The sequence below is a fragment of the Paractinoplanes globisporus DSM 43857 genome, assembly GCF_000379645.1.
GTDB classification, from domain to species: domain Bacteria; phylum Actinomycetota; class Actinomycetes; order Mycobacteriales; family Micromonosporaceae; genus Actinoplanes; species Actinoplanes globisporus.
On the sequence record NZ_KB903319.1, the window covers coordinates 1 to 115,343 of the forward strand.

Below are 115,343 nucleotides of genomic sequence, written 5' to 3' on the forward strand. Positions count from 1 at the left end.
CGGCCGAGGCGAGCTGCTGACCACCCTGCGCACGATGCTCCCGGCCGAACTCGCCAACCGCGCCCGCCTGACCGCCGTCGAACTCGCGCCGCGCCCCGAGGGCCTCAACGGGCCAGGCGGTCTCAACGGCCCTGCGGTGCGCGGCGGTCTCGGCGGGCCGGGCGGGACCGGCGGGCCGGGCGGGACCGGCGGGCCGGGCGGGACCGGCGGGCCGGGCGGGACCGGCGGGCCGGGCGGGACCGGCGGGCCGGGCGGGCCCGACGCGGGGATTGCGTGGCGGCGGGACGTGCCTGAGGGGATCGTCGGGCTGCTGATTGCCACCGAGTGGCTCGACAACGTGCCGCTCGACATCGCCGACGTCGACGACCACGGCCGGTTGCGCCGGGTGCTGGTCGACCCCGCGACCGGCGAGGAGACGCTCGGTGCCCCGCCCGACGCGGCCGATCTGTTCTGGCTGAGCCGGTGGTGGCCACGGCCGGGGCGCGCGGAGATCGGCTGGACGCGGGACGCCGCGTGGGCCGGCGCGGTGGACCGGGTGCGGCGCGGCTGTGCGCTGGCCGTCGACTACGGCCACCTGCGCGATCAGCGCCCGGCGTTCGGGACGCTCACCGGCTTCCGCGGCGGCCGGCAGGTGCCGCCGGTGCCCGATGGGAGCTGCGACGTCACCGCCCATGTGGCGATGGACTCGGTGGCGGCAGCGGCCGGCACGACGTACGAAATCATCACGCAGCGTGAGGCACTGAGAGCGCTCGGGATCGACGGAGCGCGACCACCCTTGGATCTTGCCCGCAGCGACCCGGCGGGTTATCTCCGAGCTCTCTCGGCAGCGGGCGAGGCCGCCGAGCTGACCGAGCCGGCCGGACTCGGCGGACACTGGTGGCTGCTGCACACGATCGGTATCGAGAGACGTGGGAGCATCTTGCTGTGACCGACGCCCTGCGGGAAATGACGGTCGGGACCGGTGCCGGGATCGACACCGCCGACATGGTGCTCAACATCGGGCCCCAGCACCCGTCCACGCACGGCGTGCTGCGGCTCAAGCTCACCCTGGACGGGGAGCGGGTGATCGCCTGCGAGCCGATCGTCGGGTACATGCACCGCGGCGCCGAGAAGCTGTTCGAGGTGCGCGACTACCGGCAGATCATCGTGCTGGCCAACCGGCACGACTGGCTCTCCGCGTTCGCCAACGAGCTGGGCGTCGCGCTCGCGGTCGAGCGGCTCATGGGCATCGAGGTGCCCGAGCGGGCGATCTGGCTGCGCACCGCGCTGGCCGAGCTCAACCGGGTGCTCAACCACCTGATGTTCCTCGGCTCCTACCCGCTGGAGATCGGCGCGATCACGCCCATGTTCTATGCGTTCCGTGAGCGCGAGACGTTGCAGGCGGTGATGGAGGAGGCCACCGGCGGCCGGATGCACTACATGTTCAACCGGGTCGGCGGCCTCAAGGAGGAGGTACCGGCCGGCTGGACGAAGCGGGCCCGCCAGGCGATCGCGACGGTCCGCCGACGGCTGCCCGACCTGGACAACCTCATCCGGCGCAACGACATCTTCCTGGCCCGCACGGTAGGCGTCGGCGTGCTGACCGCCGAGCAGGCCGCAGCCTACGGCGCGTCCGGCCCGGTGGCGCGGGCCAGCGGGCTCGACTTCGACCTGCGCCGCGACGAGCCGTACCTGGCCTACGACCAGCTCGACTTCCCGGTGATCACCAAGAAGGCCGGCGACTGCCACTCCCGCTTCGAGGTGCTGCTCGACCAGGCGTACGTGTCGCTGGACCTGGCCGAGGAGTGCCTGGACCGGGTCGACCGCATCTCGGGCCCGGTCAACGTCCGCCTGCCCAAGGTCGTGAAGGCGCCCGAGGGCCACACGTACGCGTGGACCGAGAACCCGCTGGGCGTGAACGGCTACTACCTGGTCTCCCACGGCGAGAAGACGCCCTGGCGGCTCAAGCTGCGAACGGCCTCCTACGCGAACGTGCAGGCCCTGGCCACGCTGATCCCCGGCTGCCTGGTCCCCGACCTGATCGCCATCCTCGGCTCGATGTTCTTCGTCGTCGGCGACATCGACAAGTAGGGCGCGCGAGCGGTCAGCGGCGGCGGGGGCCGTATCCCTGGACGTAGCGCTCGTCGGGCTGTGGCTCGTCCGACCAGCCGCCGTACGAGGCGAAGTCGGCCATCGTGCCGACGTTCGTGTCGTTGGCCGAGGGCCGGTGCCGACGGGCCTTGTAGTTCGGATCGCCGCCCGGCTCGGACCCGTCGTACCCGCCATCGAGCCCGTAGCCCGACGCATCGGGATCGGCGTGCGGCGAAGAGTAGCCGCCGTAGCCGTCGTCGACTGGTCCGTAGCCGCCCGGGGAGACGCGGCCGCTGCCGTTTCCGGGCCGGTAGTCGTCGTAGCCGTTCGAAGGGCCGTAGCCGTCGCCGGGCCGCGCGTAGCCGTAATCGCCCGATCCGTATTCGCCCGAGCCATAACCGGCGGGCTGGCCGTAAGGAGGCTCGTCATAGGCCGGCTGGTCATAGGCAGCCTGGTCATAGGCCGGCTGGTCGTAGGCGGGGCCGGCGGCCGAGGCCGAGCCGTACTCGCCGGCGGCCGAGCCGTAGGTGCCACCCCGCGCGGGGTAGCCGTTCGGCGCCGACTCGGAGTAGCCGTTGCTCGCGCCGAAGTCGCCGTCCAGCATTTCCGCCCGGCCATACTGCGTCCCGCCGGGCCGAACGGCGGCCGCGCCACGTGGCTGCGGAATCGGTCCCGCGCCCGCGGCGGCAGCGGGCCGGGCACCGGAGGTAACTCCCGGCTCACGCCGACCGCCACCGGGCTCACGCCGATCGCCAGAGACCGTGCCCGGCTCACGACCGCCACCCGACACCGCTCCCGGCTCACGCCGACCGCCAGAGATCGCTCCAGGCTCGCGACGCCCGCCGGAGACGGCTGCGCGACCACCGTTCCCGAAGCCCGAGTCGGGCGACGGCACAGCGGCTCGGCCGCCGCTTCCGAAGCCCGGGTCAGCGCCTCGGCCGCCACTCCCGAAGCCCGGGTCGGCGGCTTGCACGGCGGCTCGACCGCCGGCTCCGTCGGGGGCTGGCACCGCGGCTCGACCACCGCTGCCGAAGCCGGGGCCACCGGCCGCGGCGGCGACTCGGCCGGGGATTGCGAAGCCCGAGTCGGGGGTCGGCACCGCGGCTCGGCCGTCGCCCGCGAAAGCCGGCGCCGGAGCACGGCGGGGTGCGGCCGGGAAGGGGTCGTCGTCGGGCGCCATCATCGGGGCATCCCCGAAAAATCCAGAATTGTCGGATTGGGTGACCGGTGCTGGGCCGCCACGGCGGAACTCGGCGCGCAGGTCGGCTCGTAGGGATTCGACCTCTTCGGCCACGCGGTCCTCGATGTGCGCGCGCTGGAGCACCGGGTCGCTGCGGATGAGCACAGATGCGCCGATCAGCACGACACTCACCGCGACCAGCAGCACGGCGAAGCGCACCGAGGCCGAGCTTTGGCCGAGCAGCACGACGGCCGCGGCCACCGGGGCGAGCAGCACGCCCGCCCAGATCAGGCCGCGGAGCAGTCGCGAGCTGTGTCCAGTCTCGGGATCCCTCTCCGGCATGGGCGCCGATGCTACCGAGAGCACGCCAAGAACGAAACGGTCAAGCGCCGGGATTCATGCACCGAAACCCGGCGCCTGACCATAATCCGTCAAACGTGGGTGAAAAAGGTCACCCACTCGATCATCCGGCCGCCAGTGCGCCGTCCGAGCTGAAGACCAGGCCCACGCTGATCGTGCCCGTCTTCAGGGCCGTCTTGGTGAGCGGGCCGCCGGCGTCCAGGCTGGAGAACTTGCCGGCCTGGAAGTTGTAGACCTCGACGAGGCCCTGCTGGCACTTCGGCCGCTGCGGGCACTCGGCCGGGCCACCCAGCACGGTCGCCGCGCCGGAGCACTTGCTCGCCAGGTCGGAGAGCGTCTTCACGCCGTACTTGTCGGCGAACGCGGTCGTGACCGCGAACGCGTTCTGGTCCTGCGCCTCGGACGCCTTGCCGAAGACCAGGCCGACCTTCTCGCCGAGGGCGGTCAGGTTGGTCATCGTGGTGTTCAGGTCGGACGAGGAAGGGTCCTTGCCGCTCTTGTCGACCTTGCCCTGGAGGAACGTCGCCAGGGTGGCGGCGTACTCGGGGACGACGGAGATGTCGCCCTTCTCCAGCGCGGGCTCGTAGAGCTCACGGTTGCCGATCTGCTGCACCTTGACCTTGTAACCGGCCGCGGTCAGGACCTGACCGTAGATCTCACCGAGGGTTGCGGACTCGCTGAAGTTGGCCGCACCGACGGTGATGTTGCCGGAGCCCTTTTCCAGGCCCGCCGTCAGGCTGTTGGCGGAGATGAACTCGCTCGCCGCGTCTTTCGACGACTTGCGGTCGATGTCGACCGCCTTGTTGAGCGCGATGAGCTTGGTCGTGTCGAGTGCCGCGGAAACCTTGTCGAGGGCGGCGATCAGCTGCGGCGAGGACGCCTTCTTGTTGATCGCGGGGACGACGTTGTCCGTGTTCTGCAGGTGCTTGTCGTCGGTCAGGACGACCAGGGAGTCGCCCGCGACCGGGGCGCAGCCCTGGCCGGTGGCGGCAGAGGGAGGAGCCTCCGTACCGGAGGAGCCGGCGCTGCCACAGCCGGCGAGAGTGACGATGGCCGCTGTGGCGCTGGTGGCCATCAGAAGCAAGTGTCGACGCATACTGCCGCCTTCTGTGTCCCGGCACGACCGTCGTGGCCGCGCCGCGTGTCCGACGGGCAGCCGCAGTGCGTTGCCCGTATGTATGCAGTGCCTAGGTCTACCCGCTGGGTATGACAACTTTCGAGAAAGTTGCTGGTCCGTTACCCGGTCGTGGCGGGTCGAGCGGCCCGGCGGCGCCGCACGGAACGCAGCGGACGGGGCGTGACCAGGCGTTCTACGCCCGCGAAGAGAGCCTCGGCCAGAAGTGCGAGGAGCACCACAACGATGCCGCCGGCCACGATCTGGGCGCCGCCGCGGCTGATCCCGAGTCCGAATCCGGCCGTGATGATCTGTCCGAGCCCGCCGCCGTTCACAAACGTCGCGAGCGTGGCGGTGGCCACCACCTGCACGACGGCGGTCCGCAGGCCGGACGCGATGTAGGGGACAGCGAGCGGAAGCTCGACCCGGCGCAACAGTTGCCCGCCGGACAGTCCCATCCCGGTCGCCGCCTCCTTGGTCTCGGGGTCGACCGAGCGCAGGCCCGTGTACGCGTTGGCCAGCAGCGGCGGCACCGCGAACACGGCGAGCGCGAGGATCACCGGCAGCTTGCCGAAGCCGATCGGGGTCAGCGGCAGGATCGTGAGCAGGGCCAGCGTCGGGATCGCCCGGGTGAGATTGGCCACGGTGATCACCGTGCCGCCGCCCCGGCCGCGGTGGCCGAGCCAGATGCCCAGCGGGAGGCCGACCACGCAGCCGATCAGCACCGCCCAGAAGGTGATCACCAGGTGCTCCTGGAGCCGGTCGAACAGGCCGCCCGGGTTGGTCCAGTTCAGCGGGTCGTTGAGCCAGATCAGCCCGTCATGGAAATAGCTCACGAGAGACGCCTCCGGCTCCACGGGGTCAGCAGCCGGCCGAGGCCGACCAGGGCCAGGTCGAGCACGAGGGCCAGGCCGACACAGAGCACCGTGCCGGTGAGGATCTCGGCGCGGTAGAAGTTGTTCCAGAAGCCGCCCATGATCAGATCGCCGAGGCCGCCCTGCCCGATGATGGCGCCGATCGTGACCAGCGCCACGGTCGAGACGGTCGCCAGTCGCAGGCCGGTCACGATGCCGGGCAGCGCGAGCGGCAGCTCGACGTGCCAAAGCCGCCCGAATCGCCCGTAACCCATGCCGGATGCGGCGTCCTTGACGTCGGCCGGCACCTGCGTAAGACCGGTCAAGGCGTTACGAATCAGGAGCAGCAGGGCGTACAACACGAGAGCGATCAATACCGTCGCCCGGTTGGTCGCGCCGAGCAGTGGGGCCAGCAACGCGAGCAGCGCGAGCGACGGAATCGTGTAGAGCACGCCGGAGAGTGCGAGAATCGGGCCGGTCAACGGTCTGATCCAGTACGCCAGGACGGCAAGCGGCACGGCGACCAGCAACGCGATCACCACGGTCTCCAGGGTGATCCCGATGTGGAAGCCGAGCTTGGACACGATGGTCTCCGCGTTGTCCTGCACGTACTGCCAGGAGAACCACGGATTTCCGGGCCCGTCGCCGGCGGGTGCGGCCAGCGGCAGGGGCGCCGGCGCCCGCGACAGGAAGGACATACGTGGACGCTACCGCGATCAACGGATCCGGGCCCGCCCGGAGCGCGGCATCGATCACGCTGGAAGATGTCGGCAAGACCTACCCGGACGGCACCGTCGCCGTCGGCGACTTCAGCCTCGAGGTGCACGCCGGTGAGCTGACCGTGCTGATCGGCCCGTCCGGCTGCGGGAAGTCCACGATCCTGCGCATGATCAACAGACTGATCGAGCCGACACACGGCCGGATCGTCATCGACGGGCAGGACATTCTCAAGCGCAATCCGGTCGAGCTGCGCCGGCACATCGGGTACGTGATCCAGAACGTCGGCCTCTTCCCGCACCAGAACATCCGGACCAACGTCGGCACCGTCCCGCGACTGCTCGGCTGGGACAAGAAGCGGATCAACGAGCGCGCCGACGAGCTGCTGGAGCTGGTCGGTCTCGACCCGGCCCGGTTCGCCAAGCGGTACCCGCACGAGCTCTCCGGCGGCCAGCGGCAGCGGATCGGGGTGGCCCGGGCGCTGGCCGCGGACCCGCTGGTGCTGCTCATGGACGAGCCGTTCTCGGCGGTCGACCCGATCGCCCGCGGCCGCCTGCAGGAGGAATTCCTGCGGCTTCAGGCCACGGTACGCAAGACGATCGTGCTGGTCACCCACGACATCGACGAGGCCGTACGGCTCGGCGACCGGATCGCGGTGCTGGCCGAGGGCGGCCGCCTGCTGCAGTACGCGCCGCCGGCCGAGCTGCTCAGCAAGCCGGACTCGACGGCGGTGGGCGACTTCGTCGGCGCCGACCGCGGCATCCGGCGGCTGGCGGTGACTCCGCTGCGCCAGGCGATGACCCCGCCGACCGCGATCATGGCGGGCCGGCCGACCGTGGACGCCGAGGGAACCCTCTACGACGCGCTGGCGGCGATGCTCGCGAGCGACGCGGCCGAGGTCGTGGTCGTCGAGGACGGCAAGACCGTGGGCGTGGTCACGCGTACGTCCGTGTTTGAAGTGCCCGAAGCGGAAGCGACGGTCTGAGCGCGAGGCCGGGAGGTTTCCGCCCCCGGCCTCGCCCCGCGTTCGATAGCTACGACCTTGTGCCGCGGTAGCCGCCGAGCGTCGCCAGGCCGACGATCCAGCCGACGAACAGGCCGTAGGTGACGCCGGAGCCGGCCGACTGGAAAGCGCCGAGCAGCGACGGATTCTTGAAGAACAGCGTGGTGAACAGCGCCGCGAAGCCACCGGCGAAGATGTACGCCGCCCAGCCCGCGAAGAACTGGCTGATGGTGCCGCGGGCCCGGGCCAGCTGGGAGCCGGGCAGCAGGTACAGGAACAGCGCGGTCAGCACGACCACCAGGATCGCGCGCAGGTCGGCGACGATGACCTCACGCAGCGAGTCGTTGGAGTTGAACGACCAGCGCGGCCAGGTGAGCAGGCGCAGCCAGAAGCCGCCGGCCGTGTTCGGGTTGGTGTTGTCGAATGCCCAGTCCGCGTACCACTTGCTACCGAAGACGAGGACCAGTATGAGTGCGGCGAGAGTGCCCGCACCGATCGCAGACTTGAAGCGGTTGCCGAGAGCCATGCGCCGATATTTCCCAGCACGATGGCTCTTTCAAACGACGGCCGTATATGCCCTGCTACGAGCGTTTCAGTGGGTGGTCAGGTAGTCGATGAAGGCGGCCCGCAGCAGCGGCTCCTGCTCGCCGTACCCATGCTCCCGGTACCCGCCCTTGCCGCGGAACTCCCGCCACAGCGCGACGTACTCGTCGATGATCGGGCCGATCGAGTTGGGCGCGCCGTCGAGCTCGCCGACGTCGTCCGAGTCGGGCAGGTGCTTGGTGACGGTCCAGAAGAACTTGATGTCGTGGTGCTTGCGCGCCGCGTGGAAGGCGCGCTCGCGCAGCTCCTCGGTGGGCAGAGCGTCCAGCTCGGCGAAGCTCGGGGTGGTCATGACGGCAAGCATAGGACCGACCGGATCGGTCACCGGCCGGATCCCCAGGGTCCTTCGTCCCAGCGGTCGGTGCGGGGGGCCGTGGTGGCCGGAGTCCAGCTCTCCAGATCGGGCGTCCAGTTCGTGGTGCCGGTGGTGGGCGCCGCGTTCCAGTCGTCGCCGTTGGCCGGGGGCAGCGGCCGGCCGTACGTCTCGACCAGCCGGGTGACGATCAGGCCGCCGCCGAAGACGCAGGCCGCGGTGGCGAACAGCGCGATCTCCAGGCCCTTGCGGCTCGACCAGTCCAGGTACAGGGTGAGCGCCGCGACCGCGAAGAGCGTGCCGAAGATCCCGCCACGACGCCCGTACGCGCTGGTGCCGGCGAGCATGGCCAGTCCGAGCGCGATGCCGCTCCACTCGAGGCCGGTGCCGGGGACGATCGGGGTGGCCGACTGGGCCGCCATCAGGATGCCGGCGCCGACCGCGAAGAGCGAGGAGAGCAGCAGCGACAGGATCACCGGGGCGGCGACCACCGGACCGCGGCGACGGGCCGGGTCGCCGGCCGGGCGCATGCCGCCGAGCCAGCGGCGAACCGGCGTGATCGTGCCGAGCGCGCCGCCCAGCACGGCCAGCAGCGCGAACCCGCCGAAGAGGAAGAACGCCTGGTCGGTGGGGTCGTACTGGCCCTGCACGACGACCGGGGCGATGCGCAGCTGGTCGTACACGACGACGCCGAGCGCGGCCGCGAGCGTCGCCGCCCAGCCGGGCACGTGCAGCACCACGATGATCAGGCCGACCACGATCGCGCCGGCCGCGGCGAAGACGAGCGCCGGGACGGCCGCCTTGAGCAGGCCCTGATCGCCCTGCTCGGCGTACTGCAGGGCGGCGGCCAGGGCGATCGGGCCGATCGCGAGGTTGGGCACGCCGGCCCGCAGGGTGAGCCCCCCGCCGAGGGTGAGCAGGCCGATCGCGGCCCCGGTGACCAGCAGGTTGTCGAGCGCGGGCCGCTTGAGCGCGGTCGGGTCGAGGCGCCAGAGCAGGAAGCCGAACGCGGCGGCGGCCAGCAGGAGCACGACCTCCCAGCCGAGGTGGATGCCGAGCCGGTCGCGGCCGTCGTCGTCGCGGCGCAGGACGTCGGGCGACGTGTCACCACCGGACTCGGCGAGCTCCTCGGCCCGGCGGCGCTGCTCGGCCGCGGCCAGGGTGTTCGCACGGTAGGCGGCCGGATCGGTCGTCTGCTCGTCCGTCCGACGGAACGTGGTGTCGTCGTACGTCATCGTCCGCGCCTCCTCAGGTGCGTCTTCCGTGCGGCCCCGACGCACGCCAAAAGCAACGGGCGTAAAGCCCGTCGCCCAGAGCATACGGATAGTGCTCGGTCTCAGTTCAAGGCCGAAATCGTGCCGGGTCGACGACGGACAGTAGCTCCACCGCGATCGATACTTGCCCTTGGCAACGATCTAGCGCCGGCCGGACGCCTGACCCGAGTCGTCCTCGTCCTTGGCGTCCGGTTTTTCGGGGATGCGGCACGCGCGCTCGAGCCACAAAGCGGCCCCGACCAGGGCGAGCGCGGCGATCAGGCCGCCCGCGGCGGTGGGCAGGTCGTCGTGCGCCGCCTGGGTCGCCTCCATCGCGAGATAGGTGACCAGGCCCACCGAGAACCCGGCCGAGATCGCGCCGACCAGCGAGGACGCCTTGGCCAGAGCGACGTACCGGGCGACGGCGAGGGGATCGACCGGCATCGTGCCCGGTTTGCGCTGGATGCGGGCCGACGTGTTCTGCGCGAGCAGACCCTCGGCGATCGCCAGCACGACCAGCACGATCACCGGCGACCACGGCAGGTCGGGCAGCGAGCCGTAGGAGAAGCTGATCAGCAGCCAGCCGAGGGCCGCCGCGGCCAGGCCGGCGACGATCAGCACCGAGATGCTCGTCGGCCGCATCGACGGGTCCGACTTGGGCGCCTGCGGGTTGCTGCTCACGTCCTCGACTCTAACGGCAGATCGGGGCGCGGAGTCATCCCGGCGAGGTCGTCGGCGAGCGCAGGATCGTTGAGCAGGTCGGTGAGCCAGCCATGGCCCGGCAGCTGCCCGTACGGCTGGATGTCGATCCACGGGCGCAGCACGAACGCCCGCTGGTGCGCGCGGGGGTGCGGCAGGGTCAGCTCCGGATCGTCGCTGATCACCGGCTGGTCGTCGGCGTCCCAGACCGCGATCACGTCGACGTCGAGCGTCCGCGGGCCGAACCGGCGCTCGGGGTCGCGCACCCGGCCCTCTGCGGTCTCGGCGGCGCGCGCCCGTTCGAGCCAGTCATGCGCCGTGGCCGTCGGATCCACACCCAGGACCACGGCATTCAGGTACGGGGGTTGGTCGGTGTCGCCCCACGGCGGAGTCTCGTAGACGCCGGACACCACCGCCACGCTCTCGCCCAGAAGGCGTACCGCCTTGCGGAGATGGCGGTACCGGTCGCCGAGGTTGCTGCCGATCGACAGCACCGCCCGGGTCACAGCCGGCTCCGGCGCAGCGTGACCGCAACGTCCGCGAAGTCGTGCGGGATCGGCGCCTGCGGCTTGTGGACGGTGACCTCGGCCGTCGCCACCCGCTCGTCGGCCAGGCAGACCGTGAGCAGCCGGTCGGCGAGCGTCTCGATCAGGTTGACCGGCTCCCCCGTGATCACGGCGACCAGCCGCTCGGCGAGCTCGCCGTAGTGCACGGTGTCGGCCACGTCGTCGGTGGCGGCGGCCTTGCTCAGGTCGAGCTCGAGCAGCACGTCGACCACGAAGTCCTGGCCCTGCTCCCGCTCGAAGTCGAAGACCCCGTGATGTCCGCGGGCGGTCAGCCCGCGCAGTGCGATACGGCCGTTCACCATCTCTTCACCTCTATACCTATTTCTCTGGGGCGAGCCGGGGCGCGCCGGAGGCACGCCAGACGGCGAGGGCGTCAGCGGTTCCCCGGACGTCATGGACACGTACGCCCCAGGCGCCGGCCGCGACGGCGAGGACCGACGTGGCCAGGGTGGCCGCCTCGCGCTCGTCGACCGGGCGAGGGTTGCCGCCGGCGTCGGCCAGCAGGCGGCCCAGGTACGTCTTGCGGCTCGCCGCGAACAGCACCGGGAAGCCGAGGTCGATGAAGACGTCGAGGTGGCGGGTCAGTTCCCAGTTGTGCTCGGCGTTCTTGGCGAAGCCCAGGCCCGGGTCGATGATGATCTGTCGCGGCGCGACGCCGCCCGCGATCGCGTCGTCCACCCGCTGGAGCAGCTCGGCGCGTACCTCGGCGACCACGTCCTGGTAGACGGCGAGCTGGTTCATGTCGCGGGAGTGGCCTCGCCAATGCATGAGGATCCACGGGCAGCCGGCGTCCCGGGCCACCGCGGCCATCGCCGGGTCGGCCAGGCCGCCGGAGACGTCGTTGATCGTCGTGGCGCCGGCGGCGATCGCGGCCTCGGCGACCGCGGCCCGGGTGGTGTCGATGCTCATCGGCACGCCCGCCGCGGCCAGCCCGGTGATCACCGGGACGACGCGGGCCGCCTCGGTCGCGGCGTCCACCCGCTCGGCGCCGGGCCTCGTGGACTCCCCGCCGATGTCCACGATGTCCGCGCCGGCCCGGTGCAGGGCCATGCCATGTTCGACCGCGGCGTCCACGTCGGTGTACCGGCCGCCGTCCGAGAAGGAGTCCGGGGTGACGTTCAGGATCCCCATCACTACCGGGTGATCTCGGCGGATTGAATTCCCGCCCGTGAGCTGCGCATCCGTTGGAGTACTCGTCACGGAACGAGGGTAGGACGGGCGGGTTGTGGCACGTATGTACGATGTCCGGTGACTCATTTTCACGCACGCATTTACCTTGCGTAACGAATGAGCCGCTTGTAGCCAAGAAGTACGCGCCGTACTCTTCGGATCTGGGCATCATGAACGAACCGAAGAGAGCAGACGAGCATGGCAGTGCCCGAACGGCTCACTCGACGCGGTGAGCTGGAAGTAGCACGATATGGGCGTCGCCGTGCGGCTTCACTACTGCGACGTGTCCGGACCCCCCTAACCGGACGCGGGGAGGTTTACCAATGATCGCCACCGAGCTGGCCACGCACGTCATGGCGGTGTTGCATCAGAGCCCGCTGGCCGCCCCCGATCAGCCCAAGGGCATCGACACCCAAGGCATCGTCAAATTCTTCGCCAGCAACATCGCGCCGATCCTTCTGGCGGTGCTCGGCGTGATCTTCATCGGACGGGCCAGTCGCGGTGAGATCTCCAAGGTGCTCACCAGCTCCGCCATCGCCATCGTGGGCCTGGCGTTCATCGCGGGAGCGGCAACGCTCTTCTTCGTCGGCGACTACCTCATCAACCTGATCTTCAACTGAGATGCGGCTTCGTACCGACGACGACATCTACCGGGCGCGTTTGGTCTATCTGGGACCGCCCGGTTACACGCTGCCCATGCACCTGCCGTACGCGCAGTACGGCATGTTCGTCGCGCTCGTTCCCCTCTTCATGGTCCTGCACTACCTGATCACGTTCAGCTTCGACCCGTTCCCGGCGTGGGAGATCGCCCTCGCCATGGTCAGCACGTCCTACGTGTTCCGGCATGTCGACCCCGACCGGCCGGCCCGGGTCGTCATCCGCACCGCGCTCACCGACTGGCGCCGCACGCGGGAGCCGGCCGTCGAACAGCGCGATCCGAGACTTGTCGCCACTCGCATCCGGGTTCGGGAGGAGTTGGTATGACCAGTTTTGCCGTACGCTCCCTCGGGGTTGGCGCATGACCGGATCCCTACCGCACGGGCATCCCCCGGCGGACGCCACCAAGCCGGGCAGGCAGAGTAACGGTATGCGTTCGGACGACTACTCTTCGCCTGATTCGGCGGACATCAATGGCGAAGAGCTCGTCGCCGCGCCGGGGCACGGCGCGGTCGGTGTCTTCCAGGCGCCGCAGCCGGTCCGGCCGCGCGGCACGAGCGTCGACACCAGCCTCGACATCGACTCGCCCTTCCTCGATCTCTTCGGAGTGACGCCGGCGCCGGTGTCCGCCGCCCCGGCGACGTCTCCGGCCCCGCCGGATTCCGATTCGGAGTTCGACTTCGGGTTCGATTTCGACTCGCCGGGGGCGGTCACGCCGCCTTCGCCGGCCGCCGCGCCTCCGCCGGCCGCTCCACCCTCGGTCGCTCAGCACTCAGCGCCGCCGGTGGCCGCTCCGCCCGTCGCGCTTCCGCCCGCCGCTTCCCCGGCCGCTCCTCCCGCCGCGCCTCCGGTCGCTCCGCCCGCTGCTCCGCCCGCTGCTCCTCCCGCCGCTCCGCCCGCTGCTCCTCCGGCCGGGATCGACGACGGGCCGTCCGGCGCGTGGGGTGTGCCCGAGCCGGTCTCGCCGTTCAGCCGGGCGCCGCTCGGGCCGCAGGCCGACTTCTACCAGGAGAACGGCGCGGCCGAGGAGCAGTGGCCCAACTTCGACGACTGGCCGGCGACCCCGTCGGTGGCCGTCGCGCCGCCGGCGATCGCACCCGAGCCCGTGTCCGGCTCGCCGGGGCCGACGCCGCTGTGGCAGACCGTGGGCGCGGGCGCTCCCCCGTCCGCGGCCGTCCAGCCGTACGCGCCGCCCGCACAAGCCGAACCGGAGACCGCTCTCCCCGTACCGTCGCCGGCGAAGCCGCCCGCCAAGCGCAAGGAAAAGTCCCCGGCCCGGAAGAAGAAAGAGAAGGAGAACCTCCCGGCCCGTCCTTCGAGGAAGGACGTCAAGGCCGCGCAGCTGCGACCGCACAAGCTGAAGTTCAACGACCGCGACCCGGCCATGGAACTCGCGATCAGCGAGATCGCCGGGCACCTGACCTTCACGCAGAGCACGGTCACCGCGTGGTACTCCCTGCCCGAGGTGCGCTGGGCCTTCCGGCCCGACGCCGAGCGCGAGGCGCTGCTGTCCGCGATCTCCGAGCAGTATGCGGGCCTCGCCGGCTTCCGCCTGCATCTGCGGCGCACCAACCGGCCCTTCCCGGCCGACGAGTGGGCGCGCACGGTCGACTCCTTCACCGCCAAGCCCCTGCCCGACGTGCGCGGCGCGACCTCGTGGTCCGACCACCTCGTCGCGGCGCAGCGCCACCTGCTCTCGGTCAACCACGCCGAGGGGCAGACCTACCTCGGCGTGACCTTCGCCCGGCGCTCGCTCGGGGACACGTTCGCCGAGCGGATCCTGCGCGTCTTCGGCAAGGGCACCTCGGACGGCGAGCGGCGCAAGCTCGGCCGCACCGTCGAGCAGTTCGACGAGGTGCTCAACGCGTTCGGCATGCGCGGCCGCCGGGTCGTACCGGCCGAGATGGAGTGGTTGCTCTACCGCTCGGTGGCGCTCTGCATGGCGCCGCCCGCGCTGCTCTCGCCGATCACCAACGGACACTGGGAGACCGGTGACCTGCTGGCCCTCACCGAGCAGGTCGAGCGCTACCGCACCCCGTACGGCTCGACGGTGAAGTTGGTCAACCGGATGACCGGGGAGGAGCGGCACGTCGCCGTGCTCTCCGTCGGCCGGATGGAGCCGCTGGAGATCCCCGAGAAGCACGAGCCGTGGCTGCACTTCCACGAGCGGCTGCCGTGGCCGATGGAGCTCTCCTCCCGGATCGACATCCTCGGCTCCGGCAGCTCGTTCAAGAACCTCGAGCACCGGCTCCGCATGATCCGCTCGCAGCAGCTCGACTACGCCGAGCACGGCATCGACGCCCCGCCCGAGCTGGAGCGGCTCGCCAAGCGTGCGCTGGTCATCGGCGACGAGATGACCACCGGGCTGCCGGTCGAGTCGGCCCGCGCGCACGGCTGGCACCGGATCGCGGTCGGCGGCGCCACCCGCGAGGAGTGCCTCGAGCGCGCCCGCCGGCTCATCCAGCTCTACTCCCGGGAACTGCGGATCTCCCTGCAGCACCCGAAGAACCAGGACCAGCTGGCCCGCGAGTTCATCCCGGGCGAGCCGATCGCCAACACCGGCTACGTCCGGCGCATGCCGGTGAAGCTGCTGGCCGCGGCGTTGCCCCAGGCGGCATCGACCGTCGGCGACCGCCGGGGAGACCTCATCGGGCGTACGTCCGGAACGTGTCGGCGGCCGGTCTTCCTCGACCTGCACTTCCCGATGGAGGTGCGGGAGCGCTCCGGCCTCGGCGTGTTCGTGGCCGAGCCCGGCGGTGGCAAGTCGACGCTGATCGGCGCGCTGGGGTACCTGAACGCCCGGCGCGGTGTGCAGGTCACCCTGCTCGACCCGTCCGGCCCGCTCGCCCGGCTCTGCCAGATGCCCGAGCTGCGCCCGTACTCCCGCGTCTTGAATTTGACCGGATCCGAACAGGGAACCCTGGCGCCCTACGCGCTGATCCCGACGCCGGTCCGCTCCGAGTTCCCGACCGGCCCCGGCGGCGACCGGGAGTTCGAGATCGCCGTCTCCAACGCCCGTGCCGAGCGTCGCATGCTGGTGCAGGACATCTGCTCGATGCTGGTGCCCCCGCAGGTCGCGAAGGAGGCGTCGACGGCGACGCTGCTGCGGCACGCCGTCCGGCAGGTGCCCGCCGAGGAGTCGTCCACCCTCGACGACGTGGTCCGCACCCTGCAGGGCCTCGACGACGAGGGCAAGGAGCTGGCCAACCTGCTCCTGGACACCGCCGAGATGCCGCTGGCGCTGCTGTTCTTCGGCTCCCCGCCGCAGCACCTGCTCGGCGCCGACGCGGCCCTCACCGTGATCACGATGGCCGGCCTCCGCCTGCCCGACCTGAAGATCGAGCGGGAGTACTGGTCGGCCGAGGAGTCGCTGGCCCTGCCGATGCTGCACACGGCTCACCGGCTGGCGGTTCGGCGCTGCTACGGCGGCTCGATGTCCTCCCGCAAGATGGTCGGCTTGGACGAGGCGCATTTCATGGAGGGCTGGCGCTCCGGCCGGTCGTTCCTGGTACGACTCGCCCGCGACTCCCGTAAGTGGAACCTGGCGGCGCTGGTGGCCTCGCAGAACCCGCGGGACATCCTCGGGCTGGACGTGCAGAACCTGGTGTCCACGGTCTTCGTGGGCCGCATCGCGGAGGATCAGGAGATCGCCTCCGAGGCCCTGCGCCTCCTGCGGGTCCCGGTCCACGACGGCTACGAGGCGACGCTGGCCTCGCTGTCCCAGGTCGACACGTCCTCCCACAACCGGCTCGGCTTCCGCGAGTTCGTGATGCGGGACGTGGACGGGCGCGTCCAGAAGGTCCGTGTCGACGTGTCGTACGTTGAGGGCTTGCTGGAGCACCTGGACACCACGCCCACGGCGGCCAAGGCGCCCCCCACGGCGATCCCGATGTCCGCGTCGGACATGGAGGCTTGAGATGCTGCGGCGAGCGGTAGCGCTGGCCATGACGATGTTCGTCACGGTGGTGGCGTCGATCGTGTGGGCGGTGGCAACCCCTCAGCCGGCCGGCGCAGCCGTGGGCGGCGGCGTCCTCAAGGCCCCTGGCGGCGCCTGCAGCACCGAAGAGTGGCAACAAGATTTCAAAGCCTGCGTAAGCCGCCTCGCGGACGTGAGCGCAGCACGCGCCCAGTGCCTGTTGCCGCCGACTCCCAGCGCACCCGATTCTGGTTTGGCTGGGTGGTTTGCCGAGAGGCCCGAGTCCTCAACTAAACCAGGACCACAGGGACTCTACAGCGAATACGGATACGCAGGCTATAGCTATACAACCTACGACCTGGATAGCGGTTGTGCGTCAACGCTGATAGACCCTGATTACAAATTCGAGACGACGGTCGCCAACGGCGAATTTATGATCGCAACTGCGGTGATCGGCGCCTCCAACGCGCTTCGAGAGCGCGCCTGGGATCCGCAATCATTGTGGGGCTGGGCGGACCCGCTCGTCGACCAGGCGACCAAAGCCGTCTACGAAAAGGTCTTCACCGTTTTCGGCACAATTACGCTCGCCATCGTGGGCCTCTACTTGCTGTGGCGATCGAGGCAAGCCGACATGGGCGCAGCGACTACAACGGCCGGTTGGGCGATTCTCGTCATGGTCGCAGTTACAGCGATCGCCGCATGGCCAGTTCGGTCGGCCAACCTTGCCGACCAGAGCCTGGTCACATCGCTCGGAGTCGTTCACGATGCCGTCGGTCCGCGACCCGAGAATGGGGCAGGAGCCAATTGTCGACTTGGCAAGGCGGACGCTTGTGAGGACCAGCGTCCCCCTGCTGTCCGTGCGAGCGATACCGCAACCGAAACCATGCTTTACCGGAACTGGCTCCGTGGAATCCTCGGCTCGGCCGACAGCGAGACGGCGAAGAAGTACGGGCGAGCGCTATACGATGCCCGATCGCTGAGCTGGGATGAGGCCCAGCGGATCAGAGACAACCCAGAAACACGCGAAGGTGTTCTCAACGGAAAGAAGACCCAATGGGAGAAGGTCGCAGAGCAAGTCAAGCAGGAAGATCCTGAAGCATACGAGTACCTCCAAGGTGTCAACGGCATGGACCGTATCGGCGCCGGTTTCATCGCGGTGCTCGCGTCGATCATGTTCGCTATGTTTGATCTGACTGCATCGATTCTGGTGCTCCTGGGATTCTTGATCTTCCGTTGGGCAGTCATCGCTGCTCCGATTCTGGGCACCGTGGGCCTACTTCGTCCCGCGAGCGCTGGTATCCGGAGACTCGGCAATGCGGTGGTCGCAGCGATCTTCAACATCGCGATCTTCGGCACGGGTGCGGCGATCTACCTCTTCGCGGTCGACCTCATCATGAATACGCCCAGTTTGCCCGGTTGGTTGCAGGTCGTGCTGGTTTGGCTCTGTGGCGTCGTGGGCTGGCTTCTGCTGCGGCCGTATCGGCGAATCACGCAGCTTGGCGGCAAGGACGGCACGCGGGCTATTGCGTCGGCGGGGTCGTGGCATCGGCGGTTCTTCCGAGACATGCGGGAGGCGGCCAAGCTGGAGGTCGCCGAGGGTGGCGGGACGGCCGAGCCGACCATGGGCAAGAACAACCGGACCATCTACGCCGACCAGAGCAGGCTTCGTCCCGAGGCCCGTCTCGAGGACCCGTCGCACGCGGCCGGAGGTCGCCACGAGCTCGAGCCGGCCAGGCACGGCGGCCGCGAGATCGTTCCGGTGCAGACCCGGCCCGACGGCAGCGAGTCGTCGCACGGCGACGCATCGCCCCCGCCCGCCGGCGACGCGCCGCACCGCGAGCCGGCCAAGACGACCCGGACGCGCCGGGCGACGACCTGGACCGAACCGGACGTGGCCGAGCAGCCCGCGTCGTATGCGATCTATCGACCGGAGACCGGGAGCACCACCCGGGAGCCGGCCACCCCTCGGGTGCGCTCCGAGGCCAAGTGATCTGAATGCCCCGCTTTCTCGAACTCGGCCTCAACTCCATCTTCCGGTCGCGGGTCGGCATCGCCATCGTGATCGTCGCGCTCGTGGCGGCGGTGGTCGGGATCGGCCGGATCTTCTCGGACGGTGGAGGCAGCACGCCCGCGCTCGGCAGCGCGTCGCCGGCCCCGGCGATCAGCATCGACCCGAAAGACGACGACAGCGTCATCGACTCGGCGCCGCCGCCGAGCCCGTCCACCATCCCGGGCCGCGCACAGCCCGAGGAAGTGGCGTACGCGTTCGCCTCGGCCTGGTGCAACCACCAGAAGGTCACGCCGAAGACGTGGCGCGACCGGTTGCTGCCCAACGCCACCAAGAACCTCGCCGATGAGCTGAACGGCGTCGACCCGGCCGGCGTCCCGGCCGACCGGGTGATCGGGCGGCCCTCGCTCGTGCCGATCAGCGAAACCGTCGTGAACGCCGTGGTCACGATGGATTCCGGGAAGCTCAACCTGCGCCTGGTCGCGCCCGACGGACACTGGCTCGTCGACGGCATCGACTGGGACGGGTCATGAGCGTCCCGCGACCTCGCAGGATCGTCCTCCTGGTCGCGCTGGTGGCGACCCTCGCCCTGCTGTGCTGTGGCGGGAGCGTGACCGCGATCCTGCTCGGCGGGTTCTACGACGACAACAACGCCAAGCTCAACGCGGCGATCGGCTGCGGCAAGGGCGGTCCGGTCGACCCCGACTCCAAACTGCCCCGGATCCGGCAGTACGGCGCCGCGCAGATCCGCAACGCCGCCATCATCATCAATGTCGGCTCGGACCTGAAGTTGCCGCCTCGGGCGTGGGTCATCGCGGTGGCGACCGCCATGCAGGAGTCCCGGCTCACGAACCTCGGCAACCTCGGCTCGCGAAACGACCACGACTCGCTCGGTTTGTTCCAGCAACGCCCCAGCTCGGGATGGGGCACACCGGCGCAGATCACGGACCCGGTCTATGCGAGCACGAAGTTCTACGAGAAGCTCAAGACGATCGACGGCTGGCAGACCATGCCGCTCACCGAGGCGGCGCAGAAGGTGCAGATCAGCGCCTACCCCGACGCGTACGCTAAACACGAGCCGGTAGCCACGCAGATCGTCAACGAGCTCGCGGACGGCGCGGCAGGGGCCGTGGGCAGCTCGGTGACCATGGTCTGCGCCTCCGCCGGTCAGATCGCGGCCTCCGGCTGGACCATCCCGGTCAAGGGCGCCGTCGTCGGCTCCGGGTTCCGGACCGCCGACCGGCCGACCCACCAGGGCGTTGACCTGATCGTCGGCCGGTACACGCCGATCTCGGCGGCGGCCAGCGGCATCGTCTCGAAGGTGAAGTGCGACGAGGACCACAAGGGTCAGCACACCTGCAACGTCGACGGCTATCCGGGCAAGGGCGGCTGCGGCTGGATGGTGGAGATCCAGCATGCCGGCAACATCATGACCCGGTACTGCCACATGGTGCAGCGGCCGTTCGTCAAGGAGGGCCAGCAGGTCACGGCCGGCGAGATCATCGGCCGGGTCGGCACGAGCGGCAATTCCTCCGGTCCTCACCTACATTTCGAAGTACACCTGAACAACGATCGGTCGAGCGCCGGGGCGATCGACCCGGTGCCGTTCATGCGGCAACAGGGCGCCGCGCTGGGAGGTGAGGGATGACCGGAGGAGCCGTGCCCGATCCGTTCGCGGGACATCCCGACTGGGCATTGGACCCGCCGCGATCGATCGTGCCCACCCCGGCGAACATGAGCGGGCAGCTGCGCGGCCGGCGGGTGCTGATCGGGCTGCCCGGCCATGGCTGGCGGGCGGACCTGCGTGCGGACCAGAAGGTGGTGCAGGGCAGCCGTACTTACGTGCCGGTGATGGTCGAGTCCGAGTGGTACCGGGCCGAGGCCGAGCAGACCGAGGTTTTCGCCCCGCTGGTGCCGATCGAGCGCGTCTGGGTCGAGGAATTTGGGATAGCCGGATCCTTCCCGGGGGACCAAGGCGTCAAGGCACGGCTCGTCTCGCTGGACGAGCCCCCGCGCAAGGAACCAGTCGCAGCACTCGACGCCGGTACGATCACCGGCCGACGCGTGGTCGAGCTCATGGACGACGGAAGCGAGCGGCGAGACCTTCGAGCGGTGACGGAACTTCACACCAACGACGTCGGCGATATCTGCGCACGCGTAGCCGCCGAACTCGACTGGTACCGATGGGCGTGGAGCGGGAAGGCCCCAAAGACACTAGAGATCCCGGTTCATCTCTTGTGGGTTGAGTAGCTTCTAGGGCAGCTGTGTTGCCCCACAGACCCGCCAGCCGCCCTGGTCGACCATCGCGAAGCGCCAGGTATCAGACGTTCTCTCGCTCCCGTCAGAGATTGCGCGACGAATGTCCGTCGTGACCGTTGTTTTCCCACCCTCGGTCGCGATTGTGAGGCTGGTCCAAGACACCCTGATGCCGATCGAATATTGACTCTCTCGGCTAACGATGTCGGAGCGAAAGGCCGCGATCTCTGCAAAATCGCCGCCGGATTTGCACTGATACAGCGCCGCCTCTTTGTCGTCCCGATCCACGAGGTAGGCCCGCAGAAAGTTGTCGACTACCGCGTCTGGGGCGGTTCTTTTGATCTCGGTGGCTTCGTTGTATAGCGAGAACGCGACGCCCACCCCGCCGAGGCAGAGCAGCGCCGCGATGCCGCCCACGATGGCCAGGATCAGCCGGCCCCGGCGGATGCGTGGCTTCGGGCCGGTGGCGGCGGGTGCCGGCAGCGGTGCCGGTGGGACTCCTCCGGTGACGGGCTCTCGCGGCTGCACACATACGACAGTAATGCCTCCCCTCACCCAGACCGTGCCACAGCGCCCACGCCCGTGAATGCCGCGGCACGGAACCCGCTCGCGCCCGGGAGCGCGATCCCGGCGCCGGTCTGGGATAAGTTTTATCCGCACACAGGAGGTGAGGGCGGTGGCGGATTCAGCTTTGCGGGTCCAGCAGGCTGCTGCCCTGCACCGGCAGGCGGCCGCCGTGGCCGAGGCCGCCGCCGTCGCGCTCGAGTCCGAGGTGCTGCCGGCGGCCGACCCGCTCGAGCAGCATTCGCTCATCGAGCAACTGCGGGCCGCCGCGGCCATGCTCGCGCCGGGCTGGCTGGGCTCCCCGCTGGAGGCTCTGTCGGCGAATACGCCGCTGGGTGGCGTCTTCCCGCCCCAGTTCGTCCGGCTCGGCGCCGCGCAGCCGCTCGACGACGCCCTGTTCCCGGCGATCGTCCCTCTGCTCGGCACCGGTCATCTCACGATCGATGCCAGCGCCACCGACGCCCGGGTTTTCGGCCTGCTGCGTTGTGTCCTTCTTCGTTTGCTGGCCGCCGCGCCGGTTGGCTCGCTGCTCGTGCGGGCCGTCGACGGCGTCGGGGGTGGCGCCGTCTTCGCACCGTTCGCCGATCTGGCCGACGCCGGCCTGATGTCGCCGCCGGCCACCGATCGGCAGGGCCTGCGCGACGTGCTCGCCGAGGCCGACAAGTGGCTGCGCCCGGGCCGGGGTGGGCCGCCCCGCCGCAGCCGCCGCGACCGGATGATGCTGGTGGTCATCGCCAGCCTGCCCGAGCTCACCGAGGGCGAGGAACTGCGGCGCATCGCCGCGCTGGCCCAGCAAGGGCCCGATTCCGGCCTCCATTTGATCGTGGCCGGCTGGCCGCCCCCGCCTCTCACCGCAGAGACCACCCAGGCGCCGCTGCCCCGCACCACCGCCGTCTCCGTACGGGATCCGTATGTGGTGATCGGCGACCCGCCCGGCGCGACCTACGGCTCCTCCCCGGAAGCGCTGTGGCTTAACGCCCCGGTCTATCTCGACGACGACCCGCCCGCGCACCTGCTCGACGGGGTCTGCCGCGAGCTGGCCGCCCACTCGGCCGCCGCCTCCCAGGTGGGCCTGGCCGACCTCCTGCCCGAGCCCGGCGAGGAGCTCTGGGCCGGCGACGCCGCCGACGGCCTCGGCACGATCGTCGGGCACGACGGCGACACCCCGCTCGTGCTGCGCTTCAACGACCTCACGCCGCACTGGCTGGTGGGCGGCCGGTCCGGCGCCGGCAAGACCGCGTTCCTGATCAATGTGCTGTACGGCCTCGGCGCCCGGTACAACCCGGCCGAGATGGCGCTCTACCTGCTCGACTTCAAGGAGGGCGTGTCATTCGCCGAGTTCGTGCCGACCCGCCGCGACCGCACCTGGCTGCCGCACGCCCGCGCCGTGGGCGTCGAGTCCGACCGGGAGTACGGGCTGGCGGTCCTCCGCGAGCTGGACGCCGAGATGACCCGCCGCTCGGTGGCGTACAAGAGGGCCGGCGTGACCCGCTTCGCCGACCTGCGCCAGGTCGCCGCGGAGGAGGGGCAGAAACGCCCGCTGCCCCGCATCCTCTGTGTCATCGACGAGTTCCAGGTGCTGCTGGCCGGCAACGATCCGATCGCCACCGAGGCCGTGGCCCTGCTCGAGTCGCTGGCTCGCAAGGGCCGCTCGTACGGGATCCACCTGATCCTGGCCAGCCAGACCGTGCTCGGCGTCGAGGCGCTGTACGCGAAACGTGACTCGATCTTCGGCCAGTTCCCGGTGCGGATAGCGCTGCCGGGCGGCGGCGACGTGCTCGAGCCCACCAACGACTCGGCCGCCGGGCTCCCCCTGGGCACCGCCGTGGTGAACACCGCCGGTGGCCTGGGCGGCCCGCGCGGTGCGACCCGTGGCCACGAACGGGTGGTTCGCTTCCCCGACCCGCACGCCGACCGCGAGGTGCTCAGCGCCCTGCGCCATCGCCTGTGGGGCGCCCGCGACCCCGAGGCCATCCCCCCGCGCATCTTCGCCGGCTACGCCCACCAGCATCTGGCCGACGACCCGACGTACCGGTCCGCGCTGGCCGGTCGCGCCGTCCGCCCGGCCGCTCTCGTGGGCCGCGTGATCGACGTGAGCCTGTCGTCTGCCGCGTTCCCGCTCGACTCCTCGCCGGGCCGCCACCTGGCGATCTTCGGGTCGTCGGCGGCCGGCTCCGAGGTGCTGGACGCGGCGGCCCGCAGCGTGGCCGCGTGCCACCAGCCGCGTACGACCCGATTTGTGATCTCGTCGCTGGTGGCCGAGGGTGACCGGCTCGCCGAGGCCCTGGCCGAGGAGATCGCGCATCGGCAGGAGGTGTCGCTGGTCGACGCGGCCGGCCTGGCCGGGGCGATGGAGCTGGACCGCCCGGGCTACCTGGTGGTCTTCGGGATGGACGCGGCGAGCCCGGGCAGCCTGCCGGGCCTGCGCCGCCTGCTGCGCGAGGGCCCGGGCCGCGGCGTGCACCTGCTGTCCTGGTGGCGGGGCATGCGCCGGTTCACCGACGAGACCGGCGGCAGCGCGGGCCGGGAGGACGTCGCCGGCCTGCTGTTCCTCAACTGTCCACAGTCCGATGTGGCGCTGATGCTGGGCCGCCCGGTCGACTGGCACCCCCGGCCCAACCGGGCTCTGCTGCACGACCGCCACGCCGACCGCACGGTCACGGTCGTCCCGTTCGTCGAGCCCGAGGGCGACGAGCTATGACCGACCAGCAGGAACACCAGCAGGAACAGGAAACCGCCATCCCCGCGCAGGCGACCCCACCCGCCCCCGGCCCATGGGCCGACTATCTGACCGCGGCTCAGCGGCTGGACGCGATCCGCCGGGCCGCGAGCGCGGCGGCGGGCGAGCAGCAGGCGGCGGCGACGGCCGCACGTCAAGAGCTTTCCGCCGTACGCGCGCGACTAGCTCCTCAGCAGGCGCGTCTGGTCCGCGATTTCGGCGTACCGGAAATGGAACTGGCCCCGCGCCCGGCGGAAGTGGAATCGGCCGCCTTGGCCATGTCCGGCGGCCCGGCCGCCGTGCTCGCGGCGCTGCAGCAGGCGCGACGCACCGCCGACGCCGCGGACAACACGATCATCGGCCCGGGCCCGGCCCGCCCGCTGCGTCCCTGGGCCCGCAACCTGCTCGTCTATGGCCCGTTCGCGGCCGCGGTGCTGCTCGTGCAGATCGTGCTCTACCTGGTTGCACCGCAGGGCTCGGTGCCGACGTACGCGCTGCTCTGCGGCCTGAGCATGCCGGTGCTGGCGTTCGGCCTGGGCTGGGCGACGATCGGCTTCGTCTTCGGCGGTCCGGGCGTGAAAGTCGACCGCACACCGATCCTGGGCGCGATCGTCTGCCTCACCCCGGTTTTGCTGACCTGCATGGGCGTCGGTCTGCTGGCATTTTTCCGGTGAAAATGGGGTAAACGTGGCGAGTGTCGAAGAGGTCAAGGCGAACGTAGCCGCGTCCGTGGACGGCGCCGGCCGCGCCGTGACCGGCATTCAGCAGGTGACCGACCAGCTGGAAGACACGCTGGCGCTGCTCCGGATGACCGCGGTCGGCTCGTTCCACCCGTCGGTGGCCTCGGCGATCGCGCATCTCGAGCAGGCCCGCACGAGGCTCGACGAGGCCGCCCAGCTGACCCGGGCGGCCATGGACGCCGCCGACACGTTCCGCACCGTCATTTAAGGCAGCGCGGCGGTGAGGTCGATCTCCACCAACTGCCCGCGATAGCCCAGCGAGGCCACACCGAGCAGCGTGCTGGCGGTATTGAAGGCCGGCCCGAGCGGCGAGGCGTTGAGCCGATCCCACACCCCGGCGAGAACAGAGCTGTCCGGCGAGACCACATAGATGATCGACCGTACGACGTCGTCGGGCGAAGCACCGGCCGCGGCGAGCACCGTGAGGCAGTTGGCGATGACCTGGTCGGTCTGCGCGTCGTAGTCGCCGGGCGCGCCGACGACCGTGCCGGCGAGGTCGAGCGGGCACTGCCCGGCCAGATGGGCGAGCCGCCCGGCCGGCGAGATGGTGACGTGGTGGTAGCCCGCGGTCTCGTGGACGCCGGGCGGGTTGAGTTTCTCGAGCACGCGGTCAGTATGGCCACGACGGCCACCGGCGGACACCGGATTAACGCGCGTTGATCAGGGCCATCGCCTCGGCCCGCACCTTGCCGTCGTGCTGGAAGGCGCCCCGCACCGCGCTGGTGATCGTGCGGGCGCCCACCTTCCGGATGCCGCGCATCTCCATGCACAGGTGCTCGCACTCGAGCACCACGATCACCCCGCGCGCCTCCAGCCGTTCCAGCAGCAGGTCGGCGATCTGCGAGGTGAGTCGTTCCTGTACCTGAGGGCGGCGGGCGTAGACCTCGACGAGGCGGGCCAGCTTGGACAGTCCGGTGATCCGGCCGTGCGTGCCCGGGATGTACCCGACGTGCGCGACGCCCTTGAACGGCAGCAGGTGATGCTCGCACATGCTCATCACCTCGATGTCGCGGACCAGGACGAACTCCTCGTGATCGGCCTCGAACGTGGTGGTGAGCACCTTTGCCGGGTCGACCCGCAGGCCGGCGAAGAGCTCGGCGTACGCGCGTGCGACCCGGGCGGGAGTCCGCTCCAGGCCGTTGCGGTCCGGATCCTCACCGATGGCGATGAGGATCTCGCGGACCGCCTTCTCTATCCGGGCCAGGTCGACGGCAGACTCGACCGGAGCACCGGTGAGCTTGCCGTCGACCAGGCGCGCGGCGAGATAGTCAAGATCGCCGTCGTCGCTGATCAGATGCTGCCTTCCACGCTTCCGTTCGGGTTCGACCCCATGGCGAACTGCCCGTCCGCCTCGGCCTGGGCCTTGAGCTTCTCCCGCTCGGCCGGGGTGAGCACCGGCGGCGCCTCGGAGGGCAGACGCTTGCCGAAGCCGTTGAACGGCGACATCGGCGGCCGCTTGACGACGCGCTGGCAGATCCGGTCCATGTCCTCGCGGGTGATGGTCTCCTTCTCCATCAGCTCGAGGACCATGCTGTCGAGGACGTCGCGGTACTCGACCAGGATCTCCCACGCCTCGTCGTGCGCGAGCTCGATGAGCGCCCGCACCTCGGAGTCGATGTCGGCGGCGACCGAGTCGGAGTAGTCCCGCTCGTGGCCCATGCTGCGGCCCAGGAACGGCTCGTCGCCGCTGGTGCCGTACTTCACGGCGCCCAGCTTCGAGCTCATGCCGTACTGGGTGACCATGGCCCGGGCCAGGCCGGACGCCTTCTCGATGTCGTTGCCGGCGCCGGTGGTGGGCTCGTGGAAGACGAGCTCCTCGGCGGCCCGGCCACCCAGCGCGTACGCCAGGGTGTCGATCATCTCGGCCCGGGTCTGGGTGTACTTGTCCTCGGTCGGCAGGACCAGCGTGTGACCGAGCGAGCGGCCACGCGGCAGGATCGTCACCTTGTGCACCGGAGCGGAGTGCGGCAGCGCGTACGCCACCAGCGCGTGCCCGCCCTCGTGGTACGCGGTGATCTTCTTCTCGTTGTCGCTCATCGCCCGGGTGCGCCGCTCGGGGCCGGCCACGACCCGGTCGATCGACTCCTCGAGGAAGTAGTTCGAGATCGCCCGCTTCTCGTTACGCGCGGTGAGCAGCGCGGCCTCGTTGATCACGTTGGCCAGGTCGGCGCCGGAGAAACCGGGCGTTCGGCGGGCCACCGCGTCGAGGTCGACGTCGGGGGTGAACGGCTTGCCCTTGGCGTGCACCCGCAGGATCGCCTTGCGGCCCTCCATGTCGGGGTTGTCCACCGGGATCTGCCGGTCGAAGCGGCCCGGGCGGAGCAGCGCCGGGTCGAGGATGTCGGGCCGGTTGGTGGCCGCGATCAGGATGACGCCACCCTTGGTGTCGAAGCCGTCCATCTCGACGAGCAGCTGGTTGAGCGTCTGCTCGCGCTCGTCGTGACCGCCGCCCATACCGGCGCCGCGGTGCCGGCCGACCGCGTCGATCTCGTCGACGAAGACGATCGCCGGCGCGTTCGACTTGGCCTGCTCGAACAGGTCGCGGACGCGGCTCGCGCCGACACCGACGAACATCTCGACGAAGTCGGAACCGGAGATCGAGTAGAACGGGACGCCGGCCTCGCCGGCGACCGCGCGGGCCAGCAGCGTCTTACCGGTTCCGGGCGGGCCGAACAGCAGAACGCCCTTCGGGATCTTGGCGCCGAGAGCCTGGTACTTCGCCGGGTTCTGCAGGAAGTCCTTGATCTCGTAGAGCTCCTGGACCGCCTCGTCGGCGCCGGCCACGTCCGCGAACGTGGTCTTCGGCGTGTCCTTGGTGATCATCTTGGCCTTGGACTTGCCGAAGTTGAGCACCCGGGAGCCGCCGCCCTGCATCTGCGACATGAACAGCAGCAGGAGGACCACCAGGATGGCGATCGGCAGCAGGTTGATCAGCAGGCTGAAGAGGATGTTGTCGCCGGACACCTTGGTGTCGATCGTGCCGGTGATCCGGCCGGCGGTCTTCGCCTCTTGCACGTCCTGCCAGATGGCGGTCGTCGACTCGTACGGATACTGAGTCTCGATCTTGTCGGTGGTCTTGCCGTCGAACCGTTCCGTCTGGGCGAGGTCGATCTGGAGCGTCTGCTCCTTGTCCTTGAGGACGACCTTCTTGATACCCGGCTGGTTCAGGCGCTCCAGCGCGACCGATGTCTCGACGCGCTGGTAGCTCGGACCACTGGTGAAGAACGAGCTCAGCGCGATAACGCCGATGATCACCAGAATGATCCAGACCACCGGGCGGCGGAAGAAACGCGTACGCTCCATGCTGTTGTCGGGCGGCGAGCGCCCGGACCCTCCTGATCGGCGTCCTGGTCACTTCAACGTCGCCGCCACGGGCGGCCCCGACGGCGCTAGTGACACTGCGCCATCGGTCACTCGACGGTACACCGTACGTGCCGTTCGCGAACCCGTGAGCCCGCTGGCCGGACACCTGCACGCCCTCGCCCGCCCAGCCTACTTTCGTGGCAAATCCACCCATAAAGACGAATTCTGAGACCGGGCTGAGAAGGCGGTTCAGCTACGGGCGTACACCTCGGGCTTGAGCACGCCGACGTACGGCAGCTCGCGATAGCGCTCCGCGAAGTCCAGACCGTAACCGACCACGAACTCGTTCGGGATGTCGAAGCCCACGTACTTCACCGGCACCTGCACCTTGACCGCGTCCGGCTTGCGGAAGAGCGCGACGACCTCGACGCTCGCCGCCGAGCGCGACTGCAGGTATTTCATCAGCCAGGAGAGGGTCAGGCCGGAGTCGACGATGTCCTCGACGACCACGACGTGCCGGCCGGTGATGTCGCGGTCCAGGTCCTTGAGGATGCGCACCACGCCCGAGGAGGTGGTGCCCTGCCCGTAGGACGAGACCGCCATGAACTCCATCTCGGTGGAGGGGCCGTGCCTGCCCAGCGCCCGGGCGAAGTCGGCCATGAACATGACCGCGCCCTTGAGCACGCAGACCAGCAGGATGCCGCCGTCGGCGTCGGCATGGTCGGCGGAGACCTGCTTCGCCAGCTCGGCGACCTTTTCCCGGATCTGCTCCTCCGAGATGATCACGTGGTCGATGTCGGCGTCGTACCAGGAGCCCTCAGCCATGACGTAAGACTGCCGTATGGAGGTTGCCGCTCGTCGCACGGGGCCGTGGTGCGATGCGGGAGAACCGCTGGAAAACTGCCCGTTCCGCCCGGGCTGTCCGCCGAATCAGGCACCGCGAGTGACAGTTCTCACAGGGGGTCAGGGCACTCGAACGAGTTGTCCCCGCACCCGGGCCACCCGAATCGCGCCCGGAAGGTGCACCGGCCCCTGACCATGCCAATCGCTGACCAGCGCGTCGAGCGCCTCGACGTGCCGGTGCGAGAGCGCCGCCCCTGACGCGCCCAGCTCCTTGGCCCAGGCGTGCAGCACGCGCGTCCGGATCGCATCCGGCAGACCCGATAAAACCGAAACTTCAAGACCTTGTTCGCCGTACGCCGATTGCCGCGCATCGGCGGCAATGGCGTCCAGCGCCGCGTTGTCGGCCGCGATCTGCCCCGCCGATCGCGCGAGGTTGGCGACCACCGCCGGCCCGAGCGCCTCCACCAGCGCCGGAAGCGCCGCCCCCCGCACCCGCGAGCGGGCAAAGGCCGGATCCACGTTGTGCGGGTCGTCCCACGGAACGATCCCCTGCGCCGCGCACGCCTTGCGGGTGTCGGCCCGCGCCACGCCCAGCAGCGGCCGCAGAAAGATCCCCTTGCGGAACGGCATTCCGGCCAGCCCCCGCGGCCCGGCGCCTCGGGCCAGCGCCAGCAGCACGGTCTCGGCCTGATCGTCCCTGGTGTGCCCGAGCAGCACGGCGACCGCCGCCACCCGCGAAGCGACGGCGGAGAGCGCCTCGTACCGAGCGGTCCGCGCCGCGGCCTCGGGCCCGCCGGGCAACCCGGCAACCGACACCGTAGCCACCTCGACCGGGGCAAATCCGGCGGCAACCGCCCACGAAGCTACGTCCGAAGCCCGCCCGGCCGACCCCTCCTGCAGCCCGTGATCCACTGTCACAAGCCCGACCTGAGAGCCGACAAATCGAGCGGCGGAGGCCAGGGCCAGCGAATCCGCACCGCCCGAGCAGGCCACCAGGACGAGCCCATCCCGCGGGATCGAGCGGCGGACGGCCTGCCGCACCGCCGCGACCGCCGCCGGGATGCGCGCCACTTACCCCCCGATCGCGGGCTGCGGCCCGTGCACCCGGGTCACCCACGCGTCCGGGTCGCCGAGCTCCTCGAGCCGGGGCAGCGTCAGCGGCGAGTCGAAGACCTTGTTGAATCCGGTCATCCCGACCCGCTCGACCACGCCGTGCACGAACTTGCGGCCCTCCGCGTACTGCCGCATCTTGACCTCGATGCCGAGCAGCCGGCGTACCGCCTTCTCCAGCGGGTTGCCGCTTTCCCGGCGCCGGTTGAACTTGGACCGGATCGACTCGACGCTCGGGATCACTTCGGGGCCGACGCCGTCCATCACGAACTCGGCGTGCCCCTCGAGCAGCGTCATCAGCGCGGTGAGCCGGTCGAGCACGGCCTTTTGCGCCGGCGTCTGCACGATGTCGATCACCGAGGCGCGGCTCTCCGGGTCGCGCAGCGCGTCGGAGAGCGTGGCCACGCCCCGCCGCATGCGCTCGAGGATGTGCTCCCCGCTCTGCGACGCGTCGGTGAACGCCTGCACCTCGCCCAGGAAGTAGCCGCGCATCCAGGGGACGGCGGTGAACTGGGTGCGGTGGGTGACCTCGTGCAGGCAGACCCAGAGCCGGAAGTCGCGCGGGTCGGCGCCGAGCTTGCGCTCGACCTCGACGATGTTCGGCGCGTTCAGCAGCAGCTGGCCGGGATTGCCGGAGAACACCTCGTACTGCCCCAGCACGCGGCCGGAGAGATAGGCCAGGATCGTGCCGGCCTGCACGCCGGTGACCCGGGAGCCGATCGCGTCGGCGAACCCGCCCGGCGGCCGGTCGCCGGAGAGCCGTGTGACCAGCGGAATGATCACCTGCTTGAGACCTTGGATGTTCACGGCGGCCCAGTCCTTGCGGTCCACCACGCGCACCGGCGGAACCTCGATCTGCGAGGTCAGGCCCGTGTACTCGGCGACGTGCCCGGCCGCCTCGTCGGTGAGCGCCCGGAGCTCGGACACCACCGTCATCGCGTCCTCGTAGGAGACCGCGGGCCCGGATTTGGAGAGGGCCCCCGCGGTCGCAGCGGCCAGATCCCAGTCAACGAACTGCGCCATGCACCCACCGTACCCGCGGAATTCCAGCCCGAACTCCGGAGAAACCCTGACCTCTGGAGCGCCCAACAGCCCCTCAGCAACCGCAGGCGACCAGCCGCGCGGGCACCCGGTCGAGCGCCGCCTTGGCCGCGATCGCGTTCGACGACCCGCTCGCCATGATCGCGAAGACCAGCATCCGGCCGTCCTTGGTGACCAGCTCGCCGGCCATCGTGTTGACCCCGCTCAGCGTCCCGGTCTTGGCCCGCACGACGCCCCGGCCGGCCTGGTTGACCTGGGGTTTCTCGAACCGCTTCTCGAGCGTCCCCGACCAGCCCGCGACCGGCAGCCCGCCGAAGATCCCGGTGATCGCCGGCTGCTTCCCGTTCGCCGCAAGCGCCAGCACCTGCGTGAGCAGCACCGGGCTGATCCCGTTGTGCCGGGAGAGCCCGCTCCCGTCGTACAGGTCGGCCTCGTCACCCGGCAGCCCCAGCTCGCGCAGCTTCGCGATGATCGCCTCGGAGGCGCCGTCGAAGGTCGCCGGCTTGTGGGCGGCCACCGCGACCTGCCGCGCAAGCACCTCGGCGATCGTGTTGTCGCTCTGCTCGAGCATCCAGTCGGTGATCTGCACCAGCGGCGGCGACTGCACCACGCCGAGCCTGGTTCCGGGCGCGATCCCCGTAGAAGTCGAGGTCGCGGCCGGCGCCTTCCCCCGCTTGACCGTCGCGGCCGACACCCCGAGCAGCTTCGCGAACGCCTTGCCCGCCGCGAGGGCCGGGTCGGGCGAGCGCGGATCCCCGCCACCCTCGTTGTGCACCGGCTTGACCCGCCCGCCGTTGGTCATCAGCGACTGCACCCGGGCCACCTGGCCGAGCGGCGAGACGTCGTCCGACGACCAGCCCAGCCCGGTCTCCGGCCCGCTGAACAATGACGTGTCGACCAGCACCTTCGTCGGCTTGGTCCCGCCGAGCGCCTTCTTCACCTGCGCCGCGAGCTGATCGAGCCGGGCCGCCCCCGGGAACAGCGCCTTCGCGTCGACCGACAGAGTCGGATCCCCGCCGCCGACCAGCACGACCTCGCCCGGCGCGGTTCCCGCCACCGCCGTGGTGCTCAGCCGGTAGGCCGGTCCGCGAGCCGCCAGCACCGTGGCCGCGGTCAGCAGCTTCGTGGTCGAGGCCGGCGTCGTCGGCACGTCCGCGTTCCGGTCGTAGAGTGTCTGCCCCGACGCCGCGTCGATCACCGACACGTTCACCGTGTCACCCAAGGCCGCCGAGCTCACCAGCGGATCGAGCGCCACCTTCACCCGGTCCGGGTTCGGCGCCACCCCGCCCCCGTCGGCCGCCGCCAGCACCGGAGTCGGAGTCGGGTCCGGCCCGAGTGTCGCCTTCGTGGGCGCGCTGACCGCGTCGGCCCCGAGCCACCCCCGCACCGGTCCCGTCCGCACCAGCCCGATCAGCACGCCGCCGGCGATCAAAACCACGACTACCGAGATCAGGGCGACAATCTTCCGCTTTCCCCCGCCCGTACGAGGTTCAGCACCGGTCCCTGCCTTCGTGGGGCCGGCACCGTCGTTGGTCCCGGCCGTAGCGCCACCGCCGGGCTGACCTGCCGGCGCACGCTCCCCACCCGCCCCGGCCACCGCCGAGCGCTGCTCAGCCGCCGTCAGCCCCGGCGCTGCGGAACTCGTCCCAGTGCCCTGCCCAGAGGGCGCCGCCGGTCCTGGCACGGATGCCCGCCCATAGGTGCCGCCACCGGCCGGAGGTGGGTTGCCGGGCGCGGTCGCCCAAGCCCCCCACGCCTGCTCGGCCGAGTCGGGCCGCTGCGGCGGGGCCCATCCGTCGGGGGCCGGCCACGAGTCACCAGGGTTCCGGGGCTGCATTTGTTGATCTTCCAACCCATAGGCGGCAAATGGGAGCTTCTGTCCCGATTCCACCCTATCGGTCACCGGGAACCCCGCCTGCCCGGGCGGCGTGGCCCACGGTCCGCCCGGAGGCGCCGAAGATCCGGAAGGAACACTCGCGCGGCCCGCGGAACCGCTAGCCTTCTCGGGGGCACGAGGCACGTCGGGGCCGTCGTAGGCGGGTCCGTTGTGTGAATCTTGCCTCCCCACGTGCCCCTCCTCGCCCGCAGCGCCAGACTTAGGGGAGACTAGCGACATCCGGCACACCGTTGCGCGCGGATCCCGTGGGCACTGATCTTCCGCCTCGGTTCCCGCCGTCGTGACCGGTCTTCTTCGGTGGGCGAGTCAAGGGAGCTAACGATGGATTTCGACGTTCTGGTTGAGATCCCCAAGGGCCAGCGGAACAAGTACGAGGTCGATCACAAGACGGGCCGCATCCGTCTCGACCGCACGCTCTTCACCGCGACGCAGTACCCGGCGGACTACGGCTTCATCGAGGGCACCCTCGGTCAGGACGGCGACCCGCTGGACGCGCTGGTCCTGGTGCAGGAGCCGACCTTCCCGGGCTGCCTGATCCGCTCCCGCGCGATCGGCATGTTCCGGATGAGCGACGAGAAGGGCCGCGACGACAAGGTCCTCTGCGTCCCCTACGAGGACCCGCGCCAGGAGCACCTGCGCGACATCCACCACCTGGGCGAGTTCGACCGGATGGAGATCCAGCACTTCTTCACCGTCTACAAGGACCTCGAGCCCGGCAAGTCGGTCGAGGGCGCCACCTGGGTCGGCCGCGTCGACGCCGAGGAGGAGATCCGCGCCTCGTTCAAGCGCGCCGAGGTCGCCGAGGCCGACGAAGACCACTGACCCGCCACACGCTCACCGGCAGTCCAGCCGTGGCACGTAGCCGCCGCGGCTGGACCAGCAAGTCGCCTGGAGACACCTAGATCCGGATGTTGCCCACGGCGTCGTAGAGGCCGACCACCGCGCAGGCCACCGGAATCACCGAGACCACCACGATGGTGTCGAAGAGGTCAGCGGCCCGGCCCATGTAGGGCGACGGCGGCCGCTCCGAATAGGTGGCCCCGGCGACCACGGTCACGATCGCCAGCAGCAGCACGACCACGACCAGCGCCAGCAGCATGGTCGCGTCGGCCGAGCGCATCAGGTCGACACCCAGGCAGAACACCCCGATCAGCCCGCCGGCCACCAGCGGCACCCGCTGCCGCAGCGTCACGAACAGACGCGACCGCAGCAGCAGCGCCGCGGCCGAGACCGCGATCAGGATCCGCGACGACAGCGACCCCGACGCCGCCAGCACCAGGAACGCCCCCGCGGCCAGCACCGTGTGCCCGAGCAGCATCCCGGCCAGCAGTTCCTCGGTGCGGGTGACCGCGGCGAACACCGTCTCCCGATCGGGCCGCTCCCGGGCCGCGTCCAGCGCATTGCTCGGCCCCAGGCCGGTGAATCCGGCCGCCGCGTCGGTCCCGGTCGGCAGCGTCACCGGCGGCGTCGGCATCTTGCCGAACCTGATCGCCAGCAGCGGTAGCGCCCCGATCCCGCAGACCAGCGCCGAGATCAGCACGGCCGCCGCCCCGGCCGCGGTGGTGAACATGCTGACCAGCGCGGACACGGCTCCCAGCAGCCCGACCACCACGCCGGCCGTGAACAGTCGCAGCGACGCCGCCACGCCCACCCCGCCCAGCGCCGCCACCAGCAGCAGCGCCACCGACCCCGCCAGCAGTTCGGAGTCGCCGAGCCAGGGCAGCGGCGTGAGCACACCGACCCGGTCGTTCGAGGCGACGACCAGCGCGCCACCGGCAAAGGCATAGGGCATCGCGTACGCCCCGAGGGCCGCACCCGCCCGCCCGTCGTTGTAGGCGCGCGAGGCCGTCACGCCCCCGACGGCCAGCACGACCGCGACGCCGAGCCCCACGTAGGCCGAGGCGGTCCAGGCCGGCCCGACCAACATGATCGCGATCAGCCCGACACCGAGCAGCACTCCGGCCGCGGCCAGTGTCGCCGTCCGGGTGGAGGCCGCGGTCCACGCGCTACCGCGACGACGCGCCCCCTCAGCGATCGCCTCGACGACATCGTCGTACTCGAGCTCGGGCCAGTCGTTGTGCGCCGGCACCAAATGCAGGACTTCCCCGTCGCGTACGCCCTGCGGGAAAAGACCTTGGGACGTGACCAGCGCGACGCCGTCGGTCCGCCGAAGCACCCACCCACCGTGTTTCTCGCCGTCGTCGGCGAGTCCCTCGCCGGCATGGCGCAGCACCTCGGGAAGCAGCTCGGCGAGGGGCACGTGCTCGGGCAGTGCGACGTCGACCCGGCGGTGCGGTGCGCTGATCGTGACCCGGGCCAAACCAACACTCACTGCTCTTTTTCCCATCGATAAATTTGGAAGCTTTAGTCGATATTAGGGTGGTGGGCGGGGCGGTTGGATGGGGATGCGAGACCTTCCGCACATTACCTACCATGGGCGCGACGCGATGTCCGGATTACGGAGCGCGCATGGGGGGTGACCACACACCCTTGTGGACGAAGGGGACATACCTGGCATGAGCACGGTGGTGATCAAACGGTCGGCCCGCCGCCCGGCGCCGGAGATTCCGACTGGAGAGATCGCCGTCGAGCCGCCGCCGGAGATCCCGCAGGCGACAGGCGGGCGCTGGCAGCAGGCGATGATGGCGCTGCCGATGCTGGGCGGCTCCGTCGCCATGGCCATGATGATGGGCCAGGGCCGGAGCGGCCCCTATGGATACGTCATCGGCGGCCTGTTCGGCGTCTCCTCGATCGCGATGCTCACCACCAGCTTCGGCGCCAGCGGCTCGCCGAAGAAGGCGGAGATGATGGCCGCCCGCCGGGAGTACCTCCGCCACCTGGCCGGCCTGCGCCGCCGGGTCCGCGAGACCGCGACCAAGCAGCGCGTCGGCATGCTCTACCGCCACCCCGACCCGCATCAGCTGTGGTCCACAGCGGGCAGTTACCGGGTCTGGGAGCGCCGCTCCAGCGACCCCGACTTCGGCGTGGTCCGGCTCGCGGTCGGCCCGCAGACGCTGGCCACGCCGCTGATCCCGCCCGAGACCCGCCCGCTCGACGAGCTCGAGCCGATGACCGCCGGCGCCCTGCGGCGCTTCCTGGACGCGTACTCGGTCGTACCCGACCTGCCGGTCGCGGCGTCGCTGCGCGGCTTCGCGCGGGTCTTCGTGCGTGGCGCCGGATCCACCGGCGAGCAGGACGCCCGCGCCCTGACCCGGGCCGTGATCTGCCAACTCGCCACGTTCCACGCCCCCGACGACATGATTGTCGCGGTCTGCGCGGGTCCCGACCGCCGCGCCGAGTGGGAGTGGGTCAAGTGGCTGCCGCACAACCTGCACCCGTCGCGCACCGACGCGCTCGGTCACGTGCGGCTGGTCGCCAGCACCGGTCCCGACCTGGAACGCCTGCTCGAGGACGTGATCGGCAACCGCGCGCGGTTCAGCTCGGCCGGAGCCGGCGGCCACTCGCCGCACGTGGTGATCGTGCTGGACGGAATCAACCTCAAGGGCGCGACCCAGCTCGACGACGGCATCGACGGGGTTACCGTTCTCGATCTCGACGAGCAGCCCCCGCGCCTGCTGGACCGGTCGTTGCTGGTGCTCGAGGCCGCGCACGCCGGCGGCCGTCGCGTGCTGAACACGTACTCGATGGATCACCAGGCCGAGGTGGGCACGCCCGACCACCTGAGCGTCGAGCAGGCCGAGGCGGTCGCGCGCCGATTGTCGCCGCTGCGGCTGGCCGCGATGTCGAAATCGTCGGACACGCCGCTGGCCACCGAGATGGGCCTGGCCGACCTGCTCGGGCTCGGCGACCCCGAGACGTTCAGCGTCACGCAGAGCTGGATGCCCCGCCCCAACCGCGACAAGCTGCGCGTGCCGCTGGGCGTCGGCGCCGACGGCAGCCCGATCGAGCTCGATCTCAAGGAGTCGGCGCAGGACGGCATGGGCCCGCACGGCCTGCTCATCGGCGCGACCGGCTCGGGCAAGTCGGAACTGCTGCGCACCCTGGTGATGGCGCTGGCCGCGACCCATTCGTCGGAAACGCTGAACTTCGTCCTGATCGACTTCAAGGGCGGCGCGACCTTCTCCTCGCTCGACCGCCTGCCGCACACGGCCGCCGTGATCACCAACCTCGCCGACGAGCTGGTGCTGGTCGACCGCATGGTCGACGCGATCGACGGCGAGATGATCCGGCGCCAGGAACTGCTGCGCAAGGCGGGCAACTACGCGAGCCTGCGCGACTACGAGAAGGCCCGTGCCGGCGGTGCGGCCCTGCCACCGCTGCCGTCTCTGCTGGTCATCTGCGACGAGTTCTCCGAGCTGCTCAGCGCCAAGCCCGACTTCATCGACCTGTTCGTCCAGATCGGACGGTTGGGCCGGTCGCTCGGCGTACACCTGCTGCTGGCCAGCCAGCGACTCGAGGAGGGCCGGCTGCGCGGCCTGGACACGCACCTGTCGTACCGGATCGGTCTGCGGACCTTCTCGGCGCTCGAGTCCCGGGCGGTGCTCGGCGTGCCCGACGCCTACGAGCTGCCCCGCTCGCCCGGTCACGGCTACCTCAAGTTCGGCACCGAGCCCCTGCTGCGCTTCAAGGCCGCGTACGTGTCGGGACCGTTGCGCAAGGCCGGCGCCCGTGCCGCCGCCGGGGGCGCGCAGGCCGTACCGCAGGTGCTGGAGTACTCGACCCGGTACATCCCCGCGCCCAAGCCGGCGAAACCGGTGCAGCCCAAGCCGGAAGAGATCCCGGCCGGCGAGAGCGTGCTCGACGTGATGGTCGACCGGCTCAACGGTCAGGGCCCGCCCGCGCATCAGGTGTGGCTGCCGCCGCTCAACCAGTCGCCGGCGCTCGACGAGCTGCTCGGCCCGGTGGTGGCCGACCCGGTCCGCGGCCTCGCGTTCGCCAACCCCGAGCTGCACGGCGCGCTCCAGGTGCCGATCGCGATGATCGACAAACCACGCGAGCAGGTACGCGACGTGATGTGGCTGCAGCTGGCCGGCGCGGCCGGGCACGTCTCGATCGTCGGCTCGACGCTCTCCGGCAAGTCGACCGCGCTGCGCTCGATGATCTGCGGGCTCGCCCTGACCCATACCCCGGCCGAGGTGCAGGTCTACTGCCTCGACTTCGGCGGCGGCTCGCTCACGACCATCCGGGACCTGCCGCACGTCGGTGGAGTCTCCGGCCGGCTCGACACGGTCGGCGTGCGGCGCACGGTCGGCGAGATCTCGACGCTGCTCACCGAGCGCGAGACGCGGTTCGCGGCGATGGGCATCGACTCGATGGCCTCCTACCGGCGGCGCCGGGCCAACCCGGCCGGCACGAACGCCGACGCCGACCCGTTCGGCGACGTGTTCCTCGTGATCGACGGCTGGTCCACGCTCCGCAAGGAGTACGAGGAGCTCGAGCCCGTGATCACCGACATCGCCACCCGCGGCCTGTCGTACGGCATCCATGTGGTCGCGGCGAGCTCGCGCTGGATGGATTTCCGCCCCGCGATCCGCGACCTGTTCGGCTCCCGGCTGGAGCTGCGGCTCGGCGATCCGAGTGACTCCACAGTGAACCGACGCGCGGCGATGACCGTGCCGGAGAAGCCGGGCCGCGGCATCGTCGAGCACCCCACCGACAAGAACAAATTCCTACACCTTTTGACCGTACGCCCCGAACTGAGCACGATGGCCGACACGAACGCGCTGGTCAAGGCCGTCGCCACCAACTGGCACGGCCCGCAGGCGCCGCGCGTGCGCATGCTGCCGGCCTCCGTACCGTACGCGGAAATGGATCTTGATCGTGGCACCGGCCTGCGGCTGCCGATCGGCATCTCCGAGGCCGACCTGCGGCAGGTCGAGATCGATTTCGCGTCCGACCCGCACTTCCTGCTGTTCGGGGACGCCGAGTGCGGCAAGAGCTCGTTCCTGCGGGCGCTCGCCACCTCGGTGATCCGGCGGTTCTCCCCGGAGGAGGCCCGGATCATCCTGGTCGACTACCGGCGCAGCCTGATGGACCTGCCCGAGTCCGAACACCGCATCGGGTACGGCATCCAGGCACAGAAGACACTCGAGCTGATGCAGTCGGTGGCCGGGTACATGGAACGCCGCCTGCCCGGCCCCGACGTGACCGCGCAGCAGCTGCGCGACCGCTCGTGGTGGACCGGCCCCGAGCTGTTCGTCCTGGTCGACGACTACGATCTGGTGGTGTCCGGCCCGACCAACCCGCTCACCCCGCTGCTGGAGTACCTCCCCCAGGCTCGCGACGTCGGCCTGCACCTGGTGCTCACCCGGCGGGCCGGCGGTGCGAGCCGCGCGCTCTACGAACCGGTGATCCAGCGGCTGCGCGAGCTGTCCGCGCCGGGCATGGTGATGTCCGGTCCGTCCGATGAGGGCGCTTTGATCGGCGCCATCAAACCGACGCTGATGCCACCAGGCCGTGGCCGCCTGCTCACCCGCCGTGAGGGCATTCGTTTGGTGCAGTTGGCGCACCTGCCGCCCTATGCGTGAAACGGCCGATTTGGCAGACTCCGAGTGCGATATGCATCGACCGACCCCACCAAGTTCGCGCGGTTTCGGAGTAATCTGCATCGACCATCCAGGATCGGATAGGCGATGCGACTGGTGACCGCTGCGAGCGCAAGCGCCCGGCCCGCCGGGGCGCGATGCCGCATACCCACCGTCTCGCGTCGTGTGCCTGCCACCGCGGTTCGCGCGCCGACCGTCCGGGGTGGGCATTGCTGAGCATCCGGCGCCTTGCCTCGGCCGCGCTCGCCGGCGTCTTCGCGCTCGCCGCTCCCGCCGCGCCGGCCGTCGCCGGTCCCGCGCCGCGTGCCGAGCCGCCGAGCCCACTGGTCGGCGACTCGGTCCGCGACGACCAGTGGTACCTGAAAACGCTGGACGTGGCCGGCGCGTGGACCTACGCGACCGGCGCCGGCGTCACCGTCGCCGTCATCGACTCGGGCGTCGACTCCACCCACCCCGACCTGCAGGGCCAGGTGCTGCCCGGCCTCGACCTGGTCGACTCCAAGGGCGACGGCGACACCGACCTGGTCGGCCACGGCACCACGGTCTCGGCGATCATCGCGGGCCGCGGCGACGACACGGCCGGCATCATCGGCATCGCCCCCAAGGCCAAGATTCTTCCCGTACGCGTGCTCGACGAGGAGAACCGCTACAACGACGCGATCATCGTGGCCAAGGGCGTCCGCTGGGCCGTCGACCACGGCGCCCGCGTGATCAACCTGTCGCTCGGCGGCAACGGCAGCAGCGCCACATTGGCGGCCGCCCTCGACTACGCGTTCGCCAAGGACGTGGTCGTGGTCGCCTGCACCGGCAACACCAGCGCCTCCCCCGACTCCGAGGTGTGGTACCCGGCCCGCGAGCCCGGCGTGCTCGCCGTGGCCGGCATGCAGAAGGACACCGACCTGCTCTGGGACGGCTCGATCACCGGCCAGCAGACCGTGGTGACGGCCCCCGCCACCCAACTGGTCGGCGCGCAGTCCGGCGGCGGCTATTGGAAGGTGCAGGGCACCAGCTTCGCGGCCCCGATGGTGAGCGGCACGGCCGCCCTGATCCGCTCCCGCTGGCCCACGATGCCCGCCGGCGAGGTGATAAACCGGATCATCCGCACCGCCACCGACCGAGGCCCCACCGGCCGCGACGCCACCTACGGCTTCGGCGAGATCAACCCGACCGGCGCCCTGACCGCGTCCGTCCCCGCCGTCTTCGAAAACCCGCTCGACACCGCGCCCTCGCCCGGCATCGCCCGCTTCGGCTCCGCCCCGGCCCCCGGCCAGGCCCAGTCGGCTCCCAACGACACCACGACCCAGCCCCCGCGCATAGCCGCCGGCCAGGCCGCCTCCCCGGCCGCGGTGTCCGCGAATCCCCCACACCGCGCTTGGTGGCTGGCCGCGGGTCTGCTCGTGGTCTCCGCGATGGCGGCCCTACTGACCGTCCGCCGCTTCGCCTACACGACGTAGCCGCCAGCACGGCCACTCGCGCCCCCGCCGCCGCGCACACGGCAACCCACACCGCGCCGCACGGTCACTCGCGCCCCCGCCGCCGCGCACACGCCACCCCACACCGCGCCGCACGGCCACTCGCGCCCCGCCGCCGCACACACGCGCCACCCCACACCAGGCCGCACCCATGGCCACCCGCGCCCCACCGCACACACGGCAACCCACGCCACGCCGCACCCCCACGGCAACCCACGCCACGCCGCACCCCCACGGCCACCCGCGGCCGCCGCGCACGCGTCAACCCGCGGCCCGCGCCGCACGCCGGCCGCCAGTTGCACGCCGTCCTCACGGCACCTGCCGGCGTTTCCCGCTCCAGCGCGTCCCGGCGCGCCGCGTTGTGCGCGCCTCAACGTTCCGCTGCGCCGCAAACGAGCCGCGCGCGTGTCGAAGTTCCGCACGGCGCAACACGTTCTGTGCACGTCGACGTTCCGCGCGGCTCGGGATGATGCCCGCCCCGGGAGGCCGCACGGCGCCCCTTCGCGCGCGTCGTCAGGCGCAGTCGTCGGTGGAGACGCCGCGGGTGCGGTTCAGGCCCGCCTGGGCGACCGGCGCCGCCTCGCTCGCGGTGAGGGCGAAGCCCGTGTTCTTGTCGTCGGCCGCGGCCGCGAAGATGACGCCGAGCACCTGGCCGGTCGGGGTGATCAGCGGGCCGCCCGAGTTGCCGCTGCGCACCAGCGACCGGATCGTGTAGATCTCGCGGGTCACGTCGCCGGAGTCGTAGATGTCCGGCCCGGTGATCCGGCTGACGTCGCTGACCCGGGCCGACTGGGCGTCGTACGGTCCGTCCTGCGGGTAGCCGAGCACGATCGCGCTGGCCCCGCTCGCCGCCTGCTTGCTCACGAACGGCATGACCGGCGCCCGCAGCCCGGGCACATAGACCACGGCGAGGTCGCGTTCCGGGTCGTACACCACGACCTTGCCCTGCAGCCGCTCGCCGTCGACCTCGACCGCGGTCTCGCGGGTGCCGGCCACCACGTGCGCGTTGGTCATCACCCGCTCGTTGGCGTAGACGAAGCCGGAGCCCTCGATGCGCCGCGAGCAGCTCGGCGCCGTGCCGAGCACCTTGATCACCGAGCGTTTCGACTTCTGCACGATCTGGGAGCCCTTGAGCGCCGGGTCGGGCGCCGCGACCTCCTTGGTGCGGGTCGGCGCGAGGCCGCCGAAGACGTCCGGGAAGCCGTTCGTGTCGAGCGTCTCGCGCAGTGCCGAGGAGAGCGCCTGGGCCTGCTCCGGCATGAGGCTGTCGATGCCGCCGAGGATCGCGCTGCTGCGCACCTCGCGGTTGAGCCCCTCGAACGGCGTGGAGCCCAGCGGCACCGCGATCAGCCAGGCCACCAGCAGCACCGCGACCAGCGAGATCAGCGCTCCGCCGGCGTCGTCGACGCGCTGCAGCGGCTTGCTGGAGATCTGCCGCCGCAGGTGCGTGCCGAGCCAGCCGGCCAGCGTCTGCCCGAGCACGGCCAGCGCGAAGATCGAGGCGAGCGACACCACGAGCCGGGCGGTCGGGTCGGAGAACTTGTCCGCGATCAGGGGGCCGACCTGCAGGCCGATCAACACGCCGCTGAAGAACCCGCCGAAGCTCAACGCTCCGATGACGAACCCCTGGCGGTAACCGCTGATCGCGAAGACCAGCATGAGCAGGATCAGGATGCCATCGACCACGGACACTCACTCAGCGTAGAGGCGGTGGGCCAGGGCAAGATCATGGCAGAACCTCGTCCGGCGCACCGCCGCGCGCCGCCGGGACCGGAGCGGACGCTTCCGGCAACTCCACTATGCGACCCGGCTGCCACGGCCGCGACCAGCCACCCATGTCGAGCAATGCGGAGATCACCCCTGCCGTGAAACCCCAGACGAGCAGTCCGCGAACCTGGAAGGCGGGCCCGACCCAACCGCTGCGATGACGCACCCGGATACGGTTCTCCGGGTCGACGAGTTCACCGATCGGCAATCGGGCCACGTGGGCCACCTCGGCGGGCTCGCGCGGGCTGACCGGATGCGGCCGGCGCCACCAGGCCAGCACCGGGGTCACCACGAACGAGCTGACCGGAATGTAGAGGTCGGGCAGCAGCGCCAGCACCTCGGTGCTGGCCGGGTCGAGGCCGACCTCCTCCTCCGCCTCGCGCAGCGCGGTGTCGACCGCGTCGGCGTCCTCGGGGTCGGTGCCGCCGCCGGGGAAGGCCGGCTGGCCGGCGTGGTTTCGCATGGTCGCGGCCCGCTGCAGGATCAGCAGGTCGGGCTCGCCGGGGGTGTCCTCGCCGAGGAGCACGAGCACCGCGCTGGGCCGGCCACCGCCGGCCGGCGGGCGTAGCGGGGTGAAGTCTTCCGTGCGGCAGGAGGCGACCCGGGTCAGCAGCGGTTCGAACCAGGACGGCAGCCCGTCGGGGTGCGACAGCACCCGCCCCTGGCTCACAGGGTCACCGTCACGCCGGTGTGCTCACGGACCATCGCGGTGAGTTTCGCCGCGTCGAGCGGCAGGATGTTCACGTACGACTTGCCGGCCGCGTCCACGAAGATGGTGATCGGCAGGTTGACCCCGGCCACCGCGTTGAGCAGCTTGCGGTCGGGGTCGAACAGCATGGGCAGCTTGACGCCCTTGGCCGCGGCGAACGACGCGCCCGCCTCGCGCCCGTCGCCGGTGTCCACGCCGACCACGGTGATCTTGTCGCCCGCCGTGTCGGCCAGCCGCTGCATGACCGGCAGCTCGCGGCGGCACGGGTCGCACCAGGAGGCCCACAGGTTGATCACCGCAGGACCGCGCAGCGAGCGCAGCGCCACCTTTTCGCCGCCGGTGAAGCACGGCAACGTCACGTCGGGCACCGTGGAGGAAGGCGGCGCATCACCCGCCAGGGCGGCGCAGGCGGCGAACGGCGACGGAGTATCGGAGGATTTCGCCTCGGCCGTGCACCCGGCCGCCACGGCCGCGACAAGCGCGAGCACCGCGACGGCGAACAGGCGTAACGGCCTCACGGGGCCTCCGGCGCCGTTATGGCCGCGGCCGGCACGAGATCGGGATCGACCCCGGCCGCGATCGCCAGCTCGCGGGCGCGCGGGCCCTTGAGCAGCTTGGCCGCGGCGGCGGCCTCGGTCGGACCGGTGCCGTACGACGGGCACATCGTGGCCAGCGTGCAGGCGCCGCAGGCCGGCTTGCGCGCGTGGCACACCCGGCGGCCGTGGAAGATCACCCGGTGCGACAGCATGGTCCAGTCGCGTTTCTCGATCAGCTCGGCGACCTGGAACTCGATCTTGACCGGGTCTTCCTCGTGCACCCAGCCGAAGCGGTTGGACAGGCGGCGGAAGTGGGTGTCGACCGTGATGCCGGGGACGCCGAACGCGTTGCCGAGAATTACGTTCGCCGTCTTGCGGCCTATACCGGGCAGCTTGACCAGCTGGTCGAGCTTGTTCGGCAGAACGCCGTCATACTGCTCCACCAGCGCCTGGCCGAGCTTGATCAGGGAGTCGGTCTTGGCCCGGAAGAAACCGGTCGGGCGCAGCAGCTCCTCGAGCGCGGCGCGGTCGGCCGCCGCGTAGTCGGCCGCCGTCACGTACCGCTTGAAGAGGGTGGGTGTCACCTGGTTGACCCGGACGTCGGTGGTCTGGGCGGACAGGATCGTGGCGACCGCCAGCTCGAGCGGGGTGGTGAAGTCGAGCTCGATATGGGCGTCGGGATGGGTCTCGGCGAGGACCTTCGCCATCTTGCGGGCGCGTCGCTTGCGCCCGATCGGTGTTTCCCCCGCGAATCGCTTGGCCGACCGCACCACCAAAGTCACCGGTAAAGAGTACGTCGTGGGTACGACAGGAATCGTTCACGCCCGGGGCGAGATCGATCCGTCTTTCCCGATCCGGGCCGCGGTGTCGCCGAAGTCCTCCCCGCTGAGCCGGGAGACCAGCTGGCGGCCCATCTCGTTGGCCTTGTCCCGGGTCGGAAGGCCGACAGAATTCATGTACGTCGACCGGAACTCGCCGGCCGCGTACGAGCCGTCCTTGCCGAGCGTCACCCGCAGGATCCCGCCGTACTTGAGCACGCCCTGGTTGCTGAGCGTCTTGCCGCCGCCGGCGAAATTCCCGAGGCTGTACGCGATCAGCTTGCCCTTGTAGAACTCCATGCCCCGCAGCACGTGCGGGCTGTGCCCGACGACCAGGTCGGCGCCCGCGTCGATGACCGCGTGGCTGAACGCGATCGGGTCGCCGCGGTTCTCCCCGTGGAAGATCTCGCTGCCCGGCTTGACGTGCTGCATGGCCGCGCCCTCGGCACCCATGTGCACCTGGACGATCACGAGGTCGGCCTGCTGCTCGGCGGCCTGGATCACCTCGCGCGAGTGGTCGAGGTCGTTGAGGTTGTTGGCGCCCGAGTACCCCGAGAAGCCGACCACCGCGACCTTGATCCCCTTGACCTCCACGACCGTGATCTCGTCCTTGTTGCCGGTGTACTTGATGCCGGCGTCGTCGAGCGCGGCCCGGGTGTTCACCGCGCCCTTCGCCCCGAAGTCCTTGGTGTGGTTGTTCGCCAGGTTCATCAGCTGGAACCCGGCCGCCTTGAGGTGCCGCGAGTACGACGGCGGCGACCGGAAGGCGTAGCAGTTCGGCTCCGGCGGCGTGCCGCACTTGGAGGCGCCGGTGTCGTCGGTGAGCGGCTGCTCGAGGTTGCCCATGACGAGGTCCGACTTGAGGTCGGCCGCCACCGAGTCGAAGAACCCCTCGCCGTCGCCGGGCGGCATCCTGCTCGGCGCGTTGCTCATCATGATGTCCCCGGTGGCCGACACGGTGATCGCCTGCTCCGCGGCGCCCGGCTTGGCCGCAGCCGTCGTGCCGGGGACGGACTTCCCGGAGGTGGCGGCCGCCGCCGGCTCCTGCCACAGCGCGGCGGGGTCCGATCCGCGATTGGCCACGGCGACGCCCCCCACCCCGATACCGGCCAAAACGGCCAGGATGATCGTGACGGTGAGGACAGGTCGCCCGAAAAGGCCCGGGCTGCGGGAAGGGGGCTGGGAATTCATCGACGGCGACGATACCTTCGGGTAGCACTGCGGACGACCCGACAAAAGGCTTGTTGTCGCCCTACGCCGAGCGACGAAAAACACCGCCCGTCACGGTCGGAATGGTTACCCTGCAGTATTCGGATCAAGGGGTGCCTGCCCGATTCCCGCCCGCGTGCGCCTAGACTGATCGAGCGCAGGCGTTGCGCGTGTTCGGAGGTGCGGCAATGGATGAGGTGCTGGCGCGGAGCGGAATCTTCCAGGGGGTCGACCCGGAGGCCGCCGAGGCGCTCGCCAAGGAGATGGACACGGTCGAGGTCCGCAAGGGCGACGTCCTGTTCAACGAGGGCGAGGCCGGTGACAGCCTGTACATCGTGCTGTCCGGCAAGATAAAGCTAGGCCGTCGCGCCGCGGATGGCCGGCAGAACCTGGTTTCGATCATGGGCCCGTCCGACATGGTCGGCGAGCTCTCCCTGTTCGACCCGGGTCCGCGCACCGCGACCGCGACCGCGGTGACCGACGCCCGCCTGGCCCGGCTCAAGAAGACGTCGCTGCGCCCCTGGCTCAACAACCGGCCCGAGATCGCCGAGCAGCTGCTGCGCGTGCTGGCCCGCCGGCTGCGCCGCACCAACGACGCGCTGGCCGACCTGATCTTCACCGACGTGCCCGGTCGCGTGGCGAAAAACCTGCTGCAGATGGCGGGCCGTTTCGGCACCCGCGACGGCGGTGTGTTGCGGGTCACCCACGACCTCACCCAGGAAGAGCTGGCCCAGCTCGTCGGCGCGTCCCGCGAGACGGTGAACAAGGCGCTGGCCGACTTCGCCTCCCGCGCCTGGCTGCGGCTCGACGGCAAGAGCGTCATCATCCTCGACCCGGAGCGCCTCGCCCGCCGCGCGCGCGTCTGACCCCGGAAGGGGAGCCACCACGGCCGTTTGCGGGTTCGCCCCCCAAACGGCCTGATTACGCCTGAAAAGGCGACAAAGCCGCCGCATTCAGATCCGTGTCGCACCCGCTTGGCCGCTCGTTACGGAGGTGGTCGAGAGGCACCGGCGAACACGAGAGGGCGCGGCTTTGAACATGGTGGGGGGCGTACACCGCATCGGGGTCCCGACGTGACCGTGCTCGACACGGCGATCGACCCGCGCACCCCCGCCTTCCTGGAGAGCCGCGGGGTCGCCCTGGAGCGGCTCGCCCGGCTCGAGGCGGCGCTGGACCAGGCGCGGGCCGGCGGCGGCGAGAAGGCCGTGACCCGGCACCACGCCCGCGGCAAGCTGCTGCCCCGGGAACGCGTCGAGATGCTCCTCGACCAGGACAGCCCCTTTCTCGAGCTGTCGCCGGCGGCGGCCTGGGGCACCGAGTTCCCGGCCGGGGCGGGCGTGGTCACCGGCGTGGGCGTCGTCGAGGGCGTCGAGTGCGTGATCATCGCCACCGACCCCACCGTGGACCGCAACGCGCTCGACCCGTACCCGCTCGAGAAGATCCGCCGGGCCGCGCGCATCGCCTCGGCCAACCGCCTGCCGCTGGTCAACCTGGTGGAGTCGGCGGGCGACGCCGCCGCCGGCGGTCCGCGCCGGGCCGGCGGCCTGGCCCGCGACCTGAGCCGGCTCTCGGCCGAGCGGGTGCCGACCGTCTGCGTCGTGTTCGGCCCGGTCAGCGGCGACGACGCCTACCTGCCGCAGCTCTCCGACTACACGATCATGGTGCGCGGGCACGCGAAGATGATCACCATCCATCCGCAGCCGGTCAACGGCAGCGCGAACGGCCCGAAGGTGCGCAGCGCGCCCACCGTTCCGGCCGGCGTCACCGGCCCGGCCGACCAGTTCGCCGAGGACGAGCGGGACGGGCTGCGCCTGGCCCGGCAGTGTTTCCGCCGGCTCAACTGGCGCAAGCGCGGCCCGCTGCCCCGCGTCTTCCCGCCGGTGCCGCCCAAGTACGACGCCGAGGAACTGCTCTCGCTGACGCCCCTGGACGACCCGCGCGAGATCCTCGCCCGGATCCTCGACGGCAGCGACTTCGACGAGTTCAAACCGGCGCACGGGCCCGCGCTCGTGGCCGGCTGGGGCGAGTTGCACGGATACCCGGTCGGCGTGCTGGCCGGCACGGGCGCCCCGCACGGCAAGGCCGAGGGGCAGAAGGCCGTGCACCTGATCCAGCTCGCCAACGCCACCGACACCCCACTGCTGTTCCTGGCGGTGCGGTTCGGCCCGGCCGAGATCGAGGCGCTGACCCGGTCCACGGTGCCGCACCTGGCACTGGACTCGGGCCGCGCCGGCGACCCCCGCTTCGTGTTCAGCTGGCCGGCCGACGAGCCGTCCGGCGGTGACGACGACGGTGTCATCGACCCCCGCGACACCCGTACCGTCCTCGGCCTCTGCCTCTCCGCCACGCACAGCGCGGTCGTCGAGGGTGCCGGGCACGTCGGCGTGTTCCGACCCGGAAAGGTAGACCAGTGATCCGACGTCTTCTGGTGGCAGACCGTGGAGAGATCGCCCGCCGGGTGTTCGCCACCTGCCGCCTGGTCGGCATCGAGACGGTCGCCGTCTATTCGGACGCCGATTCCGACGCGCCGCACGTGGCCGAGGCCGATTACGCCGTACGCTTGGATGGCGGCACTTCCGCGATGGCCTACCTGCGCGGTGACCTGATCATCAAGGCCGCGCAGCGGACCGGCGCGAACGCCATCCACCCGGGCAACGGCCTGCTCGCCGAGGAGCCGGAGTTTGCGGCCGCGGTCGCCGACGCCGGGATGATCTGGGTAGGCGCGCCGGCCAAGGTGCTCGGCACGCTGCGCAGCAAGATCGAGACGAAGGCCTTGGCCGCCGAGGCGCGGGTGCCCGTGCTACCGACGTTCACGGAGGCCACGAAGGTCACCGGCTTCCCGGTGCTGATCAAGCCGGACGCGGGCTCGGGCGGGGCCGGCATGCGGGTGGTCCGGGACGCGACGACGCTCGCCGAGGCGATCGCGTCGACCCGTCGCGAGGTCGGCTGCGACGTCTACTGCGAGCCGTACGTCGAGGAAGTCCGGCACATCGAGATCCCGATCCTGGCCGACGAGCACGGCTCGGTGGTGCCGTTCGGCGAGCGCGAGTGCTCGGTGCAGCGCCGCTACCAGCAGATCATCGAGGAGACGCCGTCGCCCGCGGTCGACCCGGCCCTGCGCGAGGAGCTGTGCCGGGCGGCGATCGTCGCGGTCCGGGCGATCGGGTACGTGGGCGCGGGCGCCGTCGAGTTCCTGCTCGACTCCGAGGGCGACTTCTGGTTCCTCGAGCTCACCCCGACGCTGCAGGCCGACCACGCGGTCACCGAGTGCGTCTCCGGCTACGACCTCGTGCGGCTTCAGCTGCTGGTGGCCGAGGGCGGCATGCTGCCGATGCCGGGGCCGCCGCCGATCCGCGGGCACGCCATCGAGGTGCGCATCTGCGCCGAGGATCCCGCGTACGCGTGGCTGCCCGCCTCGGGAACCCTGCACCGCTTCGCCGTCCCCGACGTGGCCGGCGCCTTCCGGCCGCTCCCCCAGCCGGGCCTGCGCCTGGACGCCGGGGTCAAGGACGGCTCGGTGATCGGCGCGCACCCCGACCCGACGCTGGCCAAGCTGATCGCCTGGGCCCCGACCCGGCAGGAGGCGGCCCGGATGCTCGCCTCGGCGTTGACCCGTACGCAGTTGCACGGCGTGGCCACCAACCGCGACCTGCTGGTCCGGGTCCTGCGGCATCATTCGTTCCGGACCGGCGACCTGGACACGGGTTTTCTCGACCGCCGGCCGGAGGTGTTCGCGCCGCTTCTGTCGGCGGTCGACGCCGTACGCATATCGTGTCTTGCCGCCGCTCTGGCCGGAGCCGCCGGACGGCGCGCGACCGCCACGGTGCTCGGCTCCCTTCCCTCCGGCTGGCGAAATGTTCCCTCCGGATCGCAGACCGCCGTGTACGACGGCCCGACCGGCCCGGTCGAGGTGGGCTACCGGATGAACCGGCACGGCGAGCTGGCGGGCTGGTGGGTGCGCACGGTCGACCCGGAGGAGCTCGACCTGGCCGGGCTGGGCCAGGGGCCGGTGATCGACGACCACCCGGAGACCGTGGTGGTGGCGGCCGGCGACGAACGGGTCGTGCTCGACGTCAACGGCATCCGGCTGACCTTCAACGTGCACCGGGTCGGCGAGGTCTCCTACGTGGACAGTCCGGAGGGCTCGGTGGCGCTGCGCGAGCTGTCCCGTTTCCCGCTGCCGGCCCCGGAGGCGGCCGAGGGCTCGCTGATCGCCCCGCTGCCCGGCGCGGTCCGGCGCGTGCTGGTCGTGCCCGGCCAACGGGTACGCGCCGGCGAACTGCTGCTCACGCTGGAGGCGATGAAGCTGGAGCACCCGGTGCACGCGCCGAGCGCGGGCGTGGTGGCCTCGCTGCCGGTTCACCCGGGCGCCGAGGTGGCCACCGGCGAGCTGCTAGCGGTGCTCGATCCCGAGTAGCCCGAACAGCCACTTCTTCCTGGCCGGCTTGAGCTGGGCGCGCACGGTCGGCGTGTCGTCACCCGGCGACCAGCGCGGCGGCGGCACCGACGGGCCGCCCGGCTCGGACACGTCGATCTTGGTGAGCAGGTCTCGCAGCTGCTCGGCGGTCGGCCGCGACGCCGGGTCGTTGGCCATGCCGTACCGCAGCAGCTGGGTGAGCTCGCGGGGCACGCCGTGCAGGTCGGGGATGGGCTGGTTGAACAGGTCCATCAGGGTGATCAGGCTCGGGTTGCGGTCGCCCTCCCAGCGGGGCGGGCGGCCGCGCATCACCGCGTACAGGGTGGCGCAGAGCGCGTAGACGTCGACGGCGCCGGACGGGTTGTCGTGCCGGAACATCTCGGGCGGCGCGTAGGCCGGGGTGAGCACCTCGAGCGTGACCGAGGAGTCGCGCATCTCGCCCAGCACGGCCAGCCCGAAATCGGCGAGCACGGCCGAGTTGAAGTGCGAGTAGAGGATGTTCGCCGGCTTCACGTCGCGGTGCAGGACGCCGTTGGCGTGCGAGTGCACCAGCGCATCGGCGATCTTGATGCCCATGTCGCGGGACTCGGCCGCGCTGAGCGGGCGGATCCGCATCCGGTCCAGATAGGAGCCGTCGCAAAGTTCCATGATCAGGTACGGGTGCTGGTCGACGGTGACGCCGACGTCGAAGAGGTCGACCACGTGCGGGTGCGACGACATACGCCCGGCCGCGCGTGCCTCGCGCAGAAAACGGGCCTGGTCACGGTTGCTCTCGAGGCGGCGATTTTCCACCTTGATGGCGACCTCGCGGCCGACCGAGTCCTGCATCGCGCGATAGACGGTGGCGTATCCCCCGCGGGCCATGACCGACAAGCCAGACATGCCCGGCACGTAAGGCACGGGCAGTGGTCCGGGCGGGGTCTCCGTCATGCAAGAGAACTTACGCCAGGACCGGGCGAGGTCATCCCGGCACGTCGGACGCGTAGACGACAGTTTCGAACGGCTCCGTGTTGAGCGTGGCCCTCAGTTCCTCGGCCGCGGCGCGCTCGCTGACCTGTTCGGTCGCGTGGGCCAGGGTCACCGCCTCCTCGGCCGCGGCGCGAGCCTCGTCGCAGCGGTCGGCGGCGGCCAGCACCCGGGCGTACGTCATCGCCGCCTGCACCCCGCTGCGCACATCCTCCGACGGCGCCTCGCGGGCCCGCTCGATCCAGGTCAGCGCGGCCTCGATCCGGCCGTCGGCGAGCAGGGCCGACGCGTACGAGGCGAGCGCGTGCCGCCGGGAGAACAGCAGCGACGGCGAGCCGGTGTCGCTCGCGATCGGGGCGAGCAGGCCGATGGCGGTCGTTGCGTCGCCCGCCCGGTTGCGTGCCTCGGCCAACAGCACCCGCGGCCCGACCTGCGCCGGCGCCAGCGGGTTGTGCGGCTCGACCGCGGCCATCACGCGGCGGGCGTCCGCCTCGGCCAGGGACAGGTCGCCGCGCTGCAGGCTGACGAAACCGCGCAGGGTGCCGGCCATCCCCAGCAGCAGCGGGTGTCCCGTCCGGTCGGCGTAGCTGAGGGCGTCGCTGAGCAGGTCGAAGGCGTGGTCGAACTCGCCGAGGCCACGGGCGATCGCACCCCGCACGACCAGCGCCAGACCCCGGCCCCAGTCGTCGCCGACCGCGTTGAAGTCCCTGAACGCCCGGCGGGCCTCGCCGTCGGCCTCGCCCAGTTCGCCGAGCTCACTCGCCGCGTACGCCTCGACGGCGCGCAGCGTGCCCACCGCCCAGGCCTCGCCCACCCGGTCGCCGAAGGGCAGGAAGATCCGCGCCAGCCGGCGCGACTCCTGCAGACGGCCGGCCAGCAGCCGGGCGAACGCCGTCGTGCCGCGCAGCCACGACCGGCCGACCGGGTCGCCCAGCTCGGCGAAGAGCCGCGCCGCCCGGCCGAGGACCGCGTCGGTCCCGGCGAAGTCGCCGCGGGTGGTGGTCACCCAGGCCAGATTTTGCAGGGCCCAGGCCTGCCCGTGCCGGTCGCCGGCCGCGAGGGTCACCTGGTACGCCGCCGCGAACCGGCTGCTCGCCTGGCTCAGGCGCCCGGCCAGGAAGTCGGCCATGCCCAGGCGGCGCATCGCGTTGGCCCGCTCGGGCAGCAGCTCGGCCTCGGTGGCCACGTCGAGCGCCTCCTGCCAGGCCGCGACCGCCCGGCCGACGTCGCCCAGCGCCTCGTGCGCCCGGCCCACCACCAGCAGCGCCTCGGCCCGGCACACCGGCTCGTCCGCGGAGTTCTTCGCGATCTTCTCGCCGTGGGCCAGCGCCTCCTCGGCCCGGCCCAGGCGCAGCAGCGCACGGGCGTGCACGAGCTGGTCGGGCAGCGGCAATGCGTCCTTGACCAGCAGGGAGGCGCGCTCCGCGTACTCGATGGAGGCGGCCGGCTCGATGTTCGCCAGCGCGCGCCGGGCGAGCCGGCCGAGGGCGGCCACGCCGAGCGGGGCCACGTCGCGCACCGAGGCCTCGGGCCGCAGCCGCACCTGATCGGCGAGCTCGACCGCGCACTCGGCATGGGTGGCCACGAACGCGTCGCGCTCGTTCTCAGTGAGGCTCAGTCGCGAGGCGCCGTCGTAGCCGAGCCGGTCGATCGCCTCGAGCGCCGCCCAGTTCGCGAGGTACGCGTGCCGGTCGGCGAGGTCGGCCTTGCCAATTCCGGAGTACGCGGCCTCGCGCATCAGCGGCGTGGTGAAGGCGTAGCCGCCGCGCACCCTATGCAGCATGCGGCGCTGCAGCAGCTCGTCGATCGAACGCTCCAGCTCGACCGCGGCGACCGCGCCGGGCCGGGCGTCGGTGGCGGCGCGCCGCTCGCGCAGCGCCTCGATCACGCCGGTCGGCACGGTGTCGCCGACGACGGCCGCGTCGCGCAGCACCGCGCGCGGCTCGGCCGGCAGCGCGTCGATACGCGCGGCGAGCACCGCGGCCAGGTCGCGGGAGAGAAGCTGGCTGCCGAGCGAGCTGCTCAACGAGCCGACGGCCAGCTGCCATTTGCCGGCCGCGTGCGCCCCGATCGCCGGGGTCAGCGCGCCCCGCTCCATCAGCAGTGTCACCATCTCGGCCAGGTAGAACGGGTTGCCCTGGGCGGTGGCGAGCAGCCGATCGGTATCGGCCTGCGGCAACTTCCCACCATTCAGGTACGACGTGAGCAGCCGGGACGCGTCGGCGCCGCGCAGCGGAGGCAGGGTGTACACCTCGGCGTCGGCGAGCCGGGTCAGCGCGCCGGCCGTGCGCACCAGCTCGGGGCGGCCCAGCAGCAGCACGACGACCGGCCCCTCGAGCAGCGACAGGGTGCGGCCCAGCGCGTCCACGGTCGAGGCGGTGGCGTCGTGCAGGTCGTCGACGATCACCACGAGCGGCGCCTCGGCGGCCAGCGCCGAGAGCAGATCGCCCACGGCGGTGGAGACGGCGTCGGCGTCCTGCCGGGTGGTGGCGGGCTGCCAGTCGGCGCCGGTGGCCGGGCCGACCGGGTTGGCCGGCGCCTCGCCGTACCCGAGCAGCGCCAGCAGCCGGTCAAGGTCGATCTTTGAAGGCTCCGCATCGCGGCTCAGCCGGTTGGCCAGCTTTCTCAGACGCTCCTCGACCACCGAGCGGCCGACGGTGGAGACGACATCCTTCGGCAGGCCGACCGACTTGCGGACGAGGTCGGCCAGCGGGGCGAAGCGGCGGCGCTCGCCGAACGCGCGGCAGCGCACCCGCAGCACCCGGGCGCCGGTGTGTGCCGCGTACCGGCCGCCACCGCTGACGTCGTAGCCGGCGGCGAAGCGCTTGACCTCGCCGGCGAAGCGCGACTTGCCGATGCCGGCCTCGGCGGTCATCACCATGACCCGCGGGGTGCCCGAGTCGATCGCCTCGGCGAGCCGGCCGGACACCCGGCCGAGCTCGGTCTCGCGACCCACGAACGGCGCCTCGTCGCCGAGGCCCGAGCGGGTGCCGGGCGCGTCGTGCAGGCCGAGCAGCTCGAACGCGGGAACCGGCTCGCGCTTGCCCTTGAGCCGCAGCGGGCGCAGCTGCCGCCAGGAGGCGACGTGCCGGGTGCCGGCGCTGGTGCGCGAGCCCGCGTAGACCGCACCGACCGCGGCCGCGTCGGCGAACCGGGCGGCGGTGTTCACCGTGTCGCCGATGACCGTGTACTCGATACCCGCCTGGATGCCGGCCACGACCTCGCCGGTGTTGACGCCGATGCGCAAGCCGAGCGGGGCGCCTCCGCCCCGCTCGTCGTCCAGCACGCGACGGACCGCGCGCTGCATGCTCAACGCGGCGCGCACCGCCCGCTCGGCGTCGTCCTCATGGGCGACCGGGGCGCCGAAGACCGCCATGATCCCGTCGCCGGTCAGCTTGTCGACGTGCCCGCCGAAGGTCTTGACCGCACCGGCCAGCGCCGCGAGCACCCGGTCGGTCACCGCGCCGACCCGCTCGGGGTCGAGGTCTTCCGACCAGGAGGTGAAATCGGAGAGGTCTCCGAAGAGCACAGTCACGATCCGCCGCTCGGCCGCGGGCAGTGTGGCCGCGGCCGGGAGGGCGGCGCCGCAGTTGTGGCAGAAGCGGGCGCCGGGGACGGCCACGGTTCCACACACAGGACAGGTCACAGCCGATCCAACCCGTCGGCCCTTGTTCCTGATTCCCGATTTTTGTGACTCAGATAATCCAGTTGCGCTTTGGCACTGAAGATCGCCGCAAAACGTACGGCCGGATCGATGTCCGGATATACGAGATCAACGACCTCTTCCGGGGTGCCCGCGCCCTGCCGCATGGCCGCCTCGACCTGCGCTAGGCGTTCCCGCCGGTGATCCAGGTAGAAGCGCGCCATCGCGGCCACATCCGGCTGCGCCGGGCCGTGGCCGGGCAACATCGGCACGTCCGGGTGGGCGTTGAGGAGCTCCAGACTTTCCAGGTACGCCCCGAGATCGCCGTCGGGAGCAGCGACGACCGTGCTGCCGCGGCCGAGGATCGTGTCGCCGGTGAACATCGCGGCGCTCGCACCCTGCCGGACCAGAAAGCACACCGAATCGGCGGTGTGCCCCGGAGTATCGAGAACGCGGACGTCGAGACCGTCGCTCTTGATCTCGGACTCGAGCGGCGCACCGTGCTCGGCGTCGGCCGCCAGCACCGGGGCGCCGCCGATCAGCGCGGAGAGCCGATCAGCGCCCTCGACGTGGTCATGGTGACCGTGAGTAATCAGAATCGCACGGAACGGAGCCAGCTCGGCGATCGCCCGGAGATGACCCTCGTCGAGCGGGCCCGGATCGATCACGAAGCCGAGAGCCTCGCCGGGCGCGCGCAGCACCCACGTATTCGTGCCGTCCAGCGTCATCGGGCCGGGGTTGGGCGCACGAATCAGCGTCACCCAGCCCGGCAGGCCGTCGACCCCCCCTGCACCCCCCATGCGCGAAATCCTACGTCGCGCAGGGGGGTCGAGCCGAGGACCGGATGTGCGATCTCAGCTGCCGCTCAGGTCACGCTCCGCGACCCTTTCCGGTTTCAGGCGACTTCGATGATTGCTTCCACCTCGACCGGGGCTCCCAGCGGCAGCTCGGCCACCCCGACGGCACTGCGGGCGTGCCGGCCCTGCTCGCCGAAGACCTCGCCGAACAGGTTCGAGGCGCCGTTGACCACGGCCGGCTGGCCGGTGAACCCGGGCGCCGACGCCACGAAACCGCTCACCTTGACGATCTTGACGACCCGGCCGAGGCCGACCAGCGCCTCGACCGCCGCCAGGACGTTCACCGCGCAGGTGCGGGCCAGCTCGGCGCCCTGCTCGGCGGTGACCTCGGCGCCGACCTTGCCGGTCAGCGGCAGCTTGCCCTCGATCATCGGGAGCTGCCCCGAGACGTACACGTGATTGCCGGTTTGCACCGCCGGAAGATAGGCGGCCAGAGGGGGCACCACCTGCGGCAACGTGATTCCCAGCTCCGCGAGTTTCGCGTACGCGTCGACGCCGCCCTCGCCGGCCACGGGCGTCGTCACGATTTCGGCCGCTTCATATATGCGATCAGCTGCTCCGAGTTCGGCCCGGGAACGACCTGGACCAGCTCCCAGCCGTCCTCGCCCCAGTTGTCGAGGATCTGCTTGGTCGCGTGGACCAGCAGGGGCACGGTCACGTACTCCCACTTCTGCATCGCCTGCATACTCCCTAATCGTCGGTTACCGGGTCAGCTTAGGGCCCGCGCCGAGGTCTCCTTGGCTAGGCTGAGCCTCATCGACGAGACCACGGAGGGCGAGATGACGCACCCGCAGGGCGGCCACCCGGGTCATCCGGAGCCCGCGCCGGTGCCGTCGCCCGACCCGGAGCCGCCGCAGCCGATTCCGCCGGACGAGCCCATCCCGGCGCCGGAGCCGCCGCACGCTTTCGGGGCGCAGACCGACTTCGGGGCGCACACCGACTTCGGGGCGCATACCGACGACGCGCCCACGGCGACCATGCCGGTCGTCGCGCCCGAGCGCACCCAGGTGATCCCGCCCTGGCACGCCCAGCACGAGGCGCCCGGCCAGTGGGAGACCCGGCCGCCCGAGCACCTCGCCTGGCAGCACCCGTCGCCGGTCCCGCCGACCGACATCCCCACCGACATCCAGGCCGAGCCCATCTGGGCCGGCCCGCAGCAGCCCTGGCAGGTGCCGCCCACGGCGGCGCCCAAGGGCAAGCGCGGCGCGGTCTGGGTCTCGCTCGCGCTGGCCGCCACGCTGATGCTCTGCGCCGGCGGCGCCACCTCGGCGTACTTCCTGCTCCGCGACGCCGACAACCCGGGCTCGCCCGACCCGGCCACCGCGGTCAACCGCTTCCTCACCGCCGTCTACACCCAGCAGGACGCATCCGCCGCCGACGACCTGGTCTGCCGCGAGGCCCGCGACAAGACGAAACTGGCCGACCGGGTCAGCGAGATCAAGGCCTACTCGGACGGCTACCAGGACCCGGTCTACCACTGGGACGAGCCCGCGGTGTCCAACTCCGGCGAGGACCGCGCCCTGGTCTCGGTGGAGGTCACGATGTCCACCGGCGACGAGAAGACGGCCCGGCAAGATCTCGAGTTCACCGTGATCCGCAAGACGGGCTGGCTGGTCTGCGAGGTCGCCGGCTGACGGCCCGCCGTACCGTGGAGGGCATGGGCGAGCACGTCAACAGCAGATGGCCGGCACGGCTGCACGTCGTGACCGGCAAGGGCGGCACCGGTAAGACCACGGTGGCCGCCGCTCTGGCTCTCGGGCTGGCCTCCGGCGGACGGCGCACGCTGCTGGTCGAGGTGGAGGGCCGGCAGGGCATCGCCCAGCTCTTCGAGGTGAAACCGCTGCCGTACAAGGAGCTCCGGATAGCCCAGGTGGCCGGCGGCGGCGAGGTGCGCGCGCTCGCGGTCGACCCCGAGGAGGCGCTCCTGGAATACCTCGACATGTTCTACCATCTGGGCGCGGCCGGCCGGGCCCTGCGCAAGGTGGGCGCCATCGACTTCGCCACCACGATCGCGCCCGGCATGCGTGACGTGCTTCTCACCGGCAAGGTGAAAGAGGCCACAACCCGCTCGCACGACGGGCGCCGCGTCTACGACGCCGTGGTCCTCGACGCGCCGCCCACCGGACGCATCGGCCGCTTCCTCAACGTCACGGCCGAGACGGCCCGGCTCACCAAGATGGGCCCGATCAAGACGCAGAGCGAGGGGGTCGCGTCGCTGCTGCGCTCGCCGATCACCTCGGTGCACGTGGTCACCCTGCTCGAGGAGATGCCAGTGCAGGAGACCCTCGACGCGATCGCCGAGCTCAAGTCGCTGAACATCTCGCTCGGCCGGATCATCGTGAACGGCGCCCGCCCGGCGCTGCTCACCGCGGGCAAGGTGACCAAGGCCGAGCTCAAGCGCGGCCTGGCCGACGCGGGCCTGCCGACCGACGCGGCCGCGGTCAACGGCCTGGCCGCCGAGGCGAAGGCGTACCTGACCCGCCGCGAGCTGGAGGAGTCGCTGCGCACCGAGCTGGCCGAGGCCGGCCGGCCGACGGTCGAGCTTCCGCTGCTGCCGGGCGGCGCCGACCGGGCCGGGCTGGACGAGCTCGCACGCGAACTCATGCGTGCCTGACCCTGATTACTCTGGAGTACGTGGTGGCTGAACCTCTCGACGTCGACCGTCTTCTCGCCGATCCGGCCATCCGGATCGTCGTGTGCTGCGGCGCCGGTGGGGTGGGCAAGACCACCACCGCCGCCGCTCTCGGCCTGCGGGCCGCCGAGGTGCACGGCCGGCGCACCGTGGTGCTGACCATCGACCCCGCGCGCCGGCTGGCCCAGTCGATGGGCCTCAGCGAGCTCGACAACACCCCGCGCCAGGTCAAGGGCATCGACGGCGAGAACGGCGGCGAGCTGCACGCCATGATGCTCGACATGAAGCGCACGTTCGACGAGGTGGTGCAGCAGCACACCACCCCGCAGCGCGCCACCGAGATCTTCGCGAACCCGTTCTACCAGGCCATGAGCTCGACATTCGCCGGTACGCAGGAGTACATGGCGATGGAGAAACTGGGTCAGCTGCGCTCGACGGACGAGTGGGACCTCATCGTCGTGGACACGCCGCCGTCCCGCTCCGCGCTCGACTTCCTGGACGCGCCGGCCCGCCTGTCCCGCTTCCTCGACGGCCGCATGCTCCGGCTCCTGCTGGCGCCCGCGCGCTCCGGCAAGAGCATGTTCAGCCTGGTCACGGCGTCGTTCGGGCTGTTCTCCCGGGCGGTGCAAAAGATCCTCGGCGCCCAGCTGTTGACCGACCTGTCCGGGTTCGTGGCCGCGCTCGACTCCATGTTCGGCGGCTTCCGGCAGCGCGCCGATGAGACGTACCGCATCCTGCAAGATCCTCAAACCGCGTTCCTGCTGGTCGCGGCGCCGGAAAAGGACGCGGTCCGAGAGGCGGCGTACTTCGCGGAGCGGCTGGTCGCGGAGCGGATGCCGCTCGCCGGTCTCGTGCTCAACCGCATGCACCGGTCGGAGATCCCCGGCCTGAGCGCGGAACGCAGCGAGGCGGCCGCCGAGGCCCTGACGGGCGATCAGCAGATGACGGCAGACGCTCTCCGGATCCACGCGGCTCTGATGCGCCAGGTCGAGCGAGAGGTACGCGTGGCGGCCACGCTCACCGAGGCGTTCCCCACCGTCCCCGCCACCTCGGTCACGGCGCAGCCCGCCGACGTACACGACGTCGACGGGCTGCGAACGATTGGCACTCTGCTCGTGTGATGAGCTCAGCGCGTCGGGACCAGCACCTTGTCGCCGCTGGACTCACGCAGAGCGGCCTCGAACATCTTCCGCCAGCTCGCCACGTGCGGGTGACGGCGCAGCAGGGCCCGCCTCTCCCGTTCCGTCATGCCTCCCCAGACGCCGAACTCGATCCTGTTGTCCAGGGCGTCGGCGAGGCATTCGTAGCGGACCGGGCAGCTGCGGCAGATCCTCTTCGCCACGTTCTGCTCGGCGCCCTGCACGAACAGCGCGTCAGGGTCGCCACTCTGACACGCCGCCATGCTGGGCCAGTCGCTGATCATCCCCATCTGTACACGTCCCCCCTTGCGGTTACCCCCTGACGTCCGCGCGCTTATGTCCCCCAAGCGGATGCAGACGTCGTGCGACAGCTCGCCGGACCATCATGCTCTGTAGTCGGGCGATTACGCAACGTTGTCCCTCAAAAACCCATAGCCCGGTAGTACCTGGGCAAAGGCCACGAAGCCGCTGGGCCGATTTTCCGAAGGGGCAGCGCAGCGCGGCCGAGGCGATGCACAATCAATCTGGGCGAAGCGTGGCCTTCTCGATGGGCGGTCACGTGCGGCATTCGCGTACCCTGCTCAGGTGACCTCCTGGATGCGCAGACGCGATCACAACATCTTCGCCAACGCGACCTCGTTGCTGGTCTGCGGTTTACTCGCCGGCGTCGTCGTCGCGGCCGCGGCTTTTCCGGCCGCCGCCATGTCGGGCCTGGCCGCCAAGGCCGGCGGCGAGACGTTCGCGAGTCTGCCCAGCGAGCTCAAAGACTTCACCTCCCCGCAGATCACCCGGATCTACGCGTCGGACAACAAGACGCAGATCTCCCAGTTCTACGACGAGTTCCGCAGCGACGTCCCGCTCAAGGAAATCTCGAAGTACATGGGCGACGCGATCGTGGCGGCCGAGGACCGCGAGTTCTACCACCACAACGGCGTAGACCTGAAGGGCGTGGCCCGGGCGTTCGTCAACAACAACAACGGCAAGACCAAGCAGGGCGCCTCGACGATCACCATGCAGTGGGTCCGCATGGGCCTGGCCTATTCGGCGACCAACCCGCAGGAGGTCGTCGACGCCACCAAGGACACGCCGAAACGCAAGATCACCGAAATGAAGTACGCGCTGCAGGTGGAGAAGGAGCTCTCCAAGGAGCAGATCCTGGAGCGGTACCTGAACATCGCGCCGTTCGGCAACCAGGCGTACGGCGTCTTCGCCGCGAGCCAGGTCTACTTCAACAAGAAGCCGAAGGACCTCACGATCGGCCAGGCCGCGATGCTCGCCGGCATGGTCAAGGCCCCGACCAGCTTCAACCCCACCTCGAAGGACGGCTACCAGCAGATCCTCGAGCGCCGGAACAACTACGTGATCCCCGGCATGGTCGAGATGGGCATGATCACCCAGGCCGAGGCCGACAAGGCGATCAAGGAGCCGATCCCGAGGCAGGTCAAGCCGGTCGGCAACGGCTGCGTCTCGGTCGCCAAGAACGCGTGGGGCTTCTTCTGCGACTATTTCTACCGCTGGTGGATGGGCCGGGAAGAGTTCGGCGCGACCCCGTACGACCGTGAGCGTCGCCTGAAGAGCGGCGGTTACCGCATCACGACCACCCTGGACGTGAAGGCGCAGACCGCGGCCCGGGCGAACATCGCCGACGAGATCAAGGACTCGAACAAGAACGCCCTGCTGGTGGCTGCAGTCGAGCCCGGCGACGGCAAGGTGCGTGTGCTCGCGGCCAACCGCAAGTACAAGCTGGACGACCCGGCGCACCCGCAGAACTCGATCTCCTCCGACCCGAGGAAGGCGAAGAAGGGCGTCCGCGGCAGCTACCCGAACACGACGAACCCGCTGCTCTCCGGCGGCGGCGACATCACCGGGTACCAGGCCGGCTCGGTCTTCAAGATGTTCACCATGGTCGCGGCCCTGGAGAAGGGCTATCCGCTCGGCTACACGATCAACGCCCCGAAGCAGTACAAATCGGGGTACATCATCGATCCGAGCAGCCCTTCGGCCTGCGCCGGCACCCACTTCTGGTGCCCCGGCAACGCGGGCGAGGGCGAGGCCGGCGTCTACAACATGTGGACCGGCTTCGGTAACTCGGTCAACACGTACTTCGTACCGTTGGAGGAGCGAGTCGGCGCCGAGAACGTGGTCGCCGTGGCCAAGCGCTTCGGCGTCCAGTTCCGCGTGAAGCAGGACAACGACCTGTCCCAGCCCGACCGCGCCAACCAGTGGGGCGCCTTCACGCTGGGCGTCTCCGCCTCCACCCCGCTCGACATGGCCAACGCGTACGCCACACTGGCCGGCGACGGCATGTACTGCGAGCCGACCCCGATCGAGCAGATCGTCACGCAGAACAACGAAAAGCTGGACATCGGCAAGTCCCACTGCATCCGCGCCACGAGCAAGGACGTAGCCCGAGCCGCTCTGGACGCGGCCCGCTGCCCCGTGGGCGACTCGTCCCAGCTGGGCCAGTGCCACGGCACCACCGCCGGCCAGACGCGCGGCGTGGTCAAGCACCCCGTCTTCGGCAAGACCGGAACGACGGACCACGACAAGACCGCGGCCCTGATCGCCGGCACCACGTCCCTGGTAGTGGCCGGCTACTTGGTAAACCCCGACTACCAGGACCATTCCGACCGCATGTCCCACCAGGTAGTGAACCCCGCGGTGTGGAACACTCTCGCCGACTTCATGGCCGGCAAGCCAAAGGTCCAGTTCAAAACCCCAGACAACGACAAGATCGCGTACGGCGACCAGCGCTCCATCCCCGGCGTAACCTGCGACTCCATCGACAGCGCCAAGAACCGCCTCGAAGGCGCCGGCTTCGAAGTCTGGGTAGGCAACACCGTCGACTCCACCTGCCCCGCAGGCACCGCCGCCGGCACCAACCCCGACGGCCGCACCATCAAGGGCGGCGTGGTCGTCATCGAGGTGAGCAACGGCAAGGGCGCCCAAAAGCCCGAGACTCCAACCCCCGGCGCCCCCACCCCCACCACAAAACCAACAAAACCCAGACGCTGACATCTCAGAACAACCAGCGATCGCAGCTGCCGTGATCGTTGTCGATGGTCGGGTCCTACTGATCCGGCGGCGTGTGGCAGAAGGGACGCTCTCGTGGCAGTTCCCGGCTGGCAAGGTAGAGGCGGGCGAGTCGGGCGCGGCGGCTGCCGTCCGAGAGGTCCGGGAGGAGACCGGCCTTACCGTACGAGCGACGGCCAGTCTCGGCGAGCGCATACACCCGAGCACTGGCCGAAAGTTGGTCTACACCGCGTGTGATCTGATGGAGGGAACCGCCGGCGTTGCCGCTGAACGGGAGGTAGCGGAGGTTGCTTGGTGCGACCGTGCCGCCCTGGTCGACAAAGTCCCGCACCCACTGTTCGGCCCGGTGAAGGAGTACCTGGACGCCAATCTCAGCTGACTTCCTCGATCTGGCGGTCTGTCGGCTGAGGTCACGCATTAGCCCGGCGGAGGCGTTCCTCTGACTGCGCCCGCAGCGCGTCCGCGCCCGCCGGGCTGTCACCGCACAGCGCCATTTCCCGCGCGTTGTACGCAGCCATCCACAAGCTGGCCGCCCACGCGACCTCCAGCTCCACGGCCGTGAACAGGCGTCCTCGAATTTCTTGGTAGGCCACCAGGAACGCCTCGGAGCTTTCGATCGGCGCCAGCGTGGGTGGCCCCGCACTGGCGAACGACCCACTAGCCGCCCCGACCAGCGCCGCCTCCGGCTGCCACGCCAGGCTGTCCCAGTCGTGCACCACCCACACCTGACGACCCCGCCACCGCAGGTTCTGCGCCTCGAAGTCGGCGTGGCCGAGCACGCACGGCAAGCCAGCGCCCAGCAGCCGCCTCCGGGCCCGCTCAGCCGTATCAACAATGTGCTCCGACACGACATTCTGGTCGCGGCTGTCGAGAAATTCGATAGCCGGCCACAGCCCAGAATCGGTGTGGTCCCAGCGCACCCAGGGCGGATTCGGCAGCGGCGACGCAACGGTCACGCCGGAAAGCTCGGCCATCAGCCGGGCAAACACCTCCGCGCAGCGCACGGCTATGTCCGGCGAGTCCCCGCACAACACCTCGCCGCCCGGCCGGTACTCCTCAGCGTGCACAGCCAGCCCACCGATACCGACCACCGGCGTAAGCGGCCGAGCACATGGAAACCCACGCTCGGCCATCCAGGCCTGCGCCGCGACGCAAGACACCGCCCGTCCGTCATCGACGCGCGCCTTGACCACGACATCGCGGCCACCAGCCAACCGCAAACCAAACACCATCGAGACCTGCCGCGACCGAAACAACACACCGACGGGCTCGCCACCCAAATGCTCAAGACACCAACCCGGCAACCACTCCGGCAGCTCATCCAAACGGCACACGCAGCACTGTGCCACAGGCAGCCCTCGACCCGCCCATTCGCCGGCAGCCGAACTGGACTGGCTGCCGCTGGGCGCTCTGAGCCACCCAAGACGGCGCTCTGCCCCAAACGCGCACCCAATGGCCCGGAGAAGCAGTCAGGGCCGGTCTCCCTGATCGGAAGACCGGCCCTGAACTGGTGTTTCGTTGGTCGGGGTGGCCGGATTTGAACCGACGGCCTCTTCGTCCCGAACGAAGCGCGCTACCAAGCTGCGCCACACCCCGAGCTGCCTGGAAATACTATCCGACGCCAAGGCGGACGCGAAATCGGTATACCCCTGAGCGCAAAACCGCAGGTCAGCGTGGGATCAGGGTGAGTACCGAGGCCTCGGGGCGGCAGGCGAAGCGGATGGGGGCGGTGGGGTGGGTGCCCAGGCCGGCGGAGACGTGCAGCCAGGCGTCCGTGCCTGGCCAGCGGTGCAGGCCCCTCGCCAGGGAGCGTGGGAGGTCGCAGTTGGTGGTCAGGGCGCCGTAGCCGGGCACGCGGACCTGGCCGCCGTGGGTGTGGCCGGCCAGGAGCAGGGTGAAGCCGTCGGAGGCCATGCCGTTCAGCACTCGGGAGGCGGGCGTGTGGGTTACGCCGATGTGCAGGTCGGCGCCGCCGGAGATGGGGCCGGAGACCGACGGGTAGTCGTCCTGGTCGACGTGGGGGTCGTCGACGCCTACCAGCTCGATCGAGCGGCCGCCGGCCTTGATGATCGTGCGGGCGTTGTTGAGGTCGGACCAGCCGGCGTCTACGAAGGCGGCCCTCAGGTCCTCGGCGGGGAGGTCTACGCCCTGCACGTACTCGCGCTCGCCGGGTAGCACGTAGCGCAGCGGGTTGGCCCAGACCGGGCCCCGGTAGTCGTTCGAGCCGAAGACGAAGGCGCCGGGGACCGACAGGAACGGGTCCAGGGCGCGCAGGACGCCGGGGATCGACGCGGGGTCGGACATGTTGTCGCCGGTGACCACCACCAGGTCGGGGTCGGTGCCGGCCAGCGCGGCCACCCAGGCCTGCTTGCGACGCTGGTCGGGCATCATGTGCAGGTCCGAGATGTGCAGGATGCGGAGCGGCTCGGCGTCCGGCTCGAGGACCGGGACGTCGAAGCGGCGCAGGGTGAAGAGATTTCGCTCGATCAGCGAGGAGTAGGCGAAGGTGGCGGCCCCGGTCGCCGCCACACCGGCGGCCAGGGCAATAAGGGGACGCTTACGCATGACGGCAAGAGTAGTTTCTCCGTCCATGGGAGCGCTGAAGGATCGCCTGAACGATGACCTGCACACCGCCATGAAGGCGCGCGACGAGCTGACCACCGCGACCCTGCGGATGGCCCTGGCCGCGGTCCGCAACGCCGAGGTGGCCGGTACCGAGGCGCGCGATCTCAGCGACGACGAGGTGCTGGCGGTGCTCGGTAAGGAGTCGAAGAAGCGGCGCGAGGCGGCCACGGCCTTCTCCGACGCGGGTCGCACCGAGCAGGCGTCCCGGGAGCGGTCCGAGGGCGAGATCATCGAGCAGTACCTGCCCAAGCAGCTGACCGACGAGGAGATCGCCGAGCTGGTGGCGGGTGCGCTCGCGGCCGGCGGCTTCTCCGGCCGGGCGCAGATGGGCCCGGCGATGAAGGCCGCGCAGGCCGCGGTGGCGGGCCGGGCCGAGGGTGGGCGCGTCGCGGCCGAGGTCCGCCGCCAGCTGGGCGTCTGAGCCCGTACATCCGGGTCGAGAATTTGATCTTTGTTTTCAAGCATTGAACCGGAGATCAAATTCGCGCGTAATATTTATCGCACCCGATGAAGGCCCGAGCAAACTACGAGAAGCGCACGAGAATGTCGCGACTCGCCCGGGCGGGTGGGCAATTTGAGACATGCACGAATTGGCGGCCTATACCCTGGATAGTCTGTGAGCCCTCCCAATTCTGCCTTAGGAGAGTCTTAAGTAGCCCCGATCGGCTGGCGGCACCTGGCTATGGTCGCAACCGAACGTCGTGCTCGGCAGCACGGGACCAGACATGCCCTGAGCTGGACCTTGATCACCGCAGGGGGCGGTGACGTGCCGAGTCCGACCCACCGAGCATGAGAGGTATATCGACGTGCGCTCCCTACGTCGCCGCCAAGACGTATCCACCACCGATGGACCGAGTTCGGAATTCCAAGCCGACTATTCGGGTGCGTTGGGCCCGACGGAATCCGCGAGCCCACGGCGACATGTCCGTCGTTCCCGGCGGAAGTGGTTTCTGACGCTTATTCCGGTCGTCGCCGTTGCGGGCGCATTAGCGGCCAATGTCGCGAATGGTGCCACCGAGCGGCCGATCAACTACCGCGTCACCGCCCCGATCACCGTGCAGGCACTCGGCGTCGATCTGAGTCAGGCGCAGTCCGGCCAGACCGTCACCGCCGGCGCCAAGCTGGTAGCCGAGCGCCAGACCACCGTCCGTTACCTGGTCATCGCGGTTCGCGACCAGGCTGGCGGCATGTGGGACTTCCCGCGCTCGCAGAACGTGACGATCGGCACGAGCCAGAAGGAGTTCACGGCCAAGCGCTCGTTCAGCAAGCCCGGCACGTACACGATCTCCGTGGCGTACATGGGTAACGACGGCGCCTGGAAGAACCTCGGCGTGCGCCAGACCTTCACCGTGGGCACGGCCGCGGGCGGCAACGCGCCGGCGCCGAGCCCGAGCACCTCGAGCCCGACGGTCAAGCCGACCGAGAGCACCCCGAGCCCGAAGCCGTCGACCAGCACGAACGTCCCGGCGCCCAGCGGCGAGTTCCCGAACGCGAGCAACACCGGCGTTCCCGCCGGCACCGCACTGACCACGTACACCGGGCCCTGCACGATCAGCACCAACGGCACGGTCATCGACGCGAAGATCGTCAACTGTGACCTCGCGATCAAGGCGCAGGACGTCGTGATCAAGCGCTCCCGCATCAACGGCGAGATCAACAGCGGCGAGGGCACCAAGGCCAGCTTCCGGGTCGAGGACTCCGAGGTCATCAACGGCGCCCGCGCCGCCTGCCAGTGCATCGGCTCGGACAACTTCACCGTGCTCCGCACCGAGATCAAGGGCGGCAACCGAGGCATCTACTGCCGCCTGAACTGCACCGTCCAGGACTCGTGGATCCACGGCTCCGCCCTGCTCGCGACCCAGCACGCCTCCGCGATCCGGGTCGAGCGCTACTCCACGATCACTCACAACACGATGCAGTGCGACTGGACGGCATTGACCGACTCGGAAATCGGCTGCTCGGCGGATATGACGGGCTATCCCGATTTCGCCCCGATCACGCACAACACCATCACCAACAACTTGTTCATGGCCAACCCCGTCGGCACCGGTTACTGCGCCTACGGCGGCGCGACCGCCGGTAAGCAATTCTCCAACGACCCCACGAATGCCACGTACATCAAGTTCGTCGGCAATGTGTGGCAGCGGGGCTCCGACGGCAAGTGCGGCACCTACGGCCCGATCACCAGCTTCGACGCCAGCCGCACCGGCAACGAGTGGTCCAACAACAAGTTCGACGACGGGACGGCAATCGCCCCCGAGAAGTAACACGTAACACTCCTGACGACGCCGGGCCTCACAAGGCCCGGCGTCGCCGCTTTCCCCGATTCGCCGCCGGCTCCGTGCATCTCATTCACCCTTTTCCCGTACGCGGAGAGGGGCGCACAACCGCAAGATGGAGCGCCTAGCAGAGCGGGCGCCAATAGCGCGCCGATGGCAGCACCCAACCCGCACGGCCATCCGCCGTGACGTACCAGTACTTGTTCGCGGTGCCGCCATTCCGCTGCTGCACGACCACTTCCTCGTCCTTCGTGAAGTAGCTGCCGGTCTGCGTACCGTCCGAACGGCGGATCGAAAGCGTCTCGGCGGTCACCCCATAGCGATCGCAGACCGCCGCCCCGACCGGGCCGGGCGAGTCGTAATCGAGGGCGTCGACGCCGAGCACCACCCCGACCACGACGACGACCGGGGCCAGACCGACCACCCACCGTGTTGTTCTCGGCAATCGCGACGCCCAGCCGACGAGGCCGGTGAGCTCGCGCGGCCCGGACCACACGGGCTCGGTGTCCCGATCGTCGCCGGCGGCCGGCAGCTTCCCGGCTCTTTCCTGGCGTGCCCGCTCGACCAGATTCTGCAGTTCCCTGCACTCCTCGGCCTCGAGCAGCGCCGGTCTCGTCGCCAGCGCATTCTCGATCAGCTTTGCCACGTTCTTTCGTTCGGGTACCTGCTTCCCGTTGATCAGACCACTCCACGTATTCGCACGCAGACCCAGCGCTGCCGCCTGGCCCTTCTGGTTCTCGGCGCCGGTCCGTTCTCCGATCTTCTTGAGGAATTCCACTAAACGCGCGAGCTCGGGTCTTTCCTCGGGCCGAGGTTGCTCGGTTCCATTCATCGGATTCTGCTCGTTCCATCTCGTCGCCAGGCGATGGAATCCGCAGGTCAGCGAGCCGAAGGCATCCATCGCGATTCCAAGTTCCGATCTTGTTGCCGCCGCGGCCGCGAGCAGTCGAACCTGTTGTCAGCGACACCTCGGCCGAAGCCGGGCGAGGCGTCCTCGTGGGGCCCACGCGCTCGGCAGGGGAACTGTCCTATCACGGCCTCGGCAAAACCGGTAATTCGTGAGAACAATTCGGCTTGCCGTTTTCCGTCACTTACCGCGAAAGGGAAATCGACGATGATTTCGCATGCCAGAAAGAGCCTTGTTCGTAAACTGTGCGCACTTGTCGTAGCGGGGGCAGGGCTCCTGGCCCTGACGACCGTGCCGGCCGATGCGGGAGTGATCCGCGAGAAGGTGGCCAAGCACGACTGGACGCTGCGCGCCAACGATGACCACCGCCAGCTGGTTGTCGGTAACGCGCTGAACGGCGTCCGGGTCGACGCCGGCCTGGTCACCGGGAACGGATACCGCCGCGTTTACGTGTACGGCAACGTCAACGCCTGCCTCTGGCTGGTCACCGCGGCCGGCCAACTGGGCCCGGTGAGCGGCCAGCGGCCCCGGCACAGCTGCTCGACCTTCACCGGGATGACTCCCGACCGGTACGCGCGCCGGGTGAACTGCCTTCCCGGGCCGGCCCGGGCCGGGGACCCCGCGGGAACGAAGTACGGCGCGCTTCCGGGGACCAACAAATGCACCGACGGCTCATCCGCTCGGGTCAACACGCGGCTGTCGGGCTGCTCCAGGGTCGGTGCGTACGGCAACGTTCTGCCCTGGCAGAACCGGACGGAAGCACACGACCGGTATGGCGTGATCGTCAAGACGTACGCGGGCCTGAAATGGCGATACATCACCCGCGACGGCCGGTTCGTGATGGTTCGGGACACCCACCGGAACGATCCACGACTCACCAAGCAGCGCGCGGGCCACACCAAGTGGTTCTTCGTGCGATCAACCTGCGTCGAGGAGCACACGTCGCACGGATGGCGGCCACTGATTCGCCGCTAGCCCGCCCGGCGTGAGTGAGGCGGACCGGCCACCCGGCCGGTCCGCCTCAAGTTGATCGGATGGCTACCGATCTGCTCCGGGGACCAACCCCCTGGAGAGCCCATGAACTGCACCAACTGCGGTGCGGCACTGTCCGCGCCGACCGGATACTGCGGCACCTGTGGCCAACCGACGTCGTCGCCGACCGCATCGCCGTCGTGGACGTCGGATGCCAACCAGTTCGCGGCGGTTCCGCATGCCGAGCCCTACGCGCCGCCGCCCGCGCCCTCCTATGCGCCGCCGCCGGTTCCGGCTCCCGCGAGCTCGCCCTACCTGCAGTCCGAGGGTTCTCCAGCCTCATACGGCCAGCCACTCGCCCCGGCGCCGCCGCCGTATGCGCAGCCGGCCTACGGCCAGCCGGTCCCGCCCGCGGGGCCGCCGCAGCTTTACGGGCCGCCGCCGATTCAGCCCTACCCCGCGCCGGGCCAGCCCTACGGGAACGGGCAGCCCTACAACGCCCAGCCCTACGAAAACGGCCAGCAATACGGGCCGGGCCAGCCGCATCAGTTCCCGTCTGGGCCACCGCCGTCGCAGGCCGGGATCCGGCTCAGCATCGTCTCGTTCGTGCTGTCGATCATCGGGGTCATGGTGCTGCCGATCGTCTTCGGCGTGGGCGGGATCGTGTGCGGGGTTCTTGCCTTCAGGCGGGGTGAGCGGCTTGGCAAGTTCGCCATGATCGTTGCCATCGTCGCCACGGCGATCGGCCTTTTGCTCGCGTTCTACCTCGGGGCGGCGCTGCGGGGCTGAGACGACGAGACCCGGGCGCGCGGCTTCCCGCCGTACGCCCGGGTCATGATTTTGATCTTTAAATGGCCAGCTGAGGACGGACGGGGACGGCGGCTACGGCCGGTCCGACGCTGCGGCTGGGTAGCTGTTGGGGAACGGAGTACGGACCGAGCATCGACTCGACGGCGGGCGCGATGGCGGGCCGGGCGTCGAGCTGGATGAGACGGGCCGCGCGGGCCAGGGAGCCGGTCTCGCCGTCGCGGAAGCCCTCCCGGTAGCCCTTCTCGTAGCGTTCGCCCCGGCCGAGGGCGCGGCCCAGGGCGAAGCAGGAGGAGCCGGCGAGTGCGAGGAGGAAGAACAATGCGAAGGGTGTCACGGAAATGTTCCTTCCGAGTAAATAGCACCAATTAGGCGAAAAGTACCCCAAAAGGATCTCCCATGTTGTAGCGCGGAGATCAAGTACGCGGACGGGTGACTGGGCTACCCGACCGGGTCTTCGACCAGTGCGCGGGCGAGCCGGGACGGCAGCTCGTCGGGGTCCGTCGGGCGGCACAGGTGGTAGCCCTGGCCGTAGCCGCAACCCAGCCGCCGCAGCGCCGACAGCTGCGCCGCGTTCTCGATGCCCTCGGCCACCGTGCGCAACCCCAGGATCTGCGCGAGCTCGACGATCGTGCGCACCAGCGCGAGATCCTCCCCGGTCAGCTCGGCCCGGGCGATGAAGGCACGATCGATCTTCAGCTCGTCGACCGGCAGCTCGCGCAGGTAGGCCAGCGACGAATACCCCGTCCCGAAGTCGTCGATGGACAGTTGCACGCCGAGTCCGCGCAGCACGTGCAGCGCCGCCTTGCCCAGGTCGGGCTCGCTCATCAGCACCGACTCGGTGAGCTCGAGAGTCACCGCGCTCGACGGCAGCCCGGCGATCGCCAGCGCCCGCATCACGTTGTCGGCAAACCGCGGATGCACCAGCTGGTGCCCGGAAACGTTGACGTTGAGCCCCAGGTCGGGGAAGTCGCGCCGCCAGCGGGCGACCTGCACCGCGCTCGTCTCCAGCGCCCACTGCCCGATGTCGACGATCAGCCCGAACTCCTCGGCGATCGGGATGAAGTCGACCGGCGAGACGAACCCGCGGGTCGGGCTGTGCCAGCGGATCAGCGCCTCGACCCCGGTCGCCACCCCATCGGCCAGCCTGATCAGCGGCTGGTACTGCAGCCGGAACTCGCCCTCGCGCAGCGCCCGCTGCAGGTCGCCGCGCAGGTTCAGGTGGTCGAGCGCCTCGGTATGCATGTACGTCTCGTAGACCAGCACCCGCCCCGGGCCCTCCTTCTTCGCCCGGTACATCGCCACGTCCGCGTTGTGCAGCAGCGTCTCGGAGCGTTCGACCACCTCGCGCGAGGTGGCGACGCCGACGCTCGCGCCGATGAAGATCTCCCGGCCCGCGACCCGGAACGGCTCCTTGATCGAGGCGACGATCCGCTCGCCGACGATCGTGGCGGCGCCGATCGGCGAGTCGTGCAGCAGCGCCGCGAACTCGTCACCGCCGAGCCGGGCGGTGGTGTCGCTGGCGCGTACGCAACTCCGCAGCCGCCGGGCCACCAGGGCGAGCAGCTGATCACCGGCCTCGTGGCCGAGCGAGTCGTTGACCGCCTTGAACCGGTCGAGGTCGATGAACAACACGCTGGTCGGGTCGGTGGCGGTGCCGCGGGAGGCGAGCACCCGGTTCAGGATCTTGAGGAACAGCGCCCGGTTGGGCAGGCCGGTGATCGGGTCGTGGTGCGCCTCGCGGACCGCCTCGACGGTGCGGGCGTCGGTCAGCGCGAGACTCACCTGCTGGGCGAACGCGGCCAGCTGATCGCGCTGCTCGGTGTACTGCTCGGCGCCGCCGGGCAGGTGGGCGACGAGGCTGCCGGCCATCTCGCCGGTCACCCGCACCGGCGCGGCGATCATCGTGCCGGTCCCGTCGGGCCGGATCAGCACCGCGCCGCCGGACATCGCGGCCCGCGCCGCCGACTCGTGCAGCGGCCCGCCGTCGGTTCCGCCGCAGGTGGAGGCCACGCTCAGCCGCCGGTCCGGGCCGCCCTCGGCCAGCAGCAGCGCCACCGTCGCGCCGTCGAGCAGCTCGGCCGCGCCGCTCGTCACCGCGTCCAGGATCTCCGGCAGCGGCCGCCGCCCGGAGATCGCCCGCTGAATGGTGAGCAGCGACTCGACCAGCCGCTGCCGGGTCTGCGCGGTGGTCGCCTGCCGCTCCTTCTCGGCGCGCAGGTGCCGCTCGGCGGCAAGCACCCGGATGCTGCGCAGCGCCAGGCCCAGCACCTGCGCCATGCCCTGCAGCATCTGGCGTTCCTCGGGTCCGAACGACTCGTCGGCCCGGCACACGATCAGCGCGTCGGCGTTCTCGCCGCCGAGCGGGCTCGCGACCGCGTACAGCTCACCGAGGTCGGCGACCTCCAGCAACGATTCGCCGGCGGCCACGGCGAGCAGTCCCGCTTCCGGGATCATTCCCCCGAATCCGTACGCCTCGGCAACCCTGCCCTCCCGCACCACGGCGCCCACCTCGGCCTCGACCATCTCGGTCGCCCGCTCGACCGCGCTGGCGATCGCGGTCCGCTCGTCATCGGCGGCGTTGACCGCGGTGAAGTACTCGGTCAGCAGGTGAGTCGACCAGGTCAGCATGGGCTCAGGCCAGAGCGAGGGTGACCAGGGTGAGGTGGTGCAGGCCGCTCGCGCCGCGGACCCGGGCGATCTCCCCGGTGGTGTAGAAGCCGACGAACGGCGCGTCGCCCAGCGCAGTACGCATGGCGTCGATCTCCTCCTCCATGCCGCCCTCGACCAGGCCCGCCCGCCGCCCGCCGCAGTCGAAGGCGAGCACGCCGAGCGGGGCCAGCCCGTCGAGCCGGGCGATCGCCTCGGTGCACGACCAGGTTGCCCCGTCGATGAGCGCCTGCCGGTCGGCCTCCATGAGCCAGACCAGCGCGCCCTGCGGCACGTCCGCGGTGCCCCAGACCGAGCGTTCCTCGTCGTCCCCGGCGTGGATCACCCGGATGTCCTCGCCGTTGCGCCGGGACAGCCCGAGCGGCTGCAGCGCCCGTCCCCGGTCGAAGAACTCGTCGGCGGTCCCGTCGAAGTTGTTGCGGCGCAGCAGCACGTCGAGCGCGGGCTGGTCGTCGAGCCGGTAGATGTGCGCGCCGTGGCTCTTGGTGACGATCATCGGGGGCTCGGTGCGCCGCCAGCCGTGGGCCATCCCGATGCCGATCGGGCCGTCCGAGCCGAGGGCGAGCGCCACCACCGACTCGCTGACGACGGCGTCGCCGTGAATCTGGTAGGTCTTCTCGAAGTGCCGGTCGTCGGCGCCGAAGCCGCCCACCAGCGGCCAGGCCGCGCCCGCGGTCGAGTACGCGCCGCGGACAATCTCGTGCGGCCGGCCGGCCATCCCGTCGCAGAACAGGATCAGCACCCGGTTCGGGTCGTGCAGGCCGCGGAGCGCCTCGGCCGCGTCAGCGCCGGCCGCCCGCGGGTCGTGCTGGTCGATCGGGGCGACCCGGGTGTGCACCGTGAACCCGTCGCCGCCGAGCGCGGCCACCGCCACCCCGCCCACGGTCATTCCCGCGTTGCCCAGCTCGCCCATGGTCGTGCTGCCCACGATCGCCGCGTCCGGGCCGGCCTCGTCGCGCACCGCGGCCACCAGGGCGGGCAGGTCGTAGGCGACCGAGCAGAAGACGAAGACGGCCTTCGGGTCGCGCCCACCGATCGCCTCGGCCGCCGCCTCGGCCCCGGCCTTGGCCGCGTCGGCCGCGCTGCTCTGCCCGGCGCCGAACCAACGGTGCGGGTTGATCTGCATAATCCCCTGATCGGCGCGTTTTGTCGGTTGCTGAGTGGTTGCATCCGGGGTGCTGTCCGAGGTCTTCGGCGGGCCTGACAGGCTAGGACCTTGTGACTGCCTCTGAAGACCTCGCGCGGCGCGTCCGCGACGTGAGCCGCCTGACCGGCGAGTTCGTCCTGCGTTCGGGCCGGATCGCCGACGAGTATTTCGACAAGTACCAGTTCGAGGCCGACCCTGCGCTGCTCGACCAGCTGGCCGAGCGGATGGCGGTGCTGATCCCGGAGGGCACCGAGGTGCTGGCGGGGCTCGAGATGGGCGGGATCGCGGTGGTGACCGCGCTCGCCCGGCACGCGAAGCTGCCCACCGCGTTCGTGCGCAAGCAGGCCAAGCAGTACGGCACGGCCCGGCTGGCCGAGGGCGCCGAGGTGGCCGGCCGGCGGGTGCTGGTGGTCGAGGACGTGGTCACGTCGGGCGGCCAGGTGGTGATCTCCACCGGCGAGCTGCGCAAGCTCGGCGCGCACGTGGACCACGCGCTCTGCGTGATCGACCGTCAGGAGGGCGGCACGGCCGCGCTGGCCGCCGAGGGCATCACGCTGCGGGCGCTGCTGACCCGGGAGGATCTGTCCTAGAGGTTATTTGATCTCGGCGGCCAGCAACTCGGCTATCTGCACCGTGTTCAGCGCGGCGCCCTTGCGCATGTTGTCACCCGTGATGAACAGGTCGAGGGCCCGCGGGTCGTCCATGGCCCGCCGGATGCGGCCGACCCAGGACGGGTCGGTGCCGACCGCGTCGATCGGCATCGGGAACTCGCCGGCCTCGGGGTCGTCGACCAGGATCACGCCGGGCGCGTTCCGCAGCACCTGGCGGGCGCCGTCGGCGTCGACCTCGGAGCCGAAGACCGCGTGCACGGCGATCGAGTGGCCGGTCACCACCGGCACGCGGACGCAGGTGGCCGAGACCTTGAGCGCCGGAATCCCCAGGATCTTGCGGGACTCGTTGCGCAGCTTGAGCTCCTCGGACGACCAGCCGAGCGGGGCGATCACGCCCGACCACGGCACCACGTTCAGCGCGAGCGGCGCCGTGAACGGACCGAGGTCGTCGCCGACGGCCTGGCGCACGTTGCCCGGGCGGGAGCCGAGCAGCCGGTCGCCGGCCACCTTGGTGAGCTGGTCGTGCAGGGTGTCGACGCCGATCTGACCGGCGCCCGAGGCGGCCTGGTAGGAGGCGAGGACCAGTTCGCGCAGGCCGTACTCGCGGTGCAGCGGCGCAATCGCCATGATCATCGCCATCACCGTGCAGTTGGCGTTGGCGACGATGCCGCGCGGGCGGTCGGCCAGCGCGTCCTTGTTGACCTCGGGCACCACCAGCGGCACGTCCGGTTCCATGCGGAACGCGGCCGAGTTGTCCACCACCGTGACACCGCGCGACGTGGCGACCGTCGCCCACTCGAGCGACACCTCGTCGGGCAGGTCGAAGAGGGCCACGTCGACGCCGTCGAAGGCCTCGGGCGTCAGTTCCCGCACGACCAGCTGCTCGCCGCGGCAGGTCAGCTGCTTGCCGGCCGAGCGCGCGGAGGCGAGCAGCCGGATCTCCCCCCAGACGTTGCGCCGGGAGGTCAGCAGCTCGAGCATGACCGTGCCGACGGAGCCGGTGGCCCCGACGACGGCGAGCGTGGGCTGCGCCATCGGATCGCTACCGGCCGGTGCCCGCGTAGACCACCGCCTGCTCGCCGCCGCCGAGCTCGAACTGGTCGTGCACGGCGCGGACGGCGGTGTCGAGGTCGCTGTCGCGGCAGACGACGGAGACCCGGATCTCCGAGGTGGAGATCATCTCGATGTTCACGCCGGCCTCGCCGATGCAGGCGAAGAACGACGCGGCCACACCGGGGTGCGACCGCATGCCGGCGCCGATCAGCGAGACCTTGCCGACGTGGTCGTCGAAGAGCAGGCTCTTGAACTTGATCTGCTCCTTGATCCGGTCGAGCGCGGACATCGCGGTCGGGCCGTCCGCCTTCGGCAGGGTGAAGGAGATGTCGGTGCGGCCGGTGCCCTCGGTCGACACGTTCTGCACGATCATGTCGATGTTGATCTCGGCCTGAGCCACCGTGTTGAAGATGCGACCGGCGGCGCCGGGCTCGTCGGGCACGCCGACGATCGTGATCTTCGCCTCGCTGCGGTCGTGGGCAACCCCGGTGATCAGCGCAGACTCCACGTCAGGGTCCTCCATAGATCCGGTGACGAGCGTGCCTTCTTTGTTCGAGTACGAAGAGCGTACGTGGATGGGCACCTTGAAGCGCCGCGCGTACTCCACGCATCGCAACATCAGCACCTTCGCCCCGCCCGCGGCGAGCTCGAGCATCTCCTCGTACGTGATCTTCTTGATGTGCTTGGCGTCCGGCACGATCCGCGGGTCGGCGGTGAAGACGCCGTCCACGTCCGTGTAGATCTCGCAGACGTCGGCGTGCAGCGCGGCGGCCAGCGCCACCGCGGTCGTGTCCGAGCCGCCGCGGCCGAGCGTGGTGATGTCCTTGGTGTCCTGCGAGACGCCCTGGAAGCCGGCCACGATCGCGATCGCGCCCTCGTCGAGCGCCGAGCGCAGGCGGCCGGGGGTGACGTCGATGATCCGGGCCCTGCCGTGCACCGAGGTGGTGAGCACGCCGGCCTGGGAGCCCGTGTACGACCGGGCCTCGTACCCGAGGTTGTGGATCGCCATGGCGAGCAGCGCCATCGAGATGCGCTCGCCGGCGGTCAGCAGCATGTCGAGCTCGCGTCCCGGCGGCAGCGGGCTGACCTGGTTGGCCAGGTCGAGCAGCTCGTCGGTGGTGTCGCCCATCGCGGACACCACGACGACCACGTCGTCGCCGGCCTTGCGGGCGGACACGATGCGTTCCGCCACCCGCTTGATGCGCTCGGCGGTCGCGACGGACGAGCCACCGTATTTCTGCACCACCAGTGCCACGAGTAACCATTCCTTCGACATGAACACCGGCGGCGCCGGTCAGGACAATCCCAATCACACTAGCCGCGCCCCTCTCAAAGGCCGAGAGGCGATCCCAGATTTCGGCCCCCGGCCGCGACACGCCAGCGGTTGACGACGACCGGTTCGGCCCGTGGAGGCGAGAATGTCTCGGTGCGCCCACGCTCCCTGGCTTTGTCCGCGTCGGCCGCCGCGCTGCTGACGCTGGCGGTCGCGTCGGGCTGCGACGGGAGCGCGCCCGCCACCGATCCGACGTCGACGGCCTCGCTGCCGCCGGCGGGCGGGGACGACGGAAATGACGCGCGCGACGACCTGGTCGCCCGGGCCACGCTGGCCCAGGACAAGGCGTACGCGGCGCTCTACACGCTCACCGAGGACGGCAACGGCCGGCAGCACAACGTGGTCGCCTCGATCGCGGCGGACGGTTCGTGGCGGGTGGACGTCAGCGACGCGATGCTCGGCGACACCACGGACGTGTCGATCGTCTCGACGGCGGCCGGGGTCTTCCAGTGCACGGTCTCGTCTCCGACCAACCCCATAACCCCTTCTTGCGTACGCGTGGCAGACCCCGGGAAGAAGGTTCCCAAGGACAACTCCCCGCAGGTCGAGCGACTGTTCCGGCAGTGGCTGCCGGTCTTCACCGACCGGCAGTCGGCGCTGTCCGTGACCGAGGTCGAGCCCCTGCAGGGCGCCCAGGGCACCTGCTTCTCGATCGACTCGATCTCGGCCTCGCTCAAGGCCCCGGTCGACGTGGGCATCTACTGCTACGCCCAGGACGGCGTGCTGACCGCGGCGCGTGTCGACTTCGGCCTGCTCAAGCTGGTCAGCCAGGTCGCCGGCCCGGCCACCGTCGCGCTGCCCGGCACGGTCGTGCCCGGCCCGGCGATGGGCACCGACAGCGTGCCCGACGTTCTCCCGTCGTCCGGCGCATCGTCACCGGCCTGACTCCGGCATCCCACGATCCGGGCGTAGAGTTAGTCCCGTCCGAGTTGATCACGTAGGGTGATTCCGACATGTGGCATGCACTCCTCCTTCGTTGCCGCGACGAGGCCCCATCCCAGGCCGGCACCTCGTCGCGGAGTTGACGCGCGCCGCCTGCTCGCCTCGATTTCGTTTGGAGCAAGCCCACATGTCCACCGACAACGACCCCTTTGCCGCGCAACGTTCAAGCGCGATGCCCTTCCAGCGGTACAAGCCCTACGGCCAGCAGTTCACGGTCGACCTGCCCGACCGCCAGTGGCCGACTCGGCACGTCGAGACCGCCCCGCGCTGGTGCGCGGTCGACCTGCGCGACGGCAACCAGGCCCTGATCGACCCGATGTCCCCCGAGCGCAAGCGGCGCATGTTCATGCTGCTGGTCCAGATGGGATACAAGGAGATCGAGGTCGGCTTCCCGGCCGCGTCGCAGACCGACTTCGACTTCATCCGGCAGCTCATCGAGCAGGACCTGATCCCCGACGACGTCACCGTCCAGGTGCTGACGCAGTGCCGCGAGCACCTGATCGAGCGCACCTTCGAGTCGCTGCGCGGCGCCAAGCGGGCGATCGTCCACTTCTACAACTCGACCTCGGTGCTGCAGCGCCGGGTGGTCTTCGGGCTGGACAAGGCCGGCATCACCGACATCGCCACGAGCGGCGCCCGGTTCTGCCAGAAGTACGCGGAGATCTACACGCCCGACACCGAGATCTTCTACGAGTACTCCCCCGAGTCGTACACCGGCACCGAGCTGGAGTACGCGCTGGAGATCTGCTCGGCGGTCATCGACGTGATCGACCCGACCCCGGCCCGGCCGCTGATCATCAACCTGCCGGCCACGGTCGAGATGGCCACCCCCAACGTGTACGCGGACTCCATCGAGTGGATGCACCGCCACCTGCCCCGGCGCGACTCCGTGGTGCTGTCGCTGCACCCGCACAACGACCGGGGCACCGGCGTGGCGGCCGCCGAGCTGGGCCTGCTGGCCGGCGCCGACCGCATCGAGGGCTGCCTGTTCGGCAACGGCGAGCGCACCGGCAACGTCGACCTGGTGACCCTGGGCCTGAACATGTTCTCGCAGGGCATCGACCCGATGATCAACTTCACGCAGATCGACGAGATCAAGCGCACCGTCGAGTACTGCAACCAGCTGCCGGTGCACGAGCGCCACCCGTACGTGGGCGACCTGGTCTACACCTCGTTCTCCGGCTCGCACCAGGACGCGATCAACAAGGGCTTCGCCTGGCTGAAGTCCGACGCCGACGAGGCGGGCGTACCGGTCGACGAGTTCGTCTGGGGCGTGCCCTACCTGCCGATCGACCCCAAGGACGTGGGCCGCAGCTACGAGGCGGTCATCCGGGTCAACTCGCAGTCCGGCAAGGGCGGCGTGGCGTACATCATGAAGGAGGAGCACAACCTCGACCTGCCGCGACGGCTGCAGATCGAGTTCTCCGGCGTGGTGCAGCACCACACCGACGAGGAGGGCGGCGAGGTCTCCCCGCAGCAGATGTGGGACATCTTCGCGGCGGAGTACCTGATCGAGCACCAACTCTCCACCGCCTTCAAGATCGAGGGCTACAGCACGGCCACCGTGGACGGCAAGGTCGAGATCGACGTCGAGGTCTTCCACCGCGGCGTGCGCCGTCCGCTCGTCGGCCTGGGCAACGGCCCGATCGACGCGTTCCTGCAGGCCGTCGCGCCGCTGGGCATCCAGGCCCGGCTGCTGGACTACAACGAGCACGCGCTGACCGCGGGCGGGGACGCACAGGCCGCGGCCTACGTCGAGCTGGAGGTCGGGGACCGCACGGTGTGGGGCGTCGGAATAGACGCCAACATCGTCAGCGCCTCGATCAAGGCCGTTACCAGCGCCATCAACCGCGGACGCTGACCGGGACGTCCCGCGCGCCGTGACCGCGGCGCGCGGGATGATCCACTCACGGGTGTCCGACTCGGGCAGACCGGACGGGGCGCACTTAGGCTGAACGGGTGCCCCCTCGTACTCGTCAATGGACAGTCCTCCTCGCCGCCGCCGCTGCACTCAGCCTGACCACCGCCTGCGATGGCGTCACGATCGACACCGGCGCGGCCCCCGGCGCCTCCACCACCGCTACCGGCAGGACGAGCACGGGCAACGCCGGCGCCCAACTCGACAAGCTGGTCGTGGCCAAGGCCGGCTCGATGAAGGGCTACAGCCGGGAGAAGTTCCCGCACTGGCGCACGACCGGCGACAACTGCGACGTCCGGGACTCGGTGCTCAAGCGCGACGGCACGAAGGTGAAGCTCTCCGGCTGCAACGTGGTGGCCGGCACCTGGAAGAGCGTCTACGACGGAAAGACGCTGACCTCGCCGACGCAGGTGGACATCGACCACGTGGTGCCGCTGGCGAACGCGTGGCGCTCGGGCGCCTCGTCGTGGACCACCGACAAGCGCGGTGACTTCGCGAACGACCTGGACGATCCCCAGTTGGTCGCGGTGTCGGCGACGTCCAACCGCTCGAAGGGCGACCAGGACCCGTCGACCTGGAAACCGACGGATACCAGCAGCTGGTGTGGGTATGCAGAAGACTGGATCGCGGTGAAGACCCACTGGAAGCTCACGGTCACCACCGCCGAGAAGTCCGCACTCGCCGACATGCTGGAGAAATGCTCATGAGCGAACCAGCCCCGAGCACGAAGATCACCGCCGGACCGGGCGGGGTGATGACCGACGAGGTCGGCGTCATCACCGGAGACCTGACGCTGCGCACCGAGACGTCGGGCAACGACGTCACGGTGCGCGTGCAGTATTTCGAGGCCGATGAGTGGTACACGGTCACCGGCGGCAAGACCACGGTGAAGGACCCCGCCGACTCGGCGGCCGTGCATCAGATCGCGGTCGGCCTGCTCAACCGGCCCGAGGGCTGATCTTCCGCGTGGCGGCGGCGCCGGGTTCCGGCGCCGCCGCTCTCGCTTACGCGGGTGAGGCCGCGGGCCGGCGGCCCGCCACGATGTCCTCGTTGACCACCGGGAAGTGGCACGCCGTGAGGTGGCTCGCCGGGTCCTGCATGCGCGTGACCAGCGGGGGCTCCTCCGTGGCGCAGATGTCCTGGGCCTTCCAGCAGCGGGTGCGGAAGCGGCATCCGGACGGCGGGTTGATCGGGCTGGGCACGTCGCCGGTGAGCAGCACGCGCTCGCGCTGCGCGCGATCGCGCCGGGCCGGGTCAGGCACCGGGACCGCAGACATGAGGGCGACGGTGTACGGGTGGCGCGGGTTCTTGTAGAGGTCGTTGCGCTCGGCGATCTCCACCACCTTGCCGAGGTACATCACCGCGACCCGGTCCGAGATGTGCCGGACCACCGACAGGTCGTGCGCGATGAAGACGAAGGTCAGGTCGAACTCGCTCTGCAGGTCGTCGAGCAGGTTGACGACCTGCGCCTGGATCGACACGTCCAGCGCCGACACCGGCTCGTCCGCGATGATCATCTTGGGCCGCAGCGCGAGCGCGCGGGCGATACCGATGCGCTGGCGCTGACCGCCGGAGAACTCGTGCGGGTACCGGTTGTAGTGCTCGGGGTTGAGCCCGACCAGCTCCAGCAGCTCCTGCACGGCCTTCTTGACGCCCTGCGGGGTCGGCATGTTCTGGATCTGCAGCGGCGCCGCGATGATCGAGCCGACCGTGTGCCGCGGGTTCAGCGACGAGTACGGGTCCTGGAAGATCATCTGGACGTCGCGGCGGAGGGGTCGCATCTGGGCCGTGGACTTGTGCGAGATGTCCTGGCCCTCAAAGATGATCTTGCCGCCGGTCGGCTCGAGGATCCGGCTGAACAGCCGGCCGGTGGTCGACTTGCCGCAGCCGGACTCGCCGACCAGGCCCAGCGTCTCGCCGGCCCGCACCTGCAGGTCGACGCCGTCGACCGCGCGCACGTCGCCGACCTTGCGCTTGAACAGGCCCTTCGTGATCGGGAAGTGCTTCTCCAGCCCCATCACCTCGAGCAGGTTCTCACTCATGTTTCATCAACTCCGCTCAGAGGTTCGGTAGCACATCCTGCTGGAAGATCGTCTTGCGATCTTCCGCGGGCAGGTGGCAAGCGACCAAGTGCCCGGCGCCGGTGCCGACTCCCGCCTCGCGGAGAACCGGCACGTCGGTGAAGGACCGGTTGCCGTTGCGGCCCGCGTACGGGCAGCGCGGGTTGAAGGCACAGCCGTCGGGCAGATTGATCAGGCTGGGCGGGGAGCCCTTGACCGGGATGAGCCGCTCGCGCACGTCGCGGTCCAGGCGCGGCATCGAGCCGAGCAGACCCCAGGTGTACGGATGCTGCGGCGTCCGGAAGACGTCGAGCGCCGAACCCTTCTCGACGACCTTCCCGCCGTACATGACCAGGACGTCGTCGGCGAGCTCGGCCACCACGCCCAGGTCGTGGGTGATCATGATGACCGCCGAGCCGAACTCCTCCTGGAGGTCGCGGATCAGGTCGAGGATCTGCGCCTGCACGGTGACGTCCAGCGCGGTGGTCGGCTCGTCCGCGATCAGCAGCGCCGGGTCGTTGACCAGCGCCATCGCGATCATGGCGCGCTGCCGCATGCCGCCCGAGAACTGGTGAGCGTAGTCGTGGAACCGGCGATCCGGCTGCGGGATGCCGACCCGGGCGAGCATGTCGATGGCCCGCTCGCGGGCGACCTTCTTGGTCACCCCGGGGTGGTGCACCCGGTACGCCTCGACGATCTGCGACCCGACCGTGAAGTACGGGTGCATCGCGCTCAGCGGGTCCTGGAAGATCATGGACATCTTGCCGCCGCGCAGGAGCCGCACCTTCTCGTCGGTGGCGGTGACCAGTTCATCGTCGTCGAACCAGATCTCGCCGGCGACCTTGGCGTTGCTGCGAGTGCGGTGCAGGCCGAGCAGCGCCAGCGAGGTGACGCTCTTGCCGGAGCCGGACTCGCCGACGATGCCGAGCGTCTTGCCCTTCTCCAGCGAGAAGGTCGAGCCGGTCACGGCCTGGACGATGCCGTCGTCGGTCTCGAACCGGACGGTGAGGTCCTTGACCTCGAGGAACGGTCGCGGGGTGGGGGCGCCGATGGACAACGTGGCCTCCTCAGCCCAACCGCACACGCGGGTCGATGACGCCGTAGAGCAGGTCGACGATCAGGTTGGCGATGACGATGAAGGTCGCGGCGAACAGCGTCACGCCGAGGATGACCGGCAGGTCGCTCTGGCGGATGCCGTTGAGTGCGTAATAGCCGAGGCCGCGCAGGTTGTAGACGGCCTCGGTGAGAACGGCGCCGCCGAGCAGCGCGCCGAGGTCCAGACCGAAGACGGTGACCAGGGGGGTCAGGCCGGAGCGCAGACCGTGCTTGCCGATGACGGCCCGTTCGCGCAGGCCCTTGGCTCGGGCCGTACGGATGTAGTCCTCGCCCAGTGTCTCGAGCATGTTGGCCCGGGTGAGCCGGGCATAGGTCGCCGCGAACAGGAACGCGAGCGTGATCCAGGGCAGGATCAGGCCGGTGAACCAATGCCATGGATTGTCGAAGAACGGTGTGAAGCTGGGGTTGGGGAAGCCCAGCCAGTACACGAAGATGCTCAGCGACAGCAGACCGGTGAAGTAGATCGGGAGCGAGACGCCGGCCAGCGCCACCGTCATCACCGATCTGTCCCAGATCGTGCCGCGCCGAAGTGCGGAGATGACGCCGAAGGAGACGCCCATCAGCACCCACAGCACGGCGGCGCCGATGGCCAGCGAGACGGTGACCGGGAGGGCGTCGATCAGCAGCGGCCACACCTCCTGGCTGGTCTTGAAGGAGTAGCCGAGGCAGGGCGCCGAGCAGTGCGTGATGTCCGCGCCGCTGACGTAGTCGCGGCCGAACACCAGGCCCTTGAGGAATTTGCCGTACTGCACGATGACCGGGTCGTTGAACCCGAACTTCTCCCGGATGCCCGCGATCGCCGCCGGGTCGGCCTGCTTGCCGACGTACAGCAGCGCGGGGTCACTTCCGGTCGCCTTGGGCACCAGGAAGAAGACGCAGAAGGTCACGAAGGTGACCACGATCAGCGTCAGGACGGCATTGATCAGCCGCCGAATGAGATAAGCCAGCACGACTCTCGGCCGAGGACCGGGCGGGCGCCGAGTTCTTGCGAACTCGGCCCCCGCCCGGAGGGGGCGGCCTTCACCTGCCCTTCGTTCTACCCGTGGTTGCTACAGCGACCGGGTACTTGTTACTTGCCGTCGCTGACGCCGAGCGACGCGAAGTCCACCATGGCCAGGCCCTGGTGGAAGTACACGTTCGTCAGCCGCGGGTTGTAGTAGTTGAGCGCCTTGTCGAAGACGAAGGGCACGAAGTAGTCGCCCTCCATGACCTTCTCGTTGGCCTGCTTGTAGTCATCGGCCGCCGCGTTCGCGTCCTTCTCGGACAGACCCTTGGTGAACAGGTCGTTGATCGCGGGGTCGTTGATCTCGGGCAGGTTGTAGTTGCCGGACGGAGCGATGAACTTGCCCATCGCGATCGGCGCCAGGTAGCCGTAACCGGTCGGGAAGTCAGCACCCCAGCCGGAGATCATGATGCCGAGACCCTTGGCCTTGACCACCGACGGCGAGCCGACAACCGTGCCGACGTCCTTACCGTCGTACTGGAAGATGTCGGCGTTGATGCCGACGGCCTTCAGCGCCGCCTGGAGGGCGGTCGCCGTGGCGACCTCGGCCGGCTTGTTGTTCCGGACCGCGATCTTGGTGCTGAAGCCGGTCGGCTTGCCACAGGCCTGCAGAGCGGCCTTGGCCTTGTCGATCTGCGGCTTGCCCTGGGCGCGACCGTACGGGTCGTACTTCGGGTCCGAGCCGAGGATGTTCGGCGGCAGCATGTTGGTGGCGATGTCGCCACCGGCGATCGGGCCACCGCGAGCGGTCTGCAGCGTCGTCGGGTCGGACGCGTAGATGACCGCCTTGCGGCACTCGGCGTTGTCAAGCGGGGCGACCGTGGTCGCGAGGGCCGCGTACCGGATGAAGCCGTTGTTCGGGTTGTACGCGGTCTGCTTGAGCTTGTCGTTCGTCAGGATCTGGGTGCGGGCCTGGGTCTGCACACCACTCTGGCTCGCGTCCAGGTCGGCCGTGCCGGCGATCAGACGGGCGTCCATGTCGTCGGCGTTGGTCGTGATCGTGAGAACGATCTTGTCCGGGAGCTGCTTGCGGTTCGGGTCGGTCGCCGGGTCCCAGTTGGGGTTCTTGACCAGGGTCGCGCCCTTGCCGGGCTGCACGCTCTCGAACATGTACGGGCCCGAAGAGGCCGGCTTGAGCGCGTACTTGTCGCCCGTGTCCCGCTTCTGCGGAATCGGGGAACCACCCGGGAGCGCCAGCTCGTACGGGAAGTTCGCGTTCGCCGCCTGCAGGTGGAAGACGATCGTCGAGTCGTCAGGCGTCTCGACGGTCTTCAGACCCAGCTTGTTCGGGTCCTTGTCCTTGTACGGGCCGGGGTACTTCTGGCCGCCGTCCAGCTCCTGCATCAGGTACAGCGGGCCGTTGGGCAGAACGTCCTGCGCGAAGATGCGCTCGATGCCGTACTTGATGTCCTTCGAGGTGATCGGCGAGCCATCGTCGAACTTGATGCCGCTCTTCAGCTTGAAGGTGTACGTCTTGCCATCAGCGCTGACCTCCGGCGCCGCCTGGGCCAGGTCGGGCGACAGGATCAGACCGTCCTTGCCGGGCTTCGGCGTGTAGGTCATCAGGGTCCGGCTGTAGAGCCGGTTCATGTCGATCGTCCAGGCGTAGTACGAGATCGCCGGGTCGAACGAGTCGGCGTCCTGTGGGCTCCACAGGTTGAGCGTGCCGCCCTTCTTGTCGCTCGCGTTGACCACCTGGGTCGCGGCGGCGTTGAAGGAAGCCCCGTTGGTCGAACTGTTGTTGTCACCCTTGTTGTCATCCGAGCCGCCACCGCATGCGGCGGTCAGCCCCAATGTGAGAGCGGCCGCGGAGGCCACCATCACTTTCGTCTTTCCTGCCACCAAAACTCCTACCTCCTAGAACGGCGACCTTTGCGGGGTGTCGCCGAGATTCATGCGATGAAACCGCTTCGGGTTCCTGTCGTCGTCAATGCGCCTTCGGGTCCAACGCGTCGCGAAGGCCATCGCCGAACAGGTTGAAGGCCAGCACGGTGATGAAGATCATCGCGCCGGGGATAATCATGAACATCGGGTCGTACCGATAGAACTGAAGCGCGTCCGAGAGCATGCCACCCCAGGACGGGTACGGCGGCGGGATACCGACGCCGAGGAAGCTCAACGCGGCCTCGGTGAGGATGTTGGTCGGGATGATCAGCGTCGTGTAGACGAGGATCGGCGCCGCAAGGTTCGGCAGCATCTCACGGAAAAGGATGCGGGGCGAGCGCGCGCCCAGGCTGCGTGAGGCCTCGACGAACTCGCGCTCGCGCAGGGAGAGCGTCTGGCCGCGGACGATGCGCCCGATGTACGGCCAGCCGAAGAACCCGATGACCGCGACCAGGACGAGGACCCGGGACCAGCGTGGACCGAGTCCGAACGAGGTGGGCGGCAGCACGGAGACCAGCGCGATCGAGAAGAGCAGCTGCGGGAACGCGAGCAGGAAGTCCATGATGCGGCTGACGATCGAGTCGACCCAGCCGCCGACGAAGCCGGCGGTCATGCCGAACAGCACGCCGAGGATCGTCGAGAGGAAGGCCGACAGGAAGGCGACGGTCAGCGTCGTCTGGGCGCCGTACACGATCCGGCTGAAGATGTCCCGGCCGTTCACCGGCTCGACGCCGAGGATGTAGTCCTTCGAGATGCCGCCGAGGTGACCGAGCGGCAGGCCGAGCGTCGGGTCGATCTTCTCGTTGTGGTACTCGTCGAACGGGTGCCCGAACAGCTTGATCAGCAGTGGCGCGATGATCGCGATGAAGATCAGGACGAGGATGACGATCCCGCCGCCGACCGCAACCCGGTCCTTCTTGAGGCGGCGCCAGGCGATCTGCCTCAGCGATCGACCAGCGATTGCTTTCTCGCCGGCAGTTCGTTCCACAGCCGCGTCGTCGGTGGGCGCCACGATCTCATCGGAGATTGGCGCCTCCGGGCCAAGCGACATCAGCGCCGGTCCTCTCCCGGATGTCCGGGACGAAACGGGGCGCTCACGGCCAGCGGCACGCCGAATTGGCGGCGGGCCGTAGGCGATGGCTCCCGCAGCGTCCGGCAACCGATCGGTTGTCTCATGCCTCGAGTGCCGACCCTCGTCGCGACGGTCAGATGAGTCCGCGCCACGAAGGCACTCGACGGCGGTGGTGCCGCCATCGCAAGGAACATTCACCTAATGTGGTGCCTCGGTCAAGTTCACGGACCGCACCCGGACGGTTCCGTGTCTCCCTCGTGATGTGGCTGTGACCTAAGGCACCGACCAAACGGAAACTACCGCGTCAGAAGGCCTGCATCCAGCTAATCCGGACTAAATCACTAGCATGGCGTCACGGGTGGATTACGCGACGTAGATCTATACGGCCCGACGCCCCTCGAACGCCCGACCGAGTGTTATCTCGTCGGCGTACTCGAGGTCGCCGCCCACCGGAAGTCCACTGGCCAAACGGGTGACTTTAATACCCATCGGTTTGACCATGAGTGCCAGATAGGTAGCCGTGGCCTCACCCTCGGTATTGGGATCTGTGGCGAGAATCAACTCGTGAACCTCGCCGGTTCCGAGACGTAGCAGCAGCTCACGGATGCGGAGGTTGTCCGGCCCGACGCCCTCCAGCGGGTTGATCGCGCCGCCGAGCACGTGGTACCGCCCGCGGAACTCACCGGTCCGCTCGATCGCCACCACGTCCTTCGGCTCCTCGACCACACAGAGCACTTCACTGGTACGACGAGGGTCGCGGCAGACCCGGCACTGCTCGGACTCGGCCACGTTGAAGCAGGTCGTGCAGAAACGGACCAGCTCCTTCACCTTGCGCAGCGCGGTGGCGAGCCGATTGACGTCCGCCGGGTCGGCCGAGAGGACGTGGAACGCGATCCGCTGGGCGCTCTTGGGTCCGACACCCGGGAGCCGCCCCAGCTCGTCGATCAGGTCCTGGATGGCGCCTTCGTACACGTGATCAGAACCCCGGGAGGCCGAGGCCGCCCATGCCGCCGGTGACGGGCCCCATCTTCGCCTCGGTGAGCTCCCGCTGCTCCTCGGCCGCGTTCCGAATCGCCGCGATCACCAGGTCTTCCAGCGACTCGATGTCCTCCGGGTCGACCGCCTTGGGATCGATCCGCACCGACTTGACCTCACCGAGCCCCGTCATGACCACGCTGACCAGCCCACCGCCGGCGCTGCCGGTGACCTCGGCCGCAGCCAGCTCGGCCTGCGCCTGAGCAACCTGCTGCTGCATCTTCTGCGCCTGCTGCATGATCTGCTGCATGTTCGGCTGTCCACCGGGCCGCATGCCCCGCTCCTAAGCTAGAAAGGTCCCAAATCCTGACCGCCGTCGATACCCACCCGGCCGTCCACATCAATCGCCGCCCAGCGTAGCCGCCCCACAGCCCCCACCCACCACAAGCCACCCACGCCGAGCGGCGCCCGCTCCCACCACCAATCGGCCTCAGGCAGGCGCGTGGCGCAAGCGCTGACGGCACCGGCGCGTGGCGCGAGCGCTGACGGCACCGGCGCGTGGTGCTCGACCGTCGCGGCCCCGCACACCGCGGCGGATGCGGAGCCCGCTGCCACCCGGCGTCAGCTCTCGCCGATCTTCTCGGCGCCGAGCACCTCCTGCAGCAGCCGCATGGCCTGCTGCTCACTGCTCTCGCGGGCCGTCTTCTCGTCGATCACGTCGTCGAGCGGCTCATCGCCCGGGTCGAATCCCTCAAAGGCCGACCCCCCGCCGCGCGGTGGGCCATCGAACTCCGGGTCGTAGGGCGCCTCCTCGGTCGGCGACCCATCGCCCCAAGCCGACGTGGACCCGGACCCCGACGGTGCCGGAGCCGGCGCCGCCGTGGCCGACCGAGCGGCACCCTGACGGGCCGCAGCGGCCCTGGCAGCCGCAAGCCCGCCGCCGACCTGTGCATTGCGCGCAGCCCGCGCAGCAGCCGCCGCGCCCGCGCTGCTCGGCCCAGCACCACCACCCGGCACCGCGCCACCCGGCGTGACCCCACGACTCGGCGCGGAGCCACCCGGCGTGACACCTCCACCCGGCGTGACACCACCACTCGGCACGACGCCACCCGGCGCAGCACCACCCGGCGCAGCACCACCGGGCGCAGCACCACCCGGCGCAGCACCACCGGGCGCAGCACTACCAGGCGCGACACCACCGGGCGCGACACGACCCGGCACGACACCGCCCGGCGCGGAACCGCCGGGCGCGTTGTGGCCATCGGTGCGCCCCGCAGGGCCGCTGGCTGAATCGCCGCCCGTGGCCAACGTCGTGCCTGCGGTGACCGAGGACGGGACGCCGATCGGGGCCGCGAACTCGTCGTCAGGAACCGCGGCGGCGGTCGCATCGGGCCGGGGTGAGCCGGTCGACGTGCCGATCGGGCTGACCTCGGGCCAGTCCTCTTCCTCATCGTCAGCGAGGGGCGCGGCGGGGAGGGCCGCGCTGGTTGGGCCGCCCGGTTTGGCCGGCTCCGGCCAGTCGTCGTCGCCGGAGGACTTGGACTCGGTTTCCTGGCGGCGGCTCTGCGGCGGGCGGGCCGCGGCGGCATGAGCCTGCTGTGCGCCGGGCGCGGGCTGGGCAGTGCGGCCGGTGGCGGCGGGAGGCTCGTTGCGGGAGGCGTCGCGGGCGGAGGACGGCCCTGCCCCGTCGCCGGGGCGACCAGACGCGGAACGCGGCGCCGGCGCGGTCGGCGTAGCGGCGCCGTCGCCGGCGACCTCGCAGCGGATCTCCCACTGGCCGCCCAGCGCTTCGTAGAGCGCGTTCGACAACGCCGGGGCCTCCGGAGCGGCCATCTCGGCGTGCTTCGGGTAGCGGAAGGTCAGTACTACCGTCTGGCCGTTGAGGTCGCGTACCACCGCGTTGGACAGGAGCGCGGCCAGCCGCTTGCTGCGCCGGCCGATCGCGGTGAGGATCTCGGGCCAGACCTCACGCACCGCCGCCACGCTGAGCTGACCGGCGGGAGGCTCCACCGCGGCGGCACCCGGCTCCTCCGGGGCGTCCGGCAGAACCGCGCGGGGCATCGGCTGCCGCTCGGGCTGAGCGACCGCAGGCGGCCCAGCCACCGACGGCCCAGCCGCTGGAGGCTGAGCGGCCGCCGCGGGCTGCTCCGGCAGGACCGGCTCGGGGTGATGCTCGGGTGCGGCGTCGTAGACATCGGGCTCAGGCTCGTCATCCCACGGCGGTTCGTCGTCATAGTGATCCGGCTCGCGCGACGGAGCGGCAGGAGCGGCCACGGCTGACACCGGCGCAGAAACCGCGGGCGCGGGAGCTGCCGGCGCAGCGGTCGCCGAAGCCGGCTCAGCAGCAGGGGCAGGCGCGACAGGGGCCGCCGCAGGGGCAGGCGCGACAGGGGCCGCCGCAGGGGCCGTCTCAGCGGCAGGGGCAGGCGCGGCAGGGGCCGACTCAGCAGCAGGAGTCGGCGCGACAGGCGCCGCAGGGGCCGACTCAACAGCGGGGGCGACCTCCCCCGCGGGCCGCTTCACCGTTGCCGTCGGAGAGCGTCGACTGGCTGCCGCCGCGGCCGCCCGTGCCGCGGACAAACCGCCCCGGGAACCCCCGGCCGGATCTTCTCCGCCCGGTGCGGCGGCGACCGCGGGCGCTGCCGACGCGGCGGGAGCGGCCTCTTCGCGTACGGCCGGAAACTCACCACCCAGGGCGAGCCGCCGCTCCATGCGTTCCAGACGCTGCAGCAGGGCGCCCGTCGAATCGTCGGCGCCCGGCAGCAGCATGCGCGCCGTGATCAGCTCGAGCAGCAGACGGGGGGCGGTCGTGCCGCGCATGTCGACCAGGCCGGTGTGCACGATGTCGGCGCAGCGGGACAGCGTCGCCGGGCCCAGGCGGCCGGCCTGGGCGCTCATCGTTTCGAGCTGATCGGACGGGCCGTCGATCAGGCCCTTGGACACCGCGTCGGGCACCTGCTGCAGGACGATCAGGTCGCGGAAGCGCTCGAGCAGGTCGGAAGCGAAGCGGCGCGGATCGTGGCCGGCCTCGGCGACGCGGTCGATCGTCGAATACGCCGCTGCGCCGTCGCCGGCGGCCAGGGCGTCGCACATCTCGTCGATCAGGGTGACGTCGGTGACGCCGAGCAGGGCGACGGCCCGCGAGTACGACACTCCCTCGGGGCCGGCGCCGGCAATCAGCTGGTCGAGGACGCTCAGCGTGTCTCGTGCGCTGCCGCCGCCGGAGCGCACGACCAGCGGGAAGACGGCCGGCTCGACGTGGACGCCCTCGGCCTCGGTGAGCTGTTGCAGGTAGGGCCGGAGGATCGCCGGCGGGATCAGCCGGAACGGGTAGTGGTGGGTGCGCGAGCGGATGGTGCCGAGCACCTTTTCCGGCTCGGTGGTGGCGAAGATGAACTTGACGTACTCCGGCGGTTCCTCGACGAGCTTGAGCAGCGCGTTGAAGCCGGCCGACGAGACCATGTGCGCCTCGTCGATCACGTAGATCTTGTAGCGGCTGCTTGCGGGGGCGAAGAACGCCTTTTCCCGCAGGTCGCGGGCGTCGTCGACGCCGCCGTGGCTGGCCGCGTCGATCTCGATGACGTCGATCGAGCCGACGCCGTCGTTGGCCAGCGAGCGGCAGGACGCGCACACCCCGCACGGCTCGGGCGTGGGGCCCTGCTCGCAGTTGAGCGAGCGCGCCAGGATGCGGGCGCTCGACGTCTTGCCACAGCCGCGTGGGCCGGAGAAGAGATAGGCATGGTGCAACCGCCCGCTGCGCAGCGCCTGCGACAACGGCTCGGTGACGTGTTCCTGCCCGATGACCTCGGCGAACGTCCGTGGACGGTACTTGCGGTACAGAGCGAGTGCCACTACCCCTCCTCAACGACCGCGCCATTGTCCGTCGGGGGTACGACAAGAACCAAAAACAAGGGACCCCCCGTGCACCCGTCAGAGCCCGCTTATCCTTGCTGCCTTCCGGCCCTGGGGAGGTTCACGAGATACACGCCGCACGAGGGGCTGACCAAGAGCGTACCTGGCGCGCGAACCCGGCGAGCGCCGACCCGCACGCGACCGTGACGCCGGTTGTCTGTATCCTGGCCGACGGAGGATTCGCCTAGAGGCCTAGGGCGCACGCTTGGAAAGCGTGTTGGGTTAACACCCTCACGAGTTCGAATCTCGTATCCTCCGCCAGCGATCGCCGAAGGCCGGACCCAGCGTGTCCGGCCTTCTTGCTGCGCTCCCTCAGTCAATGCGTGGCGAGCGGCCGATCGTCGCCAGGCCGCGTCCGAGGAGCTTGAAGAGAACCTCGGCCGAGGCGCGCGTCGCGAACGACTTGTACCGGTCGTTCTTGCGCGGATCGGCGTGATCCGCGACGCCCTTGACGACGAGCCAGTACGGGACCTCGGCGCGGAACGCGGCGCTCGCGACGGTGGTCGCCTCCATCTCGATCGCGACGACGGTGCGCACGCCCCAGTTCGTCAACTGCCGCCACGTCACGCCGTCCTTCACGACGACGTTGCCGCTGGCCATCGGGCCGACCACGACCTGGAACGGCAGGCGACTCGGGCCGTGGACGTCGTCACAGATCACCCGCTCTATGTGCAGGCGCCCGGCTTCCGTCAATGACAGTCGCGCCCCATCGCGCGCGATCAGACCGCCGCCCTCCAGCGAACAGACGCAGGTCTTCCAGGTGTCTGCCGGAAAATACCTCTTCCGAGCCGGGTGCTTCGTCGGATCTTCCCTCGCGAGAAGTCGTTCCAGCAGCCACAGCGCCGCGTCGGACGGGCAGGCCTCGCCATAGCTCGGCAGATCGGCCGGGCACAGCTCCTGGGCCTCACGCACCCATCGGTCGACCAACATGAACTGCCGATGGTCTCCCTCGAAGGAATCCCACAAACGCTTTCCCTCGTCGTACGCGTACGTCATCTCCGCGACGATCACGTCACCGAGGGCAACGGCCTCGGGATTGCCCGCGCAGACACCGGCCATGGCCAGGCACTGTGGCTTCAGGCGTTCGACCAGCGTGGCGACGATCGGGGCGGTCGCAACACTCCCCATTCTCGTCGGCCGCGCGAGAGCAACCATGAACGAGGCGCCACCCTCGGTCGCGTACCGGCCGAGAAGGTACGGCGCCGAGGTGCCGAGATCATGCTCGTCCCAGTGCTCGATCCCGGGACCGCCGGCGCCGCTGGCCAGCCCCGCCTGCCGGGCCGCCTCGTACTCGGCCTGCATGGCGGTGATGATCAGAACGTCGACCTTGCCGCGTCCGGCCGGGCTTGACACACCCGGGCTAGTCGCATGTAAGGTTGCTCCGCGTGAAGCGCGAGACCGCGGGGCGGCGGCAGCCTGCGCGTGTCCGCTCAACGCTTGCGCCCTGGCGGTGTGACCAACCGGCGGCGTCGTAGGCTTCGCATCGGATTCCTTCCTTTGAGGGCAAGGGTCTACAGGCGGCACCCGGGGCTACGGGTGCCGCCTTCCCTTTGTGAGACAGCTCGAGATCCGTCCAGCGCGATCATGTGCAGCTGCACGTGCATTTGAGATTGCATCCTCAAGTGCTAGGCGCATGCTACTCACGCCGAACCGGGTTCGGGGGTAGCTGTCCGTAGCGTGTCCTCCGACGCCGCCCGCGGCCGATCAGAGCCCGCACAGCGGCCGACCGCCGAGCACACGTGCACTTTGGTCGCCGTACGGGATCGGCTTGGCTCTTTGGCCTGATCACCGCCATCGATACGGCCCGTGACCAAAAGAGCCGACAATTCAACTACCGATGCCCGACCGCTAGGTCGGTTAGCTGGGGCGCAATGACCGCACTACGCCTCGTGACGCACGTGATCCGCGTCACACCTCTGCCCGCTCATCAGTTTGGGCGACCCAGAGGGTCGCGCGCGAGACCGAGCCGGCGGCGCCGGGCCATTCGTCTCCGAGAGCACCTGGACGGCGGCTCGCGGTCAGAGCTGACCGGCGGCTATCGCGTCGTCGACCTCGGGGAAGATGGCGAAGTAGTGGCTCAGCCCGACCGTCTCCAGCAGGCGCTGCAGGAACTGGTTGGCGCCGGCGAAACTGAGCCAGCCGCCTCTCGCGGTGATCACCTGTTTACTCGTGATGAAGGTGCTCAGCCCGATCGAGTCGCAGAACTTGAGATCGGTGAGGTCGACGACGATCCGGGGAACGGGACGCTCCAGCAGATCGGTCAGCGTTGCGCGGAGCGTGGCGGCCGTGTCGGCGTCGAGCTCGCCCCTCAGATGCAGCACCGCGATGTCGCAGCGGTGGTCGGTGACAGTTGCCTGCATGGGTGAAACGTTAAATCTGTCCGGGTCTTTACTACCGGACAAGCGGTCCGATGCCCGACGACACGAAACGGGCCGTACCCCCGGAGGAGGTACGGCCCGTTCGGAAAATCGGCTGGCCGATGAGGTCAAGCAGGCGGCGCAGCCGGCCCAAGGCGCTTCAGATCTCGCGCCACTGCCAGCGTGGACCACGCCACGCGTCAGCCAGGATCATCGCGGAAGCGCGTCCTGGACAGTTCTGCACCTTTGACTTGCCGTCCGGACCGCCCATCTGAGCTTCAACTTCCCAGACGTTGCCGTCGGTGCGCACGAAGACGTCGCGGCGCGCAAGCCGGACGTCACCATTCCACCAGTGATGCTCAACTCTCACATGTCAAATCTAGGACAGTTCTCGGACATCGGCCTAGGGCAATCTTGTGAAAAGTTCTCACCAGCCGGTTGGAGCGCATTGTCTGATCCGGTGGATTTTGGCCGCGTGACTTGCGCAACAGTGGTCATATTAGGGCCGTCCTCCCACCGTGACTCTAGGTAATTGGTCCAGCTAGCACGGACCGCCTTCGGACGCCGAAACGACCGCGTTACGTGCACGACATCTGATCATGGAGAACACCCGAACGGTGGAGTGCCCGCTGGGGCGTACGGCCCACGGCTTTTTAGGCACAGAGCGTGACTTCAACCAGTGACCGAAAGCACGGACAAAGCGGCAAAGCCGGCCGGAAAAAAGCCCGGCGGTTCCGCGAGGAACCGCCGGGCTTGAAGTGCGGTGGTGAAGGGATTTGAACCCTTGGAGGGCTTGCACCCTCACACGCTTTCGAGGCGTGCTCCTTAGGCCGCTCGGACACACCACCGCGAAGTAGGTTACCGGATGCGCGGCCGACGCTGCCGCCGGGTCACCCATTGCCCCGCCCGACGGCCCTGACCTGGCAGGATCGATGGCATGGACAAGCGAGCAGAGGAGCACGAAGGATGAGCGTGCACATCGGCGGGCAACCGGGCGACATCGCCGAGCGGGTGCTGCTCCCCGGCGACCCGATGCGGGCGAAATGGATCGCCGAGACGTTCCTGCAGGACGCCAAGTGCTATACGCAGGTCCGCGGGATGCTCGGCTTCACGGGCACCTACCAGGGCGTTCGCGTGTCGGTGCAGGGTTCCGGCATGGGCATGCCATCGGCATCGATCTATACCCATGAACTGATCAACGAGTACGGCGTGCAGTCCGTCATCCGGATCGGATCGTGCGGCGCGCTGGCGATGGACCTCCAGCTGGGCGACGTGATCGCCGCGATCGGCTCGGCGACCGACTCCAACATGAACCGCGCCCGCTTCGACGGCCTGATCGACTACGCGCCGGTCGCCGACTTCGGACTGCTGCGCACCGCGGTTGACGTGGCCGAACGGCATGGGACGGCGATGCGGGTCGGCCCGATCCTGGCCGCCGACGCGTTCTACACCGACCGTCCCGATCTCTACGACTCGCTGGCCGACTACGGAGTTCTGGCGGTCGAGATGGAGTCCGCGGCGATCTACACGATCGCGGCGCGGTTCGGCGCCAAGGCGCTGACCATCCTCACCGTGAGCGACCACATCAAGACCGGCGACAAGATGGACTCGGCCCAGCGGGAGCAGGGTTTCGGCGCCATGGTCCGCATCGGCCTCGAGACCGCGATCTCCGACGCTTCCTGAGCGTGCTGCCGCGGCGTCACTCTCCGCGACGCCGCGGCAACTCTTCCCGTACGCGCCGACAACTGCGACAACCGCAGCGGCGGCCGTCCCGCCTTTTCAACGAAAGAAATCGCGCAACAGGGCGGCACACTCGGCTTCCAGAACGCCCGAATAGACCTCCGGCCGATGATTCAGCCGCCGATCCCGCACGACATCCCAGAGCGAGCCGACCGCGCCGGTCTTGGGCTCCCACGCGCCGAACACCAGCGTCGCCACCCGCGCCAAGACCAGAGCCCCCGCGCACATAGTGCAGGGCTCCAGCGTCACCACGAGCGTGCAGCCCTCGAGGCGCCAGGTGCCCGCGATGACGGCCGCCCGGCGCAGAGCGAGGATCTCGGCGTGCCCGGTCGGATCCCCGGTCGCCTCGCGCTCGTTGCCGGCGGCTCCCAGCTCCTGCCCATCCGGCCCGTAGACGACCGCACCAACCGGCACGTCCTCCGGATACGCCGACGCGACCTCGATCGCCCGCCGCATCCAGAGAATGTGTTGGTCCGACTGAGCGAGAGTCACGCTGAGCCGGCCCGGCGTGTACTAGTGGCCCTCGCGCCGAACGAACGCTGGGCGGTCGCCTCGCGGCCGGTGCGCTCGCTCACGCCTCGCGCAGCTCTTCCACCTCGTCGCCGCAACCGATGCGCTGGCAGATCTCGGCGGTCACGTCGGAGGGCAGCATGCCCTCCTGCCCGCAGAGGCTCAGCAGCCGGTGCGCGCTGATCCCGAGGTCGGCCAGCAGCTCGGCGTCGCCGACCGGATCGGCATCCGGGTCGGTGGACGGATCGTCGCCGTCCTCGTCGACGGTGTCGGCGGTCAGGTCGTCGATCTCGAGGGCCGGCGCCTCGATCTCACCGAGCAGCACCGCCCCGATCCGCGACTCCTCGACGAACGCCGAGTCCGAGCCGAACACCCGCAGGTCCTCGCCCTCGTCCAGGCGCAGGATCGCGAGGTACTGGTCGTCGCTCTCGACGAACAGCAATGCCACATCGGCGTCGGGCTCGACGTCGCGCAGCGCGTCCGCCACCTCGTCGATGTCGGCGAGGCCGGTCAGGTCCAGCTCGGACGCCGTCCACCCGTTCTTGCCCCGTGCGATGGCGGCAGCGAAAGTCGACAAGATTTCCCCCCACGCGACTTTTGTCTTCAGCGAGTGACGGTAGCGGGAAGAACGGCGGGCGCGGCGCGCCACGCCCCCAAATGGGTTGGAAGTCAGTTCGCCAGGCGACGGCGCGTGGCGATGAGCTCGCGGAGACGAGCCCCGCGTAGCCGCTGCGGCTGGGCGGACTCCCGCGCCTTGGCATCGGCGAGAGCCGCGAGCAACTCCAGACGGCGACGGCGACGATCGGGGTCGAGCCGTGGCGGTGAGGGGGCCATGAAGCCGAGACTGCCCACCGCCGCTTCACACGTCAAGACCCAGTGCGGACGGCGACGAGGAAGGCACATCCGGTCGCGGTCAGACCGGGTCTTTCACCACAAAGGCCAGTCGTACGTGTCGATCCAGCGAGTGCCCACGAAGGCCGCCGCGATCGACAGGCCGAGGCCGCTGGCCAGGGCTATCCCGACCGCGACGCCACGGTCGCCGAGAAGGGTCAGCACGATCGCCATGGCCCATGCCGTGATCGACGCCACAATCGTCCACCATGCGTACGTGGCGAGGTCGTGGGCGAGGCCGCCGAAGAGCGCGAACCAGAGCAGCGTCGCCCCGAACCCGGAGAGCACCGGCGCCGCGGTGATCGGGTGCGGCTCGCGGTAGATCGGACGCGACGGCCCCGGGAACAGCCCGGACGGCGGCCGGGCGTAGAACCCCGGCGGCGGCTGCGGAACCGGCCGCGGCGCATAGCCCGGCCGGCCGGGGTGCTGGTAGACGGACGGCGGGACCACGTCGGACGGCGGTCGCGCGCCACCGTGCGGCGGCACAGCGCCGGGCGGCGAGACCGCGGCGTGCGAAGGCGCCGCGCCATGCGGCGGGACGGGCGGCGGAGTCGCCGGCCAGGACGGCTGCCTCTCGGTCACTGCCCCTCCTCAACATCACGGCCTACCCCGCCAGCCTAGCGAGCGCGACACCGCACCGGCCGATATGCGCGCGCGGGGCCGCACCCTCGCCCAAGGTGCGGCCCCGCGCTGCCGGGAGAAAAGCTGTGGGAGTGAGCTGCGGGAGTGAGCTAGCTGAACTGGGCGAAGCGCTTCTGGGTGCGCCCGTCCACGGTGGTGAAGGCGCCGCCCATCGCGACCGTGCCGAGTTCCGCGTTGCTGGCCAGGGCGAGCACCCCCTCGACCCCGTTCGCGTCGGCGGTCCAGTCGAGCAGGTGGCCGTCGCCGACCGCGAGCGCGGCGAGCTTGACCCGGTTGTCCGAGCCGTCGACGCAGGTGCCCTGGGCGCCGGTGCGGGCGGTGCTGCAGGCCCGGTCGAAGTGGCCGCCGGCGTAGACGACGTCGCCGAGCACGGTGACCGCCTGCGCGTCCCCGTCGAAGGTCGCCGACCAGCGCAGCGTCCCGCCCGGCGTGTAGGCGCTGACCCGGCCGCCCTGGCCGCCGTGCGCCGAGTAGACGCCGTCGGAGGTGACCGCGAGGGCGTACGTGATCACCGGGGGTCGCGGCCGGAAGGCGGTGATGATCGCCCCGCCCGCCGGATCGAGGGCGACCAGTCGGTCGTACCCGGGAATGGTGTTGATCTTGTGGAATTTGCCCCCGGCGTAGACCCGGCCACCGCCGGCCGCCAGCGTCTCGACCTGGTCGTCGGCGGTGGGTCGCCAGCGCGGGTCGAGTGCGCCGGTGGACAGGTCGAACGCGGCGAGCCGGCCCCGCGCCTGTCCGTCCACCGCGGTGAAGGCGCCGCCGAGGTAGAGGCGCGTGCCGCCGGCCGTGATCGCGTACGGCCGTCCGGTGATCGCGTGCTTGAAGGTCGGCGCGAGGGCACCGGTGGCGACGTCGACCCGGGCGAGACTGTCCCGCTTCTGCCCGCCGACAGTCCCGAAGTCGCCGGTGAGATAGAGCGAGGTTCCGCTGACGGCGAGCGCCTTGACCCGCCCATCGGCGGCGGGCGACCAGGACAACAGGGTTCCGGAGCGGGAGTCGATCGCGGCGAGGTGGCCGCGGGCGATCTGCTTGCCGCGCACGATCGCGGCGGTGAAGTCCCCGCCGAGGAAGGCGACGTCCCCGGCGTACGCGATGGTCAGGACCGCGCCGTTGAAGCTGGGCATGGAGTCGGACGACTGCGCCTGGGCGGGCGTGGCCGCGACGGCGAGGGCGACCGCCACCGCGGAAAGTCCGATGCTGAGTGTTTTCCCCCGGTAAGTCACGAGATCACCGTAAACGCCGGGAGATCCCGTCAGCCAGGCGCAAAACGGACAGAATGCGCAGGTGAGACGGGGGATCCCCGACCTGTCCGAACGGCTGATCTTGGCAAGTGTGGGAGAGTTCCGGGGTGGACGTGGCGGTCATCGGACTCGGGCTCATCGGGGGGTCCCTGCTGCAGGCGCTGGCCAAGGCCGGGCACCGCGTGACGGGGTACGACGCCGATCCGCAGACCCGCGAACTGGCTCGCGCCGGCGGCTGGACCGTGGCCGAGTCGGTCGCCGAGTCGGCCGACGGCGCCGAACTCGTGGCTCTCGCCGTACCGCTGCCGGTTCTGCCCGAAGTGATCACTCAGCTCGCGGGTTACGACGGCCTGATCACCGACGTCACCTCGGTCAAGGGACCGGTCCGTGACCTCGCCGCCCGGCGCGGGCTGCGGCGGTTCGTCGGCGGGCACCCGATGGCCGGCAAGGAGACCTCCGGCTTCGCGGCGGCCGAGCCGGGACTGTTCGACGGGTGCGCCTGGGTGCTCTGCCTCGAGCCGGGCGAGACCGACCTCGACGACTGGCTGACGCCGGCCGCGCTGTTCACCGCGATGGGCGCGCGGGTCGTGCCGATCACCGCGGCCGAGCACGACATCGCCGTCGCCCAGATCAGCCACGTGCCGCACCTGTTCGCGAGCGCGCTCGCCCGGCAGCTCGACGGTAACCCGCTGGCCGGCACCCTGGCCGCCGGCTCGTTCCGGGACGGCACGCGGGTGGCCGCCACTCGGGCCGAGCTGATCGTGGCGATGTGCGGCGGCAACGTGACCGCCGTGCGCGAGGTGCTGCGCGGGCTGCTCGACGGGCTCGAGCGGATGGACGCGGCGCTGGCCACCGACCCGGTCCGCTTTCTCACGCCGCTGGTGGCGGTCGGCGCCGAGCTGCGACAGCACTGGCCGGCGCGCGGCGGCCCCCCGGCCGAGATGCCGGCCGAGCCCGGCGCGCTGCTCGATCTCGGGCGGTTCGGCGGCTGGGTCACCGCGGTCGCGGAAAATCGCGCCAGCGTCACGACAATGCGGCCGGAAACTGGCCGCATTGATTCCTAGGGTCTGGTTACCAACGGACTTTAGGAGAAAACATGCCCGGTCAGGTCGGCCCCGTCGACAACGAGCAGGAGGGCCTGCTCGGCTACCTCGCCCAGATGCGGTACGTGGTCCGGTTGACCGCCTACGGCCTGACCGAGGAGCAGCTGCGCGCCACGCCGTCGGCCAGCGAGCTCAGCGTCGGCGGCATCATCAAGCACTGCGCCTCGACCGAGGAGGGCTGGCTGGCGACGATCCGGCGCGAGCCGCAGTCGGTCGACTTCGGGAACTACGTCGAGAACTTCAAGCTGGCCGAGGGCGAGACGATCGAGGACGTCTTCGCCCGGTACGACCGGGTCGCCGAGCAGACCGAGAAGACGGTGACCGAGATCGGCGACCTCGGCTACCAGATCGCGATCGACCATTCGGTGCCGTGGAACCGCAAGGACCTGACCCACTGGAACGTCCGCTGGATCCTGCTGCACCTGATCCAGGAGACGGCACGGCACGCCGGGCACGCCGACATCATTCGCGAGTCGGTGGACGGCGCGACGGCGTACCCGCTGATGGCGGCGGCCGAGGGCTGGCCGGAGACCCCCTGGCTGAAGCCCTGGTCCGCGTCCTCCTAGATCCGGTTTCCCCGGTCGAGGCGGATCACGCGCTGGTCGGTGACGATCGCGGTGACCAGGTCGCGCGGGGTCACGTCGAAGGCCGGGTTCACCGCGTCGGACCAGGGGGTGATCTCGGCGGCGCCGCGGTCCTCGATCGGGACCGCGTCGCCGCTGGGCGTGGAGACGTCCACAGTCGACTCGGGCGCGACCACGATGAACGGCAGGCCGGCCCGGCGGGCGCCGAGCGCGTGCGCGTACGTCCCGATCTTGTTGATCACGTCCCCGTTCGCGCAGATCCGGTCGGCGCCCAGGATCACGCCGTCCACCTCGCCCCGGGCCATCAGGAACGGGCCGGCCGAGTCGACCGCGACCCGATGCTCGATGCCCCAGCGGGACAGCTCCCAGGCGGTGAGCCGGGCGCCCTGCAGCAGCGGCCGGGTCTCGCTGGCCACGACGCCGGCGAGCGCGCCCCGCCGGTGCAGCTCGTAGACGACGCCGAGGGCCGTGCCGAGGACGACCGCGGCCAGCCCGCCGGTGTTGCAGTGGGTCAGCAGCCGGGGCCGGGCGCCGCACAGCTCGACCACGAGGTCGGCGCCGCGCACGGCCATCGCCTGTGACGCCGCGACCTCTTCGTCCCGGATCGCGCACGCCTCGGCCAGCACGGCGTCGGGCCCGCGATGCAGCTGGGCCGCGGCACGGCGTACGCCCCGGGCGAGGTTCACCGCGGTCGGCCGTGCGTTCTCGACCCGCGTCACGGCGGCGGCCAGCGCCGCCGGGTCGTCCGCGTGCACCCGGGCCGCCAGCGCCACGCCGAAGGCCCCGGCCACGCCGAGCGCCGGCGCGCCGCGCACCGCTAGCGACTGGATCGCGGCGACCAGTTCCGGCACCGTGTGCAGCCGCAGGACGCGCACCTCCTTGGGGAGCACCGTCTGATCGATGATCTCGACGGCTCCGTCCACCCAGTCGATCGTCCGCACGAGGCCGAGCGTAACCGCCTACCCTGGCGGAATGGCATCTCGTGATCCGGTCGACGATCTGCGGCGCATCGCCTTTTATCTGGAACGGGCGAACGAGGCGACGTATCGGGTACGCGCCTTCCGCTCGGCCGCCGCGGCGATCGCGAAGCTGCCGGCCGAGGAGCTGGCGGAGCGGGCCGAGGCCGGCACGCTGGCGAAACTGCCGGGAGTCGGCGAGGTCACGGCCCGCTGCATCGCCGAGTCGCTGGCCGGTGAGGAGCCCGTCTACCTGCGCCGGGTGCGCTCGACCGAGGGCACCAGCCTCCCGGCCGCCGCGGCCGCGCTGCGCGATGCCCTGCGCGGCGACTGCCACGCCCACTCGGACTGGTCGGACGGCGGCTCGCCGATCGAGGAGATGGCGCTCGCCGCGGTCGAGCTCGGCCACGAGTACCTCGTGCTCACCGACCACTCGCCCCGGCTGACCGTGGCGAACGGCCTGTCGCCGGCCCGGCTGCGCAAACAGCTCGACCGGGTCGCCGAGCTCAACGACGCGCTCCCCGAGGGCTTCCGGGTGCTCACCGGCATCGAGGTGGACATCCGCGACGACGGCTCGCTCGACCAGGAGAACGAGCTGCTGGCCCGGCTCGACGTGGTGGTCGGCTCGGTGCACAGCAAGCTGCGCGACGAGTCGCCGCGGATGACCCGGCGGATGCTGGCCGCGATCGCCAACCCGCATCTGGACATCCTCGGTCACATGACCGGTCGCAAGGTCGCCGCGGCCGGCGAGGGCGACAAGGGCCACCGCGGCGGGCGCACCCGGCCGCCGAGCACGTTCGAGCTGGACAAGGTCATCGAGGCGGTGCTCGAGCACGGCAAGGCCATCGAGATCAACTCGCGGCCGGACCGGCTCGACCCGCCGAAGCGGATGCTCACCGTCGCGGTCGAGGCGGGCTGCCTGTTCAGCATCGACACCGACGCGCACGCCCCCGGCCAGCTCGACTGGCTGGGCAACGGCTGCGAGCGGGCCGCGCTGTGCGGCGTACCGGCCGAGCGGGTGGTCAATACGTGGTCGATGGAACGACTGCTGGAATGGACCGCCGGACACAAGTGAAACCGGGCGGCGTAACGCCCGGGTCGTCCCGTAGGGTCGCAGCGTGGGACGAATTGACGACATCGCCGACCGCTACGTCGTCGAGTGGGCCGAGCTGAGCCCTCTCGGCGCCACCCAGGTCGGCATCGCCGGCCACGACGCCAAGATCGACGACCTTTCCCCGGCGGGGTACGAGGCCCAGGCCGAGCTGGTGCGCCGCACGCTCAACGAGCTCGACGTCACCGATCCCGAGCACGAGCACGAGATGGTGGCCAAGGAGGCCATGGTCGAGCGGCTCGGCCTCGAGCTGGCCACCTATGACGCCGGGTACACCAAGAGCGCGGTCAGCGTGATCTCCAGCGCCCTGCACGGGCTGCGCGGGGTCTTCGACATCATGCCCACCGAGGGCGAGGAGGCGGTCGCCAACATCGCGACCAGGCTCAACGGCTTCGCCCCCGCCATGGAGCAGTACAAGACCACCCTGCGGGAGGAGGCGGCCGCCGGCCGGGTCAGCGCCCGCGCCCAGCTGCTGGCCGTCGCCGAGCAGTGCGACGCCTGGACCGACCCGCAGCGCGACGACTTCTTCCACGGCCTGGCCCGCCGGGTCGAGGCGGGCGGCGCGCTGGCCGCCGAGCTCGAGCGCGGCGCCACCGCGGCGACGGCGGCCACGGCCGACTTCGCCGCTTTCCTGCGCGACGAGCTGGCGCCGGTCGGCCGGGACAAGGAGGCGGCCGGCGAGGAGCGGTACTCGCTGTGCTCGCAGTACTTCCTCGGCGCCAAGGTCGACCTGCACGAGACGTACCTCTGGGGCTTCGCCGAGCTGCACCGGCTCGAGCGCGAGATGTCCACGGTCTCGGCGCGGATCGCCGGCGCGGGCGCCACGGTCGACCAGGCGGTGGCCACGCTCGACGCCGACCCGGCCCGGCGCATCCCGGGCAAGGAGGCGTTCCGCGACTGGATGCAGCAGCTGGCCGACAAGGCGATCAGCGAGCTGAACGGCACCCACTTCGACATCGAGCCGCCGGCCCGCAAGATCGAGTGCTGCCTGACCCCGACCAGCGACGGCGGCATCTACTACACCGGCCCGAGCGAGGACTTCTCCCGTCCCGGCCGGATGTGGTGGGCGGTGCCCGAGGGCATCACCGAGTTCTCCACCTGGCGCGAGGTCACGACGGTCTATCACGAGGGCGCGCCCGGCCATCACCTGCAGGTCAGCCAGACCATGCTCCGCTCCGACCTGCTCAACCGGTGGCGGCGACTGCTCTGCTGGTGCTCCGGCCACGGCGAGGGTTGGGCGCTCTACGCCGAGCGCCTCATGGACGAGCTTGGTTATCTCGAAGACCCGGGCGACAAGCTCGGCATGCTCGACGGTCAGGCGCTGCGCGCGGCACGGGTGATCGTCGACATCGGCATGCACCTGGAGTACGAGATCCCGCGGGACAACCCGTTCGGCTTCCACCCCGGCGAGCGCTGGACGCCCGAGCTGGGCTGGGAATTCCTCCGGGCGCACACCCGGATGGCCGACGAGGTGCTGCGCTTCGAGTGGAAGCGCTACCTCGGCTGGCCCGGTCAGGCGCCGTCGTACAAGGTCGGCGAACGGATCTGGATGCAGGCTCGGGAAGAGACGAAACAGCGCAAGGGCGCCGAATTCGACCTCAAGGCCTTCCACCGGGACGCGCTCAACCTCGGCTCGCTGGGCCTGGACCCGCTGCGTAAGGCCCTCGCTCGGCTGTGACCTATCGGTGACCTTTCGGGCTTTTCCCCGGTGCTATCCAGGGAAAAGCCCGTTTTGCTCGACGGCAACGATTACGGAACGCCATTCCCGCACCGTTGTGCAATCGGATGACTACGCTCCGTCAATGCGCTCCGAGTCATAATCGTTATCTATTGCGAATCTTGTATCTTTTCGTAAGGCCACCTTGCCGTTACCATCTCCGCGGTAGCCAACCGGCTCCCGGAACCGGTGTGCGCTGCAACTTCGTCCTGACATAACGGGATCGAAAACGCGCACCGACAAGGACCGACAGCCGAGCCCGCATCCACCGATCAGCCGAGAGAATTCTGCCCCTTGGAAAGGCGCTTCCTGAGGAATTCTCGGATAGATTGGCCCGGATCCGTGCGCCCATACGGCTACGGACAGTAGCCGTCACCATCGGCTCATCGCGTGTTGCATGGCGGAGGACTTAAGCAATGAACAGCCGGCGAACCCGTTTACGCTCCGCTCTCGCGGTGATTTTGACGGTTTTGGTGCTTGTGCCGAGCGCGGTCCTTTTCGGACGGGTCTGGCAGGAGAACTCCCGACAGAAGTCGCAGACCGATCTGGAGAAGAAGGGCGTCGAGTACATCACCGCCCTCACTCCGCTGATCAGCGCGCTCGCCGAGGCTCAGTCCTCGGCGGTCCAGGGTGTGAACGCGCCGCCCGACTCGCTGACGGCCGCCGTCACCAAGGTCGCGGCGATCGACGCCTCACTCGGTGACGACCTCAAGACCAAGGAGCGCTGGGCTGATCTGAACTCCAAGATCGCCAAGCTGCCCAAGGCGACCGGCGGCTCGCTCGCCGTCCTGCAGGCCCACATCGAGGTCTCCGACCTCGCGCTCGCGCTGTACGGCGCCGTCCGCCGCAACTCGGAGCTCAACCGCGACCCGGCCAGCGACATCAACAACCTGCAGCAGGCCGTCGCCATCGACATGCCGACCACGGTCGTGCGGGTGAGCCGGATGGGCGACTGGGCGAACATCCTGCAGACCGCCACCCCCAAGACCCGCGGCACGATCGGGGTCCAGTTCGGCCAGGAGGTGCTCGCCGTGCAGGACTCGGTGAACGCCCTCACCGAGGACCTGCAGGCGGCCGTCGACGACACCAGCAGCCCGACGCTGAGCGGCTCGCTGGTCACCACGCTCGACTCGTTCCGCCGCGGCGTCGAGTCGATGAGCCGCGGCGCCAACCCGGGCGGCACGCCGAACGTCGCCACCATGTCCACCGCGCAGACCGCCCTGCAGACCGCGCTGAACGCGCTGGCCGGCGTGACGCTCAAGGAGATGGCCAAGCTGCTCGAGGACCGGTCCGACTCGCTGGCGTACCGGCGTACCGAGGCCCTGGCCATGGGTTTGCTCGCGATCGTGCTTGTGCTCGCCGCGCTGATCTGGCCGGCGATCGGCGGACGCCGCCGGCCCGACGGCCCGCCGATCGGCGAGTCCACCCGGGACATCCCGGGCGGCCGGAACCCGGCGCCCGCGGCCTACGGCGGTCAGTACGACATAGCCCCGGCCTACAGCGACATCGACCCGACACGGCGGGAGCGGTCCGGTGCTCTTCGGTAAGTTCCGCATCCTGGGCAAACTGGCCCTGCTCGTACTCGTCCCCCTGCTCGGCGTCGTGGCCCTGAGCATCCCGATCATCGTCACGCGTATCAACGACGCCCGGGATGCCCAGCGGACCTCGGACACCGTCGTGCTCGCCACCCGCGTCAGCACCGCGATCCAGGAGCTCCAGGAGGAGCGCCTGCTCTCGATCGGCTTCCTGTTCGGGCTGATCCAGGAGCCCGAGCTCGTGGTGCAGAGCGCCAAGGCCACCGACGCGGTGGCCCGCATCGACGACGGCGGCCAGGCGCTCAACAAGGATCTGAAGCGCGCGATCCGCAACGCGTCCCGGCTGGACAACACCCGGCAGAACGTAATCAACCGGGCGATCCGCCCGGATGTTCTCATCACCGAATTCACCGACGTGATCACGCCGGTCATCAACGGACTCGCGCTCTCCTCGAACGCCGACCTGAAGACCGGCGTCGGCCGGCAGGTCTTCGCGCTCGAGCAGTCCCTGCGCAGTGACGACATGATCAGTCAGGCGTCCGGTTACCTCACGGTCGCCACGATCACGAAGAACGCCGGCTTCGTCAGCCTCTTCTACTCGACGCTGGTGCAGCTCCAGCAGGTGATCACGAACGCCCAGGCCTTCTTCACCGACGCGCAGTACAAGCTGTACCTCGGCGCGCAGGACGCGTTCTCCTCCCGGGTCGGTTCAGACTTCCTGGTCCAGGCCGCGATCGACCCCAACGCGGCGGTCCAGACGCTGAACATCAGGACGCTGTTCCCGTCGCTGCGGTCGGTGCTCGTCCTCGGTGGCTTCGTGGAGAAGCGGGTCGCCGCGGACGTGAACCAGATCGTGACCAACAACCGGGACACGGCACTGCGGGACGCCCTGCTCATCGGTGGTGGCTCGCTGCTTCTGCTGCTCCTGGTGATCTCGCTGAGCATCTTCATGGCCCGCGCGGTCGCCCGGCCGCTGCGCCGCCTCACCACCTCGGCCGATCGCATCGCCCGCGCCGCCGAGGCCGAGCTTGAACGTGTCGCCGACGACGACGCGGAATCCGTACGCCCGATTCGACTGGATCCGGTCGACGTCGAGGCCCAGGACGAGATCGGCGACCTGGCCCGCGCGTTCGACCGGGTGCAGACCACCGCCGCCCGGCTGGTGGAGCGCCAGGTGCTCGGCCGCCGCAACGTCGCCCAGATGTTCGGGCACGTCGGCCGGCGTACACAGAACCTGGTCGGCCGCCAGCTGGCTCTGATCGACAACCTGGAGCGCAAGGAGACCGACAGCGACCGGCTCCGCGAGCTCTACCGGCTCGACCACATGTCGTCCCGTCTGCGGCGGAACGCGTCCTCGCTGGTCGTGCTCTCCGGTGGAGCCGGCACGGACGAGCACATGGCGCCGCTGTCGCTTTCCGACGTCGTCCGTCTCGCCCTCGGTGAGATCGAGGACTACACGCGCGTCGACGTCGAGGTCCCCGAGGACATCGTGGTCGTGCCGTCCGTCCTCGCCGACCTCACCCTGATGCTCGCCGAACTGATGGAGAACGCGACCGCGTTCTCCCCGCCGCACACCCGGGTGCTGATCACAGCGACCGAGCTGCGCGGCGGCGCCCGCCTGGCGCTCATCGACAACGGCCTGGGCATGACGCCCGAGCGGCTCGCCGAGGAGAACGCGCGACTCACCCGCCGTGAGCGCCTCGACCTGGTGCCCAGTGAGGTGCTCGGCCTCTTCGTGGTCGGCCGCCTCGCCCGGCGGCACGGCATCGAGGTCACGCTGACCGACACCCCCGGTGGTGGCGTCACGGTCTGGGTCGACCTGACCCCGGCGCACCTGATCTCCCGAGTGCCGAGCATGACGTCGATGGGCGTCCCTCCGTTCCCGACCGGGCCGTCCTCGATGCCGCCGTACCACACGGCCGAGTTCGCCCAGGTGATCGCCGGTTCCGCGGCCCGCGCCTCGGTACCCGGCAGCCAGCTGCCGTTCGACGCCAACGTGCTGGAGCGCGCCACCCGCACGCTCGAGTCCGGGCAGTCGTGGAACGCCTTCGCGACGCCGGTGCGGGCCGATGCGGGCCCCGCCCTCGCGGGTCCGGGCTTCAGGGCTCCGATGGTCGAGGCGGCGCCGGTCTACGACGCCGAGCCGGTCTACGCCCCGTCCGAGGTCTACCAGCAGCCGGTCTCCGCGCAGCCCGCGCTCGACCTCGGCGTTCCGGTGGCCGGCCGGGTGCCGGCCTCGCTGCCGGAGCTGCCCGCGGCGGGTCCGTCGGCCTGGAACCAGCAGCCGATCGAGGCACCGCAGGCGACCTGGAACAGCGCGTACCCGGAGGCGCCGTCGATCCCGCTCCAGCGCAACGACGAGGACCAGCGGTACAACGCGCCGGTGCCTCAGGCGTACGCCCAGCCCTACACGCCGGAGCCGTACACCGAGCCCTATACCGACCGCTACTCACCCGCTCCCACGCCGGAGCACACCACCGGCGGGGGCCCGCTGCGTCGCCGGGTGCCCGGTAATCAGCTGCCGGAAGAGCCCGCCGCCCGGGCCTCCATCGCTCCGCCTTCGCAGGACGAAGCGGCCGCGGCACGTGCCGCATTCGACGCCTTCGAGGCCGGTGTCAGCCGTGCCCAGTGGGACGTCGCCGAGACCGAGATGACGGCACCCCCGTCGGCCGGTCACGCACCCCTCGCCCGCCGGGTTCCGGGTGCCACCCTTCCGCGGGACGCGCAGAACAGCCCGCCTCCGCCCGCTCCGGCACCTCCGCTTGATCCGGATGCCGCACGAGCACTGATGGAACAGTTCGAGTACGGCGTCGCACTCGCACTGAACGAAACTCAACCCGAGGGACAACCGCGATGACTAGCCCCTACTCCACGGAAACCGGTAACGGCCAGAGCTACGGCCAGCCCCAGCTGAGCGCCGAGGCCAAGACGTTCAACTGGCTGCTGGACTCGTTCACCTCGGGCACCGCGGGCGTGATCGAGGCCATCGCCGTCTCCTCGGACGGCCTGCTGATGGCGATGTCCGCGATAAAGGACCGGCCGAACGCCGAGCGGCTCGCCGCGGTGGTCTCCGGCCTGACCAGCCTCGCCGGCGGCGCCGCCAGCTGGTACCGGCTGGGCGCGCTGAACCGGGTCATCATCGACATGGCCGAGGGATATCTGCTGGTCACCGCGATCAGCGCGGGCTCGGTGCTCGGTGTGATCGCCGACCGCTCGGCCAACCTCGGGACGCTCGCGTACGAGATGACGCTGTTCGCCACTCGCGCCGGTGGCGCCCTGAGCCCGCGGTTGATCGCTGAATTGAAGAACGCCGTCCAGCAATGACCTACCCGGACCCTGACGACGCCGCGCACCCGGCTCGCCCGAGTGTCCGACCCTTCCTGCAGTCTGGCCCGTCCTCGGCCGGCGGCTATCGCCCTCTACCCAGCAGCGAGCCGCCGGCCGAAGACCAGGCCACGACACTGCGCCCGTTCGTCATCACGTCCGGGCGCACCGACGGCGCCGATCCCGACATCGGGATGGAAACCCAGGTGACCGTCAACCACGCCGCGATGCCCATGCGGCTCTCGCCGGAGATGCGCGCCATCGTTGCGCTCTGCGGCGAGCCACACTCCGTGGCGGAGATCTCCGCCCGGCTGCGTCTGCACCTCGGCGTCACCCGCATCCTGGTCGGCGACCTGCGCGCCGCGGGCCAGCTGGACGTCCATGTGCTGGACAACGAGACCCCCGACCCCGAGACCATCATGCGAGTGATCCGTGGACTTCGAGCAATCACCTGACCATTTCGTCGGTACCGCCCGCGTGGGCGGCAAGCCGAAGAAGGCACCGGTCCCGGTGAAGATCATCGTGGCGGGTGGCTTCGGTGTCGGAAAGACGACAACAGTGGGCGCCATCTCGGAGATCTCTCCGCTCACCACCGAGGCGGAGATGACCTCGGAGTCGGTCGGCATCGACGATCCCGGCCAGGCGACGATGAAGACGACCACGACCATCGCCATGGACTTCGGTGTCCTGACGATCGACCAGACGCTGAAGCTCTACATCTTCGGTACGCCCGGCCAGTCCCGCTTCGCGTTCATGTGGGACGACCTGATCAAGGGGGCCCTGGGCGCATTAGTAGTGGTGGACACGGCTCGGATCGACGATTGCTACCCGGCCGTCGACTACTTCGAGCGCGCCGGACTGCCCTTCGTGGTCGGCGTGAACACGTTCAATGGACAGATGAACTACAACCTCGAGGAGGTCCGCTGGGCGCTCGCTGTGCGTGAGGATGTGCCGGTTCTCTCCTTCGACGCGCGCTTCCGGGCATCGGTCCGCGACGCGCTCCTGGTCGTCCTCGACCAGGCACTCGACAAGGCGATCCGGGCCAGGTCCACGTAGGGTGTGTGCCGCGTAGCACAGATCGAGGTTTTCAAATCGGCCTTTCAGCGGGCAGAGTGGATGGGGAACCACCCGCACAGGAAGGACGGTGACGTGCGAGGCGGACTGGACGACGCGCTCGACAAGCTCGCGCGCCGTGATGAGCTGCGCCGGCGTGCCGCTGGTGAGGCCACCGGGACCTCACCGGCAGTGACCGAGCTGGTCGAGGCCATCGCCGGAGTCGTGGCACGCAACCCCGAGCTGGGCGTGACCGTCGGTGCGGAAGGCTCGGGCGAACCGGTGCTGCTGCACTTCTACTTCGCCGAGGGCCAGGTGCAGGTCACCGCCGACACGCCGGTGCCGCCCGAGGTGCCCGCCGCGCGGCACGCCGACATCGTCGACATCGAGCTCGAGGAGCCGGCCGAGTCCTATTCCGCGCCGCCGGCCTCGCCGGCCACCGATCCGCGGTGGTACAGCCAGGACGATCAGGATCGCTACGGGCCTTCCCCATATGGGTACGCGTCGGAGGCGTCCCATTACGCCGACTCCGACACTGCCGAGCGCCGTTACGGCTCGTTCGACTCCCCGCCGGCCGATACGCGGTACGCGTCCCACGATCCCGGTGAAACGTCCCGTGATCTCGGTGCGCGCATGCGTGACCTGGGGATGGCCTCGCGCGGCGCCACCCCGGCCAGCCCGGCTCCGGCGGCCTACCCGCCGCATCCGTTCGCCGCGACCCCGCCGCCGCCCGTGCCGCCACCGACGTCGGCGCCGCCGCCCGATGCTCAGTCCACCCGGCGCATTCACTCCGAGCAGCACCGCGCGCCGGCCGAGCCGCCGGCCACCGAGCGCCTGGCGACCGAGCGGATCTCCCCGCAGCGGGGCTCGATGCCGACGCCGCTGCCGCAGCCGATCCCGCTGCAGGTCGAGCGCCCGGAAGAGACCGAGCTGGCGGCCCGCCGGCTCGCCGCCCTCCTGCGCGACGACCCCTCGCTGCTCAACAACGGCCCGCGCGAATAACTACTCTGCGCCGTCAGCCTCTCGCCGCCTGACATTGCGCTCAGTAACTGCTTGCGCGGGGGTTTCGACCGTTTCTGGCGTGTCTGGGATGTCTGGGTTGGGCCGTTCGGACACATTGAGTGGCGGTAGCTTGTCTCACGCTCCGTGACTGCATAGCGTCCTGAAACGTCGCTGACCCCCCGCAGCCCCGGAGTGAAGATGTCGCTGCCCGAAGTCCACCTCGCCGGTGGCACGTGTGCCGAGGCCCTCCGGCTGGTGCCGGTCGCGCTCGCGATGCGGGAGCAGGGCCTGGTCAACCCGGTCCTGCTCGCCGCCGGACCGGACCCCACCGCCGTGGCACGCACCTACATCGCCTGCGGCCTCGCCGCCGACGTGACGCTGCCGGCCGCCACCGACCTGGGGGCCGCGATCCGGCGGTACGACCAGTTGTGGGCCGCGCGGACCCCGGCCGCCGTGCTCGTACGCGGTGACAATCTGGGGGCCGCGCTCGCCGCCTACTGGCGACGGGTGCCGGTCATGCACATGGACCCGGGGCGGCGCTCGGGCTCGCTGGTCGCCGACGACGCGGATGCGAACCGGCGGCTGCTCGCTCAGGTCGCGACCGTGCACCTGGCCGCGGCGCCGCTCGCCGCGATGAACCTGCTCGACGAGCGGGTCGTCGCCGGCGACGTGCTGCTCACCGGCGGCACCACGATCGAGGCGGCGCGGCTGATGGCCTCCCGCCCCCGGCGGGCGTCGCGCACCCGGCGCGCCTCCCAGCGGACGGCCGAGTCCCGGCCCACCGGACCGCAGGCCGACGCCCGAGCCACCGGACCGCAAGCCGACGCCCGAGCCGCCGGACCGCAAGCCGACGCCCGAGCCGCCGGACCACGAGCGGCCGAAACGTGGGCGGCGGAGACCTGGGCCGCCCAGATGCGGGCGAGCGAGTCAACAGCGGGCGGGCCGACGACAGACGGGGCGACGACAGACGGGCCGGCAAGGGGCGGATCGATGGCCGGCAGGCCGATGGCGGGCGGTGCCATGGTCGGCAGGCCGATGGCGGGCGAGACGCCGGCGGGCGAGGCGCGGGCCAATCGGGTCATCGTGGCCGGGGTGAGTGCCGCGTTCGACGAGCCGGTGCGCGAGGCGATGCTCGCGATCGCGGCCGCCCAGCACGACATTGACGTGATCGGCGGGCTGTCGATGCCGTACCCGGAGCGGTCGCGGCTGGTCGCGATGGCCGACATCGTGGTCACCGACGACGTCGACCTGGCCGAGGAGGCGCTCGCGGCCGGAACGGCGGTGCTGGTGCCGGGCGACGGCGGCGGACTGACCGAGGCGATCCACGCGGGCAGCGCCCGGCAGGTCGACGCGGAGGCCGGCGAGATCGTGGCGGCGGCGACCGAGTTGCTGGCGAGCCGGGTGCGACGCGACTCGATGGGCATCTACGGCAGCCCGTACGGCGATGGCATGGCCGCCGCTCGCATCGCGCAAGCCACCGCGGCCCTGCTCGGCCACGGACAGTTCCCCGACCCGATGCCCGCCCGGCCCGAAGCCGGCCTGCCCCGCTGACCCCCTCTTAGGAGACGAGACTCATGGACGTCATCGGGTTCTGGACCAGGTCGTGGACAAGCGACGACCGGACCGCCGTACGCAAGCTGCTCGCACCCGACGTCGAGGTCGAGTGGAACCTCGACACGCCGGTCGACGACGAGGAGCTGATGCAGGTGCAGCACCGGATCGCGGCCTTCGCCGACTCGGTCACGGTGGCCGGCGAGACGCTCGCCGATGACGGGGCGACGCTGGTCTACGACCTGGTGGCGCCGTTCGGCACCGCGCGGATGGTGGAGTTCCTGGCGGTCGACGGCGGCCGGATCACCGAGGTCCGGCAGGTCTACGACGTGACATTGCTCGATCGGTACTTCCCGGGGCTCTACGACGCGTAAAAGTGTCGTACCCCGCGGCTAGCGTCCTGGGCATGGCTTACGACTTTCAGGTGGTCGTCGACAGCTCCGACCCGCACACACTGGCCGACTGGTGGGCCGAGACCCTCGAGTGGCAGGTCGAGCAGCAGGACGAGGCCTTCATCAAAGACATGGTCGCCCGCGGCTTCGCCACCGACGACGAGACGACGACCCACCAGGGCCGGCTCGTGTGGCGCACCGGGGCGGCGATCCGTCACCCCGAGCCCTATTCCAGCGGCAAGCCCCGCCGGGTGCTGTTCCAGCACGTTCCCGAGGCCAAAACGGTGAAAAACCGCCTGCATCTCGACTTCTGGGTCGGCGCCGAGCAGAAGGACGCCGTGCGCGACGCCCTGGTCGCGCGCGGCGCCACGTTCCTCTGGTCGCAGTCGCAGGGCCCACACTCGTGGCACACCCTCGCCGACATCGAGGGCAACGAGTTCTGCGTCAGCTGACGGGGAGGTTGCGGTCGAGCACGGCGAAGAGGTTGACCCAGTGGCGCTGCTCGGCCTCGGCGTTGTAGCTCGAGGTGTCGCTCATCGTGAAGCCGTGCGGGGCGTCCTCGTAGACCTCGGAGGTGTAATTGGCGCCGGCCTCGTCGAGGGCGGCCTCGAGTGCCTTGATCTGTTCGGGCGTGTTCGAGCGGTCGTGGTCGGCGTGGGCGAAATAGAGCTCGCCGGTGACGTTGCCGACCGCCAGGTGTGCGCTGTCCGGGTCGTCGGTGACCACGCCGCCGGCGTGGAAGCTGGCCAGTGCCTTGATCCGGTCGGGGTGGGCCTCGATCGCGCGCAGCGCGTTCCGCCCGCCCATGCAGTAACCGACGGCCACCACCGGGCCGGCGGCCACGCCGGGCTGCGCCGCGAGGAAGTCGAGGTAGTAACCGCTGTCGGCGGCGATCCGCTCGGGGGTGAGCACGTGCATCATCGGTCCGAGCCGGCCGAAGGCGGCGCCCCGCTTCTCCGGGTCGGTCAGTTCGTCGGCGGTCACCAGCGGGCCGCTCGCGCTGCGGTAAAACAGGTTCGGCACCAGGACGGCGTATCCCCGGTCCGCGATCCGCTCGGCCATCTCGGCCAGCCGCAGCCGCAGGCCGAACGCGTCCATGAACATCAGCACGCCCGGGAACGGTCCGTCGCCGTCCGGCTTGACCAGGTACGCCTCGGCCGTACCGTCGGCGGTGGGCACGTGCACTGTGGTGGTGGTCGTCATTGCGCCTCCTGCGCCGGAAATCTCCGTTGATCAGGGGGAACCTAGCACCAACCGGGGAGGCTTCCCCGGTCTCGTCGTACCCTGTCCCCCATGGCCACTCGACTGCGCGCGGACGCGGAGCGCAACCGCACTGCGCTCCTTTGCGCGGCGCGGGAAATCTTCGGCGAGCACGGGCTGGACGCCTCGCTCGACGAGATCGCCCGGCGGGCGGGCGTCGGCAACGCGACCCTCTACCGTCGCTTCCCGACCCGCCGCGACCTCATCGCCGAGGTTTTCGCCGGTCAGATGGCCGAGTACGTGGAGCTGGCCGAGCTCGCCCTGCACGAGCCCGACCCGTGGGCCGCGTTCGTCGGTTATCTCACCCGCCTCTTCGAGCTGCAGGCCACCGACCGCGGGCTGTCCGAGCTGCTCGTCTCGACCAGCTTCGACGACGATGAGCGGCTCTCGGCGCTGCGCGCGGCGGCCCAGCGCGGCGCCAGCGA

The 115,343-nt window shown here is 70.2% G+C and carries 104 protein-coding genes, 3 tRNA genes, 1 other RNA gene and 1 pseudogene (1 of these 109 running past the window's edge); 49 read left to right on the plus strand and 60 right to left on the minus strand.

Going from position 1 to position 115,343, the window contains the following annotated elements; all coding sequences use genetic code 11:
• A partial coding sequence (locus A3CQ_RS54905; RefSeq protein ID WP_020515162.1) for an SAM-dependent methyltransferase occupies positions 1–928 on the plus strand: 928 nt, incomplete at its 5' end.
• Between the two features lie 17 nt (positions 929–945).
• Entirely contained in the window at positions 946–2,070 is a 1,125-nt protein-coding gene (locus tag A3CQ_RS0132680; protein WP_040433451.1) for an NADH-quinone oxidoreductase subunit D, read from the plus strand.
• 13 nt (positions 2,071–2,083) lie between these two features.
• Here the strand turns inward: A3CQ_RS0132680 and A3CQ_RS59550 are convergent, their stop codons facing one another.
• From A3CQ_RS59550 to A3CQ_RS0132700, 4 genes are all read right to left on the minus strand, one after another.
• On the minus strand, positions 2,084–3,592 hold the full coding sequence (locus A3CQ_RS59550; protein ID WP_084699326.1) for a hypothetical protein: 1,509 nt from the start codon (positions 3,590–3,592) through the stop codon (positions 2,084–2,086).
• Between the two features lie 121 nt (positions 3,593–3,713).
• Positions 3,714–4,685, minus strand: a complete 972-nt coding sequence (locus A3CQ_RS0132690) for a glycine betaine ABC transporter substrate-binding protein (protein WP_020515165.1) — start codon at positions 4,683–4,685, stop codon at positions 3,714–3,716.
• A gap of 161 nt (positions 4,686–4,846) precedes the next feature.
• Positions 4,847–5,560: an ABC transporter permease gene (locus A3CQ_RS0132695; protein WP_020515166.1), complete on the minus strand. Its 714-nt coding sequence runs from the start codon at positions 5,558–5,560 to the stop codon at positions 4,847–4,849.
• Positions 5,557–6,276 carry an ABC transporter permease gene (locus A3CQ_RS0132700; protein WP_020515167.1) on the minus strand — a complete coding sequence of 240 codons (720 nt, stop codon included), beginning with the start codon at positions 6,274–6,276 and terminating at the stop codon, positions 5,557–5,559. Before A3CQ_RS0132700 ends, A3CQ_RS0132695 begins: the two co-directional genes overlap by 4 nt.
• Positions 6,277–6,278: 2 nt before the next feature.
• Here A3CQ_RS0132700 and A3CQ_RS0132705 point away from each other — a divergent pair, with 2 nt between their 5' ends.
• The gene (locus A3CQ_RS0132705; RefSeq protein WP_020515168.1) at positions 6,279–7,280 is read left to right on the plus strand and encodes an ABC transporter ATP-binding protein; all 1,002 of its coding nucleotides are present in this window, start codon (positions 6,279–6,281) and stop codon (positions 7,278–7,280) included.
• 49 nt (positions 7,281–7,329) lie between these two features.
• On the opposite strand, the gene A3CQ_RS0132710 is transcribed toward A3CQ_RS0132705, so the two are convergent.
• The 7 genes from A3CQ_RS0132710 to folP form a co-directional block, all read right to left on the minus strand.
• Positions 7,330–7,824 carry a hypothetical protein gene (locus A3CQ_RS0132710; protein ID WP_020515169.1) on the minus strand — a complete coding sequence of 165 codons (495 nt, stop codon included), beginning with the start codon at positions 7,822–7,824 and terminating at the stop codon, positions 7,330–7,332.
• 66 nt (positions 7,825–7,890) lie between these two features.
• Entirely contained in the window at positions 7,891–8,193 is a 303-nt protein-coding gene (locus A3CQ_RS0132715) for a hypothetical protein (RefSeq protein ID WP_245577416.1), read from the minus strand.
• Positions 8,194–8,222: 29 nt separating this feature from the next.
• Positions 8,223–9,449 carry an ABC transporter permease gene (locus A3CQ_RS0132720; RefSeq protein ID WP_020515171.1) on the minus strand — a complete coding sequence of 409 codons (1,227 nt, stop codon included), beginning with the start codon at positions 9,447–9,449 and terminating at the stop codon, positions 8,223–8,225.
• Between the two features lie 180 nt (positions 9,450–9,629).
• On the minus strand, positions 9,630–10,109 hold the full coding sequence (locus A3CQ_RS0132725; RefSeq protein ID WP_051115425.1) for a DUF3180 domain-containing protein: 480 nt from the start codon (positions 10,107–10,109) through the stop codon (positions 9,630–9,632).
• Positions 10,110–10,144: 35 nt separating this feature from the next.
• The gene (gene folK / locus A3CQ_RS0132730) at positions 10,145–10,672 is read right to left on the minus strand and encodes a 2-amino-4-hydroxy-6-hydroxymethyldihydropteridine diphosphokinase (RefSeq protein ID WP_020515173.1); all 528 of its coding nucleotides are present in this window, start codon (positions 10,670–10,672) and stop codon (positions 10,145–10,147) included.
• Complete coding sequence (gene folB, locus A3CQ_RS0132735) at positions 10,669–11,031, minus strand: dihydroneopterin aldolase (RefSeq protein WP_026206456.1); 363 nt, start codon at positions 11,029–11,031, stop codon at positions 10,669–10,671. The genes folK and folB overlap by 4 nt, the downstream gene beginning before the upstream one ends.
• 19 nt (positions 11,032–11,050) lie before the next feature.
• A complete protein-coding gene (gene folP / locus A3CQ_RS0132740) occupies positions 11,051–11,863 on the minus strand; it encodes a dihydropteroate synthase (RefSeq protein WP_020515175.1) in 813 nt (270 codons plus the stop codon).
• 362 nt (positions 11,864–12,225) lie between these two features.
• On the opposite strand from folP, the gene A3CQ_RS0132745 reads away from it, so the two are divergent.
• The 7 genes from A3CQ_RS0132745 (at position 12,226) to A3CQ_RS0132775 (ending at position 20,733) form a co-directional block, all read left to right on the plus strand.
• Positions 12,226–12,522: a PIN domain-containing protein gene (locus A3CQ_RS0132745; RefSeq protein ID WP_020515176.1), complete on the plus strand. Its 297-nt coding sequence runs from the start codon at positions 12,226–12,228 to the stop codon at positions 12,520–12,522.
• Position 12,523: 1 nt separating this feature from the next.
• Positions 12,524–12,886 (plus strand): hypothetical protein, encoded by a 363-nt coding sequence (locus A3CQ_RS0132750; protein ID WP_020515177.1) that lies wholly within the window; start codon positions 12,524–12,526, stop codon positions 12,884–12,886.
• 103 nt (positions 12,887–12,989) lie between these two features.
• Positions 12,990–16,475: an ATP-binding protein gene (locus A3CQ_RS0132755; protein ID WP_020515178.1), complete on the plus strand. Its 3,486-nt coding sequence runs from the start codon at positions 12,990–12,992 to the stop codon at positions 16,473–16,475.
• A gap of 1 nt (position 16,476) precedes the next feature.
• On the plus strand, positions 16,477–18,465 hold the full coding sequence (locus A3CQ_RS0132760) for an MFS transporter (protein ID WP_026206459.1): 1,989 nt from the start codon (positions 16,477–16,479) through the stop codon (positions 18,463–18,465).
• A gap of 5 nt (positions 18,466–18,470) precedes the next feature.
• Positions 18,471–19,016 carry a hypothetical protein gene (locus A3CQ_RS0132765; RefSeq protein WP_020515180.1) on the plus strand — a complete coding sequence of 182 codons (546 nt, stop codon included), beginning with the start codon at positions 18,471–18,473 and terminating at the stop codon, positions 19,014–19,016.
• A complete protein-coding gene (locus A3CQ_RS0132770) occupies positions 19,013–20,131 on the plus strand; it encodes a M23 family metallopeptidase (protein ID WP_020515181.1) in 1,119 nt (372 codons plus the stop codon). The genes A3CQ_RS0132765 and A3CQ_RS0132770 overlap by 4 nt, the downstream gene beginning before the upstream one ends.
• Complete coding sequence (locus A3CQ_RS0132775; protein WP_026206460.1) at positions 20,128–20,733, plus strand: hypothetical protein; 606 nt, start codon at positions 20,128–20,130, stop codon at positions 20,731–20,733. The genes A3CQ_RS0132770 and A3CQ_RS0132775 overlap by 4 nt, the downstream gene beginning before the upstream one ends.
• Before the next feature lie 3 nt (positions 20,734–20,736).
• On the opposite strand, the gene A3CQ_RS0132780 is transcribed toward A3CQ_RS0132775, so the two are convergent.
• Positions 20,737–21,156: a hypothetical protein gene (locus tag A3CQ_RS0132780; protein ID WP_020515183.1), complete on the minus strand. Its 420-nt coding sequence runs from the start codon at positions 21,154–21,156 to the stop codon at positions 20,737–20,739.
• A gap of 250 nt (positions 21,157–21,406) precedes the next feature.
• Here A3CQ_RS0132780 and A3CQ_RS0132785 point away from each other — a divergent pair, with 250 nt between their 5' ends.
• The 3 genes from A3CQ_RS0132785 to A3CQ_RS0132795 are packed head-to-tail and all read left to right on the plus strand — an operon-like array spanning position 21,407 to position 24,970.
• Positions 21,407–24,004 (plus strand): FtsK/SpoIIIE domain-containing protein, encoded by a 2,598-nt coding sequence (locus A3CQ_RS0132785; protein ID WP_245577418.1) that lies wholly within the window; start codon positions 21,407–21,409, stop codon positions 24,002–24,004.
• On the plus strand, positions 24,001–24,696 hold the full coding sequence (locus A3CQ_RS0132790; protein ID WP_020515185.1) for a hypothetical protein: 696 nt from the start codon (positions 24,001–24,003) through the stop codon (positions 24,694–24,696). Before A3CQ_RS0132785 ends, A3CQ_RS0132790 begins: the two co-directional genes overlap by 4 nt.
• Before the next feature lie 13 nt (positions 24,697–24,709).
• Positions 24,710–24,970, plus strand: a complete 261-nt coding sequence (locus A3CQ_RS0132795) for a hypothetical protein (RefSeq protein ID WP_020515186.1) — start codon at positions 24,710–24,712, stop codon at positions 24,968–24,970.
• Here A3CQ_RS0132795 and A3CQ_RS0132800 read toward each other — a convergent pair.
• From A3CQ_RS0132800 to dacB, 7 genes are all read right to left on the minus strand, one after another.
• Positions 24,967–25,368 carry a RidA family protein gene (locus A3CQ_RS0132800; RefSeq protein WP_020515187.1) on the minus strand — a complete coding sequence of 134 codons (402 nt, stop codon included), beginning with the start codon at positions 25,366–25,368 and terminating at the stop codon, positions 24,967–24,969. The genes A3CQ_RS0132795 and A3CQ_RS0132800 overlap by 4 nt on opposite strands.
• A gap of 40 nt (positions 25,369–25,408) precedes the next feature.
• A complete protein-coding gene (gene folE, locus A3CQ_RS0132805) occupies positions 25,409–26,056 on the minus strand; it encodes a GTP cyclohydrolase I FolE (RefSeq protein ID WP_026206461.1) in 648 nt (215 codons plus the stop codon).
• Positions 26,053–28,065 carry an ATP-dependent zinc metalloprotease FtsH gene (gene ftsH, locus A3CQ_RS0132810; protein WP_020515189.1) on the minus strand — a complete coding sequence of 671 codons (2,013 nt, stop codon included), beginning with the start codon at positions 28,063–28,065 and terminating at the stop codon, positions 26,053–26,055. The genes folE and ftsH overlap by 4 nt, the downstream gene beginning before the upstream one ends.
• A gap of 249 nt (positions 28,066–28,314) precedes the next feature.
• Positions 28,315–28,890 carry a hypoxanthine phosphoribosyltransferase gene (hpt, locus tag A3CQ_RS0132815; RefSeq protein WP_020515190.1) on the minus strand — a complete coding sequence of 192 codons (576 nt, stop codon included), beginning with the start codon at positions 28,888–28,890 and terminating at the stop codon, positions 28,315–28,317.
• Positions 28,891–29,028: 138 nt separating this feature from the next.
• Positions 29,029–29,979 carry a tRNA lysidine(34) synthetase TilS gene (tilS, locus tag A3CQ_RS0132820; RefSeq protein ID WP_020515191.1) on the minus strand — a complete coding sequence of 317 codons (951 nt, stop codon included), beginning with the start codon at positions 29,977–29,979 and terminating at the stop codon, positions 29,029–29,031.
• A complete protein-coding gene (locus tag A3CQ_RS0132825) occupies positions 29,980–31,041 on the minus strand; it encodes an Rv3626c family coenzyme F420 biosynthesis-associated protein (protein WP_020515192.1) in 1,062 nt (353 codons plus the stop codon).
• Between the two features lie 73 nt (positions 31,042–31,114).
• Complete coding sequence (dacB, locus tag A3CQ_RS0132830; RefSeq protein WP_020515193.1) at positions 31,115–32,491, minus strand: D-alanyl-D-alanine carboxypeptidase/D-alanyl-D-alanine endopeptidase; 1,377 nt, start codon at positions 32,489–32,491, stop codon at positions 31,115–31,117.
• Between the two features lie 786 nt (positions 32,492–33,277).
• On the opposite strand from dacB, the gene A3CQ_RS0132835 reads away from it, so the two are divergent.
• Entirely contained in the window at positions 33,278–33,778 is a 501-nt protein-coding gene (locus A3CQ_RS0132835; protein ID WP_020515194.1) for an inorganic diphosphatase, read from the plus strand.
• A 76-nt stretch (positions 33,779–33,854) separates the two neighbouring features.
• Here A3CQ_RS0132835 and eccD read toward each other — a convergent pair whose 3' ends face one another.
• The gene (eccD, locus tag A3CQ_RS0132840) at positions 33,855–35,288 is read right to left on the minus strand and encodes a type VII secretion integral membrane protein EccD (protein WP_026206463.1); all 1,434 of its coding nucleotides are present in this window, start codon (positions 35,286–35,288) and stop codon (positions 33,855–33,857) included.
• 184 nt (positions 35,289–35,472) lie between these two features.
• Here eccD and A3CQ_RS0132845 point away from each other — a divergent pair, with 184 nt between their 5' ends.
• Both A3CQ_RS0132845 and mycP read left to right on the plus strand, forming a co-directional pair.
• Positions 35,473–39,444: a type VII secretion protein EccC gene (locus A3CQ_RS0132845; protein WP_020515196.1), complete on the plus strand. Its 3,972-nt coding sequence runs from the start codon at positions 35,473–35,475 to the stop codon at positions 39,442–39,444.
• Between the two features lie 227 nt (positions 39,445–39,671).
• Positions 39,672–40,916 (plus strand): type VII secretion-associated serine protease mycosin, encoded by a 1,245-nt coding sequence (gene mycP / locus A3CQ_RS0132850; RefSeq protein ID WP_020515197.1) that lies wholly within the window; start codon positions 39,672–39,674, stop codon positions 40,914–40,916.
• A 531-nt stretch (positions 40,917–41,447) separates the two neighbouring features.
• On the opposite strand, the gene A3CQ_RS0132855 is transcribed toward mycP, so the two are convergent.
• Genes A3CQ_RS0132855 through A3CQ_RS0132875 form a run of 5 tightly spaced genes read right to left on the minus strand, consistent with a single transcriptional unit; the run spans position 41,448 to position 45,955 of the window.
• Positions 41,448–42,626: a MarP family serine protease gene (locus A3CQ_RS0132855; RefSeq protein WP_020515198.1), complete on the minus strand. Its 1,179-nt coding sequence runs from the start codon at positions 42,624–42,626 to the stop codon at positions 41,448–41,450.
• A 34-nt stretch (positions 42,627–42,660) separates the two neighbouring features.
• Positions 42,661–43,371, minus strand: coding sequence for an NUDIX hydrolase (locus A3CQ_RS0132860; protein WP_020515199.1), 711 nt, complete (start codon positions 43,369–43,371; stop codon positions 42,661–42,663).
• The gene (locus A3CQ_RS0132865) at positions 43,368–43,928 is read right to left on the minus strand and encodes a TlpA family protein disulfide reductase (RefSeq protein WP_020515200.1); all 561 of its coding nucleotides are present in this window, start codon (positions 43,926–43,928) and stop codon (positions 43,368–43,370) included. Before A3CQ_RS0132865 ends, A3CQ_RS0132860 begins: the two co-directional genes overlap by 4 nt.
• Positions 43,925–44,722: an endonuclease III gene (gene nth / locus A3CQ_RS0132870; RefSeq protein ID WP_281171527.1), complete on the minus strand. Its 798-nt coding sequence runs from the start codon at positions 44,720–44,722 to the stop codon at positions 43,925–43,927. The genes A3CQ_RS0132865 and nth overlap by 4 nt, the downstream gene beginning before the upstream one ends.
• Before the next feature lie 42 nt (positions 44,723–44,764).
• Complete coding sequence (locus A3CQ_RS0132875; protein ID WP_026206465.1) at positions 44,765–45,955, minus strand: CapA family protein; 1,191 nt, start codon at positions 45,953–45,955, stop codon at positions 44,765–44,767.
• 206 nt (positions 45,956–46,161) lie between these two features.
• Here A3CQ_RS0132875 and A3CQ_RS0132880 point away from each other — a divergent pair, with 206 nt between their 5' ends.
• The 3 genes from A3CQ_RS0132880 (at position 46,162) to A3CQ_RS0132890 (ending at position 50,390) form a co-directional block, all read left to right on the plus strand.
• On the plus strand, positions 46,162–46,839 hold the full coding sequence (locus A3CQ_RS0132880) for a Crp/Fnr family transcriptional regulator (protein ID WP_020515203.1): 678 nt from the start codon (positions 46,162–46,164) through the stop codon (positions 46,837–46,839).
• A 207-nt stretch (positions 46,840–47,046) separates the two neighbouring features.
• Positions 47,047–48,387, plus strand: a complete 1,341-nt coding sequence (locus A3CQ_RS0132885; RefSeq protein WP_020515204.1) for a carboxyl transferase domain-containing protein — start codon at positions 47,047–47,049, stop codon at positions 48,385–48,387.
• The gene (locus tag A3CQ_RS0132890) at positions 48,384–50,390 is read left to right on the plus strand and encodes an acetyl/propionyl/methylcrotonyl-CoA carboxylase subunit alpha (protein WP_026206466.1); all 2,007 of its coding nucleotides are present in this window, start codon (positions 48,384–48,386) and stop codon (positions 50,388–50,390) included. The genes A3CQ_RS0132885 and A3CQ_RS0132890 overlap by 4 nt, the downstream gene beginning before the upstream one ends.
• On the opposite strand, the gene A3CQ_RS54910 is transcribed toward A3CQ_RS0132890, so the two are convergent.
• The 5 genes from A3CQ_RS54910 to sp36 form a co-directional block, all read right to left on the minus strand.
• Positions 50,367–51,320, minus strand: coding sequence for a serine/threonine-protein kinase (locus tag A3CQ_RS54910; RefSeq protein ID WP_051115422.1), 954 nt, complete (start codon positions 51,318–51,320; stop codon positions 50,367–50,369). The genes A3CQ_RS0132890 and A3CQ_RS54910 overlap by 24 nt on opposite strands.
• A gap of 31 nt (positions 51,321–51,351) precedes the next feature.
• A complete protein-coding gene (locus A3CQ_RS0132900) occupies positions 51,352–55,002 on the minus strand; it encodes an adenylate/guanylate cyclase domain-containing protein (RefSeq protein WP_026206467.1) in 3,651 nt (1,216 codons plus the stop codon).
• Complete coding sequence (locus tag A3CQ_RS0132905) at positions 54,999–55,799, minus strand: MBL fold metallo-hydrolase (RefSeq protein WP_026206468.1); 801 nt, start codon at positions 55,797–55,799, stop codon at positions 54,999–55,001. Before A3CQ_RS0132905 ends, A3CQ_RS0132900 begins: the two co-directional genes overlap by 4 nt.
• Positions 55,800–55,894: 95 nt before the next feature.
• On the minus strand, positions 55,895–56,380 hold the full coding sequence (locus tag A3CQ_RS0132910; protein WP_020515209.1) for a RidA family protein: 486 nt from the start codon (positions 56,378–56,380) through the stop codon (positions 55,895–55,897).
• On the minus strand, positions 56,377–56,532 hold the full coding sequence (sp36, locus tag A3CQ_RS60260) for a Sp36 family protein (protein ID WP_085944346.1): 156 nt from the start codon (positions 56,530–56,532) through the stop codon (positions 56,377–56,379). Before sp36 ends, A3CQ_RS0132910 begins: the two co-directional genes overlap by 4 nt.
• 103 nt (positions 56,533–56,635) lie before the next feature.
• Between sp36 and A3CQ_RS57915 the strand changes: the two genes are divergently transcribed.
• The 3 genes from A3CQ_RS57915 to bagB are packed head-to-tail and all read left to right on the plus strand — an operon-like array spanning position 56,636 to position 59,609.
• Positions 56,636–57,490, plus strand: a complete 855-nt coding sequence (locus A3CQ_RS57915; RefSeq protein ID WP_051115423.1) for an Rv0361 family membrane protein — start codon at positions 56,636–56,638, stop codon at positions 57,488–57,490.
• A 23-nt stretch (positions 57,491–57,513) separates the two neighbouring features.
• Positions 57,514–58,470: an ATPase BagA gene (gene bagA / locus A3CQ_RS0132930; RefSeq protein ID WP_020515211.1), complete on the plus strand. Its 957-nt coding sequence runs from the start codon at positions 57,514–57,516 to the stop codon at positions 58,468–58,470.
• A gap of 20 nt (positions 58,471–58,490) precedes the next feature.
• Positions 58,491–59,609, plus strand: a complete 1,119-nt coding sequence (bagB, locus tag A3CQ_RS0132935) for an ArsA family ATPase (protein WP_026206471.1) — start codon at positions 58,491–58,493, stop codon at positions 59,607–59,609.
• Positions 59,610–59,614: 5 nt separating this feature from the next.
• Here the strand turns inward: bagB and A3CQ_RS0132940 are convergent, their stop codons facing one another.
• Entirely contained in the window at positions 59,615–59,917 is a 303-nt protein-coding gene (locus A3CQ_RS0132940; RefSeq protein ID WP_020515213.1) for a WhiB family transcriptional regulator, read from the minus strand.
• Between the two features lie 307 nt (positions 59,918–60,224).
• Between A3CQ_RS0132940 and A3CQ_RS0132945 the strand changes: the two genes are divergently transcribed.
• Complete coding sequence (locus A3CQ_RS0132945) at positions 60,225–62,642, plus strand: transglycosylase domain-containing protein (protein ID WP_040433460.1); 2,418 nt, start codon at positions 60,225–60,227, stop codon at positions 62,640–62,642.
• A gap of 19 nt (positions 62,643–62,661) precedes the next feature.
• Positions 62,662–63,039, plus strand: a complete 378-nt coding sequence (locus A3CQ_RS0132950) for an NUDIX hydrolase (protein ID WP_342663714.1) — start codon at positions 62,662–62,664, stop codon at positions 63,037–63,039.
• 31 nt (positions 63,040–63,070) lie between these two features.
• On the opposite strand, the gene A3CQ_RS0132955 is transcribed toward A3CQ_RS0132950, so the two are convergent.
• The 3 genes from A3CQ_RS0132955 to A3CQ_RS0132965 form a co-directional block, all read right to left on the minus strand.
• Entirely contained in the window at positions 63,071–63,985 is a 915-nt protein-coding gene (locus tag A3CQ_RS0132955; protein ID WP_020515216.1) for an aminoglycoside phosphotransferase/kinase family protein, read from the minus strand.
• 194 nt (positions 63,986–64,179) lie between these two features.
• A tRNA-Pro gene (locus A3CQ_RS0132960) sits at positions 64,180–64,256 on the minus strand.
• Positions 64,257–64,328: 72 nt separating this feature from the next.
• The gene (locus A3CQ_RS0132965) at positions 64,329–65,225 is read right to left on the minus strand and encodes a metallophosphoesterase (RefSeq protein ID WP_026206473.1); all 897 of its coding nucleotides are present in this window, start codon (positions 65,223–65,225) and stop codon (positions 64,329–64,331) included.
• Positions 65,226–65,250: 25 nt separating this feature from the next.
• Between A3CQ_RS0132965 and A3CQ_RS0132970 the strand changes: the two genes are divergently transcribed.
• Both A3CQ_RS0132970 and A3CQ_RS57920 read left to right on the plus strand, forming a co-directional pair.
• A complete protein-coding gene (locus A3CQ_RS0132970; RefSeq protein ID WP_020515218.1) occupies positions 65,251–65,706 on the plus strand; it encodes a GatB/YqeY domain-containing protein in 456 nt (151 codons plus the stop codon).
• Positions 65,707–66,340: 634 nt separating this feature from the next.
• Complete coding sequence (locus A3CQ_RS57920; RefSeq protein WP_020515219.1) at positions 66,341–67,552, plus strand: hypothetical protein; 1,212 nt, start codon at positions 66,341–66,343, stop codon at positions 67,550–67,552.
• Between the two features lie 136 nt (positions 67,553–67,688).
• Here A3CQ_RS57920 and A3CQ_RS0132980 read toward each other — a convergent pair whose 3' ends face one another.
• Positions 67,689–68,465, minus strand: coding sequence for a hypothetical protein (locus A3CQ_RS0132980; protein ID WP_157296653.1), 777 nt, complete (start codon positions 68,463–68,465; stop codon positions 67,689–67,691).
• A gap of 297 nt (positions 68,466–68,762) precedes the next feature.
• Between A3CQ_RS0132980 and A3CQ_RS0132985 the strand changes: the two genes are divergently transcribed.
• A complete protein-coding gene (locus A3CQ_RS0132985; RefSeq protein ID WP_157296655.1) occupies positions 68,763–69,446 on the plus strand; it encodes a hypothetical protein in 684 nt (227 codons plus the stop codon).
• Positions 69,447–69,548: 102 nt separating this feature from the next.
• Complete coding sequence (locus A3CQ_RS57925) at positions 69,549–70,232, plus strand: DUF4190 domain-containing protein (RefSeq protein WP_020515222.1); 684 nt, start codon at positions 69,549–69,551, stop codon at positions 70,230–70,232.
• Positions 70,233–70,290: 58 nt separating this feature from the next.
• On the opposite strand, the gene A3CQ_RS0132995 is transcribed toward A3CQ_RS57925, so the two are convergent.
• The 3 genes from A3CQ_RS0132995 to A3CQ_RS0133005 form a co-directional block, all read right to left on the minus strand.
• The gene (locus A3CQ_RS0132995; RefSeq protein WP_026206474.1) at positions 70,291–70,587 is read right to left on the minus strand and encodes a hypothetical protein; all 297 of its coding nucleotides are present in this window, start codon (positions 70,585–70,587) and stop codon (positions 70,291–70,293) included.
• A gap of 104 nt (positions 70,588–70,691) precedes the next feature.
• Complete coding sequence (locus A3CQ_RS0133000) at positions 70,692–72,881, minus strand: putative bifunctional diguanylate cyclase/phosphodiesterase (protein WP_020515224.1); 2,190 nt, start codon at positions 72,879–72,881, stop codon at positions 70,692–70,694.
• 4 nt (positions 72,882–72,885) lie between these two features.
• The gene (locus tag A3CQ_RS0133005; protein ID WP_020515225.1) at positions 72,886–74,046 is read right to left on the minus strand and encodes an FIST signal transduction protein; all 1,161 of its coding nucleotides are present in this window, start codon (positions 74,044–74,046) and stop codon (positions 72,886–72,888) included.
• A gap of 92 nt (positions 74,047–74,138) precedes the next feature.
• On the opposite strand from A3CQ_RS0133005, the gene pyrE reads away from it, so the two are divergent.
• A complete protein-coding gene (gene pyrE, locus A3CQ_RS0133010; RefSeq protein WP_026206475.1) occupies positions 74,139–74,657 on the plus strand; it encodes an orotate phosphoribosyltransferase in 519 nt (172 codons plus the stop codon).
• A 3-nt stretch (positions 74,658–74,660) separates the two neighbouring features.
• Here the strand turns inward: pyrE and A3CQ_RS0133015 are convergent, their stop codons facing one another.
• Positions 74,661–75,713: an aspartate-semialdehyde dehydrogenase gene (locus tag A3CQ_RS0133015; protein ID WP_020515227.1), complete on the minus strand. Its 1,053-nt coding sequence runs from the start codon at positions 75,711–75,713 to the stop codon at positions 74,661–74,663.
• A 7-nt stretch (positions 75,714–75,720) separates the two neighbouring features.
• Positions 75,721–76,986, minus strand: coding sequence for an aspartate kinase (locus A3CQ_RS0133020; protein ID WP_020515228.1), 1,266 nt, complete (start codon positions 76,984–76,986; stop codon positions 75,721–75,723).
• A gap of 171 nt (positions 76,987–77,157) precedes the next feature.
• On the opposite strand from A3CQ_RS0133020, the gene A3CQ_RS0133025 reads away from it, so the two are divergent.
• From A3CQ_RS0133025 to A3CQ_RS0133040, 4 genes are all read left to right on the plus strand, one after another.
• Complete coding sequence (locus A3CQ_RS0133025; RefSeq protein ID WP_245577423.1) at positions 77,158–77,949, plus strand: hypothetical protein; 792 nt, start codon at positions 77,158–77,160, stop codon at positions 77,947–77,949.
• 184 nt (positions 77,950–78,133) lie between these two features.
• A complete protein-coding gene (gene leuA / locus A3CQ_RS0133030) occupies positions 78,134–79,867 on the plus strand; it encodes a 2-isopropylmalate synthase (RefSeq protein WP_026206476.1) in 1,734 nt (577 codons plus the stop codon).
• Positions 79,868–79,965: 98 nt separating this feature from the next.
• Positions 79,966–80,631, plus strand: coding sequence for an HNH endonuclease family protein (locus tag A3CQ_RS0133035; RefSeq protein WP_020515231.1), 666 nt, complete (start codon positions 79,966–79,968; stop codon positions 80,629–80,631).
• Positions 80,523–80,882 carry a hypothetical protein gene (locus A3CQ_RS0133040; RefSeq protein WP_370657632.1) on the plus strand — a complete coding sequence of 120 codons (360 nt, stop codon included), beginning with the start codon at positions 80,523–80,525 and terminating at the stop codon, positions 80,880–80,882. The genes A3CQ_RS0133035 and A3CQ_RS0133040 overlap by 109 nt, the downstream gene beginning before the upstream one ends.
• Positions 80,883–80,928: 46 nt before the next feature.
• Here A3CQ_RS0133040 and A3CQ_RS0133045 read toward each other — a convergent pair whose 3' ends face one another.
• The 9 genes and pseudogenes from A3CQ_RS0133045 to ffs form a co-directional block, all read right to left on the minus strand.
• The gene (locus A3CQ_RS0133045; RefSeq protein ID WP_020515233.1) at positions 80,929–81,966 is read right to left on the minus strand and encodes an ABC transporter ATP-binding protein; all 1,038 of its coding nucleotides are present in this window, start codon (positions 81,964–81,966) and stop codon (positions 80,929–80,931) included.
• A 16-nt stretch (positions 81,967–81,982) separates the two neighbouring features.
• Positions 81,983–83,041, minus strand: a complete 1,059-nt coding sequence (locus tag A3CQ_RS0133050) for an ABC transporter ATP-binding protein (RefSeq protein ID WP_020515234.1) — start codon at positions 83,039–83,041, stop codon at positions 81,983–81,985.
• Positions 83,042–83,051: 10 nt separating this feature from the next.
• A complete protein-coding gene (locus A3CQ_RS0133055) occupies positions 83,052–84,050 on the minus strand; it encodes an ABC transporter permease (RefSeq protein ID WP_020515235.1) in 999 nt (332 codons plus the stop codon).
• A 119-nt stretch (positions 84,051–84,169) separates the two neighbouring features.
• A complete protein-coding gene (locus tag A3CQ_RS0133060; protein WP_040433463.1) occupies positions 84,170–85,945 on the minus strand; it encodes an ABC transporter substrate-binding protein in 1,776 nt (591 codons plus the stop codon).
• Positions 85,946–86,030: 85 nt separating this feature from the next.
• The gene (locus tag A3CQ_RS0133065) at positions 86,031–87,038 is read right to left on the minus strand and encodes an ABC transporter permease (protein ID WP_020515237.1); all 1,008 of its coding nucleotides are present in this window, start codon (positions 87,036–87,038) and stop codon (positions 86,031–86,033) included.
• 399 nt (positions 87,039–87,437) lie between these two features.
• The gene (gene recR, locus A3CQ_RS0133070) at positions 87,438–88,031 is read right to left on the minus strand and encodes a recombination mediator RecR (RefSeq protein WP_020515238.1); all 594 of its coding nucleotides are present in this window, start codon (positions 88,029–88,031) and stop codon (positions 87,438–87,440) included.
• A 4-nt stretch (positions 88,032–88,035) separates the two neighbouring features.
• On the minus strand, positions 88,036–88,344 hold the full coding sequence (locus A3CQ_RS0133075) for a YbaB/EbfC family nucleoid-associated protein (RefSeq protein WP_020515239.1): 309 nt from the start codon (positions 88,342–88,344) through the stop codon (positions 88,036–88,038).
• A 1,988-nt stretch (positions 88,345–90,332) separates the two neighbouring features.
• Positions 90,333–91,886, minus strand: a pseudogene (locus A3CQ_RS64265) (DNA polymerase III subunit gamma and tau); the annotation flags it as partial.
• 55 nt (positions 91,887–91,941) lie between these two features.
• Positions 91,942–92,038: signal recognition particle sRNA small type (ffs, locus tag A3CQ_RS58530), an RNA gene on the minus strand.
• 81 nt (positions 92,039–92,119) lie between these two features.
• Between ffs and A3CQ_RS0133085 the strand changes: the two genes are divergently transcribed.
• Positions 92,120–92,207, plus strand: a tRNA-Ser gene (locus tag A3CQ_RS0133085).
• Between the two features lie 51 nt (positions 92,208–92,258).
• On the opposite strand, the gene A3CQ_RS54930 is transcribed toward A3CQ_RS0133085, so the two are convergent.
• The 4 genes from A3CQ_RS54930 to A3CQ_RS0133100 form a co-directional block, all read right to left on the minus strand.
• Positions 92,259–93,299 (minus strand): 5'-methylthioadenosine/S-adenosylhomocysteine nucleosidase family protein, encoded by a 1,041-nt coding sequence (locus A3CQ_RS54930; RefSeq protein ID WP_020515241.1) that lies wholly within the window; start codon positions 93,297–93,299, stop codon positions 92,259–92,261.
• Between the two features lie 665 nt (positions 93,300–93,964).
• Entirely contained in the window at positions 93,965–94,306 is a 342-nt protein-coding gene (locus A3CQ_RS0133095) for an STAS domain-containing protein (protein ID WP_020515242.1), read from the minus strand.
• Positions 94,307–94,463: 157 nt separating this feature from the next.
• Entirely contained in the window at positions 94,464–94,673 is a 210-nt protein-coding gene (locus tag A3CQ_RS59555; protein WP_084699332.1) for a hypothetical protein, read from the minus strand.
• 391 nt (positions 94,674–95,064) lie between these two features.
• Positions 95,065–95,151: transfer RNA gene (locus tag A3CQ_RS0133100), tRNA-Ser, on the minus strand.
• Between the two features lie 118 nt (positions 95,152–95,269).
• On the opposite strand from A3CQ_RS0133100, the gene deoD reads away from it, so the two are divergent.
• Positions 95,270–95,986 (plus strand): purine-nucleoside phosphorylase, encoded by a 717-nt coding sequence (gene deoD / locus A3CQ_RS0133105; protein WP_020515243.1) that lies wholly within the window; start codon positions 95,270–95,272, stop codon positions 95,984–95,986.
• Between the two features lie 96 nt (positions 95,987–96,082).
• On the opposite strand, the gene A3CQ_RS0133110 is transcribed toward deoD, so the two are convergent.
• From A3CQ_RS0133110 to A3CQ_RS0133125, 5 genes are all read right to left on the minus strand, one after another.
• Positions 96,083–96,535 carry a nucleoside deaminase gene (locus A3CQ_RS0133110; protein ID WP_370657630.1) on the minus strand — a complete coding sequence of 151 codons (453 nt, stop codon included), beginning with the start codon at positions 96,533–96,535 and terminating at the stop codon, positions 96,083–96,085.
• Positions 96,536–96,614: 79 nt separating this feature from the next.
• A complete protein-coding gene (locus tag A3CQ_RS0133115) occupies positions 96,615–97,130 on the minus strand; it encodes a tRNA adenosine deaminase-associated protein (protein WP_020515245.1) in 516 nt (171 codons plus the stop codon).
• A 92-nt stretch (positions 97,131–97,222) separates the two neighbouring features.
• Entirely contained in the window at positions 97,223–97,387 is a 165-nt protein-coding gene (locus tag A3CQ_RS61815; protein ID WP_169516326.1) for a hypothetical protein, read from the minus strand.
• Positions 97,388–97,480: 93 nt separating this feature from the next.
• Positions 97,481–98,026 (minus strand): hypothetical protein, encoded by a 546-nt coding sequence (locus A3CQ_RS64270; protein WP_370657631.1) that lies wholly within the window; start codon positions 98,024–98,026, stop codon positions 97,481–97,483.
• Positions 98,027–98,175: 149 nt separating this feature from the next.
• A complete protein-coding gene (locus A3CQ_RS0133125; protein WP_157296657.1) occupies positions 98,176–99,312 on the minus strand; it encodes an NHL repeat-containing protein in 1,137 nt (378 codons plus the stop codon).
• 125 nt (positions 99,313–99,437) lie between these two features.
• Between A3CQ_RS0133125 and A3CQ_RS54935 the strand changes: the two genes are divergently transcribed.
• A complete protein-coding gene (locus A3CQ_RS54935) occupies positions 99,438–100,394 on the plus strand; it encodes a prephenate dehydrogenase (protein WP_020515248.1) in 957 nt (318 codons plus the stop codon).
• A 32-nt stretch (positions 100,395–100,426) separates the two neighbouring features.
• Complete coding sequence (locus tag A3CQ_RS0133135) at positions 100,427–100,999, plus strand: DinB family protein (RefSeq protein ID WP_020515249.1); 573 nt, start codon at positions 100,427–100,429, stop codon at positions 100,997–100,999.
• On the opposite strand, the gene mtnA is transcribed toward A3CQ_RS0133135, so the two are convergent.
• Positions 100,996–101,958: an S-methyl-5-thioribose-1-phosphate isomerase gene (gene mtnA / locus A3CQ_RS0133140; RefSeq protein ID WP_020515250.1), complete on the minus strand. Its 963-nt coding sequence runs from the start codon at positions 101,956–101,958 to the stop codon at positions 100,996–100,998. The genes A3CQ_RS0133135 and mtnA overlap by 4 nt on opposite strands.
• A gap of 31 nt (positions 101,959–101,989) precedes the next feature.
• Here mtnA and A3CQ_RS0133145 point away from each other — a divergent pair, with 31 nt between their 5' ends.
• From A3CQ_RS0133145 to A3CQ_RS0133195, 11 genes are all read left to right on the plus strand, one after another.
• Positions 101,990–103,048 (plus strand): PHP domain-containing protein, encoded by a 1,059-nt coding sequence (locus A3CQ_RS0133145; RefSeq protein WP_020515251.1) that lies wholly within the window; start codon positions 101,990–101,992, stop codon positions 103,046–103,048.
• 43 nt (positions 103,049–103,091) lie between these two features.
• Positions 103,092–104,762 carry a DUF885 domain-containing protein gene (locus A3CQ_RS0133150; RefSeq protein WP_020515252.1) on the plus strand — a complete coding sequence of 557 codons (1,671 nt, stop codon included), beginning with the start codon at positions 103,092–103,094 and terminating at the stop codon, positions 104,760–104,762.
• A gap of 494 nt (positions 104,763–105,256) precedes the next feature.
• The gene (locus tag A3CQ_RS0133155) at positions 105,257–106,348 is read left to right on the plus strand and encodes a hypothetical protein (protein ID WP_051115424.1); all 1,092 of its coding nucleotides are present in this window, start codon (positions 105,257–105,259) and stop codon (positions 106,346–106,348) included.
• Positions 106,335–109,193, plus strand: a complete 2,859-nt coding sequence (locus tag A3CQ_RS0133160; protein WP_020515254.1) for a sensor histidine kinase — start codon at positions 106,335–106,337, stop codon at positions 109,191–109,193. Before A3CQ_RS0133155 ends, A3CQ_RS0133160 begins: the two co-directional genes overlap by 14 nt.
• Positions 109,190–109,660, plus strand: a complete 471-nt coding sequence (locus A3CQ_RS0133165; RefSeq protein WP_020515255.1) for a roadblock/LC7 domain-containing protein — start codon at positions 109,190–109,192, stop codon at positions 109,658–109,660. The genes A3CQ_RS0133160 and A3CQ_RS0133165 overlap by 4 nt, the downstream gene beginning before the upstream one ends.
• Positions 109,657–110,115, plus strand: a complete 459-nt coding sequence (locus A3CQ_RS0133170) for a DUF742 domain-containing protein (RefSeq protein ID WP_020515256.1) — start codon at positions 109,657–109,659, stop codon at positions 110,113–110,115. The genes A3CQ_RS0133165 and A3CQ_RS0133170 overlap by 4 nt, the downstream gene beginning before the upstream one ends.
• Positions 110,093–110,716 carry a GTP-binding protein gene (locus tag A3CQ_RS0133175; RefSeq protein ID WP_084699334.1) on the plus strand — a complete coding sequence of 208 codons (624 nt, stop codon included), beginning with the start codon at positions 110,093–110,095 and terminating at the stop codon, positions 110,714–110,716. Before A3CQ_RS0133170 ends, A3CQ_RS0133175 begins: the two co-directional genes overlap by 23 nt.
• 93 nt (positions 110,717–110,809) lie before the next feature.
• A complete protein-coding gene (locus A3CQ_RS0133180) occupies positions 110,810–111,715 on the plus strand; it encodes a hypothetical protein (protein ID WP_026206480.1) in 906 nt (301 codons plus the stop codon).
• A 198-nt stretch (positions 111,716–111,913) separates the two neighbouring features.
• A complete protein-coding gene (locus A3CQ_RS57930) occupies positions 111,914–113,266 on the plus strand; it encodes a UDP-N-acetylglucosamine 2-epimerase (protein ID WP_157296660.1) in 1,353 nt (450 codons plus the stop codon).
• A 23-nt stretch (positions 113,267–113,289) separates the two neighbouring features.
• Positions 113,290–113,640 (plus strand): hypothetical protein, encoded by a 351-nt coding sequence (locus A3CQ_RS0133190; protein ID WP_020515259.1) that lies wholly within the window; start codon positions 113,290–113,292, stop codon positions 113,638–113,640.
• 32 nt (positions 113,641–113,672) lie between these two features.
• Positions 113,673–114,110: a VOC family protein gene (locus A3CQ_RS0133195; protein WP_020515260.1), complete on the plus strand. Its 438-nt coding sequence runs from the start codon at positions 113,673–113,675 to the stop codon at positions 114,108–114,110.
• Here A3CQ_RS0133195 and A3CQ_RS0133200 read toward each other — a convergent pair.
• Complete coding sequence (locus A3CQ_RS0133200; RefSeq protein WP_020515261.1) at positions 114,103–114,861, minus strand: dienelactone hydrolase family protein; 759 nt, start codon at positions 114,859–114,861, stop codon at positions 114,103–114,105. The genes A3CQ_RS0133195 and A3CQ_RS0133200 overlap by 8 nt on opposite strands.
• Before the next feature lie 90 nt (positions 114,862–114,951).
• On the opposite strand from A3CQ_RS0133200, the gene A3CQ_RS0133205 reads away from it, so the two are divergent.
• Positions 114,952–115,343 carry the 5' portion of a TetR/AcrR family transcriptional regulator gene (locus A3CQ_RS0133205; RefSeq protein ID WP_020515262.1) on the plus strand. It continues 166 nt past the right edge of the window, so 392 of the gene's 558 nt are visible here — the first part of the coding sequence; it begins with the start codon at positions 114,952–114,954; the stop codon falls past the right edge of the window.

Excerpts from the sequence above, each read along its gene's own strand:
- A3CQ_RS0132750 (WP_020515177.1), top strand. The coding sequence starts at position 12,524 with ATGCGGCTTCGTACCGACGACGACATCTACCGGGCGCGTTTGGTCTAT.
- A3CQ_RS0133005 (WP_020515225.1), bottom strand. The coding sequence starts at position 74,046 with ATGCAGATCAACCCGCACCGTTGGTTCGGCGCCGGGCAGAGCAGCGCG.
- A3CQ_RS0132875 (WP_026206465.1), bottom strand. The coding sequence starts at position 45,955 with ATGAATTCCCAGCCCCCTTCCCGCAGCCCGGGCCTTTTCGGGCGACCT.
- A3CQ_RS0133165 (WP_020515255.1), top strand. The coding sequence starts at position 109,190 with ATGACTAGCCCCTACTCCACGGAAACCGGTAACGGCCAGAGCTACGGC.
- A3CQ_RS0132690 (WP_020515165.1), bottom strand. The coding sequence starts at position 4,685 with ATGGCCACCAGCGCCACAGCGGCCATCGTCACTCTCGCCGGCTGTGGC.
- A3CQ_RS0133195 (WP_020515260.1), top strand. The coding sequence starts at position 113,673 with ATGGCTTACGACTTTCAGGTGGTCGTCGACAGCTCCGACCCGCACACA.
- A3CQ_RS0132775 (WP_026206460.1), top strand. The coding sequence starts at position 20,128 with ATGACCGGAGGAGCCGTGCCCGATCCGTTCGCGGGACATCCCGACTGG.
- A3CQ_RS0132745 (WP_020515176.1), top strand. The coding sequence starts at position 12,226 with ATGATCGCCACCGAGCTGGCCACGCACGTCATGGCGGTGTTGCATCAG.
- A3CQ_RS0132710 (WP_020515169.1), bottom strand. The coding sequence starts at position 7,824 with ATGGCTCTCGGCAACCGCTTCAAGTCTGCGATCGGTGCGGGCACTCTC.
- A3CQ_RS0132720 (WP_020515171.1), bottom strand. The coding sequence starts at position 9,449 with ATGACGTACGACGACACCACGTTCCGTCGGACGGACGAGCAGACGACC.
- A3CQ_RS59550 (WP_084699326.1), bottom strand. The coding sequence starts at position 3,592 with ATGCCGGAGAGGGATCCCGAGACTGGACACAGCTCGCGACTGCTCCGC.
- ftsH (WP_020515189.1), bottom strand. The coding sequence starts at position 28,065 with ATGGAGCGTACGCGTTTCTTCCGCCGCCCGGTGGTCTGGATCATTCTG.
- A3CQ_RS0132770 (WP_020515181.1), top strand. The coding sequence starts at position 19,013 with ATGAGCGTCCCGCGACCTCGCAGGATCGTCCTCCTGGTCGCGCTGGTG.
- leuA (WP_026206476.1), top strand. The coding sequence starts at position 78,134 with ATGTCCACCGACAACGACCCCTTTGCCGCGCAACGTTCAAGCGCGATG.
- bagA (WP_020515211.1), top strand. The coding sequence starts at position 57,514 with ATGGGCGAGCACGTCAACAGCAGATGGCCGGCACGGCTGCACGTCGTG.
- A3CQ_RS0132965 (WP_026206473.1), bottom strand. The coding sequence starts at position 65,225 with ATGCGTAAGCGTCCCCTTATTGCCCTGGCCGCCGGTGTGGCGGCGACC.
- A3CQ_RS0133045 (WP_020515233.1), bottom strand. The coding sequence starts at position 81,966 with ATGAGTGAGAACCTGCTCGAGGTGATGGGGCTGGAGAAGCACTTCCCG.
- A3CQ_RS0132760 (WP_026206459.1), top strand. The coding sequence starts at position 16,477 with ATGCTGCGGCGAGCGGTAGCGCTGGCCATGACGATGTTCGTCACGGTG.
- A3CQ_RS0132825 (WP_020515192.1), bottom strand. The coding sequence starts at position 31,041 with ATGGCGCAGTTCGTTGACTGGGATCTGGCCGCTGCGACCGCGGGGGCC.
- A3CQ_RS0132715 (WP_245577416.1), bottom strand. The coding sequence starts at position 8,193 with ATGACCACCCCGAGCTTCGCCGAGCTGGACGCTCTGCCCACCGAGGAG.
- A3CQ_RS0132880 (WP_020515203.1), top strand. The coding sequence starts at position 46,162 with ATGGATGAGGTGCTGGCGCGGAGCGGAATCTTCCAGGGGGTCGACCCG.
- A3CQ_RS61815 (WP_169516326.1), bottom strand. The coding sequence starts at position 97,387 with ATGGCCCCCTCACCGCCACGGCTCGACCCCGATCGTCGCCGTCGCCGT.
- deoD (WP_020515243.1), top strand. The coding sequence starts at position 95,270 with ATGAGCGTGCACATCGGCGGGCAACCGGGCGACATCGCCGAGCGGGTG.
- A3CQ_RS0132725 (WP_051115425.1), bottom strand. The coding sequence starts at position 10,109 with ATGCGGCCGACGAGCATCTCGGTGCTGATCGTCGCCGGCCTGGCCGCG.
- A3CQ_RS0132940 (WP_020515213.1), bottom strand. The coding sequence starts at position 59,917 with ATGGGGATGATCAGCGACTGGCCCAGCATGGCGGCGTGTCAGAGTGGC.
- A3CQ_RS0132755 (WP_020515178.1), top strand. The coding sequence starts at position 12,990 with ATGCGTTCGGACGACTACTCTTCGCCTGATTCGGCGGACATCAATGGC.
- A3CQ_RS0133190 (WP_020515259.1), top strand. The coding sequence starts at position 113,290 with ATGGACGTCATCGGGTTCTGGACCAGGTCGTGGACAAGCGACGACCGG.
- A3CQ_RS0132765 (WP_020515180.1), top strand. The coding sequence starts at position 18,471 with ATGCCCCGCTTTCTCGAACTCGGCCTCAACTCCATCTTCCGGTCGCGG.
- A3CQ_RS0132970 (WP_020515218.1), top strand. The coding sequence starts at position 65,251 with ATGGGAGCGCTGAAGGATCGCCTGAACGATGACCTGCACACCGCCATG.
- A3CQ_RS0133000 (WP_020515224.1), bottom strand. The coding sequence starts at position 72,881 with ATGCTGACCTGGTCGACTCACCTGCTGACCGAGTACTTCACCGCGGTC.
- A3CQ_RS0132845 (WP_020515196.1), top strand. The coding sequence starts at position 35,473 with ATGAGCACGGTGGTGATCAAACGGTCGGCCCGCCGCCCGGCGCCGGAG.
- A3CQ_RS0133200 (WP_020515261.1), bottom strand. The coding sequence starts at position 114,861 with ATGACGACCACCACCACAGTGCACGTGCCCACCGCCGACGGTACGGCC.
- A3CQ_RS0132905 (WP_026206468.1), bottom strand. The coding sequence starts at position 55,799 with ATGGGGGGTGCAGGGGGGGTCGACGGCCTGCCGGGCTGGGTGACGCTG.
- A3CQ_RS0133135 (WP_020515249.1), top strand. The coding sequence starts at position 100,427 with ATGCCCGGTCAGGTCGGCCCCGTCGACAACGAGCAGGAGGGCCTGCTC.
- A3CQ_RS0133170 (WP_020515256.1), top strand. The coding sequence starts at position 109,657 with ATGACCTACCCGGACCCTGACGACGCCGCGCACCCGGCTCGCCCGAGT.
- folP (WP_020515175.1), bottom strand. The coding sequence starts at position 11,863 with ATGGGGATCCTGAACGTCACCCCGGACTCCTTCTCGGACGGCGGCCGG.
- A3CQ_RS57915 (WP_051115423.1), top strand. The coding sequence starts at position 56,636 with ATGACGCACCCGCAGGGCGGCCACCCGGGTCATCCGGAGCCCGCGCCG.
- A3CQ_RS54910 (WP_051115422.1), bottom strand. The coding sequence starts at position 51,320 with ATGACGGAGACCCCGCCCGGACCACTGCCCGTGCCTTACGTGCCGGGC.
- A3CQ_RS0132980 (WP_157296653.1), bottom strand. The coding sequence starts at position 68,465 with ATGGATGCCTTCGGCTCGCTGACCTGCGGATTCCATCGCCTGGCGACG.
- A3CQ_RS0132680 (WP_040433451.1), top strand. The coding sequence starts at position 946 with ATGACGGTCGGGACCGGTGCCGGGATCGACACCGCCGACATGGTGCTC.
- A3CQ_RS0133095 (WP_020515242.1), bottom strand. The coding sequence starts at position 94,306 with ATGCAGGCAACTGTCACCGACCACCGCTGCGACATCGCGGTGCTGCAT.
- A3CQ_RS0132700 (WP_020515167.1), bottom strand. The coding sequence starts at position 6,276 with ATGTCCTTCCTGTCGCGGGCGCCGGCGCCCCTGCCGCTGGCCGCACCC.
- sp36 (WP_085944346.1), bottom strand. The coding sequence starts at position 56,532 with ATGCAGAAGTGGGAGTACGTGACCGTGCCCCTGCTGGTCCACGCGACC.
- hpt (WP_020515190.1), bottom strand. The coding sequence starts at position 28,890 with ATGGCTGAGGGCTCCTGGTACGACGCCGACATCGACCACGTGATCATC.
- A3CQ_RS57930 (WP_157296660.1), top strand. The coding sequence starts at position 111,914 with ATGTCGCTGCCCGAAGTCCACCTCGCCGGTGGCACGTGTGCCGAGGCC.
- A3CQ_RS57925 (WP_020515222.1), top strand. The coding sequence starts at position 69,549 with ATGAACTGCACCAACTGCGGTGCGGCACTGTCCGCGCCGACCGGATAC.
- A3CQ_RS0133015 (WP_020515227.1), bottom strand. The coding sequence starts at position 75,713 with ATGGCGCAGCCCACGCTCGCCGTCGTCGGGGCCACCGGCTCCGTCGGC.
- A3CQ_RS0133065 (WP_020515237.1), bottom strand. The coding sequence starts at position 87,038 with ATGTCGCTTGGCCCGGAGGCGCCAATCTCCGATGAGATCGTGGCGCCC.
- A3CQ_RS0132835 (WP_020515194.1), top strand. The coding sequence starts at position 33,278 with ATGGATTTCGACGTTCTGGTTGAGATCCCCAAGGGCCAGCGGAACAAG.
- A3CQ_RS0132790 (WP_020515185.1), top strand. The coding sequence starts at position 24,001 with ATGACCGACCAGCAGGAACACCAGCAGGAACAGGAAACCGCCATCCCC.
- A3CQ_RS0132945 (WP_040433460.1), top strand. The coding sequence starts at position 60,225 with ATGCGCAGACGCGATCACAACATCTTCGCCAACGCGACCTCGTTGCTG.
- A3CQ_RS0133075 (WP_020515239.1), bottom strand. The coding sequence starts at position 88,344 with ATGCAGCAGATCATGCAGCAGGCGCAGAAGATGCAGCAGCAGGTTGCT.
- A3CQ_RS0133145 (WP_020515251.1), top strand. The coding sequence starts at position 101,990 with ATGGCATCTCGTGATCCGGTCGACGATCTGCGGCGCATCGCCTTTTAT.